Source organism: Pseudoalteromonas sp. 2CM32C (genome assembly GCF_023161925.1).
GTDB lineage: Bacteria > Pseudomonadota > Gammaproteobacteria > Enterobacterales > Alteromonadaceae > Pseudoalteromonas > Pseudoalteromonas marina.
Genome location: NZ_JALNTI010000002.1, coordinates 230,685 through 346,027, shown reverse-complemented (window position 1 = coordinate 346,027; position 115,343 = coordinate 230,685). Strand labels below are relative to the sequence as shown.

The window sequence follows — 115,343 nt, the reverse complement described above, 5'->3', positions numbered from 1 at the left end:
TGATAGATGCACTATTTGCTTTTGCCGTTTTTGGTTTACCAACATAGGTTGTAGAGCGTTTTTGATATGGTGCATTAGTTCGATTATTTTTTTGCTCATCGCCTCGCTCTTTTTGCTTATTACGACGAGGGATTTCACCCTGAAAGTCGCGCTTAGGTGATATAGCAGCATTTTTATCAACTTGCTTGTTAGTATCTAACGAGTGCTCTTGGGTTTTGCCTGAGTCAGCAATTGAGTCGTTTATTTGCGCCATTTCAACATCGGATAGATGACGCCATTGACCCACTTTTAAGCCTTTTAATGTTACATTCATAATACGAGTGCGCTTTAAAGTCACCACCTCGTAACCTAAATACTCACACATTCGGCGAATTTGGCGATTTAACCCCTGAGTTAAAATGATCTTAAATTCTTTAGGGCCTGTTTGTGTAACCTTACACTTTTTAGTAACAGTATCTAAAATAGGAATGCCGTTGGCCATTTTAGATACAAATTGGCGGTTAAGAGGCTTGTCTACGGTGACGACGTATTCTTTTTCGTGGTTATTACCCGCACGCAAAATTTTATTAACAATGTCGCCTTCGTTAGTTAAAAATATTAACCCTTCAGAAGGTCTATCTAGGCGTCCAATTGGAAATATACGATCGGGATAATTAACCGCTTTAACAATATTGCTTTGGATTTTACGTTCGGTTGTACATGTAATACCCACCGGTTTATTGTAAGCAATATAAACGCGTTTAGGTGGCGTTTTTAATGGTTTGCCATCGACCAATACTACATCGGTTGCTGCAACCTTCACGCCCATTTCTGGCGCATTTCCATTAACTGACACACGACCTTGCTCAATATATTTATCGGCTTCACGGCGTGAACAAAAACCTGTTTCACTAATAAATTTATTTAAACGTTTTAATTCGGTCATATCACTTAATAGTATTAATTTTTTAGGGTCGCTAGTGTATACCCAAACCACCTAAAAATGCGAGTTATGCCGCCGATTTAATGTCGGTTAATTTGCGCCACAGCACTTCAAGCGGCCCTTGTTTAAAATAACGACTATAAAATAACGTAAATAACAACTGCACAGCAACTAAGCTAGCAGCAACTAACCAGTAATCTATTCTATTAAAGCTAAGTATCCACTCTGGAAATAACACTCTATAAATAAGTAATTGCATAAAGGTTTGGCTTATATACAGTGTGAATGCCATGCGACCCGCCTGCTGTATTAGTTTGCCAAACTGTGGGCTATTTTTACAAAACTTAACAATTACATGAATATAAAGCCCAGCCATACACAGAGCAGCGAACATGTTAGAAATTTCTTGTAAACTCATACCCAAACCACCAGTAAGCGTTGATGTGCTTAGTCGTATACTACAAAATATAAGTACACCTAAGCCACACACCCACAACTGCTGATTTGATAGACCTTTGTTAAATATTCCCTCTTTATACGCGTAAATGCCAATTAGCATGATGCCAACGCACATCCACATCGTCATTAGCGGCACTGTGATTAGCATAAGGATATTTATAAAAAGATTTTCATTAAAGTAATCACTGTAATGAGGACTAAATAACTCAATAAACTTGGCATAATCACGAAAGCTCTGATCGTCAGGAATAGTGAACAACACTAAAAACGTAACAACCGCCGAGAGCCCAGTAAACTCAAGCCCTCTTTGCAATAGCTTAGGGTTGTCGGTGTCTAGATATTTAATAATAAACCAGCCAGACACCCCATAAACAAACAAAATATCACCAGCCCAAAGTAAAAAGCCATGTATAAGACCAAAAATTATGAGCCAATATAATCTACTTTTTATTTGCACCGATGATTTAAAGCGCTGCCATTGAATATACAAACCTGCGCCAAAAAGTAAGCTAAACAGCGTTCTAAATCGGCCTTCTATAAACAGTATATTAAAATATTCAATGATGGTGTCGCTTACAGGGGGGATGGTTAAAGGCACATAACCAAATTCCATAAAACCAAAGGCATAGCCATTCATAAACACTAAGCCAAGCACGGCAATGCCGCGAATAAAGTCCATATTATAATTACGCATTAAAGCTGTTTTCCGTTAAATATTATTTTTATAGCTGTCGGCCCAGTCAACCGACTTCTGGTAAAGCTCTGGTAGTATATCACTTTGTATATTTAAAAATATAACAGCTTGTTCGAGTGCCCACCAGCTGCCAGTTTCGTATGCTTTAACAACTTTTAAAATGTAATACAGTGTGTTTTTTTCTTCGAGCAAGGCTGCTTTTATATCATCCTGGAAAGGTAATTTTTCAACAAGCAAGCTCATTGGTTGATCTAGTATAGCGTCAAGAAGCGAAAACAAGCCGGTTAAAAACGCCTCTCCTGACTGATGCTTGGCCACTTTTTTAGCAATCAATTCACAAAAGCGCGCACGTACGACGCACACTTGCATTAGCTCTGCAGGCTTTTTACCAGCGGTGTGAGCGGTAACAATTAAACTAACAAACTTTTTTAACCGCTCCTGGCCCAAATAAACCAGCGCTTGCTTTAAGGAGGCTATTTTACTTTGTATGGGAAATACGCCGCTGTTAATTAAACGTAGTAATTTATAAGCCAGTGCGGCATCCAATTCAAACAACGCTGCTATTTTGGTTAAATCTGGATTGGGGCCCATTATTTCAGCATATATTGCAACGACTAACCCGTAGTTATAATCAATGTCGTTGTGCTTCATCATGGTGGGTTTTGCAAAAAAGTAACCTTGAAAGTAATCAAAGCCCATGCCAGCGGCAACTTCGTATTCTTCCTGAGTTTCTATTTTTTCTGCGAGTAACTTAATTTGTTTGTGATCTTTGAGCTTTTTTATAATAGGGTGAATATCGTCTAATGGGGTTATGGTTATATCAAATTTTATGAGTTTAACCAGCTTTAAAAAGCGATCCCATTGTGGTTTGTATACAAAATCATCAAGGGCTAAATTAAAATTACTATGAAAGAGCTCTCGGCATAACTCGTAATTTGTATCAGTGGGCTCTATGCTTTCAAGAAGCTCTATTACAACATCTTGGCACGGTAAAAAGGCACACAGGTCAAGCTCTAAAGATTCAGGCCCAATGTTGATGAGCGCTTTTTTACCAGAGGTGATATGGCGTGTGCCCAAATTAAGTTGATTTTCCATAATAAGCCGTGCAGTTGCCTGCCCTTCGGCTATATCAGGAAAAAAGTTTTTAGGACTGTCCCTAAAAAGTAGCTCGTAAGCAACTACTTTTTGACGCCGATTGAAAATTGCTTGCCTTGCAACAAATACAGACACTTTACCTACTTTATTTAATTCCATTAATACCAAGTTATTAATAGCGTAAATAATCTAAAATGTCACTTCGCTTAAGTTAAATTAAACAAACTTTATCGGTACAAGGTTGAAATGTAATCACTTGCAACCTGAGACCACGAAAAGCGTACTGCTTTAGCATTAGATTTTATTTGCTGCCATTTTTTTGGATGTTGTTTATAAAATGCTAGCGTTTCGGTTAAACATGAAAGCAAAGTATGTGTTTGCTCACGTAATGTTGCGCCATTAAAACTAAACCCATTTTGATTGTGTTTTACCGTATCTTTTAATCCGCCAACACTATGTACCAAACAAGGTTGGCCTGCGCGCATTGCCAGCATTTGACTTATTCCGCAAGGCTCAAACGAACTAGGCATTAAAAATAAATCACCTAATTGATACATTAAATCACCTACTTTTTGCGCATAACCTTTTAAAAATAGTAAATTTTCGTTACGTGCCATGGCTTTTGTAAACAATGCTTCTAGCGCTTTATCGCCAGAGCCTAATATGATTAAACGCCCACCCTGTTCATTAATACTATTACATACTGCGTCTATCGCAAGTTCACCATTTAATGGCTGACATAATAACAATACTTTTTGTTCTGTGAGTCTACCTACGCTTGTAACAATTGGCCCATTATTTGGTGTCGCTTTAAATTGCTTTAATCGTTGGTGCGCAATGTAGTGAACGCTTTCAAGCTGTTCGCTGTTGCTCATCCAAGCAAATAAGCTTTTTTCTGCCTCGTTGTACAACTCGTCCATAACTGCATTTACTACTTCCAATGCAGGGTATTCACAGCCATTCAAAATGCCGACCACTTTACCTTGTTCGGCTGCATTTTGTAGGTCTTGTTCAAGCCCCTCACCACCAAAAAAGCCATCATTGTAATTACTGGGTTTAAGCACTTCTTGGCTGTAGGTAGGCGACACTAAATGAATTTTGTCTGCTAAATTAATGGCGCTTCGCATTGGGTTAAAACAATTTGCATACCTTGGGTCGCACAAGTGTTGCCCGTTGTAACTTAATGATGGAAACCAAGCTTCTAAGCTCGATTCATCGTGCTTAAAAGGCCTTATTCCTTGTAGTGCTAAATTGTGCACTGTGTACGCTAAATGTATATCGTGTAAAACACTGTAACGTGGCTCAAACTTAAGTAAAACAGCAACGCATGCGCTATGCCAGTCATGTAAATGCAGCGTACTAGGCCGTTTAAGTAGTCCTTGCAATAATGCTTCGCAAACAGCCGCATTAAATAGCGCAAACTTTGTTGCATCCGTTGCAAATGGCCTACCCGGTGCATCATTGCAATAAACACTACCTGAATCACTAAACATTGGGTGGCTTATTACAATTTGAGTTATGTTATTTTTTGTTTGATCCACTTTAAACAAGGTCATTACATGAGATTGAGCATTAAACGCCACTGTTACTTCACCTATGTAATGCCTATTTAATGGCTCAAATCCATAATCTGGGATCACTACATCAACCGATACGCCATGCTTCGCAAGAGCCTTCGGGGCATCACGGACTACATCTGCTACACCGCCTACTTTAGCGCTAGGTAACGCATCGTTCTCTGCTGCAACCATTAATACATGCATTAATTTACTGCTTCCTTTGTTTTAATAAGCTTACCCGCTTTAGGGCAAGCTTGTTTTGCCTAACTCTGTATTAAGCTAGTTTCTTATTTTCTTGTGTTTGACGCTCTAACTTTTTAGCAAGTTCACTAAGCATGTCGCGGGTAACAAGTACAATGCCTTTTTTTGATACCCTAAAACCATTTTCTTCATCTGTTTTACGGTCAAAACCTATTTCAAGCCCTGCAGGTATTTCACAGCTTCTGTCTATTATTGCACGTTTAATTTTACATCCGCGGTTAATAATAGCGCCCGGTAAAATAACCGATTGTTCAATTTCACAAAACGAGCGCACATGCACGTTAGAAAACAACAATGATTTTCTTACTGCCGAACCCGAAATAATACACCCTCCCGAAACTGTAGAGTCAAGGGCCATTCCTCGCCTGTCGTCATCATCAAATATAAATTTAGCTGGGGGTAATTGCTCTTGGTATGTCCAAATTGGCCACGCTGGGTCGTATAAGTCAAGTTGAGGCTCAGGCATAACAAGTTCCATGTTAGCCTCCCAAAATGAGTCGAGTGTTCCTACATCGCGCCAATATGGCTGACCTTCTTGTTGAGGGTCTCTGAATGGGAATGCAAAAACGTTATGCTCTTCAATAATAGCGGGGATTATGTCATGCCCAAAATCACGTCCTGACCCTTCATTTTCAGCATCTTTCTTTAGTTGCTCAAATAAGAACTCAGTATTAAATATGTAGTTACCCATGGATGCTAAACATGTACCCGGCTTGCCTGGCACTGAGCTTGGCATTGCTGGCTTTTCATCAAAACGACAAACACGGCTTTCTTCATCTACTGTCATTACACCAAAGGTATCTGCAGCTTCTTCAACAGGTACTTCAATACAACACACGGTCATATCGGCCCCTTTTTGAACATGTTCAGCAAGCAATGCACCGTAATCCATACGATAAACGTGGTCGCCTGATAAAATCATTACATATTTAGGTAACTCATGACGAATAATATCCATATTTTGAAAAACAGCATCGGCGGTGCCGCAATACCATTCATCACCATGGCGTTGTGATGCAGGTAATATTTCAACCGATTCACCTAATTCCTTTTTAAAGTGCCCCCAAGCTCGATTTACGTGGCGAATAAGTGAGTGAGATTTATACTGTGTTGCTATACCCACACGCCTAACACCCGAGTTGATACAGTTAGACAAAGGAAAATCAATAATTCTGTGTTTACCACCAAAGTAAACGGCTGGCTTTGCACGCCAGTCGGTCAATTCGTGCAGGCGAGAACCACGACCACCAGCCAGTATTAACGCATACGTTTCTCTAGTTAGGCTACTTATGTAGCGATTTGCATAATTAGGCATACTATTCTCTCCATTTATCTAGCTTTTAGTGGCTTTACTGGTAGTTGTCGTTGAGTCAGTGTCACTAGTATTGAGTGGGGTTAAATGCCAAATGTCGTCACTGTATTGGCTTATGGTCCTATCACTTGAAAATATGCCACTGGCAGCGGTATTTAAAATACTCATTTGCGTCCAATAAGCTTGATCAGCATAGGCTTTATCTACTTGTTTTTGTGCAGATACGTAGCTTTCGAAATCATGTGCAACAAGCCATGGATCGTGTGGGCTCTTAATTGCATTAATTACATCGTCAAATAGGCAAGGTTCAAATAAATTAAAGTGCCCGCTTTCTAGCAAGTGCATAACATTGGCTAAGTCGCTATTTTGCTCAATTAAATGTGCGGGGTTATAACGCGACTTAATATCATCAATCTGATGTGCCTCTGCACCAAATAAGAAGAAATTATCGGCACCAACGGCATCTCTAATTTCGATATTGGCGCCATCTAACGTGCCAATAGTTAATGCACCATTCATCATGAACTTCATATTACCGGTGCCTGAAGCTTCTTTACCGGCAGTTGAAACTTGCTCAGACAAATCAGTAGCTGGACAAATAACTTCCATGGCTGTCACATTGTAATTAGGTAAAAAAGCCACGCGTAAATACGACGACGCGAGGGGATCTTTATTGATCACATCTGCCACATTATTGATTAGCTTAATTATTTTTTTAGCCATGTAGTAACCCGGTGCAGCCTTACCACCTAGTAAAACACAACGTGGCACTAACCCTTGTGTATCACCACGGCGAATGCGGTCATATAAATGAATAACATGGAGTATATTTAGTAACTGACGCTTGTATTCATGAATCCTTTTAACTTGTACATCAAACATCATGGATACATCAAACTCTACACCACAGCGCTCTTTCACTAAATCAACTAAACGTTGTTTGTTTGTTACTTTGGCTTTTTGCCACTGTGCTTGAAATGATGTGTCATCATAAAAACGACGTAGCTGGTTTATTTGAGCAAAGTCACGTACCCAATCGGTGCCTATTTTCTCACTAATCAATTCACTCAATGTAGGGTTACAATGGGCAAGCCAACGGCGAGGTGTCACCCCATTGGTTTTGTTATTAAACTTGTTAGGCCAAAGTGTATAAAACTCTTTAAATAAACCCGCTTTTAATAGCTCTGTATGCAGTGCAGCAACACCATTAACTGAATAGCTGCCCACAATGGCTAAATAAGCCATGCGAATTTGCGGTTCGCCACCTTCCTCTATTAGCGATAGCTCTCGCTGTTTATCGACATCACCAGGCCAATGCTGTGCAACTTCGGCTAGAAAACGTGCGTTTATCTCAAATACTATTTCTAAAATACGGGGTAACAATTTTGAAAATAATGAAACTGACCATTTCTCTAACGCCTCTGGCAATAATGTATGGTTTGTGTAGGCCATTGTTTTTGTAGTTATTTGCCATGCATCATCCCAGTCCAGCTCATAATCATCAACTAACACTCGCATAAGCTCTGCCACTGCAATACTTGGATGAGTATCGTTTAATTGAAAAACATGGTAATCGGCAAAATCAGTAAAACTTTCACCATGATCACTCACCCACTGATCAACAATATCTTGAATACTCGCTGATGATAAAAAGTATTGTTGGCGCAGTCGTAGCTCTTTACCATTTTCACTGCTGTCGTTAGGGTAAAGTACCATAGTGATTTGTTCGGCTAAGTTTTTTTGTGCAACGGCTTCTGAATAACTACCCGCGTTAAATTCAGTTAGGTTAAATTCGTCAGTCGCTTCTGATTTCCATAAGCGTAGCGTGTTTACAATATTGTTTTTATAACCAGGAATGGGCACATCGTAAGGCACTGCTAACACGTCATGGCTACTAACCCACTGGCGGTGTTCCCTACCTTGTTTATCAGTATAACTATTTACATAACCACCGAACTTAATGCGCTTAGAGTGCTCGGGAGCACTTAGCTCCCAAGGGTGACCCTCACGAAGCCAATTATCGGGTTGCTCTATTTGATTACCATCATTAATTGATTGGTTGAACATTCCGTATTCGTATCTAATGCCGTAACCCACAACGGGTAAAGCTAAACTTGCACAACTATCTAAAAAACACGCAGCTAAGCGTCCTAAGCCACCATTACCAAGGCCTGCATCGTGCTCTGCGTCTTCAACTGTTTCAATTTCAGTACAATATTCTTGTAGTGCCGATGACACTTGATCCTCTAAATCAAGATTTAATACCGCATTTCCCAGAGCACGCCCCATTAAAAACTCAAGTGAAAGGTAACTGGTTTTTCTGCTTTTTTGCTGTTTGATTTTTTTATTAGTTTCTCGACACCGTGCCACTAAACGATCACGGATCGTCAATGCTAATGCATGGTACAAATACAGCTGCGACTCTCCAACTTTGTCTCGCCCTAGGGTGTAATAAAAATGGCGCGTTAAATCATCTTTTAAGGTGCTTTCGTCTATTACTGGGCCTTCTTGCCACCCCTTTACAACACATACTTGTTCAACTTGCTTAGCCATTAGCTACGTCCTCTAAGTTAGCACTAAAAACCCAACTACTTTGTGCAGAAATTTCAACGGGTGCATCTTGGTGAGTTGTTAAAGATGCATTATTTACACTTGATAAAACCATTTGCCACGAGGCATTAATAGGTGATGGAGGCAACTGACAACTGACTGATTTTTTATTAGCATTGAATACAATAAGTAATGCGTGTTTATTTTGCTTATCAAGCAAGCTATACATTAAAAATTGACGCGAATTCTCATGCCAATGCGAATCTGTCATAGTGTCACCTGTTTCGGTAAACCATTTCACTGTGAAACGTTCATCTATATCGTCTAAAAACACACTGTGTTTAAATGCACTATGAGCACGCCTAATTCTAAGTGCGTCGTCTATAAATTGAGTCAATGAATGATTAAGTTGTGACTCTTTCCAGGCAAGCCAACTCGTACGGTTATTTTGACAATATGCATTGTTATTACCCCCTTGAGAATGTGCCATTTCGCTGCCAGCAGCAATCATAGGCACACCTTTAGATAGGATTAATGTGAGTAAAAAGTTTTTTTGTTGTTGTAATCTTAATACGGCTACTTTTTCATCAGTGCTAAAGCCTTCTGCCCCGCAATTAAATGAGTAATTAGCACTGTGGCCATCTCTGTTATTCTCGCCATTAGCTTCATTGTGTTTATGCTCGTAACTCACTAAATCTGCAAGCGTAAATCCATCATGGCTGGTTATAAAATTAATACTATTTAATGGGCCTCGGTGGCTATGCTCAAATATATCAAACGAGCCATGTAAGCGTTTAGCCACGTTGGCTATAATCCCTTCATCGCCTTTCCAAAAACGACGAATTACATCTCGGTATTGGTCATTCCACTCTCGCCAAGGTGGAGGAAAAGCCCCGAGTTGATACCCACCAGGGCCAATATCCCATGGCTCACTAATTAACTTTATCTTATTTAAAACAGGGTCTTGAGCAATAGTTTGTAAAAACGTATGCGCTGAACTAAACCCAGCCTTTGAGCGGCCCAGTATTGTTGCTAAATCAAATCTAAAGCCATCAACACCCATTACTTCAACCCAATATCGCAAGCTATCGAGCACTAACTGCAACGTTTTTGGGTGATCTATATTAATGGTGTTACCACACCCCGTATCGTTTATGTATACACTGGGTTGGGCTTCTACTGTGCGGTAATAAGCAAGGTTGTCTAAGCCGCGCAACGACAATATGGGGCCATCATTACCCGCTTCAGCTGTATGGTTGTAAACAACATCTAAAATAACTTCAATATCTGCAGCATGAAGCTCCTTAACCATCTGTTTAAACTCGTTAATATCGTCGTTTACCAAGTAGTCTTTGTGAGGAGTGAAAAAGTTAAGCGTGTTGTATCCCCAATAATTTTGTAGGCCTTTGCCTGTTAAAAATTGCTCGCTAATGAAAGCATGCACAGGGAGTAGCTCTATTGCTGTTACACCAAAACTTTTTATATGGTCAATAAAATGCGGGTGGCTCAATCCTAAAAATTTGCCTTGCAGTGCCTTAGGTATTTGAGGATGACGACACGTAGTCCCTTTTACATGACACTCATAAATGACTGTTTTTGACCATCTGTGATTCGGTTTTTTATGTTCATACAAATCAATTGATGACACTTTTGATTTTGGTATATCAATGGCATTGTTAACGGTACTTTTTGTGCCTATTGGCATTTGGCCATAATGGCGTTCACTCCATGTAAACTCACCAAATAAATCTTTTGCGTAAGGGTCAATTAATAATTTATGTTCATTAAATAGCGAGCCAGTATCAGGGTTATATTCACCCTCAACCCTAAACCCATAAAGTGCCCCAGTATTAAGCGGTGCAATATGGATACTCCAAATACCACCTTCATTTATATTCATAGCCACTTTTAGTATTTCAGAGTGGCCACTTTTATCAAATAAACACACATACGCTTGTGTCGCTTTTGGCGCGTACAATGAAAAATTAACACCATTAAAATGCAAGCTCGAGCCAAGAGGCTCAACAAGGCCGTGAGTTACTTCAAATTGATTACTCATCTTGTACCTTTTGCAAATAAATTGTTGTTAAGCCACCCATAGCAATAGTGATGCTTTGGTTAAAACCATGTTGAGGATTGTCGTTAGTGACAACAGTATTTGATTGGTTTTGCGATACTTTAATACCCGAGCCAAAAAATTCGCTTTCATCTGTGTTTATTATTACTTTATAAACGCCTTTGCTCGGAACGCCTAAGGTATATTCTTGATATGACATAGGCGTAAAGTTGGCAATCACAACTACAAAGTCATGGGCATTTTTAGCGTAACGTACAAAGCTTAAAATGCTTTGCTCGTTATTATTGTTGTCAATCCAATCAAATCCTGCGGCACTTGAGTCAAGTTCATACAGCGCGGGTTGATTTTTATAAACCTCATTTAACGTTTTTACTGTCTGCTTTATACCTTTATGACTTTCATGTTGTAGTAAATGCCAATCAATAGAATGATCATGCCCCCACTCAGCACGTTGAGCTATTTCCCCCCCCATAAATAACAACTTTTTACCTGGGTGTGCCCACATAAATGCATAATAAGCACGTAAATTTGCGAATTTTTGCCAATCATCGCCCGGCATTTTTTCAATTAGCGCGCCTTTCCCATGAACAACTTCATCGTGACTCAGCGGTAAAATAAAGTTTTCACTAAATGCATATACCATCGAAAACGTGATTTCATGATGGTGATGTTGCTTATAAAGTGGATCGCGTTGCATATACAACAAGCTATCGTTCATCCACCCCATATTCCATTTATAGCCAAAGCCTAGGCCATTATGCTCAACACTCTGTGTAACACCTGGCCAAGCAGTCGACTCTTCTGCCACCATCATAATGCCAGGGTTGTTTTTATAACTGCGTAAATTAACCTGTTTGAGGCATTCAATTGCACCAAGGTTTTCGCGACCGCCATAGCAATTAGGTATCCACTCACCTTCTTTGCGGCTGTAATCTAAGTACAACATTGACGCAACGGCATCTACTCTTAAACCATCTAAGCCAAATTGATGAAGCCAATACATTGCATTAGAAATCAAAAAGCTCTTAACTTCTGGACGGTCATAATTATAAATATAAGTATTCCAATCTGGATGAAAGCCTTGGCGCATATCGGCATGTTCGTACAAGTGTGTACCATCAAATCGGTGTAAACCATGGGGATCACTTGGAAAATGCCCAGGAACCCAATCAAGTAAAATACCTACGTTATATTTATGGCATTGCTCAACAAAATATTTAAAGCTGTTGTAATCGCCAAAACGACTGGTTGGAGCAAATAGTCCAACAGGCTGATACCCCCATGAACCGTCAAACGGGTATTCACTTATGGGCATAAGCTGCAAGTGGGTAAAGTTCATCTCAAGCGCGTAACTAACGAGTTTGTCGGCAAGCTCAGTGTAACTCAAATAACGATTACCTTCACCTCGCTGCCACGACGCTAAATGCACCTCATAGATACTGATTGGTGCGTCTATATGATTACGCTTTTGCCTATTGCTTATTGCTTGTTCACTTAACGCTATTGCCTCTGGTTTGTATTGAAGAACACTCGCGGTACCTGGAGCCTGTTGCATTTTAAAAGCGTAAGGGTCTGCTTTTTCTATTACCTCACCACTTTGCGCTGTAATGGCAAATTTGTAGCACATATCTGCTTTAAGCTCGGGAATGAATAACTCCCACACACCACTGGCAGGGTGAAAACGCATAAAATGTCGGTTCGCTTGCCAAAAATTAAACTCACCAATAATTGAAACGCTGGCTGCATTAGGTGCCCACAAACAAAAACGAACGCCATCTACATCTTGCTGGTTGGTAAAGTGCGCGCCAAAGTGCAAGTATGCATGCTCTAAACTGCCCTCGTTAAATAAGTACATGGCATCTGTATCAAGCTCACTGTTAAAACTATATTCATCAAAAAACGTAGTCGAAGTGTCGCTATATTTGGCTGTACATAAATAAGGCGAGGTAGGCAACTGACTTACACGGGCTATAAATAAATCACTGTGCTTATATCTTTGCGTTTCAACTAGTTGATTGTCAATTGACAAAGAAACATGGTGGGCATCAGGTAAATATACACGCACTTCTATATTTGACTCACTTACTTTATGTGCACCTAAAAAGCTAAATGGGTCTTTAAATCGCCCTATGTTAAGTGCATTAACTTGGGCATCGTAGTCAGCGCTTTGAGATTTAGGTAATGCCGAACTATTTGAAGCTGTACTGCTCATTTAACCTTTCCTTATTGAATCGATTGCAGCTAAAAGCGTGGCGTTGTTTGCAAAAATTTCTTCACATGTATGTGTTAATACACGTCGCCAATTTGGATATTCTTTGTCTGTACCAGGAATATTCACCGGATATTTCTGTTCATCTAAATCATCTATTTGTAGTGCAAACAATCGAGAATCTGAGCCAGCTAAACACTGGCTAAGCGCACGGTAAACCGACTTAGCATCGCTGTGTATCGTTAATGTAAGATTAGCTGTAGCATTGATAAAACGAAGCAATCGCGTTTTTTCATCGATTCTCTGGTTGGTAATTTGCGTTGATTGTTCGTCGTCAATTAAGTGATATTGTTGTTTTATAGCTATGTCATCGTGCTGCCACCAGCCTGTAAAGGGCGGTACATCATGATTTGCAATCATCAATAAGCACTGAGGGGGTAATTCGTGTAACGGTAAAAAATCACCATCGTTTTGCTTTTCAAAATAAAACAAACTGTTTGAAAAAATACCACTACTTGATAATGCATGTTTTACTTCTGGTGGCACAATGCCTAAATCTTCACCTATAACTATGCTTTGATTAATATGCGACTCTATTTTCAAAATAGCCAGCAAATGTTCAAAGGGGTAATAAATATAGCAACCATCTCGCTGACCATTATTTTCAAAACACCACCACAAGCGGCGAATAGCCATAACATGGTCGATTCTTAGCCCGCCTACATTCTGCATATTTTCACGAATTAACGAACGGTAAAATGAGTAGTTATTGTGTGCTAAACTTTGCGGGTTTAAAGCCGGTAACCCCCAATCTTGCCCGCCCTCAGCCCAAGGATCAGGCGGTGCACCCACACTGGCATTATCGGCGAATAATGACTGTTGTGATTTGAACTCAACACCATCGCCAGCACACCCAACAGCTAAATCATTAATCAGACCTATTGCCATACCTCCTTTCTTGGACCGCTCTTGACATAAACCAAGTTGAAGATGCGCTTGCCACTGTAGGTAATAATCAAAAAGAGAGGTTTGTGAATCTATTGTTTGTAAGGTGGGCTGATGTTTATCGCAAAAAGCATTGAATGCATCACGACGAAGCTTACTGGCTGTTAATTCAAAATGGTTGTACAGTGCTTTAAATAATTTATATTTAACGCAACTAACATCCTCGTAATTAATAAACTGTCCGCTTTTATTTAAAAGAGAAGTCGCCTCATCACTTTGCATAATTTTTGCTAATTCAGCATTGTTTTTACTGTCTTCGCACAAATCAACAGAAATGTATAAAGGGTTTAGTAACGCTCGACTATTAGGGCTGTATGGGCTTGCACGCTCAGGCATGTCGCAAAACAACAAATGCAGAGGATTGAGCAATATGTAATCCATATTGTGCTCACAGCACAAGTCAACTAGCGTGAGTAAATCTGAAAAGTCGCCAATTCCCAGTCTTTCATTATTTTTAAGCGTATATAACTGAACCGACACCCCCGTTTTTTTTGTGTCTTCAACTTGAAAAACACGCTCGGGCACAGACCAGATCTCAGTACTTGCGTGCTGTTCACCTACTGTAATGTCTGCGTGGTAATACCCTATTGGTATTGAAGGTAAAGGCAGTGCAATTTCAATATAACGGACGCCATTAAAGTGGTATTCGCCTGTAATTATTAAATCATCAAGGTTAGTAAATTCACACTCTATTCCCAGTTGTTCAACACTTACTGATGCAGTTTGGCTAAGTTGTCTGTCATCTATTTTCACTTTTAAATAAAAGTCTGTTTGCTCAATTAAACTTACATTTGGCAAGAGCTGCATCCAAGGCTCTACATCGAGCTTGTAATTTAATTGAGCTATTTTGTTATAGTTGTTGGTATCAACACCACAACATTGCAGGGCACGCTTACGTGTATCTTCACTGAAAAATATCTGCTCGCCTGTGTATTTAGTAAACTCATAACCAATACCGTGTAAGTAAAACAACTGCGAAAGTTCGTTCATTTACAGGCCTTAATTAATACGTTGGGTGTTAACAATACTATTTTCAGTTCCAAAACTGTTAGCCTCATAAGCGTCTGCTTTATGATCGTTATCCCAAAATTCGCCATTTATTAAATAACGAAAGTGGTATTGTTGATCAAGAGGAAGGCGTTGTTTGCATTTAAACACACCTTGTTTTTTATTAAGCTTCATTGGCACGGGCTGCCAACTGTTAAACTCGCCAATTAAGCAGACCTCTTGCGCATCTGGGTGAGCAAATTCAAAGGTGATTTCCGCTTCATCTTTTGTTTTAAAAAATCGTTTGTGCAACATAGTAGGCTCCAACTAAACAGTAAAAGGTATTTAATTATTGCCACAGGGCCTATTTTTAAGCTGGCGATGTGGGAATGTATTCAGTCAAACTTTAAGCTAACCGTAGTAAAGCAAACTTTTGTTTACGCTTTATTACAGTGCAGGCAATCTTACTTATCGCACTTTATTAGTGCATAAAGCGTAAAATATAGACATTAAGAATTGCATATACATTACAGAGCAATTTTCAAACCAATTGGAGCGATTTTAACCATTTAATACTTATCTTAATTACACTGATGATTTGGTTTGAAGTAATGAGAGAGCTTACTCAAGAAACTGCTTTTGTTACGTATTCACATCAGTGATAATACACATCAATTTAACGCTCTGAAATATCGTAAATTTCATGTTGAAAAAAAGCATTTTATTAACTACGGCATTCATTTTTTTAGTTGTCGCAGTGTTTATTATTTCCTCAATCTACACCTTATACAGTAAAAAGGAAATTTCATTCGACCCTAAACTCAAAGAAATATCAGGCATTGAATTTGATAAGCGCGATCGCTTGTGGGCAATTAATGATGGGGGTGACGATCCAAAGCTTTACCGCTTAAATAAAGATGGGTCGATTGCGCAAGAAATTTTAGTTTCTAATGCTAAAAACATTGATTGGGAAGACATGACTCAAAATAAATTTGGTCATTTCTTTTTAGGTGATTTTGGTAACAATAAAAATGATAGGCGTTGGCTTACTATTTATAAAATAGAGAATCCAATTGATATCAAAACCGATACAACAAATGCCGAAATAATAAAGTTTACGTACCCTGAAATGGATGGCAATCCAATAAAACCAAGTAATCGTAATTTTGATCTAGAAGCGTTTGTAGCCTTGGGTCGCCACCTTTATTTATTCACTAAAAACCGCACAGAACCTTTTGATGGCATTACAAATTTATATAAAGTAGGCGACCACGCTGCTAACTTTAAAGCCCAATTAATAGGATCATTTAAAACCTGTACAACAATGGAAAAACTGTGCTGGATAACCTCTGCAGCGTTAAGCCCAGATCGTAAAAAACTCGTACTACTTGACTCTACCAGTATTTGGTTATTTGAGAACTTTAAAGGTGATCAGTTTTTCTCTGGTGATGTGTCTAAAATAGATTTAGGCATCGTTACGCAAAAAGAAGCCATCACTTTTTATGACGATAATACAATTGTATTCACCGACGAAGAGTTTAAAGGAATTGGTGGTAATGCCTACTTTATAAAACTTGATAAAGCAAAAAAAGTGGTTGTCAAACGCGCTCTCCCATAGTGCAAAAACATAAATTCACATAGGAAGTACATCAACGTTTAAACTTGGTTTCTAAAATAACCGAAGAAGTTGTGCGTTCCACACCATCTAAATTACCAATATCATCGAGTAAGTGGCTGAGTTTTTCTAAGTTTTGTGCTTGTACAACTGCAATTAAGTCAAACTCACCACTTATAGCATAAAGCTGTGATATCGCATCAATTTGCTTTAGCTCAATATTCGTCTTAGTAGTAAGCTTTTGAATCACCTTTATTGACACATGTGCCGATACCATTTTACTTAAAAAAGCATCGCCGTAATCAACGCTATAGCCTTTAATAACACCCGTTTCTTCTAATTTAAGCATCCTACTTTGCACTGTAGAACGCGATAAATTAAGAATTCTAGCTAAATCAGAAATACTCGCTCTAGCGTTGGTTTTAAGGACAGAAAGTAACTTTTCATCTTGTGGAGTTATCATATTGCTTATTGATTTCGTTATTTTGACTTTTATTGTAATCAATTTTCACAAAATAGCACTGCAAATTTAACCTATAACCTTCGATAATAACCACTAATAACAAAAATTACCTAGCTGAGAAAACGCTAACGTTTTTATTTTGCTAATCTTTATTCAATATTCACAATTTTTAGGTGTACATAATGCAAGTAACAAGAGACTTATTTAACGATGTAATGGTGCCAAACTACAACCCGTCGGCAGTTATTCCAGTGCGAGGCGAAGGCTCACGTGTATGGGATCAAAATGACAATGAGTTTATTGATTTTGCAGGCGGTATTGCCGTTAATTGTTTAGGCCACTGTCACCCAGCGCTTGTTAATGCGCTAAAAGAGCAAGGCGAGAAAATTTGGCACTTATCAAATGTAATGACTAACGAGCCTGCCCTGCGTTTAGCACAAAAAATGGTTGAAGCGACATTTGCTGATAAAGTGTATTTTGCAAACTCAGGTGCAGAAGCTAACGAAGCGGCTCTGAAGCTTGCTCGTCGTTTTGCACTTGACGTATACGGCGAAGAAAAGTCACAAATTATAGCGTTTAACAAAGGTTTTCACGGTCGTACATTTTTTACTGTAACGGTGGGTGGACAAGCTGCTTACTCTGATGGCTTTGGCCCAAAACCTGGCGACGTTATGCATTGTGATTACAACGATATTGCAGCATTTGAAGCACTTATCAGTGATAAAACATGTGCCGTGATGATGGAGCCACTTCAAGGTGAAGGCGGCATTATTTCACCTACCGACGAATTTGCTAAAAAAGTACGCGAATTATGTACCAAACACAATGCACTGCTAATTTTTGATGAAGTACAAACAGGCGTTGGCCGCACTGGCGATTTATACGCTTACGAAGGCTTAGGTGTAGTACCCGATATTTTAACGACTGCTAAAGCATTAGGTGGTGGTTTTCCTATAGGTGCTATGATCACACGCACTGCTATTGCAGAGCATTTAAAAATAGGTACGCACGGCTCTACGTACGGTGGCAACCCACTTGCCTGTGCAGTAGCAGAAGCAGCCTTTGATACCGTAAATACACCTGATGTACTAAACGGCGTAAAAGAGCGTGAACAGTTATTCCGCGATGGCTTAAACGCAATAAACGAAAAATACAACGTATTTAGCGAAGTACGTGGTAAAGGTTTACTTATTGGCGCTGTATTAAACGATAAATATGAAGGCCGCGCACGTGACTTTTTAGTTGCCAGTGCTAACAATGGTTTAATGAACCTTGTTGCAGGCATGAACGTGATTCGTTTTACCCCTTCTTTAGTTATTCCATTTGAAGACATTAAAGAAGGCCTAGCACGCTTTGAAAAAGCAGTAAGCGACGTAGTAAACGGCTAATTTAATTAAGCGCGCCTCAGGGCGCGCTGTTGGAGTAAGTAATAAATGCAAGTATTACGTCCTATTACCACTGATGACTTTGCTGCACTTAAGCAAATTGCGATTGAATCGGGCCATGGGTTTACCTCACTTCCGGTGGACGATGAGCAATTAAAAGACAAAATAGACCGCGCCGAAAAAAGCTTTGCTAAAAATATCAGTCAGCCGTTAGATGAGAGCTACCTATTTGTTTTAGAAGATAGCGAAACAGGTGAAGTCATTGGTACTACCGCCATAGAAGCCGCTGTTGGCTTATCTGTGCCTTTGTACCATTACCATTTAGGTAAAACAGTACACCACTCACCTACACTTAATGTTTATAACACCGTTGATATTTTAAGCATGTGTAACGATTACACCGGATGCTCTGAAATATGTACTTTGTTTTTGCGCGAAAACAACCGCAAAGGTTTAACCGGTCGATTTTTATCACGCTCACGCTTTTTATTTATGGCCCAGCACAGCGAGCGTTTTGCCGATACCGTAATTGCTGAAATGCGTGGCGTAAGCGACGAAGAAGGCCATTCACCGTTTTGGCAGTGGTTGCAAGAGCACTTTTTTAGTATTGAGTTCCCCAAGGCTGATCACTTAGTGGGACTTGGCGATAAAGTGTTTATTAGTGAATTAATGCCTAAATACCCTATTTACGTCAACTTACTCAGTAAAAAAGCCCAAGCAGTGATTGGCCATGTGCATGACAAAACTAAACCGGCGCTCAAACTGCTCGAAAAAGAAGGTTTTGAGCATCGTGGCTACGTTGATTTGTTTGATGCAGGGCCAACGGTAGAAGCTAAGCTTGGTAATATTCGCAGTGTTCGTGAGTCTCAAGTATGCCCTATTACAATTGGTGAGCTGGAACATATTAGCCAGCACAGCTCAGATACTTTAGCCATTTGCAATCAAGGTGTAAGTGGGTTTAGAGCAACCTTTACCCAGCACGCCCACTATAACCACGCTAAGCACACATTAGTAATAAGCCAAGAAGTGGCTGATGCCCTTAATCTATCCCAAGGAGATGCAGCGCGTTTTTTCCGCCTGTAAAACAAATATGAACACACACCTTATAAATAACCAATGGCATACAGGCCAAGGCCCCGCTTTTAACTCTGTTAACCCAAGTAACGGCGAAGTTGTATGGCAAGGTAATGGCGCAAATGCCGAGCAAGTAGATTCTGCAATTAATGCAGCTAGAGCCGCACAAGTACAGTGGGCCGATACGCCAATTGAGTCGCGTATAACCATACTTGAAAACTTTGTGGCACAATTAAAAGAGCACAGCGAAGAATTTGCAGCCATTATAGCGCGCGAAACCGGTAAGCCTCTTTGGGAAACACGCACAGAAGTAGGCGCTATGACAGGTAAAGTGGCCATTTCTATCAAAGCCTATAATGAGCGTACCGGCACCACAGAAAACCCAATGCCAGGTGCAAAAGCATTTATACGCCATAAACCACACGGCGTTGTAGCTATATTTGGCCCGTATAATTTCCCTGGGCATTTACCTAATGGCCATATCGTACCGGCTATTTTAGCGGGTAACACCGTGGTATTTAAACCGTCTGAGCTTACACCTCACGTTGCTGAATTTACTTTAGCACTTTGGTTAAAAGCAGGATTACCAGCGGGTGTCATTAACCTAGTGCAAGGTGAAGTAGAAACAGGTAAAGCACTTGCTTCGCATCAAAACATAGACGGCTTATTTTTTACCGGCAGCTCAAACACCGGCCATTTATTACATAAACAGTTTGCAGGCCACCCAGGTAAAATATTAGCACTTGAAATGGGCGGTAATAACCCATTAATAGTTAAAGATGTAGCCGATGTAAGCGCTGCAGTGCACGATATTATTCAGTCTGGCTTTATTACTTCTGGCCAGCGCTGTACTTGTTCCCGCCGCGTGTTTATTGAGAATTCAACCAATGGCGATGCCATTTTAGAAAAACTAATTAGCGCGACTAAAAATATTGTTGTTGACGACAGTTTTGCAACTGACCAGCCATTTATGGGTGCAATGATAAGCGAAAAAGCAGCCCTTGGTATGGTTGCTGCGCAAAATGAATTAGTTGAAAGCGGCGGCGAAATACTCGTTGAGCTTAAGCAGCTAAAAGCAGGCACAGGCTTTGTAAGCCCAGGTATTATTGATGTAACTAACATTGCTAACATGCCAGATGAAGAACACTTTGGCCCGCTTATAAAAGTTTACCGCTACAACAACTTTGACAGCGCAATAGCAGAGGCTAATAACACCAGCTTTGGTTTATCAGCAGGCTTACTTAGCGATAACGAGGATGATTACAGCCACTTTTTAAAACGTATTCGTGCTGGCATTGTCAATTGGAACCGCCCTATTACAGGTGCATCTAGTGCTGCACCGTTTGGTGGTATTGGTGCAAGTGGTAATCACCGTGCTAGCGCTTATTATGCTGCAGATTACTGCGCTTACCCTGTTGCGTCGGTTGAATCAGAAAAAGTGAATTTACCGCAAACTTTAGCACCTGGCTTAGTAATAGAATAATACCCATTTTTAAGGATTTAACATGCATACCAACGTAAATACATTATTTGAAAACCTATGGGATAACTATTTAGCAGTTACCCCATCGGCAGATAAAATTCATGACCTTTTAGGTTCAACCCAAAAAGACGACATAATTAACGACCATATTGCGCTACGTACGTTCAATATTGAAAAAGTAGGCCTTGAAAAACTAGCAGCACACTTTTTAGCGTTAGGTTACACAGAGTGCGGCGAATACCACTTTGAAGCTAAAAAGCTATACGCTAAACACTACGAACACAGCGATCCTAAGCAACCTAAAGTATTTATCTCTGAGTTATTAGTAGAAAAGTGCTCGCCAGAGTTACAAGCTATTGTTACCGATATGGTAAATCAAATTGATGAAAGTGCTGTAACGGCTGATAACTTTTTATATTCAGGTACACATTGGCAAGTAAGCGGTGAAACCTACAAGCAGTTATTAGCAGAAAGCGAATATGCTGCGTGGATGTCGGCATGGGGCTACCGTGCAAACCACTTTACTGTAAATATTAATATGCTTGCAAAGTTTGATAACATTCATGATGTTAACCAAGCGCTTAAAGATGCAGGCTTTGCGCTTAATACATCAGGCGGCGAAGTAAAAGGCTCGCCAGAGGTGCTACTGGAGCAATCATCAACACTAGCAGATGAATACGCTGTCAGTTTTAGCGACGGCGACATGCGCATTCCTAGCTGTTTTTATGAGTTTGCAATACGTTACCCTAAAGCTGATGGTGAACTTTACACGGGGTTTGTTGCAGCGTCTGCAGATAAAATATTTGAAAGCACTAACGCACGCTAATTTGATGAAAACAAAAAAAAGCCCTTACGGGCTTTTTTTATGCTCACGAACTTAAGCATGCAGATAAAATACCTACATCATAAAAACAAGGGTTTATAGTCGTTTTCTAGTTGTTCAAAAGATAAGTCACCAATAAAGCGCCCAAAACTCAACCATGTTGCTAGTCCGCGTAAATCTTTAAAATGCGGGGGAACAAACTTAGGGCTTTCAATCACACCTAAATCATGAAGCTGGGAAATTAATCTAAAATCATCAATAGACAACTTACCGACTAATAACAACGGTAACTGATCGATTCGCCCTAACTGAATTGCCACACGTATTAAGTTATACACTAAAACAAAGCCTTTTATGTAGGCAATGTCTTTAGTAAACGGTAATCCTGTTGCTGTGCTGCCTCTAAATACACGCTGAGCCAACGTATAACTATCGTCTTTAGATATTCCTTGAGCTACGTAATCTCTATATATGTCTACAAACTCAGCCCCATCTATCACCTTGGTAACCGCTTGAATACGGTTAACTAATTTTGATAAGCGCCTAGGGGTAGATTTTAAAGTAATAATTTCAGTTAATACTGCTAAGCCCTCTTGTGTTACTGTTGAGCTTGGTGTGCCCTTACTTAAACAGGTTAAATAAGGTTGGGCTAAACCATTTTGAGTCGTGCCCACATGAATCCACCCTTCATGTACTTCTAATATATCTAATTCACGTTGTGAAAATTTAACATCTTGGTTTAGCTTTATATTGTTAGCACCTGCTGCTGCGTCGCTTACAATCCCATCGCTCAACATAACCTCTACATTTATACCTGGCATACTGGCATTAACTTGCTCTGATAAAATTCGCACCGCGTCGCTAGCATCTATATTTTTAGGATCATCGGGTAAAATGTCGGCCATTAATAAATTTTGCAGTGGTTGCTCTAGCATATTCGCAAGCTCGGAGAGTGAGGGCTCACCCGCATGGAATAAATCTTTAGGATGACCAAAAAGCTCAACTGATAAATCATGAAATTCAGGAGTACCTCGGTACTCCAACATACTTAATACCGTTTTATATTCGCCACACATTTTACCCATATATTGAGAAATGGGGTTTAACTGACCTAACTGGTTAATAATGTTTCGGTGTAATGTTGAAAACGCTTGACGCAACTCGCTAGGCAAAAACCTAAATCGCGCTGTTGGTAGTATGCACGATCTATTAGAGGGTTTTTTTGACACTTTTGCCTAAAAAATTCCTCTTTGATCTGTTTATCCCAATTTATTGCATCAAGAATTCGAATAGGTGTTTGAAGTGCAATTAGTTGGTCTGATAACTCACGAGTTTTAAGCAGTAACGCCTTGTCTATCATGTTGAAAGCTCAATAAAAAATGAACCATGAGCATAATTTATAATCAGTAAATCGCCAAGTATTATCAATCAATTTTATCTGTTGTTTTAACCTGATCGACCCTCATATCTAATACGTATTGAATCTTAAATTAAAGGTGTGATATATGAAAAATGAACTCGACAATAAACAAATACTTGCCGTGTACGAGCGAATACAAAAACGCGGAGAAACGAACGATGAAGGTAAGCATTATCAAGGTGTTACTGCATTTTCAGATATAGATGGATACACAATTTATTTACAAGGTAGTGGCGTACTATTACGCTTTGGGTTTCATAATACTTATCATCTTGATTACGAGCACGATAAACATAAAGATGATTTCTTAAAAAAATTACACAATATTGCTAACGAGGAATAATGTATCCAAGAAAAGTAAGAAAGCGCAGCGACAGCAAGCTCAATACAGCCTTTATTAATCAGGTAATAGCTGCGCTTAAATCAGATCCATCAAAACTCGCCGTCATTCAAGAAAACCTGGAACAATACAGAAGCCAACGCCATTTAAAACGGGGGTTTTTACTCGCAATTGAACGCTTTGACTGGGTATTTGAGGCAAGTGATGATGTTAATTTTATTTGTGAACAAATACTAGCTGACGACTATATTGGAAATCGCCTAAGACGTTACCCCCTTCTATTCAAAGGCGTGATTAGCGAACAATAATAGCTATTATTTATACTAAATAACATCTATACAAGCCAGATAAAAGCCTCAGGTAATTTCCAAATTAGCGTGGTTAATATTATTTAGCCAGGGCTAGTTGCCTTACCGCGCCCCTAGTAATACTAACCTTCCCTAAGTTATTAGTGCACTAAGTAATTGTTGTGTTTGTGCTCACTTGGATTAAAAAAATACTATTAGTACTCTAATTATTACCACTCAAATAAATTTATTCATCTTTTATTTGATAACAAGGAGTAAAGATATAATTACACTCTTAAGCATTTCTAAAAAAACATTTAAACCACTGTTTTAAATAGTAATTAACCATCTATTGCATCTATTTTCTTAAGTACTTCTCCTGTTGGTTTTATTAATAATTCATCTACATTTTAGTATCTGACTATTTACTTCACCCTTGAATTGTTAGAGCTATTACCTTAAGCTTATCTTTATTGAACGTTCAATTAATAAAAATTATGCCTAAAGTTGGAATGGAACCTGTCAGGCGTCAACAGTTAATTGACGCAACAATTGAGTCAGTGGCGATGCGTGGACTACAAGCAACTACCATTAACAGCATTAGTAAAAATGCAGGTTTATCGTCAGGCATTATTAGTCATTACTTTGGTGGTAAGCAGGGTTTAATAGAAGCAACTGTTCGTTATTTGCTTTCTAATCTTAAAAAAGACCTTATTGAAAAAGTGTGCAACAACACCAGCGCTTCACAGCGCCTTATGTTTATTATTGAAGCTAACTTTGCGCTTGTACAACAGCGCAGTGATACAACCAAAACTTGGTTGAGCTTTTGGGCGCAATCAATGCACGATGACGAACTTCACCGACTGCAAAATGTAAACAGTAAACGCTTGCAAAGTAATTTAGCATTCTCACTTAAGCAATTAATGCCTATTGAGCAAGCAAAACAAGCTGCTGAACTTAGCGCCGCTATGATTGATGGCCTATGGTTGAGAGCAGTATTGAGTAAATCCGACAAAAACCAGTTTAAACACAGTGAAACTCTAGCAAAAAGCTATGTAAATTCACTCATCAAGCAATATGGAGCCTAGCGTGAGCAAACCAGTCTATCAAAATTTTATTAATGGCCATTTTCTTGCTAACCAAAGCGGTGAAACTTTTGATGTAACTAACCCTGCAACAGGTGAAGTTATTTACAGTGTCGAAGTTGCCGATGAATTTGTTCAAAACGCAGCCATTGAAAGTGCAAAGCAAGGTTTTGCACAGTGGTCAAAAATGGCCCCTATTGAACGCAGCCGTATTTTATTAAACGCTGTGGCAATACTTCGCGAACGTAACGATGAGCTTGCCTTAATAGAAGTGCTTGATACCGGTAAGCCAATGCAAGAAGCAAACTGTGTTGATATAGAAACCGGCGCCGATGTAATTGAATACTTTGCAGGCCTAGCCCCTGCGCAAGTAGGCCAACAACAAATGGTAGGCGAAGACTTTTACTATACACGTAAAGAGCCATTAGGGATTTGTGCCGGTATTGGTGCGTGGAACTACCCGCTACAAATAGCATGTTGGAAATCAGGCCCAGCCCTTGCTGCTGGCAACGCATTTATATTTAAACCATCTGAAGAAACGCCACTAGGCGCTATTAAACTTGCCGAAATTTTTGTAGAAGCGGGCGTACCTGCTGGCGTATTTAATGTAGTACAAGGTGCGGGTGATGTAGGCCAATGGCTAACTGCACATAGTGAGATTGACAAAGTGTCGTTCACTGGCGAAGTAGGCACAGGTAAAAAAGTAGTCGCAAGTGCTTCAGGCACATTAAAAGACGTAACCATGGAGCTTGGCGGTAAGTCGCCGCTTGTTGTGTTTGATGATGCAAATATAGAGCAAGCAGTAAGCGCTGCCATGCTAGGTAACTTTTATACCCAAGGCGAAATTTGCACTAACTGTACACGTATTTATGTTCATAAAAATATATATCAGCAATTTATTGATGAGCTTAAAACGCGAACAGAGAAAAATATTATTGCGGGCGACCCGCAAGATTTAAACACTAACTTTGGTGCGCTTATCTCTAAAAAGCATCAAGACTTAGTAATGAGTTATGTTAATAAAGGGATTGAAGAAGGCGCAACACTGCTTACCGGTGGTTCAACGCTTTCACCTGAATCTGCGCCTAATGGCTACTTTGTTGCACCTACCGTGTTTATTGATTGCAACGATGAAATGACGATTGTTAAAGAAGAAATATTCGGCCCAGTAATGAGCGTACTCGTTTTTGAAGACGAAGACGATGTAATTGCACGTGCCAATGGTACTCACCTAGGCCTAGCTGCAGGCGTGTTTACTAGCGATATTAAACGCGCACACCGCGTAATTCATCAATTAGAAGCCGGTATTTGTTGGATTAATGCCTATGGTAACTCACCTGCTGAAATGCCTGTTGGTGGTTATAAGCAATCTGGTATTGGCCGTGAAAATGGCATAGAAACACTTGATCATTATACGCAAACTAAGTCTATTTATGTTGGTATGGCCGACATAGAAAGCCCATTTTAAGGCGCCCTACTATGAGTAATCATTACGACTATATTATTGTTGGTGCGGGATCTGCGGGTTGTGTTTTAGCTAACCGATTATCTGAAGATTCAAGCAATCGCGTATTACTGCTTGAAACCGGCGGCAGTGATAAAAGTATTTTTATAAAAATGCCAACGGCGCTGTCTATTCCTATGAATACCGATAAGTACGCATGGCAGTTCCATACTCAACCAGAGCCGTACTTAGATAACCGTGAAATGCATTGCCCTCGCGGTAAGGTACTCGGTGGCTCTTCATCGATTAATGGCATGGTGTATGTACGCGGCCACGCTAAAGACTTTGATGAGTGGCAGCAACACGGTGCCAATGGTTGGGATTACCAATCGTGTTTACCGTATTTTCAAAAAGCGGAAAGCTTTTACCTTGGTGAAAACACATATCGAGGTGGCAAAGGCCCACTTGGCGTTAATAACGGTAACGAAATGCAAAACCCGTTGTACACCACGTTTATAAAAGCAGGTGTAGAAGCCGGTTACGCTAGTACAGACGATTATAACGCGTCACAGCAAGAAGGCTTTGGCCCAATGCACATGACCGTTAAAAACGGTGTACGCAGCTCGGCTTCTCGTGAATATTTAGACCCTGTAAAATCACGTAGTAATTTAACGGTCATTACCGGCGCACTTGCTCAAAAAGTTATTCTAGACGGTAAAAAAGCCACAGGCATTGAGTACAAGATAAACGGTAATGTTCAAACAGCACATGCAGCAAAAGAGGTTGTTTTAAGTGCAGGCCCTATTGGCTCTCCGCATATATTACAGCTATCTGGTATTGGCGATAAAGACATCCTTGAAAAAGCAGGCGTTGAAGTTAAACACCACTTACCGGGTGTGGGTCAAAACTTACAAGATCATCTTGAATTTTACTTTCAATACAAATGTAAGCAGCCAATTACACTAAACGGAAAATTGGGTCTTATTTCCAAGGGCTTGATTGGCGCTAAATGGTTACTTACTCGAAAAGGTTTAGGCGCTACTAACCACTTTGAGTCATGTGCATTTATCCGCTCAAAGCCTGGAGTTGAATGGCCTGATATTCAGTATCACTTTTTACCAGCCGCTATGCGATACGATGGGCGTAGTGCATTTGCAGGTCATGGTTTTCAAGTTCACGTAGGTCATAACAAACCAAAAAGCCGTGGCAGCGTTACTATTCAATCAGCTAACCCTGAGCAACCGCCACAAATTTTGTTTAATTACTTACAGCACAAAGACGACATTGAAGGCTTTAGAGCCTGTGTGCGCTTAACTCGCGACATTATTGAGCAAAGTGCCTTTGATGATTACCGTGATGAAGAAATTCAACCAGGTAAACACATTCAAACCGACGAAGAAATAGATGCCTTTGTACGCCAAGCCGTAGAAAGTGCTTACCACCCTTCTTGCTCATGCAAAATGGGTGAAGACGACATGGCCGTAGTTAATTCAAATACCCAAGTACATGGTATTGAAAGCTTACGTGTGGTTGATTCGTCAATATTTCCGACAGTTCCTAACGGAAACCTTAATGCGCCTACGATTATGGTTGCTGAAAAAGCCGCTGATTTAATTTTAGGTAAAAGTCCATTACATAAATCGGATGTGAATGTTGCCATACCAACTAACTGGCAAGAAACGCAACGTAGTACGGAGATTTAATTTTAGCCACATGCTTGGTTTATCCTCGTTAGGTTAAACCACAGCGTGCCTTGCAGTGGCACACGATGTAAATAGGTTATGTTGTGTTAATGCGAGAATAAAACAATAAAATACGGAGTGCTTATGAATTCTATATATTCATTTTGGGAGGGTAACAATGACTATTTGGCTTAATGCAGGCATCATTTTTACCTTACTTGCCATTATCACTATTTTAATAAAATGGGGTAATGTTCGCGTTGTTGGCGTAACACCAGTTCGCACCTTTACGTTTATAGCAATATTATTTACATCAGGCCTAGATGTTGGCCTTATAATGTTTCCTTTAACTGAGTTTGCAGGTTATGCAGACATAAAAGCAAGCCCAGAATACGCGTTTGCAAATCCACTGGCCATTGAGTTTGGTTACTGGGGATTTTTGATCTGGGGATTTTACTTTCTTACGTGTTTTTATTTCTGTGTAATAGAACCTAAAGTTAAATTTTTCGAAATTCCTTGGGTTAAATTTATCAATAATGTAGTAATTATTGGTACGTGTGCTTTTACCGCATACCTTTTACTTTCAAACCTTCCATGGTATTTACCTGAAATTGGTGATGGTTCGAGTGTCGTTTCTGAGTTTTACTTAATTGTATTTGCAGCAATTTGTTTTGCGGTATATTCAAGTACAGATATTAAGTACGTACGATTTTTAAGTATTTCTACAACTTGGTTATTCATAGCACTAATTGGGTTTATGTGGGCAGGTGCCTTTGTGTTGGGTGACAGTCAAATGTCAGCATTCACAGATAACTTAGCCTCTATCGGCACATACTTTGCCAACATAAATGAATTTGTTTTACCGCTTAACGATTACCATGAGTTTTACCTATTTTGGTGGTTTGCTTGGAGTATTATGATTGGACAGTTTACTTCTCGTTTTGTTGGCGGGTTAAAAACTTACCAAGTACTTGGCGCTATGTTGATTTTCCCTTCAATACCAATCGCAATTTGGTTCAGCGTACTTTACCACTATCATGAAGCGGGCATTCCAACGCAAGGCATTAAAAACTTTGCCATGGTATTTGTAGGTATTGTGTTTGTAATTAATTCACTTGATTCGTTAGTGCGTTTATACACAGATAATTTGAACATCACTGTAAAACGCTTTGGTAAAGCGAAGTATATGTTTGGAAACATACTTGCTCTTTCATTATTAACATTATTGTTCAAGCTAGAGTTTTTACAAATACAGTGGGTAGGCGCATTGGTGATTGCCTTGTTTTTCCTATGTGCTGGCTTCATTGGCTATAGCAAATTTAAAACCGTTAATAATATTGATAGCTCACCAAAAGCAAACAAGATTGACTACACTAAAATTGAGACACAAAGTTAGGGATTTATAATGAACAACAAACTAAAACAACTTGCAGTAGCATTGCCACTAGCACTTTTATCAACAACGGCAGCTGCAGACTGGTCAACAACTATTACAGCAGCATCAGATTACACTTTTAATGGTGTAAGCCAAACAGATAACGACCCTGCATTACAAGCAAGTTTAGATTATGCTTTTGATAATGGCGTATATGCCGGTGTATGGGCATCAAACGTTGACTTTGGTGACGATACTGATTTTGAACTAGATGGCTATGTTGGTCGCTATGTACAATTAAACGACAAGTTTAGCGTTGACTACGGTATTGCATACTACACATACCAAGGTAATAACAGTGATGGAAATTACCCAGAGGTTTACACTAAATTTGGTTACGCAAGTGAATACGGCCAAACAGAGCTTAACTTTTGGTACAGCTGGGATTATTTTGGAACAAGTGCGGGCCATGTAGTTTCAATGATTGCTCATACTTATGAACTTGCACCAAATCATGCAATACGTGCAAGTTTTGATATCTCTAATTCACTTGACGGTGAAAAATGGGCTTGGGATGTAAACCAAAAGAAATCGTATAATCACTACCGTCTTGCTTATCAAACAAGTTACGAAGGTTTTGGTATTGAAGTAGCAGCTGAAAATACTAGCCTTGACTACGATTACGCCGATGAGCGCATCGTGTTAGCAATTTCAAGAACATTTGATTTATAAAGATTAATTAATTTTAACTCTGTACATAAATTTAGCGAACCACAACCCAGGTTCGTTAAACTGAAAAACGCCTCTTTATGAGGCTTTTTTATTGTTTAAATATTCAATTAATGCGCTTGAGGTCAGCGGTCTTGAAAAGTAATACCCTTGCAAATGCGTTACGCCAAGTTGAGTAAGCTTTTTGCACTGCAAAGATGTTTCAACCCCTTCAGCAATAACATTAAAATTAAGCGAACTTGCCATTTGCACTACTGCGTTAACAATGCTTAAGCCTCTTTCATCCTCATCTTGAACAAAACTTTTATCTACTTTTACAATATCTACACCAACATCAAGCATACTTGATAAAGAAGAGTAACCGGTTCCAAAATCATCTATTGAAATTCTAACACCCAACTCTTGTAATGATTTAACCACATACAAAAATGTATGCTTATCGTTTGCAAATACAGATTCAGTTACTTCTAAATGAAGCTTATGAGCAGGAAAATTTAAATCCGCCAAAATTCTTTTAACCTTACTGGCAAACTCTATCTCCTTAAGCTGCATTACAGATACATTAATACTGACTGATAAATCTGGAGTTAATTTTTGAAAAGTAAGTGCTTGTTGGCATGCCGTTTCGAGAACCCAAAAACCTATTTTTGAAATTAACCCATACTGCTCAGCAATAGGTATAAACTCGTCAGGAGGAATGTTTTCTCCTTTCAATTGCCAACGTATAAGCGCCTCAATCGCATAAATATCATGTGTTTTAGAGTCAATAATGGGCTGATATACTAACGAAAAACAATTGTTGATGAGCGCTGTTAAAAGCTCTTCGCTAAGTAGGCGCTTTCTTTCTAATTCTGAACGAAGCGACTCGCTAAAAAAACTTATTTGCCCACGATTCATTCTCTTTTGATGATACATTGCCATATCGGCATTTAAAATTAAGGCATCCAGATCTCTACCATGCTCTGGGTAAAGTGCAATACCTATGGTTGCCCCTACCCGTGCACCATGCTCTGTTTCTGGATGATCCTGCGTAATTGCATCAATAATTTCTTTAGCAAAATCGTAAGTATTTTCTTTGCATACAAAATCACTTAAAATTAAAAACTCATCGCCACCCCAGCGGCACTTTTGCTGATTATGAGCACACACGTCAGAAATACGTTTCGCTGTTCTTCTTAAAACATTATCGCCTACCTTGTGACCCATCACGTCATTTATATTCTTAAACCCATCTAGGTCTATAAAAAATAGCGCAAAAGGTGGGTCTGGATAATGCTTAATTCTCTTTTTTGCATCATTTAAAAATGCATTTCGATTTAATAATTGAGTTAGCGAATCAGAGTTTGATAAATGCATTATTTCTTTAGTGCGCGCGTCAACTCTTAGCTCCATTCTTTCTAGCAAATCGCTGTTTTGATTTTTTAAATGTATTGCCTGTCGTGTAAATGCAGATGCTTTATTTAGAGTTAACAAGGTAATTGAGCCATAGCCAATACCCAAAAAGCCGAGTACATTTTCGTAATAGTCTTCAGACATTATTAGCACTAAAGCGTAGGGAAATAACAGAATAAAAGCATAAGCAAAACAGGTCAGCTTATGTGCTGACAAAACATTTGCAGAGCCACCACCAAGAGCAGATAATATAATTATAATACTTGTGGCTTCCAGGGGGGCAAAAGAAGTGTGGAAATACAAGGCATAACTGCACCATATAATGGCAGTTATAATAACCCCTGTTGAAAACTTTAGTAGGTCTAATTGAGTAGCCGTTTTGTTTGTTTTTAAAAATAGACGAATATCTAAAAAACGGATCCCCAAAGCAAGCAGCATAATAAGCCACCAAACTAGCTTGTCGTTATAGCTTAACAATCCGCCTTTATTAAAACTAAAAGCAATACATGCGCTGGCAAATAAAGAGACGAGTAAACCTGAATAAGCGTTCTCGTAAAGCAATCTAACGGTATCATTAAGGTTTTCTTTGATTAGGGAGCTTCGATGCATATTATCTAAGCCTTTACATTCGTTTTTATTATTAGTTTAACTAAAGCTATGCCTTAATTAAAAAAATGTCCAGTAAACGCCCTAGCAACACATTTATTTAGAAATTTCCCAGGCGCTAGAGCCAGATGCAGATAAATTAGCGTTATTATTACGTAACACTTTATTTCCTACATTAATTGACGACTCAGGTCGACTGACTAAATAACCTTGAACTGAGCTCACACCTAATTTTTTCACAAGTTCAAACTGGGCGATTTCTTCAACGCCTTCTGCGACAATTTTAAGCCCCAATCTTTGCCCAAGCTCACTAATTGTATTGAGTATATCGTTATATTTTTTGCTTTTGTTAGCTTGTGTAATAAACGAGCGATCTATTTTTATAACATCGATGGGTAAATCTGCTAGCGTACTTAAAGAGCTAAACCCGGTACCAAAATCGTCTATAGCAATAGTTACACCGTCTTCTCTTAGCTTGCTCAACTCATCAATAATTCTAGAGCTTGCCTGAATAAAGGTAGACTCTGTTACTTCAAGCATTAAAGACGTTGCCGGTAACCCCGTACTTTTGAGGATTTTTGTGATCCAATCGTATATATCACGATGTTTTAACTGAATACCGGAAATATTCACTGATATTTTTACTTTACGCATACCCGCATTGTGCCAAGCAGCCATTTGTCTGCATGACTCAAGCATAATCCAATCACCTAACTCTAATATTAAATTTGATTCTTCAGCAATAGGAATAAATTCAGCGGGAGAGATCATACCTTCAACGGGGTGATTCCATCGAGTGAGCGCTTCAAAATAGTCAATCATGCAATCTTCTACGTGCACAATTGGCTGAAAAGACAAATAAAAGTCTTTACATGCAATGGCTAAACGAAGCTCTTCAAGTAAGTAATGATAGCGACGCATTTTATTACCCATTTCTGGAGAATAAACTTTAAAAATACCTTTACCATCACTTTTAGCACGATACATTGCTACATCAGCCAGTTGTAATAGTGCTTGTGGTGTAGATGCGCTTTCTGGATAAGTAGCAATACCAATGCTTGCACTAATTTTTACAATCTTATTGCCAAGCACAAAGTCTTTTTCAAGCTCACTAAGGACTTGCTTGGCTATGTCGACTACTTTGTCACTTTCGTCCAGCGATTCAATAAATATAGAGAATTCATCACCGCCTAAACGCGATAAATTTTGTTCTAACTGGTTTGCAGAATTGATATTACTCAACTTATGGTGACGCAACACATTAGCTAATCGCGTGGCAACTTGCACCAGTATTTCGTCGCCAAAACTATGACCGAATGAATCATTTACTTGCTTAAACCCATCTAAATCTATAAACAATAATGCACAAGTAAGTTCTTTTTGACCGGTTTGATTTATGTGCCTACCAATATGCTCAATGTAGGCATGTCTATCGATGAGTTGTGTTAATTTATCTTGGCATATACTTGTTTGTGTTTGTTTCACATAATTCACTACATGCATATTTAAGGTCGTGATAGATTTGCTTAAATTACTAATACCATTAGGGTTTTGAGCAGGTTCAATATCTAAGTTAAACGACTCTAAAAGTTTATTAGCCTGCTGATTAAGTTGGCTTAGCTTATGTTTGTGATTTTGTTTCCTGCTTTGTTTTTTTATGTAGACAGCAAGCAAAAGTATACAAGAGAAGAAAATAATAATGTTTTTAGGCGACGTTAACACCATCAAGATGAGTGCGTTTGAATCAGCTGCAATAAAATGTTGATCCGTTGTTTTAACAAGAAGTAATGTTTGAGAAGCACTGTCAATTGTATAATGACCGCTTAAAACAGGGTTATACCAAGGGGCAATATCTAAACTGGTGCTGCTTATATCAAATTTTTTAACACTAAAATTAGACTGAAACAGATTGGTACGGCTTATTTGGCTCGTTAATTCAGCATTTAGGTAAAAGCAAAATAACAAAGTGACTAAGGAAATTAATCCAACATGCTTTAATTTGTTCATGAAAAATTCCCTAACAATACTAATCCTTAATAACTAAATGCTCATTATATCCCCTATTTTTGTTTGTAAGCAATTATTAATGACTTGTATGCTATTTTTTGTTCATTTTAATATAGCTAAGTTATTGTTTATTCGTTAAGGCAATTATTTTTAGCGCAAAGTATCCGCAAACTCACCATGTATTTGATAGATTGCTCACAAACAGCTTATGTGCATATTTTGCTTGTGAGCTTAAATCTATCTATGCTCTTAAAGCTGCCATGCGTAACTTACTTTTGTAAAAAAGGTGCGTTTGTCGCGCTCAATATTTTCTAGTGTATCATCCTGATACCCTCTATCTGAGTAACCTAGGTAAAATAACGTTTGTGCGTTAATTTTATACGAATAAACGAGTTGGCTGCCATAGTCTTTATTTGTTTTGCTTACTTGATAAAAATAAGCGTCTTTGTTTCTGTCTATATCTTCAACCTGTAAAATCAGCTTTAACATTGATCGCATATTAAATTTATAATGCAGTCTAAAATCGACTAAATTAGCTGTGTAAACGCGGTCATCTCGTGGGTTATCTAACTTACTATAACTGTGTCTTATATCCACTTGCCAATGATCGTTTATATCCCAAACTGCTTGCGTTTGTGTATTAATTACATCGCCAAGCTCTAAATTTGTATAGTCAATACGGCTTGCATATTCTAAGTAAAACGATAAGTTCAAGTCTTTTGTCGGTTTAAGCGAAGTGTAAAGATAACCTATATTCTGATTGTAAAATTCATCGTAATAACTTTCTTTACGATGGATAAAACCAATATTAAATAAAGACTGCTTTTGCCCCTTAAAACTTAAAAAGCCTTCGTATTCTTCCTCAAGCAAGTCACCACTTTGCGACCAGGTTTTATCCCAATCAGCTTCATAAGACCATGAAGTAATTAAATCTAACTCATCTCGATACCACGTTTGACCGCCACCAATTAGCACTTTTTCATAATCAACTTTTGCTTGGTATCCTAAATCGGTGCGATAATCCTCACCAATATTTTCATAAGATGTGTAAAGTTTATAGTCTCGCTTGTCACGCGTTAACTCAATTGCGTATGCCTGATCAGATTGCGTTTTGGATAGTCCATAGTTATCAACCAAAAAGTCAGAATTTCGTGTGTCAGCTGACGAAACTTGATAAAGCAATGTATCTGACTGATTAAACCAATAACTACCATCAACTGATAGCACCGTATTACGATAATTATCGCTTTGTCGGTGTGTACTTGAAACGCCCAACGTTCCTTGATCGCCTAAATCATATTGATAACGGCCTACTGCTGCCTGTGTTTTTTCATTTAATGAAGCAAAACCAGAGCCTTGATTTGAAGGAAGTAGAATATTACTATTTTCATCACCAGCTAACATAAGTGCATAGCTATGCCCATCCGTTTTACCGGTTAACTTAGCGCCTAAAGTTGGCTCTGCAATGGTTCGGGTGTATAAAAGCTCAAATAAGCTACTTTTAAAATATGAGGCACCATCTAAAAAGAAAGGTCTTTTTTCTGCATAATAAATTGAGTAGGTTGTATTTACATCAAGCTCTAGAGAATCAGTCTCTACCTGCGAAAAATCAGGGTTAATAGTCGCATTTAATACCGCGTCTTTTGTTATTCCCCAGCGTAAATCTAAACCGGCTTCAGTATCTATGTTACCGTTCTCCCAGTCACCGGGAAGTTGCGCTTTATCATCGTGACGAAGCGCTGTAAGCGTTGGGGTAAGTTGTACATTTTTACTTGATTCAATTTCACTTAAGCCCGTTAACTTATCAAACTGGCAAAGGCTACATTTGACATCGCGGTCGAACCCCATGTTAGATATTTGATAGAGCACGTCCCGTGGGTAGTTTCTCATTAACAAAAACCCCCACGTTAAGTCTTTTTTATCTTCTGGAAAACGCAATGCTTTAAAAGGAATACGCATTTCAACTACATAACCTTCATCGGTAATTTTTCCGGCACTATCCCAAATTGCATTCCACGACGGATCAGACTGCCAACCATCGGTATCGCTCATGCGTAAATCGCCTTGTGCACCTAACGGGTTAACAAAAAACTCATAGCCTGAGCGCTCATCATTAAAGGTATCTATTACGAGTATGGCAGTGTCGTCTTGCCAAAGGGTATCTCGGTCACGAAGTGAAGCACGTATTTGATCTGGCTCCGGATCGTAAGCAATAAAACCAACATACAAATTTGTGCCATCTTCGTACATATAGGCATCGGTTTTTACCGGAGGCGTGCCTCTTTCATTAGGCTCATCTTGAACGAGTAAAGGAACATAGGTCGCTTTTTTCCAATGCGCTTCATCAAGTACGCCATCAACACTGATATTTTGATTGATTCGTGCTAGCGATACCTGCTCTTTTTCTGCAAATACACAGAAGCTATTAAATAGGAGAAAAAAGGATAAAAGTAAAAGCGTGAGTGGTTTTTTTATAGTTATAAAGTACTGCATAAACATCCATTTAGAACAACTTTACCCAATATGAGTAATTTCTAAGCCGGAGTGTAATTTAAGCAGATACATTTGTTAATACCTTGCAAACAAAATTTCGCTAAATATTAACTAATTAATAATAAAGGATTATTTTAATTGCACTGTTAGGTGTCGAGTAGCTTTAGCTTATTCTCAACTCCATTCCATGTGTCAGCATCATCTGGGGCAGATTTGACTTGGGTAATGCGCGGCCAAATTAAGGCAAGCTCTGCATTAAGTTCCGTGAACTCTTTTTGAGAGTCGGGTAGCTCATCTTCTTGATAAATTGCTTCAGCTGGGCATTCCGGTACGCATAACCCACAATCAATACAATCAATTGGGCTAATTGCTAAAAAATTAGGGCCTTCAAAAAATGCATCTGCAGGACACACTGATACGCAATCGGTGTACTTACATTTTATGCAATTTTCAGTAACTACAAACGCCATAATTTTTTGAACCATAAAGCTAATTTAATAGTGCGCGATCATACCCTTTCACCTCAAAAATACAATAAATAACTGCCATAATTAGCCAATTTAACGTAGTATATGCGCCCTTAATGTAAAGCCAATTCGTGCCCTACACTTTCTTATTGTGAGCGGATATACAACCGCTAAGACACCAAATAGAGATATTAATGATACGTTTAACTGAAATAAAATTGCCACTTGATCATGATGAAAATGCTATTGGCCAAGCCATTATTAACAAACTAAAAATACAACCAGAACAATTACACAGTTATAACGTATTTAAACGTGGCTACGACGCGCGCAAAAAAACAGCCATATTACTCATTTACACCCTTGATATAGAAGTTGATAACGAAACTGAGCTTTTAACCACATTTGCAAAAGATCAACATGTTAAAACAGCGCCCGACACTTCATACAAATTTGTAGCTCAAGCAAACAAAAAAATCACAGAGCGCCCTGTTGTTATTGGATTTGGCCCCTGTGGTTTATTTGCAGGCTTAGTGCTTGCACAAATGGGGTTTAATCCAATTATTGTTGAGCGTGGAAAAGAAGTACGAGAGCGTACCAAAGACACCTTTGGCTTTTGGCGTAAAAAAGCACTAAACACCGAATCAAATGTGCAGTTTGGTGAAGGCGGCGCGGGTACATTCTCAGATGGCAAATTATATAGCCAAGTAAAAGACCCTAAGCATTATGGTCGTAAAGTTATTACCGAATTTGTTGAAGCAGGCGCACCTGAAGAAATTTTGTATGTAAGTAAGCCTCACATTGGTACGTTTAAACTTGTGACAATGATTGAAAAAATGCGCGCTCGTATTATAGAGTTAGGTGGTGAAATTCGCTTTAGTACCCGTGTAGATGATATTCACTTAGATGACGGTCAAGTAACAGGCTTAACCCTTTCTAACGGTGAACACCTTGAAACACGTCACGTTGTTCTTGCCGTTGGGCACAGCGCACGCGATACCTTTAAAATGATTCACGAAAAAGGCATTTATGTAGAAGCCAAGCCCTTTTCAGTTGGTTTTAGAATAGAACACAAGCAATCAATGATTGACGAGTGTCGCTTTGGACCAAATGCCGGCAACCCGATTTTAGGCTCTGCCGACTACAAGCTCGTGCATCATTGTAATAACGGACGCACTGTTTATAGCTTTTGCATGTGCCCTGGTGGCACTGTCGTTGCGGCAACATCTGAAGAAGGCCGAGTTGTTACAAATGGTATGAGCCAATATTCACGTAGTGAGCGCAATGCAAATAGTGCTATTGTTGTGGGTATTTCACCCGAAAAAGATTTCCCTGGCCATCCTTTAGCGGGTATTGAGTTGCAGCGCAAATTAGAGGAGCAGGCTTACAAGCTAGGCGGCGAAAACTATGATGCACCAGCGCAACTTATTGGCGACTTTTTAAAGGGCAAATCTTCAGCTGATTTAGGCGATGTTAAACCCTCTTACACACCAGGAATTAAGTTAACTGACTTAGGTAACGTATTGCCTGCGTTTGCTATTGAAGCGTTACGTGAGGCTATTCCTGCTTTTAATAAGCAAATACGTGGGTTTTCTACTAATGATGGATTACTAACGGGTGTTGAAACGCGCACGTCATCACCCATTAGTATAAAACGTGATAGAAGCTTTCAGAGCATTAACACCAAAGGACTCTACCCTGCAGGTGAGGGTGCAGGCTACGCTGGCGGTATATTATCAGCGGGTATTGATGGCATTAAAGCAGCCGAAGCTGTTGCGCTTTCAATGCTTGAAAACGCTTAAACGCGCTATTTAGTTAATTATCGTAAAGCCTCACATTGTGGGGCTTTTTTGTGTTAAAAGTAACCAAAAAATTATTTGTGTACTTTTTTATGATAAAAAAATTATTAGGGTTATTAATCTGGGTCGTTGCTTTTAATATTTCAGCTCACGAGTTAAAAACAATAGATGAGATCCACTCGGCGTATAAAAATAATAAAATTACCGCTCAACAACTTACTCAAGGCTATATTAAACGAATTAATCAGCTTAACCCTCAATTTAATGCCGTCATTAACATTGAACCTACAGCTGTTACGCAAGCAAAAAAAATTGATGAACTTAGTGCTCAAGGGCTTTGGGCTGGGCCTCTTCATGGAATACCCGTACTTTTAAAAGATAACATAGAAACCACTGGATCATTACCAACAACAGCTGGCTCTTTAGCTCTTAAAAATAATATAACTAATAACGATGCATTTGTTGTTAAGCAGTTAAGAAATGCGGGCGCTATTATTTTAGGCAAAACCAATTTAAGTGAGTGGGCAAATTTTAGATCGTCTTACTCATCGTCTGGATGGAGTGCAGTTGGCGGGCAAACACACAATGCGTATGACACAACTCGTAATCCCTGTGGTTCGAGCTCAGGATCAGCGGTTGCCATCGCACTTAACTTTGCCCCTGTTGCCCTTGGAACAGAAACCGATGGCTCTATTACCTGCCCCGCTTCTGTAAATGGCGTTTATGCTATAAAACCAAGCATGGGCCAAGTATCGCGCTCTGGTGTAGTGCCACTTTCTAGTAGCCAAGACAGTGTTGGTCCAATGGCACACTCATTAAAAGATGCCCGCCTAGTATTATCTGTGCTACAAGGACGCGATCCGCTTGATACTTCAACGCATAGTTTTGAATTGCATACACTGCCTAAAATTACAAAGTCATCATTAGTTATTGGCGCGTTGCCCAGTGATAAGTTTACAGTGGAGACTCAGCGTTTATACAAAAAACAGCTCTCAGCGCTCAAACAGGCAGGTCATACAGTAGTCAATATTGATATATCTGATGATCTAACTACGCTTTTTTTCGATGAATATTACATATTACTTTATGATTTTAATAAAGAAATAAACCAGTACTTAGCAAATACTCCTGACCAAGTGAAGGTAAAAAGTTTAAGTGCACTGATTGATTTTAATAAACAAAACAAAGCAGCAGAAATGCCCCACTTTGGGCAAGATATTTTAATACAAGCCAATGCTATCAACTTAACACAAACAGACAAATACCAAAAAACTAAACACCGTTACCGCACACTGGCCACAGCTGCAATTACTAATTTATACAAAAATAATAATGTGGATGTTGTCATTGCCCCAACAACATCACCTGCATGGAAAACAGACTTAGTAAATGGTGATAACTTTAAAGGCAGTAGTAGTTCTTTATCAGCAATTGCCGGCACAACTCATATAACTCTTCCTGTTGGTCAAGTCAGTGGACTACCTGTTGGGTTATCTATTATTGCAAATAAAAACCAGCCACAGGCGGCCTATCAGCATGCTCAAATAATCGACGCAGTATTTATTTCACCCATAAAAAAACCTGAGTAAAAACTCAGGTTTTATTAATTCTTATATGAGTTGTTATTTTTTAAGTGACAACTTTGCACCTTTTAAGCTTTTACGCACATTAGATATACGCGAACGGTTTACCGCGCGAGCTTCGCCCGTTGCTTGCCCTGATAACTTATTAGAACGAGTACGGCGTAAGTGAGCCGGCTTTTTACCTATTTTATCAATAAGCACTTCGCGGTTACTCACTTCATAGCCTTCAAGGTAAACACGCTTAATTTTTTGACCAATTAATGCTTCGATTTCAAATAATGTATTTTCTTCTTCACGGCTTACAAACGATATTGCTTGGCCTTGATTACCAGCACGGCCTGTACGGCCAATACGGTGAACGTAATCTTCAGCAAGCCATGGTAAGTCAATATTAATTACACGCGGTAATCCATCAATATCAATACCACGCGCAGCAACTTCAGTGGCCACTAACACACGTACCTTACCTTCTTTAAACTCACGTAAAGCACGGCGTCGGTTACCTTGTGACTTATCGCCATGGCAAACGGTTGCTGGAATGCCATCAAGGTTTAGTTCTTTAACAAGCTCATCCGCCGTGTCTTTCATATTTACAAACACAAGTACTTGCTGCCAGTTCTTTTTACCAATCAGCTCAGAAAGAAGTTCTTGTTTGCGGCGCTCTTCCACTGGGTATACAACGTGCTGTACAGTAGATGCGGTACTGTTAGTTTGGTCAACACGCACAATTTCAGGTTGCTTAAGTACCTTAGAAGCAAATTGTTTAATAGCTGCAGGGAATGTAGCCGAAAATAATAAAATTTGACGGTCATCAGCACAGCTTTTAATCACAGTTTGCATGTCTGTGATAAAGCCCATATCAAGCATGCGGTCGGCTTCATCAAGTACTAGGTGCTTTACATTGGCCAAGCTTAAGTTACCTAGGCGAATGTGATCTAATAGACGACCCGGAGTTGCGACTACGATATCAACGCCTGCTTTTAATGCGTTTTCTTGGCCTGCGGTATTCACCCCACCAAATAAACTCACTACTTTTAGTGAGGTATGCTTTGCATATTCTTTACAGTTATTGGCTATTTGCTCTGCTAATTCACGTGTAGGCGCTAATACCAAAGCAGTTGGTGCATTGGTTGTACTTAAGTCTGACTCAATTAATTTTTGGATAACAGGTAAAGCAAACGCGGCAGTTTTACCGGTACCAGTTTGTGCACTGGCTAAAACGTCTTTACCTTTACGAACAGCTGGAATTGCTGCGCGTTGAATGGGCGTAAGAGTGTGATAGTTGAGTTCGTCTAATGCCTGGATGATTTCAGGTGCGAAACTAAAAGATTTAAAATTCATGCTGTATAACCTACGGCCACATTATCAAGGGTCGCAAATTATACAGTAAAAATGAGCCAACAGTTAGTTTTAAACAATATTACTATTTAAATATTTTGTTTTATTAAAGTACCTTACCTGTAACCCAAGAGTTTCTTTCACAAAGTAGTCGCAGTCTCACTTCTCGCAAAAATATTTACCTCATAAAAATTTACAAAATATACTTATTATTAATTTTTTTTAAACGTGTTATTGCTCTACAGCTTTCTTATGTATAGAATTCAAGCCCCATTTAAGGGACATTTAAATAAGGATTTAATAATGATAAAAAGATGTTTAACTGCAGCAGTATTAGCAAGTGCTTTCGTAGTAACCCCAGCGCAAGCAGATGTTAACCCATGGCAACAATGTGGTATCGGTGCAATGGTTTTTCCTGATAATGGTACAGCCGCTGCTATCTCAAACATTATTTGGGATTTAGGAACAACAGCTGTTTCTTCAAATGTTTCATCTGTAGAAAGCTGTAAAGGTGCAAACGTTAAAACTGCACAATTTATTCAACAAACATTCCCAATCTTAGAGCAAGAAATTGCACAAGGTGAAGGCGAGTACATCTCAGCAATGCTTAATGTACGTGGTTGTGACAGCGCTGCTCACACGCAAATGATCTCAACAATACGTAATGATTTTGCTCAAACATCTGTAAACGATGCTCAGGCTCTTTACACACTTGTTGAAAGCAATATTGCTAGCCAGTTCTCAGCTAACTGTTCTGCAATATAATATATAAAAGGGCTAATTTAGCCCTTTTAGCTCTTCTACCCCAAGCCCGTTGGGTATTTATGAAAATTCATTCTTCAATAATTTTTATTTTTTTTATTGCTTCGTTTAATATTCAAGCATCAACAACATTAAAACAATTAGCACAACATCCCACATGGCTAAGTTTAGGCCATTACAAAAAACCAGCGTTTAATGAGAGCTATATTACAAACACATCATTTTTTATATCTTCACTGGGAGCAACAAGCCCTTTTGAAGAACTAAAAGCGACTGTGCAAAGCTTTAATTCAAATCCATTAACCCAATGCAAATACCCAGCAAGATACACGTGGCTACAAAAACAAGGGCTCACATTTACACAGCCTAAATCCTCCTGTATTGAACTAGAACAATGGCGAGATGAGCAGCCTATACATTCTATAAGCCTAATATTTGCATCGGGTTATATGAGTAACCCCGCATCACTTTATGGGCATTTGTTGTTAAAACTAAATCGGTCATCAGCCAAAAATAATAAACTACTCGATTACAGCATAAACTATGGTGCTCATGTACCGGATAACGAAAATGGACTAGTTTATATAACAAAAGGCTTGTTTGGCGGTTATAAAGCGGGATTTTCAGATCAATTGTTTTACCGCCACCAACATAATTATGGCGAGATAGAACTAAGAGACCTTTGGGAATATAAGTTAGCCTTAAAAAATAACGATACAAGGTTTATTGCTAATCATTTATGGGAAATACTCGGTGCGCAATTCGATTACTATTTTGCTGATGAAAACTGTGCTTTTCATATTGCGCAGCTAATAGAGCTTGTTATAGGAGAGCAGTTAACAAATAACAGTTCGCCTTGGATGATCCCTACAACTGTTTTTTCAAAATTAAATCAGGCAACTTATAACAATAAAAAGCTGGTTCAAGACGTACTCTTTACGCCATCTAGGAGTACTGTTTTTATTGAGTACATGAAAAAGCTGACTGCCAACGAATCAAACATTGCAGAGAAAATATACAAAACACCTGATTTTCTTGAGCAAAATGATTTCACTTCACTCAATATAAAAAGTAAAAAGCGAATTATTGAAACATTATTTGAACTAGTCCAATTACAGCAAATAAAAAAACACAATATTGACCATATTAAAAGCTTAAAAAAGGCGCTTATTAAAATGCGTTTAACGCTTCCAATTGGTAATGAAGTGCTAGTCTCATCATATACCCAACAAGCGCCTCACAAAGGGCAAAAACCGTCAAACATTTCTGTTTCTTCAACACGAGTAAATGAACAACACAACCTAGGGTTAGGATTTAGGCTTAGTTATTTTGATTCCTTAGCGTCAGATGTTGCACGCATTGCGTTTTCTAATTTAGAAATGGTTGATACCGAAGCCTCAATTTTAAACTCTAAGGTGTACCTAGATAAACTACACTTACTGGATCTAGAGTCCTTTTCACCAGCCTACGTTGAATGGCCACAAGAAAATAACTTATCATGGAAAATTAATGCTGGTTTTGAAAGACAGAATACACTTTGCCGAAGCTGCACAAACACGTTTTTAATGGGGGGAATAGGTAAATCTTATCTCACTAACAATAATAAAACCTTAATATTCACGCTTGCTAACGGGTATATTGGAGATCTCGCTGCTACAGACAAGATTTATGATTCATCGTTAGAACTAGGTGTAATAACAACACTATACTCAGATATAAAATTAAGAGCTTCTCACGAACAATTTATTTTAGGAAATGATGAGAAGTCATCAACTCAAGCTGAAATATCAATTCCAATTAATCAAAATTTTGACATTCGTTTCAGTTATAAGCATGCAAACTTAACAAGCTGGAAATTTAAATTAAATTATTACTGGCAATAAAATAGGCCAAAAGTGAAATCATTTACGCTTCACTTTTGGCTTAAATCTTAATTAAGAAAGAGTTAATACTTCATCGCTGTTAAGTAAACGCGCCTTGCCACCTACTACATCGGCTTCATTTAACTGATTAATGAGTGGCAACCCTATTTGTTGCTGCTCATCATTCAGTGGCAAATAAGGCAATCTAAATACGGGGTTTACTGCGTCCGTCATCATCAATGCCGTGTTTATTGCAATCGGGTTTGGCTCGCAAAACAACCAGTTCATTAAAGGTTGTAATGAGCTATTTAACGCATCATTTTTAGTATCCATTAGCTGGCGAAACAACCCAGGAATAAGATTAGATGTCACCGATATAACACCGTGGGCTTTGTGTACATGGCGTGCGTCGTGCGCTTCGTCATCATTACCTGACCAGCACGCAATACCTTGCTGCTCGTAATGTGCAATTCGCTCGTTACCACCGCATTCTTTTACACCAATTAAGTTAGGGTGTTTTGCTAATGGCTCAATAATATCAGGTGTTAAATCTTGCCCTGTGCGCCCTGCTACGTTGTAAATAAACGCAGGGCCTATATCGAGCACACGTTTAAAGTGCTCTTTTACACCCGCAATAGACGTACGGCCATAATATGGATTAATTTGCAGCGCTGCATGCATTCCACTTGCAAAGCCATATTTAGTGGCTTTTATTGCCTCGCGTGTATTATTACTGCCTGTATTACCAACAATTAGTAACTGATTGCCATACTTGTTTGCACTGTGCGCAATAAGCATTAAATGCTCTTCCCAGTTCATTAACTGACCTTCGCCGGTTGTACCACCAACCACAATGCCATCTACACCCGCTGCAATTTGTATTTCGACGAGTTCATCATACTTGACTAAATCTATTTCACCATTAGCTAAATACGGGGTTTTAATAGCAGTAATTAAGCTTGCTTGTTTAATTTGTTCTAGGGTGCGCATAAAAATTCATTATTTATAAAACTTGCGCTATTTGTAACATACTTGCACGCATTTTTGCAGGCCTAAGCCAATAATAAACGTAAAATGGCTTGTGTTATTTAGTTTGATAATACAAAATACAAACACTGTACATTTAAACAGTGTTTGTATTTTTAACTTTAAGCGAGCCACTATGCGTTTATCTGACTACTTAGCCACTCATTTTTATACCACCGATGAGCTTTGCCATGCTTTAAATATTGACGCCGAACAATTAGATACGTGGCAGCAGCAAAGCATTTTTCCTAAACCAAGTTATTGTATAAAAAGCCAACTAAGTTGTAGCTCGTATTCTGGTTTGTATGAATGTGAAGAGTACGATGATTATTACCCGCGAGGTTGTGTAAATTGGGGGCAAGGGCTAATAAAACAAAAAATTGAATCCTCAAGCAATGCCTTTAATTACTTTGCGCAGCAGTACACAGCAAGCCTGAGTAAACTTGCTCAGCAAGGCTTTAATTTTAATGAAGAATTATTTGGCTGCGAAATAGACGAGCATTTACAGCAAGTGTGGCAACAGTTTTTATGCAGCAAATACGGTGTACTGACACAAAACGGGTTAATTGACGAAATAGTATGTGTGGATATAGGCCGCTTGCTGGTAGACGATATTACTGAATTGCGCACTAAAGGAAGTTTAAACCAACAAGAGCGTACGCAGCTTCACCCCGCTATGAAACTGCTCAATAAAGCATTAGGGCACGGGGCTGATCACGAAAAACAACACACATTGCGTGCCCGTTACATAGATGCACTTATTTTAAAGTACGATTTATCGATTAAATAAATACGGCTGAGATTTATACAAGCTTGGGGTTTAAAATACAGAGTAACGCAAATGGCGATATATGTTTACGTCGCCACTGTATTTTACTAACTAATAAGAGTGTTTTTTACTAGCCAATGGTGTTGTAAACGTCAATATTACTGCTTGTTAGAAGCCCGGTAACTTGTGTTCCAAAAGCTTTAAAATGTGGCTCGTTTTTGTGCGATTCAAAATGCTCATCTGATGCCCACTGTTCAGTCACTAAATAAGTCGTTTGCTGCGCATCATTCTTAACCGATAGCTCATAGCGTAGACAGCCAACTTCTTGGCGCGAGTACTTTTGCAGGTTTTCGAGTGCAGTTAATACAACATCTGCATCAATATTTTTACTCGAAATAGTGGCGATTACTGTTAACATGATCAGTCCTTTTTAAAAAACAAAGGTGCAGCTGTACTACACCTAATATCGTGTTGCGTATTTTATTACTGATCCCACTGCGGCGCAAAATCAGGCGTTGCTTGGCGGTCGCCACAGTCAAGTCCGTCAATACGAGCAATGTCTTCATCGTCTAACTTAACATGGTCGTTAAAGTTATCTTCCAAGTTTTTACGCTTGGTTGACGATGGAATAGTAGTCATATCATTTGCGTTTTCCCAAGCAATTACAATTTGCGCAGGTGAAGCGTTATGCTTATTCGCTATATCAAGAATCGTTTCATCTTTTAGTACTTTACCGACCACAAACGGCATATAAGCCGTTACGTGTATACCGTGCTGAGCGCAAAACGCACGTAATTTTGTATTGGTTAAGTACGGATGTACCTCAACTTGGTTAGTAAATATTTCACGCGAGTCTAGCGTTTGCATTGCTTCGTTTAAGTTTGCAATAGTGAAATTAGACACGCCAATATGTTTTGTTAAACCAAGCTGTTTAGCTTTTAAAAGCTCAGTTAGGTACTCACTCATTGGCTCATCGTTTGATGGCGCAGGCCAATGAATAAGCAATAAATCAACAGAGTCTACTTGCAGCTTTTCTAAAGACTTTTCTACGCTTGCAATAAAATCAGTTTTATTGAGTTTGTTATTCCACACTTTAGTCGTTAAAAATATTTCGCTGCGCGGAATGTTACTATCTTTTATAGCTTGGCCTACTTGCTCTTCGTTACCATAAATTTGCGCTGTGTCTATATGGCGAAACCCGACATCTAATGCCATTTTTACCGAGTTGTATGCAGTATCGCCTTCTAAACGAAATGTTCCAACACCTAAATTCGGCATTTCAATTACACGTTGTGTCATGAATCTATCCTTATACGTTGGTTTAAAATACAGCTATTGAATAGCGTTAAAAAATACACCTTTTACTTTCTCAAAAAATAACCTCACAGTAGCTATGAGGTTATAAAAATGCGTTTCAAGGGTTTAATGATACAAAGTTTACACTTTATGCTCGCTGAATTTCACGCTTATCGAGCAAGCCACTGTAACGAGTCACTATAAGTGCCAATACAGAAATGACGGCGCCTATCCATGCGGTGTCTCGCAGAGTCATACTTTCCACTACGCTTCCACCAATGATTGAGCCAAGTGCTATACCAATATTAAAAGCGGCTATATTTAATCCAGATGCAACATCCACAGCATTAGGTGTATGTTTTTGTGCTTGTTTTACAACGTAAAGCTGTAAGCCTGGCACGTTACCAAATGCAAAAGCGCCCCAAACTAAAATTGTAAGTACGGCAGCTACTTTATTATCCATGGTAAATGTAAGTGCCAATAAAATAATGCTAAGAGCACTAAATATAATACTGAGTGCACTTATTGGGCCGCGTTTATCCGCAAGTTTTCCACCCCAAATATTGCCTACCGCTACAGATGCACCATAAACCAGCATAATTAAACCAATAGCTGAGGGTGCAAAGCCAGTTTCCTGCTCTAAAATCGGCGCTAAATAGGTAAATGCTGTAAACGTGCCGCCATAACCTAAAATAGTCATTAAATATACGAGTAATAAGCGCGGTTTAACAATAACCTGAAGCTGTTCTTTAAAGGTTGCAGGGATAGACTGCTTCAAGTTTTTGGGTACCAAAATAGCACTTCCTACCAAAGCAATTAAGCCCAACACTGATACCACTAAAAATGTTGCACGCCAGCCAAAATGCTGACCTATCCACGTTCCTAATGGCACTCCTGTTACAAGTGCAACCGTGAGTCCCGTAAACATAATTGCAATAGCGCTGGCCTCTTTATCTTTACTTACTAAGCTTGTGGCAATCATAGAACCAATTGAGAAAAACACCCCATGGGCTAAGCCTGTTAAAATACGCGCAAGTATTAATGTTTCATAACTTGGCGCTTGCCATGCTAATAAGTTCCCCAGCACAAATAAGCCCATTAAGCTTATAAGTACAATTTTACGATTCCATTTCCCGGTGAGTGCAGTAAGTACCGGTGCACCAATAGCCACACCTACCGCATATAAACTCACTAGCAAACCCGCTGAAGGTAGGCTTACGCCTAAATCGTTTGCAATAGTAGGCACTAATCCCACTATCACAAACTCGGTTGTTCCTATTGCAAATGCGCTTAAGGTTAGCGCCCACAAAGCCAATGGCATAATTAAATCCTCATTATTAGTTAAGACTTACAGTTTGACTAAAAATGTGTTTGCAAAAAATAGCATTAGTGACAAAATACTTTTGTAAAAAATGCAAAAGTAAGGTGCTAAAATATGGCTCAGCATGCAAAAACCGAAGACTTAGAAATGTTTTTAACGGTAGTAGATAGCGGGAGTTTTTCAGCAGCTGCTAATTTGCTTGATCAGCAAGTAGCAAAAGTGTCGCGTGCCGTGTCTCGTCTTGAAAATACGCTACAATGTACGTTACTAAACAGGACCACTCGCCGATTAGAGCTAACCGAAGAGGGCCATACCTTTATTAAATATGCTCGTGATGGCTTAAACACCTTACAAACCGGCGAAGAGGCAATCAAACTGTTAAAACAGTCGCCCAGTGGAAAGTTACGTATTGATGCAGCAAGCCCTTTTGTACTGCATCAATTGGTACCTTTGATTGCTGAGTTTAATATGCAGTACCCCCACATTACGCTTGATATTACCTCTCACGACAGCATTATTGATTTACTAGAGTATAAAACTGACCTAGCCATACGTATTGGTGATTTAAAAGATTCAAACCTGTATGCAAAAAAGTTGGGGGCCAGTAAATTGCATTTGGTCGCAAGCCCTGAGTATTTGAAAAACGCACCTGAACTTACTCAAGCAAGCGATTTGGGCCAACATAAACTTATCGGCTTTACCGACTCACCCGCGCTCAATAACTGGCCTCTTAACATACCCTCAAAGCTTTCGTTTGAAATCACAGCAAGCAGCGGCGAAACCATTAGACAACTATGTATAGCAAACCAAGGCATTGCTTTACTCTCGCATTTTATGATTGGAAACGATTTAAAAGCTGGTAGGTTAGTCAATGTTTTACCAAATAGTATTAAAACACCAAACCATCGAGAAGATATACAAGCCGTTTATTACAAAAACAGTGCGGTGTCGTCTCGCATTGTTGCATTTTTAGATTTTATAAAACCAAAGCTTGCATTATAAGTGGCCTTTTTACGCTTTTAATCAGTATAAACAGACTTATAATTAATAAAGGATTGATATGGACTCGTTAACACAGGTTGCTTTGGGTAGTGCTGTAGGCTACGCCGTGCTAGGCAATAAAATTGGTCGTAAAGCGGTATTTTGGGGTGCAGCGCTTGGCACCTTGCCCGACTTAGATGTTTTTTTACCTTATGGCGGCCCTGTAGAGTCATTTACTTATCATCGCGGTTTTAGCCATTCCTTCTTTATCCATTTATTAATAAGCCCACTTATCGTATGGCTTATATTAAAATTACACTCTGGCATGCAAACTTACAAAGTGAGATGGTTTTGGTTAGTGTTTTTGTGCTTATCAACCCACGCATTGCTAGATAGTTTTACCGTATATGGCACCCAATTAATGTGGCCGTTTACTGAGCACCCTTTTGCGTTATCAAATATGTTTATAATTGATCCCCTTTATACACTTCCATTATTGCTAGGAGTCGTGTGTACGTTACTTCCTAAAGTATCATCAAACACCGCCTACAAAATTAATAGTATTGCGCTTGGATTAAGCTCACTTTATTTATGTACGTCTTTTGCATTGAAAGTCATGATTGATGACAAAGTAAAAACGGCGCTAAACAACAAAAACATTACGTATGAGAAGTATATAAGCACACCAGCGCCACTTACTACCTTGCTTTGGCGAGTCGTTGTTATGTCTGACGAGCAGTACTATGAAGGCTATGCCTCTGTATTTGATGAACCCGACGAGGTAACACTTAGTGCATATCCTACAAATCCCTCGCTATTAAATAACATTAAAAATGAATGGGGTGTAAAACGCTTGCAATGGTTTACAAAAGGGTTCTATTCAGTAAGAGAGCAGCAAAACAAAGTGATTTTGTCAGACTTGCGCATGGGAATGGAATGTCAGTATGTGTTTAATTTTCAAGTAGGTGAAATAAATTCAGAGGGAGTCACAGCCAGTAATTTTGACAAAATAAGTCAACGTCCAAGCTTCAATGATATGGATAAAATATGGGATAGAATTTGGCAACCCAGCAATTCACTCCTCAACAATACATGTAACAACGATACTAATCATTAAATAGTGTTATCGTCCCCAAACAGCTGAGTTCTATTTTTACCAAGCGATTTTGCTTGGTAAACAGCGTTGTCTGCTTGTGTAAATAAATCTATAAATGTGTTTATTGTATTACTTATGGTCATACCTATACTCACTGTCACAGGCTTATTATCGACTAATATGTCCGCAATAATGGCATGCAATCTATTACAAAATAGTAAGGCCCCTTTTTTATCTGTGTCTGGTAGCATGATTAAAAATTCTTCACCACCATAGCGGGAAATTAAATCTGTTTGTCGTCCAAAACTTTTTAGTGCTTGCCCAAGCTCTTTTAAAACACGATCGCCTTCTAAGTGGCCAAAAGTATCATTAATTAATTTAAAATTATCTATATCTATAACAAGCAAGGCTACAGACTGCTTTGATCTTAACGATTGTTCTAACAGTAATGTACTGCGGTAATTCATTTCTCTTCTGTTTAACAAATTAGTTAGCTCGTCAGTAGAAGCTAATGACTTTAACTCTTCAGCCTGCTCTTCTAGTTTTTCTCGTGTTTTTATTAGCTCATCATAAAGTTGATCCTGCTTTGATGAATTGAATAGGCTCCAAAACACCGTCCCCTCTTCATTTATTTGAGCATTAATGGTCATGGGGGTTTTTATCCCTTGTCCATTAAAAATAATTAGCTGCATTTCTTCGGATGTTTTTTCGTGAAGCAAGGTAGGAATAAGATAACTTTGAAAAAATATTCTTGATGATTTGGTCAAAATTTTATTTATGTTTTGACCCACTAGTTCATCACTTTTCCAATAAAGGTGCTCTTCAAAATAGCTATTTACATAAATAATCGTATTTTTAGAATCTGTGATCAAGGCACCACTGAGAAAACAGTCAGCTGAATAAGATGCTTTTTTGTTTTCTGTTTTAATGGATTTCACGCTTATTGCTTTACGTAATCAGTAATAGATTGACTTACAACCTCTGGGTGAGTCATTTGCAAGCAATGGCCTTGTGCACTTATAACAATTATTGAACTCGATTGTATTTCCTTTTCAATGTACTGGCCAACAGAAACATCAGCGAGTGCATCATCTTCGCTTTGTAAAATGAGTGTAGGTTGTATAATTTTTGTGAGTAAAAAACGATAGTCAGAAAAAAAGGTCGCCTCTGCAAAATTTTTGGCTATGACAGGATCAGTTGAACAAAAACTACCTGAAAGCTCCCCAATCAACTCAGCTGAGTTAGTATTACCTATAACCAGTGGTGCTAAATAGTCAGCCCAACCAATATAATTTTTATCCATTAAGCTTAATAATTCTTGCAGGTCTTCTTTGTCGAACCCGCCTTGGTAATCTGGCGGGAAATTTAAGAAGCAAGGAGAAGGACACACCATAATTAATTTACTAATTAAATCAGGCCTTTCAACTGCCGCAAGCGCGCCTATCATTCCACTTACCGAATGGCCAACAAATACGACATCCGATAAATTTAACTCTGTGCACACCTCTATTACATCTAAGGCATAACCTTCTAGTTTTTTGTATCGTTGTTTGTTGTATTGAGATATGTCTGAATTACCTGAACCCACATAATCAAACAGTACAATTTTAAACTGCTTTTCTAAATAAGGAGTTAAAAAACGCCACATGTTTTGGTCACATCCAAATCCATGTCCAAATAGCAATGTTTTAGAGCCGCTACCAATTACCTTTACATTGTTTCTCGTTTTTATCGATTCTGAATTTAGCACTTTAAAGCACGCCTTTATCTGTAATATAAGTAATGTTATCGACAAAATGTTAAAAGCTAACTTGTATTAACTCTTACTCAAATTAACCGCCGTATAATCTTTATCAATAAATCTTAGTACACAACCAATACAAGCTATTAATTAAATAAAAATTTAATTTTGATGTTCGTATTGGCCTCTATATACCTCAAATACTTTTAAAACAGTATGTTGGTCTTTTGATAGATTATCGTACCAGTCATCAAATAATTCATCATTTTCTTGCTCGCTCAACGCCATATAATGAGCTAGTAGCTCAATAATGTCGTTATTATCGCAGCCAAGATGGTTAACTTGCTGTGCTAAGGCACTATGGTCGCGCTCTCTTAAGGTCTCCATTACCCCTTGATCTATTTGTTCTTGTTGTATTGCGTCGCTCATAAAATACCTCAGTATCTACTGTAAATATGTTTAACTATTTTTATTGTTGTGTTTATAGTTATAACAGCCTAAACATGAATAGCCAGTATTTTTGAACTAAGTGATTACTTTTTGATTTATTTGTTTAAATAGCCACCAAGAGTGTTTATAAAAGCATCACATATTGAAAAGCCAATAAAAAACACACCAAATTACAACTCGTAATTGTTGTATTTATAGCTATCTGAAAACGTCGTATTTTAGGGTGAGCGGCAAGGCAAGGGTATTAAAATGAAAGAGGTAACTCGTTAAAGTTACCTACATATTGGTGAATTTATTTTACAACAACAGAAAACTCAGGCACAGCTTGAATTACTTTTTTAACAGTACATGTATTTACTGCCGCAATTAATGCTTTTTTATACTTTTGAGGAAAACCATCAGGCAAATTAATTTCGATTGAAAATAACTTTTTACCATTTTCATCTACATTTTCGTTGTTTTGTGTAAGTGTCATACCTTCTGTAGAGATATCACGTTGCTCACAAAATTTTCGCGCATAAAACCCTGCACACAAAACCATACTCACTAAAAAGTAGTCAAATGGTTCTGGGTGCTCTGCACCACCACCAGCCGAAATACTCTGATCGCTAATGACTTCCAAATCACCAAATTTAGCACTTTGCTTTTGGCCTTCTAATAATGAAACCGAAATTTCCATAACTATTCCTTACTTTCCAAACAATAATTCAAAAAAGCCTGGTGGCTCATGTAGTTTATGATATTTTTTTCGTAAATCATCAATGCGTTTAAGCGGTACTTTAGCAGCAGTAAGCCCTTGCTGATTAGCCGCTTTTTTTGCAAGCTTTGCTTGTGTAAGCACTTTATCAAGCCCCTTAACCGACTGTTCGGGCTTCTTGTAAAACTTTGCCGTTTTGCTTACTTCAACCAGCTTAATAAATTCATCAATTGCGGTATTAAACTCTGTTAACTGGCTAGCTTGTACCGCTTTTTTATAAGCAAGCCCTGTGTTTTTCATGTTTAATTCTAGATCAATAGTCTCGCTAGCATAACTGAGCGAGCTAAAAAAAATGACAATAATGAGGTAAGTGTATTTCATGAAAAGCCCTAATAAAACTGATAATACAAATTGTATCAAGTAAACAGAATAAAGTAACGAATCAGCAATCACTCTTTATATGCTGTAAAGGGGGTTTACAACTTATTATTGGTAATAGTCAGCATTAAGTTAAAATCAAATAACTACCTATTTTACTAACATTGAATGTATCTAGATCAACAAATGAATAACGACACATTTAATAAAGATGATGAAATTTACTCAATTTAAACATTTATTTTAATAACACCATTGAACGCCCCGCTCGCTAAATCAGCAAAAATATACATTTAAGTAACTTAATAGCACAATTAACAAACACATCTGTTAATTACATCTGCAATTTAACTATCATTTTGACGAGTCAAATAAACAGCAAATAGATCAAAAATACCGCGCCAATTTTAATATTAATAACTCAATGTAAACAACGCGGCCAAAAAAGGTAAACAACCAAGAAAAACCCCATCTTATTGTCATCATAATTTAAACAAAAGTAACAACTTAAAACACTATAAATAAAATTAATTTTAAACCTCAACACAACAATATAGAGGCTTTCAGAGGGTTTAATCTTATTTACGAGCGTGTAATAATCGTTAGTTCTTTAGCCAAATGTGATGACAATGTTGCTATTTAACTATGCCAATTTTGTTAAGCATTTTTTCATAACAAACACCCATTAGGGAACTCATGAAACATTATTCTTTAATTTCCAACAGCATTAAATGTGCACTACTAACCGCTGCTGCAACAGCGAGTAGCACAGTATTAGCTCAAGATGAGCAAGTAGCAAAAAAAATAGAACGCGTTGAAGTAACAGGCTCACGCATATTGCGTGAAGGCGCAATTGCACCGGCACCCGTAACCGTAATCAGTGGCGATCAACTTGTAAATAGTGGCGCTGTTAATATTGGTGAAGCATTAAATAACCTTCCTGCACTGGGTAGCACTTATTCAATGGCTAACTCTGGTCGCTTTATAGGTACTGCAGGTTTAAATATCCTTGATTTACGTAATATGGGAACAGACCGCACACTTGTACTAGTAAACGGTAAACGTCACGTATCAAGCTCTGCGGGCTCTCAATCAGTTGACACTAATACAATTCCAAGCGTATGGATTGAACGTGTTGAAATTATTACTGGTGGCGCTTCTGCTGTATATGGTGCTGACGCCGTAACGGGTGTAGTTAACTTTATATTAAAAGATAGTATTGAAGGTTTAGATGTAAGCCTAACCCGTGGCTTTGCCGACCTAAATAGCTATAACAACAAAAAAGCGACTTTTTCATACGGTTCAAACTTTAATGATGATCGTGGTAATGCAGCTTTTGCAGTAGAGTATTCGTCACAAGAGTCGTTAAATGCTTTAGACCACCCATGGACTAGCACATCGTTTAGAAGCCTTCGTAATCAGGCACAAACCGATGAAAACAAAGACAGCGCAGACTTTCCAGACAAAATACTAACACCTAACGCTGGTTACTACGCGATCAACAACGCAGGTGTTTATGCATTAGAAAATGGTTACACAAATAGCTTCAACCCAGATAGTACCGCTCGCGATTTATACATTGGTGACAATGTTGACGGCCTTTCATGTGCTAACTGTGACTTTTTTAACCTAGGTCAGTTTGAAGAAATTCAACCTGAGTTTGAACGTTACAACGTAAACTTTAAAGTTAACTACGATGTTACCGATGATTTAAACGCTTACTTCGACGCTAAATATGTAAATAGCCAAGGCGAAAGCATAGGCCAACCTGCGTTTTTCTTTTTTGACAGCGACAACAGCATTAAGCTAGATAACCCATACCTAGACCCAAGCATTAAAGCGCGTATGGAAGAAGAAGGTGTTGAGTCAATCATGGTTAACCGCATGATGACTGACTTAGGCCGCCGCGTTGAAAACAACACCCGTGAAACAACCCGTTTTGTTACAGGCTTACAAGGCACTGTATTTGAAGATTGGGAACTAGATACATCAATCGTATACGGTAAAACAGAATTAGAGCGCGAAAATGGCGCTAACATGATTTTAGCAAACTACTTTAATGCGCTTGATGCCGTTGAAGATGCAAATGGTAATATTGTGTGTCGTAGCGCAGAGGCGCAAGCTGATGGCTGTGTACCTGTTAATATTATGGGCTTTGGCGCACCAAGCCAACAAGCCATTGATTACATAAACACAGTGTCTATTGGCGACTCGACCATTGAGCAAACTGTTGTATCTGCCTCGCTTGCAAACGGCGCTATTTTTGAGCTACCAGCCGGTTATGTAGGTATTGCTTTTGGCGCAGAGTATCGTAAAGAAGAAAGCGAAACGAACGAGCCAGATAACGCAGAGGGTACATTTTTTAACGCACTAGGCGAAGATAAAGGCTCGTTTAACGTGCGTGAAGTGTTTTTTGAAGCTTCAATGCCTATCTTAACTGATTTACCGCTTATTCAAGACTTAGTGTTTGATACCGCGGTACGCCATGCCGATTACAGTACTATTGGCGAAGCAACTAGCTGGAAACTAGGCCTTGATTGGACAGTAAACGACGAGCTACGCGTGCGTGTAACGCAATCTGCTGCCCTTAGAGCGCCTAATATTGGTGAAGTTTTTGGCGCACCTAGCCAAACTTTCTACAGTGTTGACGATCCATGTCGTGCTGAAAACCTAAATGACTTGTCAAACAGCACGACCCGCCGCGCTAACTGTGCCGCATTAGGTGTAGCAAATGATTTTAACTCAGACTACGATTCAGCGTCTTTAAATGGCTTAACAAGCGGTAACCGTGACGTAAAAGGTGAAGAGTCAACAAGTACAACGGTAGGTATTGTTTACCAACCAGAGTTTATTGACAACGCAGTATTAACTATCGATTACTGGGAAATTGAACTTGAAGATGCCATTGATACAATCAGCGCGCAAGATATTCTTGACCGCTGTGTAGACAGCACTACTGGCATCAACAACCAGTACTGTAATTTAATTACGCGCGATGTAAACAGCGAAATTTCGTTAATCCAAAACTCTGTATTAAACGTGGCGGGTCAAAAAGCATCAGGTGTTGATTTTGAACTAGGCTACGATTTTGAAGCCCTAGAAGGTAGCTTTAAAACACGTTTAATTGGTACTTACTTAATTGAACGAAAAGACTACCCTTTCCAAGATGATCCAAGCAACTTTATTGAAGCAGCAGGTACTTCTGGCGAAGCTAAATGGCAAGCAAATCTATCTGTAAGCTACTCAATTGACCGCTTTTTCAGCACTGTTGAAACACGCTTTATTGACGAAGTAGACCTTTATACAAATGTTGAACTTGCTCAAAACTCAAACCCTAATAGCAACATGAGCTACGGTAAATACTTTATTACCGATATGACTGTAGGATACAGCTTCGATAGCGGTGTTGGCGTTAAAGTAGGTGTAGATAACCTATTTAACCGTGAACTACCATACGGTACACGCGGTACAGGCGCCGGTAGCGCAAGCTACGATAACATTGGCCGCTTTGGTTATGTAAGCTTTTCTTACAAGCTTTAATTTAAAGTGAATAATAGGCCAGGCAACGCTTGCCCGGCCTATTTGTTATTTTATATTACTTAGCCAAACACATTGATACGGTTCAAGTTCAATCGTTAACTGCCCTTCCTCTATTGTTTTTCCTGACACTAAGTCAAACCACTGCTGAGTATTAATTAAATTTAAGTCAGCCAATAAAAGCGTTTGCGGTTTATCGCTAATATTAAATACACAAAAAATACTTTGTCTGCGGTCTATACTCTGGCGCCAAAAGCCAAATAATCCACCAGAAAGATGTAACGTAAACTGAGTGGCATTAGGATGGAATGCACGTTGTTTTTTGCGCACACCTAATAAGTTTTTAATTGAAGTGAACACTTTGTGATGATGGCTGTATTTTTCGCCAATTGCGGCTAACAGTTTTGATTCTTGCCAACGATGGCGATTAATTGCCCTATTGTGCTGTGAGTTTTCAAAACGTTCATAATCATTGGTTGTGGCAAGTAAACTATGAATATATAAGCCAGGTATCCCCTCAAGCGCGAACATAATGGCATGCGCGCACATAAAACGCTCAAAGCCAAATTTGTCAGGCCCATTATGTGTTCCTTGCATTGCATCAAATAACGCAATATTTAACTCATACGGTGTATGGGTGCCATCGTTACTGGTTCGCATTGAAACGCGACCACCAAATTGCATGGTTGTACTGACCAGCGACGCCACTTCAGTTGGCTGCAATAATCCCTCAATTGGACGAAGCCCTATACCATCATGAGACGCAATAAAATTAAAATATGCGGTACCGTTTTGCGCAGGTGGCATGCTCATCATCCAATGCTTGAGTGCCGAACTATCACCACTTAATAAGGTATGCAGTAGTAACGGAGGTAAAGCAAAGTTATAAATAGCATGCGCTTCATTGGCATTACCAAAATACGACAGGTTTTCTTGGTTTGGTATATTTGTCTCAGTGATGATCACCACACTTGGCTCAACATGCTCAATAAGCGTGCGCATTAGCCTAACGGCTTCGTGGGTTTGTGGCAGGTTAATACAACTTGTATTAAGTTGTTTCCACAAAAACGCCACTGCATCGAGCCTAAAAAGCCTCACACCGTTATCTAAATAATGACGAATAATGCCTACAAACTCTTTCAAAACCTCCGGGTTTGCAAAATCAAAGTCAACTTGATCATGGCTAAACGTACACCATACATGCTTTTCACCACTGGGAGTTGTTACTGTATTGAGTAAAGACGATGTGCGCGGACGAACAACTTGGCTTAAATCATCGCTTAAGCTTGCAGTTTTAAAGTAATCTTTGCCGGGGTGTAAATCATTTAAAAAATTTTCAAACCAAACGCTTCGGCTAGAGCAATGGTTAATAACTAAATCAGCCATTAGCTTTACATCTTTAGCAATGCGTTTTATATCTTCCCAATCACCTAACGACTCGTTGACTTGCACGTAGTTCATCACCGCAAAGCCTTCGTCTGAGCTATACGGATAAAAAGGTAAAATATGCAGGGCATTAATTTGCATATCGCACTGCTCTTTTATAAATCGATGCAAGGTTTTTAGTGGTGCTTCGATTGGGTTTGCTACCGCAAACTCAGTGTCGTCGTGCTTTATAATCGAATCACCATAAGCAATCAGTACAATGTCTTGCTCATCCCATCGGTTAGTGTGTGGAGTTGGGTCGCGAAGTGGACTGTCACCTAAAATAATTTTAATGAGTTGCTGTGCAAACTCTGCTATCGATATAGGCAGCTCAACATCTTGGTAAATAATGTGTAGGTGCTGCTCTACTCGCTGTAAAAATAATTCATTCACTGTACTCACACGCGACTCCTTTAACCGTTTTTATATTTATTTTATAACTTAACTGTATTCTTCGTTATCGAGCTCTACCGCCTCTTTTAAACGTTCAAATACATCAGGCATAGCCGATACCACTCGGTTCCAACTTGGCACAAATGGCGCTTCCATTGGGTTATCTAAAAAGTGTTGGCCTGCTTCCATAATGTTTTGTGCAAACATTTCTACGGCTTTTTCTTCTTGATGAACATCCAGTGTTAGTCCGTTCATAAGCGCATCATTGTGGTAGGTTTCAATAAAATCTAAGCCAATTCGGTAGTACGTTGCTTTTAATGAACGAATTGTTTCGCTAGTAAATGTCACCCCTTGCGTAGCAAGTTTTCTAAATAATGCCTTGGTAATATCAATCGACATTTTAGACAAACCGGCACTTTGATCGTCAAGCGACAACGCTTGATGTTTGTGATCGTAGTTATCGGCAATATCTACTTGGCATAAACGGTTATGCGAATAGTTTCGATACATTTCACTCAATACGCCTATTTCAAGCCCCCAGTCACTTGGAATACGAATATCGTTTAATACGTCGCGCCTAAACGAAAACTCACCCGCTAATGGGTACCTAAACGAATCCATATATTCAAGGTAGTCTGTATTACCTAAAATGGTTTTAAATGAGCGTAACAAAGGTGTGACTAATAAACGCGATACGCGCCCATTAATTTTGCCGTTGGCTGTACGCGGGTAAAATCCTTTACAAAACTCGTAGTTAAAACGAGGGTGTGCAACCGGATAAATAAGACGTGCAAGTAAGCTTCTGTCATAGGTTAAAATATCGCAGTCATGAAGCGCTATAGACTCAACCTCGGCGGTTGCAAGCTTATAACCCATGCAATACCAAACGTTACGCCCTTTACCCAGCTCTCTTGGTGCAACGCCTAATTCTTGAAGCTCTTTATCAAGTGCCTGCAAACGTGGGCCGTCGTTCCACAACACTTTGTGATTTTGGTTTAACTCTTTAAAAAAACCAAGTGCATGGCGGTATTGCTGCTCATCGGCTCTATCTAAGCCAATTGTTATTTGCGACAAGTACGGCACTTCTCTTAACTCTTTTATTATATTTTGTAGTGCCGGACCTTCTAACTCACTAAATAAAGAAGGCAGAATTAGCCCCATAGGGCGTTGTTTACTAAAGCTTATTAGCTCTTCTTCTAGTGCTTCAATCGGTCTATCTGCAATATTATGTAAAGTCGTGATAATGCCATTTTGATAAAAATCAGCCATGTGATTTTTGCTCCTCAATAGTATTTAAAATGCTGCTAATGCTTGGCAATGTTGTTATTTCTTCAACCCAGCCCTGCGGCGCGGGCGATTGAGAATAACGTGCCTTGTTATGCGATAATTTAACCGGCTTTTTACTGCTTGGGTTATTGATGATGATGGCGATATCAGCGTGTTCTAACATCTGCTTATCGTTGTCGCTATCACCTAGGGCTATTACTGTGAGAGGCTTTCTAAAATGTTGAGTAAATTGTTTAACTAACCACTGCTGCGCAGCGCTTTTGTCGGTATTTTTAGCAATATGGATAAATCGGCCACCTATCTTTATTTCGTAGCCAAGTGCTGTTACGTCATTTACAAAGGTATTGAGTAATTCGTCACTGCCATACCAGTACAAAGGATCGGAGTAATCACGTGTTTGTGCGCGCCTAGCTTGCGCATTGTTTAATCCGGTAAGCTCGCTTATTTGCTCGCTGCTTAACTCACTAAATAATTTATAGTGTGCTTTGTATTGTGCATCTAATGAGTCTAAATCACTTAACAAGCTTGATAGCGGAGACGCTAAGGCGTAACACCAATAACCTGCCACTTCTTTACAGCCTATTGGCTTAAGCTCAAAGTAATTTTGCGGTATAAATACTGCTGCGCCATTTTCAACAATAAAAGGTTGCTGAATGTTTAACTCGTTTTTTATTTCAACCACTTCGCAAAATGTTTTGCTGGTATTAAATACCACAGGAATGTGTGCGCTTTGTAACTGCTGAAGTAGCTCGCTTACATTGCTTGTGTTGTAATCTGTATGGTCGAGTAAAGTACCGTCTAAGTCAGTAAAAATAATAGGCTTTAAGGTATCATCACTTGTTAAGTGCATGCTTACTATGTCTCGATTGCTATCAAGCTCAATGAGTGCGTTTGCTTTGCGACTCAATGTATTTAAGTTTTCACGCGTTATACGCTCAAAATGAGAAATAAAATAAACTAACTGCTCGTCTGTCATCGTGCCTGTACCTACACCACTTTTAGCTATTAGCTTTTGTTCTTGCTCTTTTCGCCACGTAAAAACATCTGAAAAGCTAGGCGCTTTGAGCATAATTTTATAATCTATTTTATTAAAAATAGATTTATATTCGTTTGCTAAGCAGCTATTTATACAACGACGCCACACACCTTCTTTATCATTTAATTGTTCTAATTCATTCAGTGGCTCGCTTAGTGAAAATAGCGGCTGTGGCTCGCTTCCTACACACCACCCTTCTAAAAACACAATATCAACAGGCGCTACATTTTTAACCCAATCTTGCTCTGCAACGCAGTCGTCTTGGTGTTTGTTAAAACGTGGTAATGCTACTCCCACCTCACCGGCTAATAACTGAGTAATTGTTTTATTCATCAGGTCGGTATCGTGTGTACCGGGTACGCCACGTGTTACAAATAAAGGATGTACGTCTTGAGCTAGTTGCTTACGGCTTTCTTTACCTAGATAAAAATCGTCGATTGATAAAGCGACCGTATTTAACGACGTATTGTTGCTAAACCACGTGACTAAAAAGTCTGCAAGGGTTGTTTTGCCGGAGCCTTGGCAACCATTAATGCCAACAAAAAGAGGAGTTGATGATTTTTTTGATTCGAGAATGTCATGCGCAAGAGGTACAAAGTACTGCTCACTTAAATATTGATACTTTAAAGGCAGTTGATGCTTTGCTAAAAACGGGGTTATATCCACAATATTGGCCTCTGACATAGTAACTCCTTAAATACATAGTGTTCAGAGTACTAAATGCAGGGACTAGACCAACATTATTTTTATAACCTTTTTAATAGGTTATAAAAAAGGCGCGTTTAAAACGCGCCAAATTGGTGCAAATATTTTAACTAATGTTCAAAGTTAAGCAGCGGTTTGCTCTACTTTGGGGAGTACTAAATTAAGCACTATACCTAAAACGGCACACAAGCTAACGCCCTCTAAACTAAATTGACTGCTGCCTATGTGCATTCCGCCAATGCCACACACTAAAATAAGGGCAACAATACTTAAGTTACGAGGCGCTGTTAAATCGTCACCCGACTTAACCAACGTATTGAGTCCAACAACCGCAATCGAACCAAATAATAAAATCATAATACCGCCCATCACAGGCACCGGTATGGTTTGTAACCCAGCCCCCATTTTTGCAATAAATGCCAGAGCAATAGCAATAATAGCGGTCCACAGCATTACTTTTGGATTAAAGTTTTTAGTTAACATTACCGCGCCAGTCACCTCTGAATACGTCGTGTTTGGCGGGCCTCCAAATAACGACGCCGCAGATGTTGCTAATCCATCACCAAACAAAGTACGGTGCAGACCTGGCTTTTTTAAAAAGTCTTTTTTAGTCACTTGGCTTATAGCCATCATATCGCCTATATGCTCAATAGCTGGCGCAATGGCCACAGGCACCATAAACAAAATAGCCTGCCATTTAAACTCTGGCAGTGTAAAGTTTGGAATAGCAAACCAATGTGCATTACTTACCGCATCAAACTGTACTACCCCCAACGCAAGCGATAAACCATAGCCCGATATTACGCCTGCCAATATAGGAATTAACTTAAATACTCCTTTACCCCACACGGCAAAAATAAGCGTTACCACAAGTGAAAACATGGAAATTAAAATAGCACTGTTGTAATCAATAAGCTGAACGCTGCCATCACCTGTTTTACCCATTGCCATATTAACTGCAACAGGCGCAAGCGCTAAACCTATCACCATAATAACGGGGCCAACAACAACCGGTGGTAAAATTTTATGAAGAGTCGCCACACCTTTAAATTTAACTAACAAACCTAACAACATATAAGCAACGCCAGCGGCCATTAACCCGCCCATCGTAGCGGGTACGCCCCACATTTGTACACCTGCAATAATGGGTGCTATAAACGCGAACGAAGAGGCTAAAAATATTGGTACCTGCCCTTTAGTCACTAATTGAAATAGTAATGTGCCAACACCTGCAGTAAATAGCGCCACACTAGGATCGAGTCCCGTTAATAACGGCACCAATACCAATGCACCAAATGCAACAAATAGCATTTGTGCGCCGGTTAAAATTGTTTTAATTGAAAACGTTGCGTTACTTTTCACTACACACTCCTAAATTTAAACATTGCTTTTTACAGTTATAAAGTAATAAACAAACACGAAAAAGGCCTTCCTCAGAAAGCCTCTTTAATGATTGCATTGCCCATAACGCGAAACACAATTAACGCTAATTAATGACGACTACACCGTACCAAATATTTTATCACCCGCATCACCTAAACCAGGCACTATATATCCTTTCTCGTTTAAGTGGCTGTCTACCGCTGCGGTAAATATTTCTACATCAGGGTGAGCTGCTAACGTTTTTTCTACCCCTTCAGGGGCTGCAACTAACACTATAACTTTGATTTCTTTACAGCCCGCTTTTTTTAACATGTCTATTGTGGCAATCATCGAGCCACCTGTTGCAAGCATCGGGTCAATAACCAAGCTAAGACGTTGTTCAATGTTACCAACCAACTTCTCAAAATAAGGAATTGGCTCAAGCGTTTCTTCGTTGCGTTGAAGGCCAACTACACTCACTTTAGCCGCAGGCAACAACTGCATAACACCATCCATCATACCTAAACCTGCACGTAAGATAGGCACCACTGTAATTTTTTTGCCTTTAATATGCTGTACGTTAAGTTTGTTACCGTCCCAACTGGTTATTTCATTGTCTTCAAGGGGAATATTTTTCGTTGCTTCGTACGTTAATAATGTGCCGACTTCTGAGCACAGCTCACGAAAGCTTTTAGTGCTAATGCCGAAAGCGCGCATTAAACCTAATTTATGTTGAACAAGTGGATGAGTAATAACGTGAATAGCCATGATGAAAACCTACTTAGACAATAATTAGCGATATTTTATATTAAAAATGACCATTTGACCTGTAGTTTTAAACCAATTCTCATACATTGTGCGCAAATATATGTGTTTGTTTGATATTTATGCACAACACAATTGTAAAAGTTCAGCTGTTGGTTTCAAACCAACTCACAACTTGGTCATGCATATAACTATTTATTTTGTAATGCTCTGGGCTCCAGCCGGCTAAAAAGCGATAAAAATCAGCCCAAGCAGCAGGCCACAACGCCTTCCATTCCTTTATTACCGCTTGAGCAGGTATATTAGGTTGATACTGAGTGAGTGCATGTTCTAACTCATAAAAATAATAGGTAAGTTCGCTTGTTGCATGAGCATGTAATTCTTCACAGCTATAGCAGCTCGTCATAAAATACATAACATCGACTATACCAACGCCAGCGCCTGTGTACTGAAAGTCGTAACCACGTATCTCATTATTTAAGTTAACGGCAAAGTTTGCCAGTTTAGCATCGCCATGTAGTAACGTTTTATACTTAGGGTGTTCTAACTGGTAAGCTAATTTTTTAGCAACTACTTTTATATCAAACTGATTATTAGGGTTTGATACAAGCGCGTTAAATTCATCTGGCCGGGTATTTAAATGCCAATAACACCCTTGCTCCCACAAATCATCATGTTGCTTATTTAAATTAAACGCATGAAAGTGAGCAAGCCACTTTAATATTGGCTTTATATGCAACGAGCTGGCTTGCGTAAACCCAAACTGAGTAAAATTTTTAAACACCAGCGCATACTCATCGCCACAATTAATAGCACTCACACATTCAATACTGTTTGCTGTTTTAGGTAAATGCTGGCTGTAATGCTTATAAAAGTTATATTCAACATTATAAGACTGCTGCTTTCTTTTTAATGCAAATTCGCTTTGCTTAATTTTTGGATGGTTTATATGATTGGGTATTCTAATCGCCTTTATAACACAAGGCACATTATCAAGCCTGCACTCAATAATACTGCCACACCCGCTCCAAAGCGAGGTAAGTGTTGCACCTATTTTAATGTGTTTAAAGTGAGGCTGTAATAAGGAAAGGTAAAATGCCATAGCTGTATCAAGTAATTAATTTTTTGTAGTTTAGCATTAGACGGTATTATTAGTGAAAGTACTTAATTAAACCCAATGCTTTAACAAGCCCACAGCTTTTATTTTTAAATGGCACCCATTTTTAATTTTTTAGTTGTACTTCTCGCTGTCGCATGTACATGGCATCTATAATCGAAAAAAGTGCTTTAACATCAACAGTGCTTCCTTGATATTTAATGCCCCCATCTTTTCCTACTAAAGTAACGGTATTGTTTTTTAGTTGATATTGCTGCCTAACATTTAACATGAACGACTCGGATAACCGACCAGAATAGTTAGTTAAAGCCTCACTTTCTTTCAAAATAAACCAAACTATGTGTCGATCATTAATCCCTTCTGAGCTGTTTTTCATTAGGCTTAATGCGTGCTCAGTATCTGTAGGTTTATTTAATATAATCAGGCGATTTTCCCATCGTAAACTGGATAAGTCATTCAATGGAATACTTTCACTAGCATTCGAAAACACGCTGAATACGAGTAATAGAAGGTATTTGAGATATTTCATAACATAGCCTAAAAATAGAGTTTATAAGTAAAATACGTTCTATTTGGCTTTGCGGTTTTGCTTATTTTACTTTTTAGCGTTTATTGCTGTAGAGTATTTGTATGGGTACCGTTGTTGTTTTTGTTTTAACCCGCTTAAAGTGCAAAATTTATAATAAGTGTCTTGTTAATCTTTCCCATAGTCACTTGTTAGCAGTTTATGCTACCAGCCTCTAAGCTGTTATTTTTAATAAAAACAAACTTAACCCACCAAATAATGTTATAAAAACCACCAACATGATTATTAACGTTTTAGATTCACCTAGAGATTGCATTAACCCCATTTCAGAAGGTAATACTTGCTCAGGTAAACTTGGATCTTTAATTTTATTATTTTGCTTTCTATCCATAATACAAACCCCATACAAGACTAATATTACTAACACTTCGCTTAAGCGGCGAAAATGCTCTTTATTTTTGTTCGTTTTAAGCGTTTGTTATACACCTTCCACCAATTTCAAGACAGACTTAATTGCTTTAAAAGTGAATTCGGGATCTTGAATTGGCAAATTATGACCTACTTTGTCTGTGACAATATGAGTTGATATTGAGTTATTTGAAATAAGTTCTTGGTGTAGTGCTCTCCAAGCAATTTTTCCTTTCTCACTGTGTCCAATCCACCAATCCGATTCCCCTATTTGAGACGAGGTGACTATTACGGTTGGAACGTTATGAGTAGGTTGTGAAGGGAAAAGTACGTTATTAGTGTAGATATCCTGTAGAATTTGCCATTCAGGTTGATTTTTTAATATCGAATTAAGTCTGGCATTGTCATTTTTGGCCTTTTCTGGGTCAATTGCTTCGAGCTCTTTTTGAAAAAGCTCATGACTAGGATCTAGTAAGACCAAACCGGAAACTCTATCCACAAAATTGTGAGCAAAGTTTCTTGCATGAAAACCACCAAATGAGTGACCAACAAGTATTAAATTATCTTGTACATTTAGCTGAAACAGAAGTTTTTCTAAGCGCACTAAAGAGCGTTCTAAACTGACTTTAGATGAAGCACTAGATGAGCCATTTCCAGCGCGTGAGTAAATGATTACTCTAGAATTTAGTCTATCAGCAAATGGTAAAAAAGAGTCCCAATAGTTGACGCCCATGCCAACACCCGACTCAAAAACAAAAGTGTACTTTCCCTTCCCAAAGTCCAAATATTCAATTGAAACTTCGTCCACCTGAATTTGTTTGGTTTGTCCAAGAGCAGAAAATGAAATTGAAAAAATCAGAGCTACAATATATCGAAACAACCGCTTAATTCTCCGTAGTGTATAACGCCCGCATAAGTGGCGCAAAACGCTCGGCTATACTAAGCGAAGAATGAGCGCAGCCAAGCTTTTTGCGTCCACCCTTAATGCGTTTGTTATGCTTACAACACCCTGAAAGATTCCACCCATTGGCTATAACTATCTGTATTTTCGTCTAATTTAGTAATCGGCTTGGGGGTTTCCAAAGGTAACACTTTTGAAATAAACGCAATTCTATTTTTATATAGTTTAATGGTGCATATCCACGTGCTAGCCACGGTTTGATAAGTCCCCTTAGCTAAGAATTTGTGAGAGTTAGAATCAGGAAAATTTCGTTGCTCTATGACATTGAACTCGCCAGTAGAGCGAAACCTATTTTGAGAGTGTTCATTTACAATGTCGGGAAGAACTTTTTGAAATTGTTCAGTTGTAATTTCTTTTGGCAGTGTAACCCACTCAATAGTGTGTAATCCTTGAGGAGTCCAGTAACCTGAACCAATGAAAAAGTCGACGAATAATTGATTGGGATAAACAGTATCTTTGGCATTTGGATGAACCAACGCGGGTAAATCTACGATAAATTCGTTATTTGGGGATGTATATGTTTCATTTTTAAAGTCCATCCTTCCTGAAACATTTAACGTAGAACATGACATCAAGAATAAAGCCAAACCAAGTATTGCCGTAATTCTCAAAATTAACTCCTGTAAGCATAACGCTCGCATAAGCGGCAAATTGACAATGGGTTAAACTTATTGAGCGCCAGCGACAATAACCCATTGTTAATTGTCCGAGCGAGTTTACGAGCCTTAATGCACTTGTTATGTGCTCTTATGCACCGTGGTTTAGTCAGAAAATAGATCCATATTTGAATTCACGTAATCCATAATATTATCGTATTTGGAGTCATCCATTTTTCCTGCGACAACGTAACAATATAGGTACGATGCAACATAATTAAATTTATATCGTTTAATTGAGTCAGGGTCAAAAGAACAGTCTTGTTCAATCTGCTTGTCGTTTACATCGCACATTTCTTGGAGCAGCGAGCCATTATTCGATTTTTGTTTTTCTGAATAAAATAAAGGTGCCAATTTATATAGATTTTCTTTAGGAATCTCACCACTTTTAAGTGCTTCCATTGCTTTAGAAAGGGAATCCTCTGATTCTATAAGCCACTTTTTCATATATCACCTAAACTAATGCACATAACTCTTTGCTAAGGCGCAAAAAATAGTTGGTTATAATTAACGACACAGGAGCAAAACCAACTGTTTTTTGTCCTGCTGAATTGACTTGTTATGTGGCTTAATCACCTTGATTGTTAAAGTCCCACATATTTAGTTTTACACCATGAACAAAATCATCAATGATAACAAAGTGAATTTTCTCACCTGCACCTTCATACATGTACGCAAACTTACATTCGCCAGAATATTCTGAGTCAAATTTTAGGTGATCGATTGGTAGTGACTTACCAGTTAGGTACTTCACAACCTTTGAATGAGCATATTCTTGGTCAAAACTACAAGTGTCAGCAACAAACCAAGAATAAAAGAACCAAGCAACGAATAGTGCAACTAATCCTTTTTTAAGCACCCAACCTCCAAAGACACATAACGCCTTACTAATGGGCGCATAAATGCTTGGCTAAAATTAGCGACGAAGGAGCGCAAGCCAAGCGTTTTGCGTCCTTTTGAGTAACTTGTTAGCTTTCATACTGCTTCAAAAAAGCCAACATCTCCATTTTTATTTCTACAGGATTTCCGTAAATACCATCATTGGCAACATCTAGCGAGTCCCAAAAGCTCATCATCTGATTTTCGGCTTGTTCATCTGGTATGAAGATGTTTGGTTCAAAAGCCATCTCATAAATTTTCTGTGATACTTTCTCGTAGGTAGTAGTGTTGTTTTCTAATGCTTTTACGAAAATCGAAAATGCCTTTTTTGCGACTAATTTCGAGTCAGTTGATAATCCAAATTCTTGGAGCGCTAACACGGCATCATTAGTATTTTTTGAAACCGATACATCAAATAATCGGATATCGGGTTCATCGGCTTTTAAGATCAATGAATCCGCCCACTCTGTGACGTTATTTATTTTTAAAGCCCCACATTCTAAGGCTAATATCATTGCATAAATTTCGACGATGTTCATTTGAAAGCTAACGCCCCTATTAAACGGCACAGACTTGCTGGCTAAACTGGGAACGAAGTGACTCCAGCCAGCGAGTATGTGTCCGGTTGAATGGATTGTTAGGTTTCACTTAAACCTCTAAATTCAATTAACTTCTTTACTCGCTCTTCTTTCATGCGACACAGAGTATTCTCCAATTCTATATCTGAACCAAAACTAGCAACTCCCGACGAAACGCCACTAAAAATTTGAAAAATACTCCCAAGGACTCCTAACTCGCCTTCCTTATCATCATAAAGTGGCTGTCCAGCTGATTTTAGGCGTTGATACAACTCTATTGCTCTATCTGGATATGCTTCATCATCAATTGATGCCCATGCCTCATGAAGCTCATTGATGGTGTAAATCGAAAAATCAATACTCATAAATACCCGTGGAACCTAACGCCCTAATAATGGGCAAAAAATTGTTGGCTGAAATGTTGAGGAACGAAAACAGCCAACTGTTTTTTGTCCTTATTAATTAGCTTGTTAGTTGCCAATTACTCTAAATTTTCGATTGCTTTAATTACATTGTCATCCAATTCTCTAACCCAGACATTAGAACCTTTTTTGAAAAGAACGACCCTTTCCATTAAGCCCTCAGAAAACGAACAACTTGCACTGGATTGGTAAATTTTATTAGCAACCCCTTTTAGCGATCGCTCTGTAATTAATCTAACACTTTTTTGAACTGGTACAGAAATGCGAAATTCAATTAATTCGTTTTCTTCATTATCATTTAGCAAACCAGCCTCTGCTTCTGCGGCAAAGATACCTGTGACATAAGCAATTGCAACAACGTCAGCCTCAGCTACTTCCTTTTCAAAATCAAAAGGCGCTGGTCTGCATGACAATGCAGGGAAACAAATGATGAAGAGTAAAAAAGTTAGAATCGAACGCATAATCTTCCTTGGCAACTAACTTTCAAATAAGGGGCGCAGGTATGTGGGGCATAATGGCGAAGCCGCCCCGCATGTGTGCGTCCCAGCGAACGAAGTGAGTGACTTAATCTTTTTGTTATGTGGCATTTACTCGCACCTACTTCCTTTGTCTTTAACCACATAAGCAGCAAACTTACCAGATTCACTACCTGCTATAAGCTCATGCTCGAACCGACCATCCAGTACATCAAACCAAAAGCATCTAATTTGTTTGTTTGGGTGATTAACCGAAATATCTTCTATCTTTTCATGAATTTCAGGGTCATCTAATAGTAGCTCGCCAAACAAAAATGAAGCTTGAGCTTTGTAAGTGTTGGGAGTTTCAGCATTAAGCAATTCCAAAACAACAGATTTGTAGCGGTGTTTATTACGAATAAATAACTCTGTTGCCCCATCGTCCATACCAGAACCTAGAGAGTACATCTTGTGGAGTAAGAACACTTGAGCCTGGTTGCTAAAGGCAATAATCGCAATCAAAGCTGACGTTAAAACTACAATTCCGATAAATATTTTCACTTAACCTTCCATGCCACATAACGCTTTGCTAAGGGGCCATTAATAGTTGGCTAAACTTGCGCGAAGCGCCAAGCCAACTGTTAATTGTCCCAGTGAGTTTACGAACTTGAGCAACTTGTTATAAGCCATTTACTCAAATTTTTCCGAATCGTATTTAAAAGTTACATCAAAGCATCGTTCTGCATGCTTTGATGGATTAAATTTCCATTTCTTTAATGCACGAAGTGATTGCCTATCAAAAATTCTTCTTGGCTGAGAACGACTAATTTGGTGTTCTACAACCTTGCCTTCGCTATTCACTATTACCATAAAGTCAACGTAACCGACACCTATGAACCTTTCGGAATGTATCGGCCACTGAGGGTTTTCAGCTTCAATTAACGCAAATTTTTCACCTATGCACGAATCTACCTCATACATTTCGGTATTAACAAATGACACTAAAGTTGAGGCTAAAACTAATTCGATCATCATGGCTTATAACGCCTCATTAAGAGACAAAAAATAGTTGGTTAAAATAGCGAGGCACGAGCAAAAACCAACTGTTTTTTGTCCTTGTTTAATTTCTTGTTAGGTATCAATTAACTCAAGACTAAAATCTTTAGCTTCGTAATCCCAAGTAAGCTCAATACATTTAACTGTTTCCAATAACCTCTCTGGATAGTAGGTTTGTACAGGAATATTATGTTTTTCACTGCACACATACCATAATTCAAGCTTTTTACCTGAACCATTTATTCCTTCGAAAATTCTTACGTAATCTTCTGTACAAAACCATTTGCTACTATTTTCAGAGCTACATTTAGCTTGCTTTAGCATTGAAGCATGAATTAGCTTTCGATCGTATTCATTAGTATCAACAAAATGTGCGGGATAGTCTGCCCAATCGATTCTATCTGCAATCTCAATTGTTTCGTCGGCACTTGTTGAGGTAATAACGAATGTAATTAGAACAATTAGTATTTGCTTCAACTCCAGCCTCTCTTTGATACCTTACGCCCTGTTAACAGGCAAAAAATAGTTGGTTAAAATAAGCGACGCAGGAGCAAAAACCAACTGTTTTTTGTCCTTGTTTAACAGCTTGTTAGGCGACTTTTACATAAACCCAATTTGAAGGCTTTATTGCATGCATAATCATACACTTCCAGTTATTATAATTAGCACCACAATTTAATTCAGTGTTTACACTTTCTAGTTTTTCGAACTCAAACTTTTTAGATTTACACCAATCGATTTTCACAGATATAGTGTGCTTACCAGAAGTTAATTCAAAATGCTTAGTTTCACCGGAAGCAATTTCTCCAATATTTTGATCATCAACAATAACAGAGTATTTCCTAAGATAGTTGGTTGTTTCAACTCCTCGCGTTAAAGTTAAACAATTAATAGGCCGAGACTCATCTACAACTAATGCTTCTTTATGTTTATTAATTTTTTTACCGTAATACATCCCTATAGATATCCATAAAGATAAAAATATAATGAGCGGAATAAACGCTTTGATTAACTCCATACTTTCCCTAGTTGCCTAACGCCCGCAGCACGGGCTTGTTTGGAGCGCAGCGAAAAACTTGTCCCAGTGCCTGCGTTTGTTAGGCGAATTACCAAACATACGCTATTTTACCAATGATATTGCTCTCAGGCACAAATCCCCAGTAACGACTATCTAGACTATTATCTCTATTGTCACCTAATACGAAATAGTGCTTATCTGGCACTAACCATTCATCTGTTTGAGTACCAACTTGATAAAAGTAACGTTCGGATAAATCTTTCTGATTACTGTTCAATTTAATAACGTATGAATCATTATCTAGCGACTCTTTATAATACTCATGCTCCGAACCAGCTCCCGAGTCAGTGAATTTGTATTCTTTCGCTACCTCTGTAAATCCAGTACAATTTGCCGATTCATCCATGCAAGAAGGTTTAATAAAGATACTTTTGTCACGGTATATAACAGTATCCCCAGGCAGTCCTATAACCCTTTTGACAAAATCAATTTGAGGATTCTGTGGATATTGGAACACAACCACATCACCTCTTTTAAGTGTTTTAGATGGTGCTTTTTTGACTATTTGTAACCCAAAATATCTATAGTTTCCAAATCCACTTTTACTCACTATAACTTGATCATCAGGATTTAAAGTGGGACTCATTGACCTTGCCGGGATAGAAAATGGCTCATAAATAAAAGCTCTGACTAAAGATAAGAACGCAAAAAACATAACAAAACATACTAACGTAGCCAACCAACCAGCGTACCACTTCTTGCGCTGACCTTTGTCGTACCCCCGACAAATAAGATAAGCATGAATAGGACAAATGATTAAAAACAACCAAGTAAAATAAATATTATGATGCCACGACTCGGTATCATCAATAGCCTGCAACTTGGTATCGATTAATGTAACAAATATAATCAAAATTAAGTAAAACCAAAACAACTTGGCTTTGTTAACATACAAAAATGTGAAAGGCTGTATTACCAAACCGTAAAAAATACTTAGCCAAGCTTTGGGCTTCCATGAATCTTCCAATTTATCTCCTATTCGCCTAACGCCCGCATAAGGGGCTGATAATTGTTGGCTAAAATGTGTAGCGAAGCGAAACTGAGCCAACTGTTAGCAGTCCCGTCTTAATGCGCTTGTTAGGTATACACTGCTTCGTAAATAACAATACTGTTAATAATTAACAAAACAAAATACGCTAACTGCTCAATATAGAACAATGTTGGTTTGCTTAATTTAGCTGCCTTTAAAATATATGATTCTTTAAAAACAAAACCAAAAGTAAACATCGAAACCCATGCAATAAAGATTACAGATACTATTACTTGTTTAACTAAGGGGTGCACCAGGTTTTCATTGAGCGCTAAACCACAAATAAGAAATATGATTCCTAAAAAAGTATACTCGAATATGCTCTTAAATTTTGTCTTCGATATTGGCATCAGACTCCAAACTTCCATGTATACCTAACGCCCGCGTAATAGGCGCGAGCTTGCGAGCGTCCTAATTGACGCGTTTGTTAGAGCGATACTAAATTTCACGCTCAAATTCCAATTCACAGCTAATCTTATCAAGCTTGTCACAAAATTCATCAATACGAGGGGGCTCTTCAAAAACTATAATTTTATCCAGAGGTGAAAAATCACCTTTTCGTCTAGCAGCAACTGATTGTAAAATTTCTAACATTTGGTGAAACCCATCACGAATGACTGAGGCCCACCCAGCTTGTATTTCATGTATAACTTCTAAGTCTTCAGGAGTTTTGATTTCGCGTCCCTCAACTTCAAATCTATAAGCACTGCCATAAGCATCCTTAATAAGATCCACAACCCTTATAAGATTGTGATAGTCGACCTCATTTTCTTCATCCGCATGAATGGCTTCTATTAGATCAAATATTAACAACTGTTTTGAGACCTCAACTATTCGAAGCAGATTTTCAGGCCTAGTCTGGAGCCAATCAGCGTATTGCTCAACACTCATTGTTCTTTTTACTGTTATATGAACCCTATTACTAAGCACATCTTCCAACTTTTGGTCTATGCCATGAATTCGGGACTTCACCAATTCATAGGCAAGTGAATACTCCCAATAGTGTTTCTTTGAAAATGCAATTTTGTGAATTATCGAGGGCTCATTCTCCAGCCCGTTCGGTACAGAGTTGCGATAGGCATGAACACAGCGAATAAATGAGATGATGAACGCGAGAAGTATACCTGATGACAATACATATATATTGCTCAAGCCGGAGTTGGGAAAAAAGAAGCTTGAGGCTTCAATTAAACCCCAAAAAATACCAAAGAAGGCAATCCAATAGATGGGGAGGAATTTCCATTGAGATAAAAAGAAATCCTTAATATGTTCATGCCAAGGCATGTAAGTAAGACTGCGAGACTCTTCGTTTCTAATGTTGTGTTTTTCGTCTTCCATACTCAATCCTGGTTGCTCTAACGCCTCACTAAGAGGCAAAAAATAGTTGGTTAAAATAAGCGACGAAGGAGCAAAAACCAACTGTTTTTTGTCCTTTTGAGTGCCTTGTTAGAAGGCTATTGCTCAATACTTTGTAGTTCCAATTTTTTAAGAGCAAAATCGCCTCGCTCAGAAACACTTAAGGCTGAATCTTTTGAGAATTTATTAGCCAGTGTTTTAGCTTCACTTCCTAATGAATCTAATTCTCTAATAAGTATTTCAGCGGCAACCCTTCTTACTAATGACGAACGGTCACCTGACGCTTGATGCAAGCTTTTTAGAAATTGAAGCTCCGAAGTTAACTTTCTTTTACCAATTATGGACATTACTCTGCCTTTACAGAACCTGACATCCGTCCATTTCCATTTATAACCTTCAACCCATGTCATTTCACCTTCAAACAAACATCTAAATGCTTTAGCACGAACGGATGGTTGTACGGCATTTACAGCAAAATCATGTAGTTCACTATCGAAAGTAGCCTCTCGCCCGATTTGAGAAAAAATTGTAGGTAAAGGGCCTGAAGTGCCATTTAATATTTTTATTTTTAAAGCCGCGGCGACCGGCTTAGATGAAATGATTTTTAACAATACTTTCTTGTCTTCGTCTTCAATTCGTCCCCACGAATTCCAATTCGATAGAATTAAGCAAAGCCCATCCGCTACGTGTTCAGGGTTAGAAAGCTCTGCTATTTTAGGTAAGTGTTCTCTTACCGCCTTTCTGACTTGAGGTACCCAATCATTTAATCGGCGTAGAACTAAGGCGAAGAAAAAAGTATTTGGCGCTCCATTAGATAAAGTACGAATTGTCTTTTCTCTTTTGAAGCCGTCCCAGCTACATAAATCAACCCAAGTTAAAAAGTGTTGTGGTTTATTCCAGATTTTCCACTTAGGTTGAGCGGTAGCTTCTAACGCTTTATAAAATTCATTCCGAATTAACCTTTCCCAGTAATCTAATTTAGTTAAAGGTAAAGCAGATGTTGCATTTACAAGCGCAGACATATCAGATACGACTTTACTTCCTGAATTCATTGAACGAGCAAAGTCATGAACTCCTGATATAACGGCTTCTTCCATAATTTAATTGAACTCCAATCTAGAGTGCCTTCTAACATGTTTATAGCGAGCTAATCGCGCGTATTTCTACCACAGCGTAGCTCGTTTTCTTATTGATTTATTATTAACAAACTTGCCAACTAATTGCCAGTGTTATTAAATTTCACCCGCGCTCGTTTTCTTCTTAGTATAAAACGAGCGACTGGGTCGTTTTCTTGACTATGCGAGCGACGAAGCCATGGCTGTGCATATATACAGCGCTAATTTGACGAATTGAAAATGAAAACTCGCTCTGCGTATTTAAATTACATTGCCGACTATATGCTCACTCGACAGTATTCATTAAGAACTATTAATGCTTATTTGAGTTGGGTCCAAACTTTATTCACTTTCACAACAAACGCCACCCAAGCTCAATGGGAAATTCAGAAGTCAAAGCGTTTTTAGACCATATTCTATTAAAACGTAACATGTCAGCTAAAACACAAGCTGCTAATGGAGTTGTTAGCCTTTTTCAAAATTATGAGCGTCTCTTTCTAATACTCTAGCGTTACATATTCGCTTTAAGACCAATATCGCTATCTATTGCTACTTTAAAAAACACATAAAAAAGCCCCGTTTGGTTTTAATCAAACGGGGCTCTACACTAATTATTGACTCAAGAATAAAAGCGCCGATTTTGCTGGCGCTTTGCATCATTGAATTAGCTTTGTAGCTTACTGGTTAACCACACTTTTAAGTGGGTTAACTGGTTGTGCGTTGTCATCTAATATGTTCATATCAAAATCGAACTCATCAACACGAATCGCTTTTTCACGTTTCTTGTTGTAATCAATTAACTGAGCAAACTCAGCATCTGTGATTACGTTTGCAGCAAGTGCGTTTTCAAGCGTAATGCTAAAACGAGCACCTGGCTTGATGGTTCTTGCACGTAATGCTTTTTTAACTTTTGCAAGTTCAGCTAGTGATGCAATTTTAGCTTTATAAGCTTGCTCGTTAATATGATGACCGTCGCCTTCAATAGGCTTAACTAAATGCGTTATTTGCGCTTTAAAAGCTGTATCAAGCTGTGCTTGCTCAGCTAATTCGCGGATTAAATCATCGCTGATTTTTGGCATTTTAGTTGAGTAGTTCATTGTAACGAAACGAATAAACTTACGAGTACCACTTGCAGGGAAGTTATCTAAGAACTTGTGCAATGCTTCTTCTGCGCTTTGTAGTGCAAAACGAGTTGCATAATGGAAGTAAGGTGCTGCTTGCTCGCGCTCGCTGCTCGCCACTTTTTGCTCGTAGTATTTAATTGATGCCATAGCTGCGTACAAGAAGCTCATTACATCGCCTAAACGTGCTGATAGCATTTCTGCTTGCTTTAATTTACCGCCAAGTACTAACAACGAGAAGTCAGCGTATACTGCAAGTTTTGCAGATAGTTTGTGAACTGCTTTTTCGTAGTCACGTACTTCTGGTAATGCTGAGCTTGCGCCAGCTGTAAATGGTAATACACCTAAACGGAATGCACGTAAGCTGTTTGCTGTACTGTAACCAATTGTTTTACGTAAAATACCGTTAAATTCTGCATCAGCGCCTTTGTCGTCGCTGTGGATTGATTCAACCATAGATTGTAAGTATGGGTGACAACGCATAACACCTTGACCAAATATCATCAGGTTACGAGTAAGAATGTTTGCACCTTCTACAGTAATTGCAATAGGTTGTGCAACGTAGCCACTTGCTAGTGTATTTTGTGGACCGTTTTGAATCGCTTTACCAGCTTGAATATCCATCGCCGAGTCTAATACGTCACGGCCAAGTTCAGTCATGTGGTATTTGGCAATTGCCGTTACTACCGACGGTTTTAAGCCCATGCCTAAACCTTCAGTTGTAAGTACACGCATTGCTTCTTGAAGGTATGTTTTACCCGCAATGTCAGCAAGCTTTTCTTGAATACCTTCAAACTGACCGATTGATAGACCAAACTGCTCTCGTACTGCTGCGTATTCAGATGCAGATTTAAGTGCAACTTGCGCTGTACTTACACCTAGCGCGGGTAGTGAAATACCACGGCCAGCACCTAAACAGCTAACCAGCATTTGCCAACCACGGCCGATGTTTTTCTGACCACCAATAACAAAATCCATTGGTACAAATACTTTGTTACCACGTGTAGTACCGTTGTAAAAACGGATACCCATTGGATCGTGGCGATTACCAAGTTCTACACCTGGGTGCTCTTTTGGAATTAAGGCACACGTGATACCTAGGTTTTCTTTACCACCTAGTAAACCGTCTGGGTCAACTACTTTAAATGCTAAACCAAGAACAGTTGCGATTGGTGCAAGTGTGATATAACGCTTGTCCCATGTAATTTCTAGGCCAAGAACTTCTTCGCCGTTGTGCATGCCTTTGGTTACTTTACCAACGTCTGGAATGCCGCCTGCATCAGAACCCGCTTCAGGGCTTGTTAGGGCAAAACATGGGATGTCTGTGCCGTTTGCTAAGCGTGGTAAGTAATGCGCTTGTTGCTCTTGCGTACCGAAGTGAAGAAGTAGCTCACCCGGACCTAATGAGTTAGGTACCATTACTGTTACTGCTACTGCAGAACTTTTAGTCGCAATTGTGCCAACAATTGTTGAGTTTGCGTAAGGGCTAAACTCTAAACCACCAAATGACTTAGGAATGATAAGCGAGAAGAAACGTTCTTTTTTCAAAAAATCTAAAATGTCATTCGGTAAGTGAATGCCATTTTGAATTACTGAATCGTCAATCATGCCTAGTAGCTCTTGTACAGGGCCGTCAAGGAATGCTTGTTCGTCAGCTGTTAGTGTAGCTGCTGGTACATCGCGTAATGCACTGAAATCAGGCTTACCTTGATAGATAGAACCTTCAAGCCAAACATCACCCGCGTCTAGCGCTTCTTGCTCAGTGATAGAAATACTTGGTAAAACTTTTTTTAACTTTGTACGTAAACTCATGATTGAACTCATCCGACCAGATAAATAATACCTACATTACGTCATAAAAATCGCTTTAGATCAATTACTCTATTCAATTAATTAACAGTTTTTTCAATTTATTTTCTTTACTCGAACGTAAACTGTTGAAACACAAAGGCTTACACCTGTACGCTGAAAATGATAAATTTTTTAAGATTGATTGATAAAACGCCGTGCAAAGGCACCAAAAAGCAAATAATCTGCAAAGCGGGTAATGAATTAGGGTGTTTTTTTAAATACAGACTGTTTTAATTTTTAAATTTAAGCCTGATTTATTGTACTGAACAGGGTAAGTTGACACGTTAAATACGTGATTTATGGCCACTCAAGTTGTTTAAAATGCTTTTGCTTATTAGTGTAAATGTATAAAAAATAATAAGTGAATGACACCTAAAAAAGGCATAAAAAAACGCAGCTTAAACAGGCTGCGTTTTGTATTAATCAGAGTTTTTTAACAGCCTATTTTTACGACATGCTTGCCTGTAAAACCACCCGCGAGCTGCGTGTTTAAGGCATTAGATACCGCGTTTGCGTTAAACTCAACAGGCGTTAAGGTCGGTGCTTTAATATCACCATTAGTGGCGCCTTCGAGTAATAAATTACCCATAAAGCTTAAGCGTTGCTGCGCACATAAACTATTAGCGAGCCATGCACCACCAAGCGACACAACACTGATATTTGGCGCGCGCCGATACATTAGATCTTGTTCAAAACAAGGTAATGGATTTAAACACGCTATTTTTCCGCAAAAACGCATGAGTTCGATATTACGCGCTGTCGACTCACCACCCACGGTATCGATTACTGCATCGAACCCTTGCGGCCCTAGCTCTCTACGAATTTTTTCACACAACTTTTTATCGTTGTAGTCAAACACAACATCCGCGCCAAGCTGTTTAACGAGTTTATGGTTTTTCTTAGAGGCTGTTGCAAATACATCAGCGCCACGCTGTTTAGCGTACTGAATAGCAAACTGACCCACAGCACCTGCCCCACCTTCAATAAAAACAGTTTGCCCTTCGGTGATACTAATTTTATCTAAGCTAATTAGTGCTGCCATTCCGGCGCAAGGCAGCACAGCAGCAACCGCTGGGTTTAAATCTTGCGGTACAATAGACACTGCAAAATTAGGCACTTTTGTGTATTCACTCAGTACCCCTTGCCCACCTACGTTGGCGTGCCACATGACTCGCTCGCCAACATTAGGAAAAATCCCTTTACTTGCTTTTACTACAACACCTACCGCATCAAGCCCCAAAATATGAGGGTACTGCCACTGACAAAAACCTGATTTTGCAAAATGCCCATCAACGGGATTTAAACCAACATATTCTACTTTTATCAGTAGCTCGTTATCTGAACACTCAGGAACAGGTAACTCAATGTCAGCTAAATTTATTTGATCATTCGGTTTTTCCAATACAATGGCACGCATTGTGTGCGGTATAGTATTTTGCGTTAAAATATCAGTATCAGACATCGTTAAACTCTACTTATTTGTGTTACTTAGTGCATAGCTCCATTGCCCATTAAATGATTGGTACGCATTGACCTTAGCAAGTAACGATAAAATGGTTGTTTCAACTGCATTTTCTTGTGCTATTAAAACATCCTGCCGCGCATCTAACAACTCTAGATAAGGGATTTGGCCTTCTTCATACATGGCTTCTGCTTGTAAAAAGGCTTTATTAGCAAAGTCATAACGTTCATCTGCAAAACGTTTTTGCTGTGCCTGATTAACTAACCCCTGCAACGAAAGCTCACTTTCACTAAGTGCTTTAAGCACCACGTTTTGATAATCGCTGTAAGCGGCTTCACTTAAAAACTGTTGTGCGTCTCGTTGTGCTAAAAGAGCAGGATAGCTTAAGATTGACCATTGCAACTTAGGCGCAATTTGCCATTGCTGCTGTGTATCGCTAAAGCCATTACTACCTACACTTAACACACCTGCAAAGCCACTTAGGCTTACATCAGGTAGTAAAGCTTTACTGGCTGCCACACTTAAACTATTGGCTTGGCTAAAGTCATAAATTGCACGGCTAATATCTGGCCTCAGTGCAATAGCGGCATTTGGCTTACTAAGTGTTACGTCAAATTTATTGCGTAACACACTCAGTTCATTTGTTAATTCAATATTTTGAGTTAAACGCCCTGTAAGAACAGCAAGCGTTGATAAATCACTGTACTTTGCAAACTCAATGGCAGGAATTAACGCTTGTTGCTGGCGTAATTGCGCTAGGGTGCGGTTTAAATCAAGCTCACTTGCAACACCTTCATCAACCCGAGCTTGTAACACATCAATACTTTGCTCAAGCGCTTGTATTTGTAAGCTAATAATGCGCTGTTTTTCAGCATTGCCTTGGTAGCTAACAAACCCTTTAACAACCGCTGAAACAACTTCAATTTGGAGTAAACGAACTTGCTCTGCTTGGCTCATAGCCGATGCATTTGCAGCATCAACTAAAGCAGTAACTCGGCCAAATAAATCAAGCTGCCAATTAAGTGCAAAATTAGCACTTGATTGGCGTGAGTTTGTATCTCCTAAGCCGCTTCTTTGAGCGCCTACCTCAACACCACCTTGCGGTAAATATTGTGCTTTTTGCTCGCCCAGCCTAGCTAATGCACTTTTTAGTACAAGCTGACTTGTTTTTAGGTCGTAGTTTTTAGCGAGTGCATCTGATACTAATTGGTTTAGCTGCTCAGACTTAAGCGCGTGCCACCAGTTAGTTTCATCTGCACCACTTAGTTGGTCAGCAACTGCAGCACTGGCAACAAATTCGTTAATTGTTTTTTGCTCGTCAAGCACGTCAACCTTACTTGCACAGCCAGATATGAGCGTGACCATTAATACAGACGCTACGGTTAACTGTGTTTTAAACCGCTTTGCTATTTTATTAGTCATTTGATAACTCCTGTGTGTTACCTTTTTTCTTTACAACAAGCATGTAAAACACCGGGGTAAACAATAAACCAAACACGGTTACACCAATCATCCCAGAGAACACGGCATTACCCATTGCATGGCGCATTTCAGCCCCTGCACCCGTTGCTAGTACGAGGGGGATAACACCCGCTGTAAAGGCGATTGATGTCATAAGTATTGGGCGTAAACGCATACGACATGCCGCTAATATTGCATCAATATGCGATAAGCCTGTATCGTTTTTATCTTTTGCAAATTCAACCATTAATATCGCATTTTTAGAGGCCAAGGCCACCAGCACAATAAGCGCTATTTGCGTAAATATATTGTTGTCTGAACCCACAAACCAAACACCAAGTAATGCTGAAAATATCGTCATTGGAACAATTAAGATAATTGCCAATGGTAAGCGTAAGCTTTCATATTGTGCAGCCAATACCATAAACACCAGTAACACAACTAATGGGAACACATACACCATAGTGTTGCCTGCTAATACTTGTTGGTACGTTACTTCAGTCCATTCGTATTCAATACCACTGGGTAAGTTGTCGGCCAAAATAGCCTCAATTGCCAGTTGAGCTTGGTCAGAACTAAAACCAGGTGCAGGACTGCCGTTAAGCTCTGCGCTTGGGTAACCGTTATAGTGCATTACACGGTCTGGACCAATTGTTGGCGTAACCGTTAGGATTGAGCCTAATGGCACCATGTTACCTTCACGATTTCTTACTTTAAGGTTAAGGATTTGATCAGGGTCTAGGCGATAATCAGCATCAGCTTGCGCATTTACTTGGTACGTTCGGCCAAACATATTAAAGTCGTTTACATACACAGAACCCAAGTATATTTGTAAAGCATTAAACACTTCGTCAAGCGGTATGCCTTGAATTAACGCTTGTTCACGATCAATATCAATATCCATTTGTGGAACTTGAATTCTAAAGCTTGAGTAAAGCCCCATTAATGCTGGGTCTTGTTGCGCTTTACCAATCACTGTTTGTAGGCTGTTAAATAACGCTTCAAAACCTTTGTTTGCTCTGTCTTCAATTTGAAGTTTAAAGCCACCTGTAGTACCTAAGCCTTGAATTGGCGGCGGCGGAAATACTGCAACAAACGCTTCGTCAATTGCTGCAAATCGTTGATTTAACTGCGCGGCTATAGCCATGGCCGATTTACTCGGATCGGTTCTATCTTCAAATGCATCTAACGGAGTAAACACAATCCCGCTGTTAGGGCTGTTAGTAAAGCCATTTACTGATAAACCTGGAAACGCAACCGTATTAGCTACACCTGGTACTTCAAGTGCAATTTGTTGCATTTGCCTAAGAACATCTTCAGTACGGTCAAGGCTTGCTGCATCAGGTAATTGTGCAATGGCAACTAAGTACTGTTTGTCTTGTTGTGGAATAAACCCACCAGGTACTGCATCAAACAGCTTAATGGTTCCACCTACTAGGGCAACATAGCCGATCATTACAATAAAGCTCATACGAATTAGTTTTTTAACTAATTTTTCGTAGCCTTTGGCGCCTCGGTCAAATACACGGTTAAAAGGTTTAAATAACCAGCGGCCAAATAGTTTATTTAACAAACGTGTGAATGCATCTGGCTTAGTATCGTGAGACTTTAACAACAGTGCCGCTAATGCTGGCGATAGCGTTAACGAGTTAATTGCTGAAATCACCGTTGAAATAGTAATTGTTAAGGCAAATTGCTTATAAAATTGCCCTGAAAGTCCGGTAATAAATGCCGTAGGAATAAACACAGCACACAATACAAGTGCAATGGCAATAATTGGCCCTGTTACTTCGCTCATAGCAACACGTGTTGCCTCAAGCGGCGATAATCCTTGCTCAATGTTACGCTCAACATTTTCAACTACAACTATGGCGTCATCCACCACAATACCAATGGCAAGTACTAAACCAAACAGCGACAAGGTGTTAATAGATACGCCTAACCACTGCATTACCGCAAACGTACCAATGAGTGAAATAGGCACCGCAATAAGTGGAATAATAGAAGCACGCCATGTTTGTAAAAACACAATGACAACAATCACTACTAGTACAATAGCTTCAAGCAACGTGGCAATTACAGCATCAATAGAGCCACGAACAAATACAGTAGGGTCATAAACTATGTCGTATTCTACACCTTCAGGAAAGTCTTTTGATAAACGCGCCATGGTTTCGCGTACTTGGTCCGAAAGCTCAATTGCATTAGACCCTGGGCGTTGAAATATAGGCATTGCAAGTGCAGGTTGCGAGTCAAGCTCGGCACGCAAAGAGTAACTGTCTTGACCAAGCTCTACGCGGGCAATATCAGTAAGGCGTGTTATTTGGCCTTCATCACCCACTTTAATAATTACTTGTTCAAACTCTTCAATACTGTTTAAACGCCCTTTTACATTTAACAGAACTTGAAATTGACTGTCGTTAGAAACCGGCTGTGCACCCAAGCTACCTGCTGCTACTTGTTGGTTTTGTGAACGAAGTGCAGTTATTACATCGGTTGCGGTTAGCTCGCGTGCTGCTAGCGCATCTGGGTTTAACCATACACGCATGGCGTATTTACCTGCGCCAAATAAACGCAAGTCACCCACACCCGGTAAGCGTGCTATTTCGTCTTTAATATATAGGTCGGCATAGTTAGACAAATACGCGGTATCGTGCGATTTTTCTGGTGAGTACAAGTGCACCACCATGGTTAAATCGGGCGATGATTTTTCAGCCACCACACCTAAACGTTGCACCTCTTCAGGTAAACGTGGCAAGGCGCTGTTTACACGGTTTTGTACTTGTACTTGGGCGCGGTCTAAATCAGTCCCTAGTGCAAATGTAACCGTCAGCGTCATACGACCATCACTAGTTGCTTGAGAAAACATATACAGCATGTTTTCTGTACCATTAATTTCTTGCTCTAACGGCGTTGCTACCGTTTGCGCTATTACCGTTGGGTTAGCTCCTGGGTAGCTTGCTGTTACAACTACGGTAGGAGGCACGACTTCTGGGTATTCACTTACCGGCAGTTGGAATAACGAAATACCACCGGCAATTAATATAACCAAAGACAGCATGGCCGCAAAAATGGGTCGCTGTATAAAAAAGTGTGAAAATTTCATCTAAAAAACCTTATTGCTTTGCGACTAAGCTTGAATCGTCATTGTTCATGGTGAACGCAACATCACTGCTATCAATGGTTACTTTGTTCGGTGCCACAGGCATACCTGGTCCAACACGAGCAGGGCCATTTACGGCTATTACATCGCCCTCTGAAAGACCTGAGGTGATGGCACGAAGAGAGCCATAACGCTCACCCACTGTGACTAATTTGTACTGCAGCACATTGTTTTCACCCACTGTCAAAACAAAGCGGTTTTTTAAATCAGTCCCTATTGCTCTGTCTGGCACAATTATTTGCTCTGTCACTGAATTAGCAGCAAGCTTAATACGCGCAAACGACCCTGCACGTAATTGGCTGTTATCCTGATCAAATACAGCACGCACACGCAGCGTACCTGTTGATGAGTTAATTTGATTATCAATAAAGTTTATGTACCCTTTGTAAGCAAAATCGCGTTCGCCTACTTTTTGCATTACAACGGCTTGGCGACTTTTTGAGGTCACGTTACTAAAATCGCTATTCCAGGTGCGTTCGTCCACATCAAAATAGGCGTACATTTTTTCGTTAGAAACAATGCTGGTAAGCACGCTTTGCCCTTCAATAATGTTGTTACCTTTCGTGATATTGGCACGCGAGATCACACCGTCGATAGGTGACACAATGGCTGTAAATTCTAAATCAAGTTCAGCTGATGTTAGCTGTGCTTGTAATGCAGCAAGTTGTGCTTCGCGTTGGCGTAATACAGAAGTACGTGATTCTGCTTGCTCAGTTGAAATTGCTTTACGTTCAGTTAAACGTTCAGCGCGTTTAGCTTCGCTTTTTGCTTGCTCGAGCGCAGCTTGTGCACTGTTAACTTGGGCTTTTAAACTAGCAACAACAGCCGCAAACGGACGGTCATCAAGCTTAAATAATACATCGCCTTTTTTAACAAGGTCGCCTTCATTAAACGTAATTTGTTCTATAACACCAGATACTCGTGGCATAAGTGCAACTTCTTGCGGTGACTCTAAGCGAGTTGTATAGGTGTGCCAGCTTTGTACTGGTTTAACAAGTACGTTAGCAACATCTATAGGTTGAAGAAATTGTGCTTGAGCCAAAGGCGGTGTGCTTTCATCAGCACAACCAGCAAGTGTTAAAAATGCGCCTGCAAATGCAGCAGCGATAAGGTGTTTTTTCATGAAGACGCTCCTTTAATTGATTAAGAACGCATACTACGGGTTATACCTGCGGACAAAAACCATAGATTTTTAAATTCATTAATGCCAAAATGGCATCAATAGTATTGTTTTGGTGGTTTTATGGATACGACAAGTCGGCTTTTAATGTTGCTTGAAGTGGTTGAGCAAGGCTCTTTTGCTAAAGCTGCCGAATTACGTAATATCGATCGCTCTGTGATCTCTAAACAAATTAGTCGTTTAGAAGATGAGCTAGGGGTTAGATTGCTAAACCGCACTACTCGCTCATTTTCACTCACTGCCGCTGGTGCAGAAATGATAAAAAAAGCCGGTGAGCTCAGAGAGCTGCTTGGCGAAACCGTGCGCATGGCCGAAAACTACCACTTAGAGCCTCGTGGCGTCCTTAAAATTACTTCATCAACACTCATTGGTAGGCGCTACTTACAACCAGTACTTAATGACTTTCAAAAGCGCTTTCCTCAAGTTGAAGTTGAATTAAGGCTTGATGACAGATTAGTAGATATTGTATCTGAAGGGTTCGATTTAGCATTTCGTATTGGTGAGCCAAAAGATTCATCACTCATTGCAAGAAAAATTGCACGTAATCGCTTATTAATTGTTGCGGCCCCCGAGTTTATCAGCACGTATGGTATGCCATCCTCCATGGAAGAACTAGCAGATTTGCCTGCGGCAAGTTATGCGAGCAACTCTATGAGAGTTGAAACAGTGGATTATTACAATAGCTCTGGTGAGCCATGTGAGCAAAAAATAAAAAGTGTATACCGCGCCAACGACGCTGAAGCACTTCTAATGAAGGCCATATCTGGCACCGCTTATTTTGTAGCACCGGCATTTATAATCGGTGACGAAATTACTGAGGGTAAATTAATTCCTATATTAACGGATGTGAAGTTAATGGATTACAGTGCTATGTATGCTGTTTATCCGCACAGAGATTTACCTGTACGTACACGGTTATTTTTTGATGCAGTGCGCGAATATTTAGGAAAAGATAAACCAATTTGGGAACGCGGCATCCCAAACTTTGAAAAAATGTATTAAGCAGGTACTTCTATTTGCTTTAATTGCTCTTTTGAACTTGCATATACTTTATTTCGACCTAAGCGTTTTGCTTTGTAAAGCTGTTTATCAGCTGCAATGAAAATAGATTCAAGCGAGGGGTTAGCTTGATAGTCAGCTACACCAATACTGATAGTAAGTTTAATTGCATGCCCCTCAATATTAAACGGTGCTTTTTCAACAGTTTCTCTTAACTTTTCAGCTGCAAATAAGGCTTCGTCTTTGCTATTAAAAGAATGAATAACGGCAAACTCCTCACCGCCAACCCTAAACACGTACCCCTTTGCTAAGGTTATTCTTAAAAGCGTTGCAATTTCAGTAAGTACTTTATCGCCTACATCATGGCCAAATTTGTCATTTATTTGTTTGAAGTAATCTAAGTCGAGTAAAAATAAATAGGTATTTGTTTTATCAACCAGCTCTACTTCAAAATAGTGGTTCATTGATAACCGGTTACCTGCGCCAGTTAATGGATCAAGTAGTGCTAGGTTTTTTAAACGTTTGGATGAAAGCGCGCGGCTTCCCTCAAAAATATGCGAAACAGTCCAAATACTGACATAGGCCAATAGTAAGTTAATCGCCATATTTAAATTTACTATAGGATCAGGCGAAGATTTACTTAATAAAATCAGTGATTGAATAAAGAGGACAGTACCTGAGAAGAAAATTCCGTATCGCTTTCCCATTAATAAGTAACACAATACAGGCGAAGCGAATGACCATACAAATAAGCCATATTTAGGTTCTGATATATAATTGGCGTACAAAACTATAATACAAACCAATACACACATTACAACAGACTGCCAAAACCGCAATGCATGCTTACTTAAATGATGAATGGTATACAGGCAATAAATTGAAAAACAGAGCTCTAAAAAGCCGAGCAAATAGACACCACTGAATACGTTTAATGCGCTAAAAAATAATGACACAGAACCAAAAAACAAACACATCCATACAAGAACGTGCTTTCTTAATGCTTTAGTACTATTTAGAGCGGTGATATCCATTCAATTAACTCAATAACGTCGAACTAAGGGATTATTCTACCCTGTAATAAATATATAACAAGTGTAATCGAGTGTTATTGCACCACATTGTGGCATTTTTAACCGCTAACCACCCAGCATTGAAAGGTTAGTTGTTACACCTGTTTCGCCCTGATGTAGCAAATGAGTTGGCTTTTTAGCTTTAATATAGCGAGATAGCTGGTTTATAAGTGCTTGGTTTGAGTTTTCATTCATGTACTCTCGTAATGAAATACCTTGCTCTGAAAACAAACAAAGGTGTAATTTACCCAAAGAAGACACTCTCAGCCTGTTACATGTGTTACAAAAGTCGTTACTGTAAGGCATTATTAAGCCAATACGCCCTTGGTAGTCAGGGTGATAAAACTCCTGAGCAGGACCGTCTGTAATGCTTCTAATGACAGGTTGCCACCCCGCTGCACGTAATCGTGCTTTGATTGACTGGCCGGATACGTGATTTTTATCAAAAAACGCCTTATTGTCGTTAGTTTGCATTAGTTCAATAAAGCGCATAGTGACTGGGCGGTGCTTTAAATACGCTAAAAATGTCTCGAGCTCTTGACCATTATATTGCTTCATTAACACGCTGTTTATTTTTACCGATTCAATACCGCTTTCTAACGCGGCGTCTATGCCTTTCATCACGGTATTAAATTTATCGTGACCGGTAATAGTATTAAACATTCTTGGATCAAGTGTATCAATACTCACATTAATCGCATTAAGCCCTGCATCTACCCAATCATTAATGTGCTTATGCATTGAAAAGCCGTTTGTTGTAGCGGCTATTTTTGTAATGCCCGGCGTATCTTTTGCCACACGAATAACATCTATGAAATCTTTTCTAAGGGTGGGTTCACCGCCAGTAATACGCAGCTTGGTAATACCATGATGCGCAAAAGCGCTAATAGTATTACTGATTTCATTCAGTGAAAGGAATTCTCTGTCATGGTCACATTGGTAGCCATCGGGTAAACAATAAACACATTTAAAGTTACACACATCGGTAATCGATAAACGTAAGTAACTAAATTTTCGCCCTGCTGGGTCGATGAGCATAAAAAACCTTCACTTTACTTTGTTTAACTGGGCCTGTGAGTATTACAGGTTATGCTTTTGTTATGGTTGTAGATTAACACACGGGATTTGGCTTTATTAATATAAAATAAAGGCCTTATGTATTTAATCTAATATGAGCCTAATAACTCGCACTGCAAAAGCGTGTAAATTTAAGGTTTACACGCTTTTGGTGTTTATTTAGGCTTTTAAACCTTTTACAACTGCACTTGGTTTCATTGGTAAGTCACGTAAACGTACACCTACTGCATTGTATATGGCATTGCCAATTGCTGGCGCAACGCCAATAACACCTGGCTCCCCTAACCCTACAGGAAACTCATCACTTTGCACAAACTCAATGTCCAATTCGGGTACATCTTGCATTCTCAGTGGAAGGTAAGTATTAAAGTTTGTAGCAGCTACTTGGCCATTTTTATAAGAGTTGGACTCATGTAAGGCCATACTCGCTCCCCATAATAATGACCCTTCTAATTGAGCCATCGCACCATCAGGGTGTACAATTAAACCGGCGTCAACAACAGCGTATAACTTTTTAAGGGTGATTTTGCCATCACTTTTGTTAACGTGAACATGGGCTGCAGTGCCAATCCATGCTGGCATGTGGCGCTCTTGCCCTGAACTAACCGAAAAACCAATGCCCTCGTTTTCGTTAAGCTTTATTGAGCTAACTTTGTCTGACACTTTTTTAAGTACATCATGTAAACGGCGCGCGCCACCCACACTTTCAGGTGCTTTACCCGCTTGTTTTCCTTTACCGTCAAGCATTGATAAACGAAAGTTAACCGGATCAATACCTTGCTTGTGCGCTATTTCGTCTATAAAAGACTCAAGGCTCCATACAATCCAACCCGGTCCAACTGAACGTAACCAACCCGGCGTAAAAGTGCTTTGTGCTAACTCGTTATTGATAGCACGAGCACGGTGGTTACTCATGCTATACCAGTGATCAGCACCTGAGGCCGAAAAGGAATCAAATTTACCATTGCCATCAACACCAGGAGCCAAAAAGCCTGGCGCCATTGCTTTGGTTGGCCAGCCTGCAGCAAACGCATGCTCTAATGCGCTAAGCTCTCCCTTTTCACCGAACGAAGCGGTTAATTTAGCCGTAGACGCTGAGCGAGACTGATCAAATAAACTGTCATCTTCACGGGTAAATACAAGCTTAACCGGTTTACCTATTGCTTTTGCCGTTAATGCAGCAGGGACTGTCCAATCACCAAATAAACGACGTCCAAAGCCACCACCCAAATAGTAAGGACGAATAATGACTTTATTTTGCTCTATATCAAGGGCTTTGGCTAAAGCAGGTAACGTGAGTGATTGCCATTGGTTACCCGTATGTACAATCCAGTTACCGTTTTTAAATTCAGCTATGGCGTTAAGTGGCTCTAATTGGTAGTGACTCGCTGTCGCCGTGGTGTAAGTTGCATCAAATGTGTTTTTTGCATCGGCCAAAACCTGAGGCGTATTGCCTTCATCTACAAATAAAGTACCGGATGCGCTATCGTCACATAATTTTTTACCCTGCGCCTGAATATCTGCCTCGGAGACTTTAGCCGTTTTGCCTACCTGGTAGCTTACATTTAACGCATCAACCGCTTTAATAGCACTGTGATAATTATCAGCCAGTACAACAACCCACCCCTCAACGGTATTACTAGGATCGTTTAATATTTCAAAACCGCGATAACCTTTAATTGCTTTTGCGCCACTGTCATCAACGCTTGTTACTTTACTACCGTAACGTGTTGGAGGAATAACCGGACGCGCATACACCATACCTTCTATTTCAACATCAATGCCATACACTGCTGATCCGTTTGTTTTAGCGGGTATATCTAATGCTTTAAAATCTTGGTTTAAGCCGGTTAAATGACGTTTATTAGCTGGTTTTAAAGGAAGCTTTGCAACTTCTTCACTTGTAAAGGTAAGATTAAATTCACCTTTTTGTACAATATCAGCGTAACTTACCGATTGACCACCAGCAATAATTTGCCCTTTTTGTGCAATACATTGCTCTGGTTTAACCCCTAGCATTTTAGCCCCTGCATCAATAAGGGCTAAGCGACCTGCGGCACCCGCTTGCGATAGCGGTTTAAAACTTTGAAATACTGACCACGAACCACCTGTAACCATATATCCCCATTTCTCATGGGTGTCTACGTAAGTAATTGATACTTTATCCCAATCACACTCTAACTCGTCGGCCACAATTCGTGCTAAAGCAGTACCAATGTGTTGGCCCATTTCAGCCTTTGCAATACTAACCTCTACCCCACCTTTGGTATCCATTGTCCACCAAATAGTGGGTGAAAACGCCTGTTGTAAAATTGATTCTTTGGCGCTTAAAGAACCTGAAAGTAAAGCAGGCGCAAATGCCATTACCAAGCCCGCACTAGCACTGCCAATCATAAATGAACGACGATTTAAGTTGACGGTTTCGCTGTTTTTTTGAAATAATTTTTTCATTATCCGCTCCGATTAAACGTCTTGCTCATTTGGGTTAAACATCTGTACTGCGCTTTGTGACTCATCGGCCGCACGTTGTATTGCCGACTTTATACGTTTGTACGCCATGCAGCGGCAGTAGTTACCATTCATATGATTGACAATTTCTTCGTCTGTTGGCGACGGATTGTCTGCAAGTAATGTTGCCGCTTGCATAATCTGCCCAGACTGACAATAACCACATTGCGGTACTTGCTCTTCAACCCATGCTTTTTGAAGCGGGTGTTCGTTATTGAGACCTTCAATAGTGGTAATGTTTTTACCAGCTACAGCTCCTACGGGTAATACACATGAACGTGTAGCCTGTCCATCTAAATGCACTGTACACGCACCACACATTGCTATGCCACAACCAAACTTAGTGCCCTTTAGTCCTACTTCATCGCGAATAACCCATAGCAGTGGTGTATCTTCACTTGCTTGTGATTCAATCACTTTGCCATTAATTGTAAACGTTACCATAACCCGCCCCTTGAATTAGCTCTCAATCAACTGCACTGCGATTTGTGCTGAGCAGTTGGTAATACCATTAAAATTAAAGCAACTTGATCCTCGACATTGCTCTTAAGTAGTGTGCGCAACTTTATGCGCTGCGCAATATGCATTCATACAAACATGTTCAACTAAAGTTTAGTTTGTTTTTTTATTTAAGCTGGACCCCTGCTTGCGATATATTGATTGCTTAAAGTTTAATTATTTAATTTAGCGCCTGTTTAGCGGTATAACAATTTAACTGCTCAACGGTGTCTATGTCTGCGCTTGCCTTATTTAGTAAAACGCAGTTTACAATACCGCCGGATTCACGAAGTAGATGTTGAGCGCCTTTGTCATTCGACAAAGTGGTGAGTAAATCAAAATCATCATGAGGAAAAATTGCCGGCACACCTAATCGTTCTCCATAGTTAGCACACCATCGAGTGGGGTTATTCTGAAAACGAGTGACTAACTGCTGAATATCGCACGCCTCCAATTCAATCTGATCTGCTAGCATAAATAAAATGCCATCCCAACCGTCACTATGCCTTAACTGATTAGCTGCAAGCGCGATTGATTTACCTAACCCTTGCTGCCAATCTAAATTACAGATAATTTCGACATTATTGTAGTGCTTTAGCGCTTGAGTAATTTCGTTATGCCATGCACCTGAAACAACATAAACGGCACCCGTGTCTAACTGTTGTAAAACGTCAACTGCACGAGCAATCATAGTTTTATTATTGCCCACATTTGCTATTAATTTGCATCCATCAAAACGAGACGACTGTCCTGCGGCTAACAACACTTTTGCTATGCGCATACTTCACTGACCCCAATTGCTTAGGGATGTAGCATCTTTATTAGAAAGCACGGCGTGTATTTCACTAATAAGTGACAATGCAATACTTTCTGGCGAGTCGCCACCTAAGTTAAGCCCTACAGGCCCAAAAACAGGCGCTTTAACCTCTTGTATAGCTATATTAGCTTGCTCAAAAACTTGTGCTCGTCGGTGCTTAGGACCCAGCAGCCCCATGTATTTTAAATTAGACTGGTTCAACGCATAAAGTGCATTTGCATCAAGCTCAACACTGTGGGCCATTAATATGCTCGCATCCACCTTTTGCTTTTCGCAATATTGGGTTAGCTCTTGTGGCGGACAACGTAAAATTGCATCTGCCTGCTGAAAATATTGCCTTTTAGCATTAGCCGCGCGGGGATCCCACACAGTCACAACCCAACCCAGCTGCTTAGCCATAGAATAAACGGCAACAGCGTCGGCACCGCCACCCACAATTAAAATATGTGGGGCTGGGTATACGGCCACTTGAAGCCAATGCTGATTATTTTTTTCAATGATTTGTGCTTTACGATTAACAGAAAGACCATCAGAAACATTACGTTTTGAAAAAACGCCCTGCCCCAACGCACAAAGAGGTTGCACTGGTTGTAAATAATAACCTGACACTTTTTCTTTAAGAGCATTAAAAACAAAACCGAGATTTAGGTATTTATTGGCGCTATTAACTGGCTGTAAAACAATATGGACAACACCACCACAGCCAATACCTAACTGAAAAGTTAAATCATCTTCATCGGTGGCATCATAGGTAATCGTTTTTGACGTAAGGGAGGTCATTACTTGTTTGGCGTGGCGCTGAATATCTGCCTCTAAGCACCCACCGGAGAGCATACCCAATCGCTGCCCTAAGCTAGAAATAAGCATCATGGCGCCTAGCTTGCGGTAGCTTGAGCCTTCAATTTTATACAATGTAGCCAAAACCCATTGCTGTTCGTCTCGTAAAGGGTGCCACGTTGCAAGCATGCTTTTTAAATCAGTTACCATATAAGTGCCGTTAGAATCCTTTATTTATGTATTTTCGTAGCCTATAAAATTTAGCTGTAAATAACTGACTAATTTTAAAAACGTTTAACCTACGTTGAGCCTTCTCAGTAAGATCATATTTATATTATATAAATGAAATTTTCTTACTCAATGTAAAGGGTTAAATTTTACGGTTCCATTAAATCGTTTAAGGTTTCAATTAGGCTGTCAAATTCATCATTAACACTTTCGCGCTGTTTTTTATTCAATGTCGGGGCTAGTTCTATTAATAAATTAACATATAAATCAAGGTTGCTGGCATTTATGGCTAATTGCTCTTCGCTCATAAAGGCTTCACGCTCTTTTATTACATAGCTTAATTTAGTTACAAACTCATCTTCAGAGAGTGTTTCATCAACCATTATTGATTTTGCTGCATCTAATCGAGTTTGTTTGTAATCAAGCCACAGCCCGCCTGACTCCGTATGCTTGTTATTTGCGTCTGTAATAAGTTGCTTTTGCTGGTCAGTGAGCTTACCCAGCCAATCTGAGTAGTAGTCTAACTGGTTTTCTAGGCGTTTAGTTTTGCGCTCTTTACTAGATTGTTCGTTGTATTGCTCACGATCTTCGTTAATTTGATCTTGAATATTTTGTATAAATTCATCGCGCTGATCTCTAGAGAGCGTATATCCTAATTGCGCAAGCGAAAAATGCGCATGCTCAAGAAGATTTTTCCAGTGGGCCCTAGCAAATACTACCTGCTCTTTTAATTGAGCATGATTTAGATTTTGATTAAACAGCGACTTTAAATTTTCAATATCTTGCTTGTATGCTGGCAACTGTGTATCGCGATGCCATTTCTGTGTGGTGTTAATAATCTCTTTTAATTGCTTGTTCTGTTGTTTGTTTAAATCAACGTAATCATCAACCCAAAATGACGATAACCAAGTTAAATTATTATATGTAAACGAGGCAGAACAACTCGTTAATAGCAGTACGCTTAACGCAATAGTTATATGTGACAACTTATTTTTTATTGTTTTTAACATTTTCACCTCTGCAAATATAAACGCTTCACTTAGCTAAGCACTTACATAATGAACCTACGTAACGTGAACTCGCTACCTTAAATAGCATAACAGTCAAAAGTTTATAATTAGCAACTTTTCGCCATGCTTTGACATAGTTATTTCTTTTAAATTTTCTGTTATATCTGTATCTTACGCTTATAAAATCGAACGTGTTAGAAAAAACGCCCCCGATTTGAGCTATAATCACAAACAGAGTTTATCTAAACTTAAATGCACGCTAGTTTGTTTGTAGGAATAAAATAAACCTAAAATATAGCAACGTTATACGCCCTTAATTAGCTGCAAGTGCAATAGTGTTGTAAATAAAATGGTTTTATTTAACTCACAGTGAAACGATTACTTTTTGGAGACATCGCTATGTCACAGTTTAATTTAAAAACGTTATTACTTACGGGTGCTTTAATTGCGAGCCCTTTTGCGAATGCGACCCTTGAAGAAGGTATTATTGCGGCGAACGAAGGTCGCTTTGAATTCGCTTTAAAAGAATTTGAATACCTTGCCGACAAAGGGTTTGCACCTGGCATTTACGAGCTCGCTAAATTATACGAAGAAGGCCACGGCGTTACACGCGATTATTACAAAGCAGCCGATCTATACAAAAAAGGCGTAAAAAAGAATCACGCAGACTCAATGTTTGCATTAGCGGTATTATACGACGAAGGCAAAGGCGTTAAGTTAGACAAACAAATGGCTTTATCTCTATTCGAAAAAGCAGCCAAAAAAAACATGCCTGCCGCACAGTTTAACTTAGGCGTGATGTATTCAAATGGTGATGGCGTTAGTCACGACTACAAACTTGCTAAAACATGGTACGAAAAAGCCGCTGGGAATAACTATTCTTTAGCGCAATTTAATTTAGCGCTTATGTACTTTGAAGGACTAGGAATGCCTAAAAACCTTGAGAAGTCATACATATGGAATACAATTGCCGAATACAATGGCAACATGCAAGCAAGCCATAGTCGAAAGTTAGATGAGCGTTCAATGCTACCTAAAGAAATTGAAGAAGCAAAAGAAAAAGCTGATGCAATTTACACTAAAATTCTTGCAGGTACCTACGCAGGTGAAGGACGTCTATTTTAGGTTAAGCAAAAAATAAAGCTGGACTTAGTGTCATTGCACATACTTAGTTCAGCTTTTTTTGGCTTGTTTTACTTAATATATAACCACTTTAGCAACCTGGTTAGTAGTTTACTTTGCTTAAGTAACAACCCTATGCGCGGGTTAAAAGAACCAGAAACGAGTGTATTTTTAGCGTGACTAAACGTTAAAAACCCTTCCTTACCGTGATAGTGCCCCATACCTGAATGACCCACCCCACCAAATGGCGCGTCGTCAGCAGTTACTTGTACTAAAGTGTCGTTAACCGCAACGGTGCCACTAAGTGTTTGTTTAATAATGTACTCTTGTGCCTCTTTATCTTGGCCTAAAATATATAAAGCAAGCGGATTTGGATGCTGTTTAATATAATCGAGAACGTCATCTAACTTCCCATAACTCTTAATTGGCAATATAGGCCCAAATAATTCGTCTTGCATAAGTTGCATGTCGTCGGTCACGTTCGTTACTAAATGCAGACCCATACGATGTTTATCTGCATCTTGTTGATTTTGTTCAAGTGGCTTAATAACATTTGCCCCGAGTTCTTGCGCTTGTACTAAGTATTCGGCTAAACGCGCATAATGTGAGTCACTAATAATAGAGGTTAAATTTTTACCTTCAACACCCTGCTTAAAATGCTTTTTATAAAGCTCACATAACTGTTTAATAAGCTGGCTTTCTAGGGTTTTAGGCACAAAGACATAGTCTGGCGCGACACAAATTTGCCCGGCATTTGCCATTTTCCCGAATAAAAGCGCGTGTGCTGCTTTTTTAACATCAGCTTGCTCGGTAATAATCACTGGTGACTTTCCGCCAAGCTCTAAAGTAACAGGGGTTAGGTTTTTACTGGCTGCTTTCATTACTAATTTGCCAACCCCAGTAGAGCCGGTAAATAATAAGTGCGCAAAAGGAAGAGACGAAAACTCGCTGGCAACGTCGCTGCCGCCTTGAACCACACATACATGCTGACTCATTTTGTCATCAAAAAGCTTTTCTAATACAGCATTAGTATGTGGTGTAAATTCGCTGAGTTTTAACATTACTTTATTACCGGCTGCGATTGCAGTTATCACTGGTACAACCGCTAGCTGAATTGGGTAATTCCACGGTGCGATAACACCTACCACGCCTTTAGGCTGATAGGTAACACTCACTTTTGACGGCCATAAGCTAAGCCCCACAGAACGTTTACTAGGCTTTGACCATTTAGGTAATTTTTTAATAATGTGCGAAAGCCCTTGCACGGTAGGCAAAATATCACCAAGTAAGGTATCAAACGCAGTCCGGTAGCCAAAGTCTTTAGATACTGCACTGATAAGTTCTTCTTCTAGCTCTACAATGCGCGAACGTAATTTTTTTAAAATGGCAATTCGAGAATGAATAGAAGGATAAGGATTATCTAAAAACGCATTTTGTAAACTAGTAAACTGCGCTGATAAAGAGGCTATTTGTGCTGTGTCTGTTGTCAAAATAGATTACTCGACTTTTAAAGTTATTGTCGACTATAACCCTGATCTGTTTTTCGAGCAATAACACTAATTTACCTATTACAACCACATACATAGTGATTAAGAGTCGCTTTGTTTAAGATACAAACCAACTCAATTTTTAAAAATTAAATACTGTTTTTGCAAGCGTTATTGTTGCAAGTGTAATTAATACGATAGCGACTAGGTTAAGTGCAAATCCTGCTTTGATCATATCGCGAATTTTAATTTTTCCCGAGCCAAATACAATGGCATTTGGTGGTGTGGCAACTGGCATCATAAACGCACAACTGCATGCTATAGCAGCAGGAATAACCCACACTAAAGGCGAGCCAAAAATACTTTCAGCAACTGGGCCTAATAACGGCAAAAAGCCCGCCGCAGTAGCTGTATTACTCGTAATCTCTGTTAAAAAGGTGATAAGCGCTACAACAACCACTATGCCCATAACTAACGGAATAGCACTCGCCCCTTCTATCATTTGTGCAATGTATTGCGCTAAACCAGAAGATTTAATCTGTGATGCTAACGATAAACCACCACCAAATAATAACAATACACCCCATGGCACTTTAGATGCACTTTGCCAATCTAAAATTCGCTCATCACTGTCCTTTTTAGCTGGCAAAACAAATAACAACAAGGCTGCTGTAATAGCAATAGCAGTGTCTGAAATGCTAAGACCCGATAAATCAGCTAATAGTGGTCTAAAAATCCAACATAACGCGGCTAGTACAAATACTGAAAACACACCTTTTTCAGCTCGTTGCAACGCACCGAGTTCAGCAAGTTCATTTACAAACATAGCCTTACTGTCTTTAATGTTTTCTGCATTTTTATCAACTTTATAGCTGAATTTAGTAAGCCATATCCAACACACCAGTAACATCACAATTGCTAAAGGCACACCTAGCATCATCCATTGCCCAAAGCCTATTTCAATTTGGTAACTTTCAGATAAGTATGCTGCCATAAGCGCGTTAGGCGGTGTTCCTATTAACGTAGCAATACCACCAATGCTGGCACCATAGGCAATTGATAGTAGTAATGCTTTTGCAAATCCATCTTCACCAGAATCAGAGTGATTCACTAAATGAATAATTGATAACGCGATGGGCAACATCATCACCGTTGTAGCCGTGTTTGACATCCACATAGATAAAAATGCTGTTACTAACATCATTGCTAAAATTTGTAAGCTCGGTTTTTTACCCGCATAGAGCATAGTGGTTAACGCAATTCGTTTATGTAACCCCCAACGTTCCATAGCTATTGAGATTAAAAAACCACCCAAAAATAAAAAAATAAGTGGGTGTGCATAAGGCGCTGCAGTAATTTTAATAGGCGCAATATTTACAAGTGGCGTTATGACGAGCGGTAACAATGAAGTCGCAGGAATAGGAACAACCTCAGTCACCCACCAAGAGGCCATCCAAAATGTTAAACCTGCGGTTTTAAAGGCTGTATCAGATAGGCCATTTGGTGGATCTAATAAACAGGTTAACAGCATTACAATGGGCCCAAACCAAAGCCACACGCTTCGTATAATAGGGTTTGTTTGATTAATATTATTTAGGTTGCTTACCATCACCGCGCCAAAAGCTATTTAACAGACGACACAGTAAAGAAGATAGTAAGGACTTGTCAAATGGATATCAGCCATAACTAAATTTGCATAGAGTTAAAGGCTTAGAGCATTTAGTAAGAGTGAAAAGTGTAAGGCATCATACAAATTAAGAAGGGTTATGTATAGAAACGCCGTAAACAAGAGGTCTACGGCGAACATATCAAAATTAACTAGTCGCTAATGCTGATCTATTTTTTATATACTTATATAAACCAATTAATGAAGCAGCTATCCAAAATATTTCTATCACAAAGCTTGCTAAATTAAAGTTATAACAAAGGCTTATTAATAATAAAATCGCCCCTGTTAGGTTCATCATGTTGTACGTCAAGCTGGTTGGTGTTGTTTTACCTAATTGAAGTAGAAAAAACGAGCCAACAACTAAAAATGTGCCTGTCATACCGATGATGTCAAATAAGAGTGCTATCACGAAACTATCCTTTATCCATTTTTAAATAACCCAAAAAACTGGCCCATTCCATGGGGAGGGTATTTTTCATTCATTGAAACAGCAAAACCGGGCGATCATAGCAACAAAGCAGTTTCAAACAAGGCCATATGTCCGCATATGTTTTTAGCTTATTTAAATGTAACTTTTCCACCTATCATTTTGTAGGCAGGTGCGCCGCGGATTAGAGCGGGCCTGGCAAAAGCCCGCTCACAACTTGGGCAAATACACGGAATTTTTGTGAAGTCTTGAGATATACGCTCTTTAAAACACTTAACAAGCGCCCCCTTCCCCCCTTTGCGATATTTAAAAAGTTGCGTTTTGCATGACGAGCAAAAAATATCAACGGTTTTTATAGGGCCTTTTTTGTTTGGTTGTGCCAAAACACCTCCGTAATTAATAATTATATTTAACGTTAAATAAGATAAGTTTAATGAGGTAGCCCGAAAATTAATACAGCCGTAATGGCTAGAAAGTATTTTAACCGCCCAGTTCATGGCTTATTGGCAGTAGCTAAAACATGGTTTAAGTGATCAGCGAGGCATTTAAGGCTAAAGGGCTTAACAATAATGCCTGAAACTTTAGCTGCGATTACATTTTTTATAGTTTTAGAATTATCTTCGCATGTCACCATCAAGACAGGGGTTGAGGTAAGCTGTTCGTCATTTCTTATTCTATTTAGTAAATCTTTACCGTCCATTTTGGGCATATATAAATCAGTGATGACCAAGTCAAAAGACTGCTTTTTTAACAGTGTGAACGCTTGAATACCATCGGTCGCTTCAACAATATCAAGATAATTTAGATTTCTAAGCATGTTAATTAATACATGTCGCATCAGTGGTATGTCATCAACAACAAGTATTTTCATATTATTTAGTTACCTGAATAAATAAAAAGATAGACAATTTTGTGCTTATAAATAAATTATGGCCACCCGCCTAAAATTAATCCCATCAACGAAAATTGGCTTACATAGTAACCACTGTTTATCAAAAAAAGTTTTACTGGACGCTGCTCATAAACATAACTTAAACCCAAAGAGCTACTCACCCAAAATAAACCAATAGCAAAACCAGTCCCTACACTCAAACCCAAGCTCGACTCGTTACCTAAAAATATCGACAGTACAAATGCAGCCAAAAATGAAAATAAAAATGTGCCAATACAAACACGTTTTTTATTGGCACTTTGCAGGTCAAGCTCGGTCAAGCCGCAACTCTCAAGCCAAGCTTGTCTAAATAATAATTTTGAATACCAAACACTACTTAACGTAAAAGACGAAAGCGCAGCAACCAGTACCGAAATAAAATTAATATCCGAAAAATTCATACAACACTGAAATTTCCTGAATCGTAACGTCTTTTTAATGTAGTTAATATTAACTAATGCAGCAAATACTAAAGTGTAATCGATACTTAAATACCAACAAACTATTAGAACACAGCAAACGTTGCTTTTGTTAACTCAGCTATATCGTCTATGGCTAACTTTAACTCCAAACCACGCTTACCGGCACTGACATATATAATTTCAAACTCACTAGCACTACTGTGAATATATGTTTTAAGACGTTTTTTTTGTCCTATTGGGCTCACTCCTCCAAGTATATAACCGGTGCTTGCATTTACTTTTTGAGGCGCGGCCAAGGCCATTTTTTTTGTTTTTGCCACTTTAGCAAGCTGTTTAAGATTAACTTGTTGAGATACGGGGGTGATGGCAACGATTAGTTCACCTTCATGCGTTTCTAGTACAAGTGTTTTAAATACTTGCTCACTATTTAAATTGAGTTTTTCAACTGCCTCTAAACCATAGTGACCATAGTTTGCATCGTGCTGATAGCTCAGTATTTCGAACTTTATTTTTTGTTTCTCGAGCAGTGCGATAGCGGGTGTCATTGCGTTCTCACTTTTTTAGAGGTGTTAGCAAATTTAAAGCAAAAAAAACGGCGCTGTAAAGCACCGTTTTTTTTAAACAACACAATTTTTACTTTGTTAAGTCATCAAAAAACTTTTTAACACCATCAAAAAAGCCTTGCTCTTTAGGACGGTTTTTTGAGCTATCTGTGCCCATGCTTTCTTCTAACTCTTTAAGTAGTTCACGTTGGCGCTCGTTAAGATTGACAGGTGTTTCAATAACTACCTTACAAATTAAATCACCTTGTGCGCCACTTCGTACAGACTTAACACCTTTGCCACGCATACGGAACATTTTGCCGGTTTGCGTCTCTGACGGTATTTTAAGTTTTGCACGACCATCAAGTGTAGGTACTTGAATTTCACCGCCTAAACCAGATGTAGTAAAGCTAATAGGAACTTCACAATATAAATTGTTACCTTCACGTACAAATATGTCATGTTCTCTTACAGACACTTGTACGTATAAGTCACCCGCTGGTGCGCCATGTACCCCGGCTTCACCCTCACCCGATAAACGAATACGATCGCCTGTGTCAACACCCGCTGGTATTTTCACCGACAACGTTTTAGTTTTTTCTACACGGCCTTGACCATGACAGCTGTTACAAGGATCTGAAATAATTTGACCTTGCCCCTGACACGTAGGACATGTTTGCTGAACAGCAAAGAAACCTTGGCGCATTTGCACCTGGCCTGCACCATGACAGGTAGTACATGTTTTAGGTTTAGAACCCGCTTTTGCACCGCTTCCATCACAAGGGTCACAACTTACCCATGTTGGTACTTTAATTTCTACTTCTTTACCACGAACCGCTTCTTCAAGCGTTAAATCCATGTTGTAACGTAAATCAGAACCGCGTTGCTGGCGAGATTGACGTCGGCCACCGCCGCCACCAAAAATGTCACCAAACACATCGCCAAATACGTCACCAAAATCGCCATGTCCGCCACCAAAGCCGCCATGACCACCGCCACCGCCTTGTTCAAAGGCCGCATGACCGTATTGGTCGTACATCTGGCGTTTTTGATCGTCAGTTAGAATTTCGTATGCTTCTTTTACTTCTTTGAACTTGGTCTCAAGCTCTTTATCGCCTGCGGTACGATCTGGATGATATTTCATCGCTAAGCGTTTATACGCTTTTTTTATGTCTCGCTCACTCGCATCTTTGCTTACGCCGAGGACTTCGTAATAATCGCGTTTTGACATATCTATCACACTACTCTTTCTATTTTGCAGCGTAAGCTGCGGGATAAACCGATAAATCTAATCGATTTATCATTGAATTATGAACCTTAAATACATGCAAAAGGCGCGACAAGCTATTGCTCGCGCGCCTCATTTGTTCATCCTAACCTAAACACCTAACCGAGTTAAGTGTTTTTGGTCAGTTAGAAGCGTCGGCAACAATTACTTGTCGTCTTTTACTTCTTCAAACTCTGCATCAACAACGTCATCATCTTGCTTAGCTGATTGTTGTTGCTCACCTGCGTCTGCTTGACCTTGCTGTGCTTTAGCTTGAGCAATTTCCATTAACTTTTGAGACTTTTCAGCAAGTGCTTGCGTTTTAGCTTCAATTTCGTCTTTGTTGTCGCTCTTAATTGCAGCTTCTAAGTCTACAACTGCCGCTTCAATCGCTTCTTTATCTTCACTTGGTAAAGCATCGCCCGCTTCTTCAACTTGCTTACGTGTACCGTGAACCATTGCATCTGCTTGGTTACGAACAGCTACAAGCTCTTCAAACTTTTTGTCTTCTTCAGCGTGCGCTTCTGCATCACGTACCATTTTTTCAACTTCTTCATCGCTTAAACCTGAAGACGCTTGAATAGTAATTTTTTGCTCTTTACCTGTGTCTTTATCTTTAGCAGATACATGTAAGATACCGTCAGCATCAACATCAAATGTTACTTCGATTTGTGGTGTACCACGTTGAGCAGGACGAATACCTTCAAGGTTAAATTGACCTAAAGATTTGTTGTCGCTTGAACGTTTACGCTCACCTTGTAACACATGAATGGTTACCGCAGACTGGTTATCTTCTGCTGTTGAGAACGTTTGTGATTTCTTAGTAGGAATCGTCGTGTTCTTCTCAATAAGCGCTGTCATTACAGAACCCATTGTTTCAATACCTAGAGACAATGGAGAAACGTCTAGTAATAGTACGTCTTTAACATCACCTGCTAGTACGCCACCTTGGATTGCCGCGCCTACAGCTACAGCTTCATCAGGGTTAACGTCTTTACGTGGCTCTTTACCGAAGAAATCAGCAACTGTTTTTTGTACTAAAGGCATACGTGTTTGACCACCAACAAGAATAATGTCGTTGATGTCGCCTACTGATAAATCAGAATCAGCAAGTGCACGTTTAAGCGGCTCTAGAGACTTAGTTACTAAATCTTCAACAAGTGACTCAAGCTTAGCGCGTGTTAGTTTCACGTTCATGTGCTTAGGACCAGTTGCATCTGCAGTTACGTACGGAAGGTTAACTTCTGTAGATTGTGCTGAAGAAAGTTCAATTTTTGCTTTTTCTGCTGCTTCTTTAACACGTTGCATTGCAAGTGGATCTGTTTTTAGATCTAAGCCTTGGTCTTTCTTAAACTCTGCTACTAAGTAGTTGATAACGCGGTTATCGAAGTCTTCACCGCCTAAGTGAGTATCACCATTGGTAGCAAGTACTTCAAATGTGTGCTCGCCTTCAACTTCGTCAATCTCAATGATTGATAAATCGAACGTACCGCCACCTAAGTCGTATACAGCAACAATGTTTTCGCCTTTGTTTTTGTCCATGCCGTAAGCTAGGGCAGCAGCAGTTGGCTCATTGATGATACGTTTAACTTCAAGACCAGCAATACGACCGGCATCTTTAGTTGCTTGACGTTGTGAATCGTTAAAGTATGCAGGTACTGTAATTACCGCTTCAGTTACTTCTTCACCTAAGAAGTCTTCTGCAGTTTTTTTCATTTTTTTCAGTACTTCAGCAGAAATTTGTGGTGCAGCGCGTTTTTCGCCGCCCGCTTCAACCCATGCATCGCCGTTATCAGCTTTGATGATTTTAAATGGCATAATGCCGATATCGCGTTGTACTTCTTCGTCTTCAAAACGACGACCAATTAAACGCTTAATTGCAAATAATGTGTTAGTAGGGTTAGTAACCGCTTGACGCTTAGCAGATTGACCTACTAATGTTTCACCGTCTTGCGTGTAAGCAATGATAGACGGGGTTGTGCGATCGCCTTCCGCGTTTTCTATAACACGTGCTTTGTCACCATCAAGTACTGCAACACAAGAGTTTGTAGTACCTAAATCGATTCCGATAATTTTACCCATGAAACTTCTCCAACTTCAAAATTCGTTATACGTTAATTCGTTCGATGACTAGTAAATAGGGATGCCCTAAAACTAATTCAACTGTAAAAATGAAAAAAAATTCATTTTTTATGATTTATTTACAAAATAACCCCAATAATTGTAAGGAATGATGATTTTTAGAGCGTTTGACACACCTTTAAATACTGGCCTGACCAGTTTGGTTGTGTTATAAATTTATTAAATTGCACTTTTAAAGGATATTTCCCATGCATTTTGACCAACTACTTGAGCAAGCCGCTAAAATAGGTCAATCAGATAAAATCGAACAATCCGCACTTACCATGCAATTTCCTGAAAATTGGTGCCAAGGAAGAACCGCTTTTGGTGGTTTATCAGCTGCATTGTTATATCAGGCTATTAGAGGCAAAGTGAATAATGACCGCCGACTTCTTTCATTAAGTACTAATTTTGTTGGGCCTTTACTCGCCGACACTCCTTTTTCACTTTATGTTGAAGTATTACGTGAGGGTAAAAACAGTACACAAGTACTCGCTAAAGCAATTCAAAATGAGCAAGTAGCCGTAATCGTGCAGGCTTGTTTTGCTAAAAATAGAGAGTCAGCTATTAATGTTCCTGTTTCAAAGTCGTTAGGTTTAAGCCCTGTTAACGAGCGTTATACGTTACCCTTCATAAAAGGCCAAATGCCTGAATTTTTTCAGCATGTGGATTTGTGCCCACAGCAAGGCGCAATGCCTTTTACAGGGGCAGACACATCTCATTTAGGTGGGTGGATGCGACTTAAACATACACCTGAAACCATTACAGAAGCGCATGTAATTGCACTAACCGATGCATGGCCGCCCACATTGTTACAAATGTTTAAACAACCCGGACCAGCAAGTAGTATGTCGTGGTATTTAGAGTTTGTTCAGTCTCCCAATTTAACGCCTGGCGAGTGGCTTGGCTTTGAAGCAATTACGCATCACTCTAAAGATGGATATGGTTTAGAGGACGGGTGTATTTGGTCACAGTCAGGTGAGCTTATTGCTCTTACCCGCCAAACTGTTGCCGTGTTTGATTAGGGTCGGTTGAACTTTGCGGATTAAAATTTGTTCAAACTAGGAAGGCTATATAATAGCGGCGCGAGATTTTTAACCTAGTGGGCCCGATAACTGCTCCTGCATTACTCTACTGGCTTACATCCATGTAAGAATAAGTAAAAACTGAGTAACAAAGAGTAAATAGCCCCTAGGAAGCCCCCTTGGGAAGCGCCTGCTTGGCATTAATGCTACGTTCTCGCCAATTTATGAGGAATAAACATAATAAATAGGCTCTTCCTTAATACTAAACAAACTCCTTCAAATTATCCTTGAAAGGTCAACAGACCTTAGTATATAAAATGCAGGCCAATCAGATAGTTTCTGGCTTGGCCTGTATTCAAAATTAACAGTTCGCGTTGTATTACAGCTTCAAATATTGCAAAATCAACTAAATGCATTATTGTTTGGTACTAAATTGCAAACTGTTTGCCCCTGCTGTGACCTGATCATAGATATACCAAGAATTATCGCTAAGCAAATGGCGATATGCCCGCATTGCCATCATAAATTATGCGAAGCCAACGTAAACCACGATAATCGCATAGTGGCGTTGAGCTTTAGTGCTTTGCTAATGCTATTAAGTAGTATGTTTTATCCTTTTTTATCCTTTAGTAGTAATGGTATAACCCAAACTATCACCCTCCCCGACGCAGCCCGAATATTATTCAATTACGATAGCGAATTGTTAGGCCTTTTTATTGATTTAAGCATTATTGCTTTACCAATGAGTTTATTAATTACTTTAATACCCCTTCATTTAGGTGTTTTAAAAACATTGCCACAAGGCATTGCGCGTAGATTGCTTAAGTTTACTTTGGCACTTGAGCCATGGATTATGTCTGAGATATTTTTAATTGGTGTTTTAGTCAGCATGGTTAAAATTATGTCTTTGGCTGATATAAGCTTTGGGGCAAGTTTTTGGGCTTATGCTGGCTTTGTTATTTTATACATTGCCGCTTTAGTACACTTAAATCGTCCAAGGTTATGGGCTCAAATAAAACCAATCAAAGTGTTAGAAGGTGCCGAGCACGCTAAACGTGCTATTGATGAAAATATTAAAGCCTGTCATGTGTGTCATCAGCTTTGTACAGGTAAGGTCTGCCAGCGATGCCACACCAAAACACATGTACGTAATCCTCATAGTGTTCAAAAAGCAACAGCTTGGCTCATCACATCTATTGTTTGCTATATACCAGCCAACGTATTGCCTATTATGAATACAACAAGCTTGGGTGATGAAACCCCGTCCACACTTATTGGTGGGGTTATTTTACTTTGGAAAAGTGGTTCTTATCCCATTGCAGGTATCATTTTTTTTGCGAGTGTTGTTGTTCCTTTAGCCAAAGCATTTGTACTAAGCTTTTTGTGTATTATGGTAACAAAACCTGCAAACAGGCATACAAAAAGTTACACTAGAATTTACCAACTCACTGAGTTTATTGGTAAATGGTCAATGATTGACGTTTTTGTTGTCGCCATTTTAGTGGCTTTAGTACAGCTAGGTAATTTAATGTCAGTTACACCAGGCTTAGGCATTGCATTTTTTACCGTTATGGTAATATGCCAAATGATGGCTGCTCATTCATTTGATCCACGCCTTTTATGGGATTCACCTAAAAATAAATCATCAGAGACTAAAACATGACCGAAACTGCCCAAGTAACAGATGAGCCAAGAATCTCTGCTATCTGGATTATTCCAGCCATAGCGCTTTTTGTCGGCGTGTGGATGCTTTATCAATATCAAGCAAATAAAGGCCCCACTATATATATTGAGATGCCGCAAGCCGAGGGCATTATTGCAGGTAAAACAGAAATAAAAGTGCGCAGTGTAAAAATAGGGCAAATAGACAGCGTTCGTTTATCCGACTCCCAAGACAGTGTGATTGCACGGGCTCAAATAGATAAAAGCTATGAAGACTTACTTACCGACGACGCAAAAATATGGGTAGTAAAACCACGTATAGATGAAACCGGCATAAGTGGAATGAGTACTTTACTCTCTGGGGTATATTTAGAATTTGCACCGGGCGAAAGTAATACACTTAAAGAAAATTTCACCCTGCAAGAAGAACCTGCATTAATAGGCAAAGACGTGCAAGGTGGTCGCTTTAAACTACTTAGTTATAACGCAGAAGTACTTGATGTTAGTACCGGAATATTTTTTAAGAATTATAAAATTGGCCAAATAGAAACCGCCACATTTGATTGGGAAAACCAAGCAATGAAGTACGGTATATTTATAAAAGCGCCGTACCAAAACTTAATTACCAACAACTCAATTTTTTGGGTCAACGCTGGTATAGAAATTGATTTATCTGCTGATGGCATAAATATTAATACAGGCTCTTTAAGTAAGCTTTTAAAAGGCGGAATTTCAGTTGGCTTACCCGATAACCAAACACCGGGGGAAATAGCTAACGATGGCCACAATTTCTCACTTAGCCAAAGCTATAAAGAAGCACTAGAAGAACGCTTTTACGACTTTGACTATTACATAATAGATTTTGAACAATCAATTCGAGGGCTCAGACCCGGTGCCCCTGTTGAATATCGTGGTATTCGCATTGGTACAGTAGTTGAAGCGCCTGCAAACATAATTGTTAATGGTAAACCTGCCCACTTTAAAAGTGCAAACACATCAGTACCTGTTCTTATAAAAATAGAGTACGGGCGTATTTATCACCACAGCGCAACAGCTAAAGACTTTTGGAAAGAAAGCTTAAAAGGCTGGATAAAAATTGGTATGCGCGCCTCTTTAAAGCCCGGAAATCTTTTAACTGGTGCAGTTTATGTTGATTTTGATATGTACCCCGATGCGCCAGAAGCGGAGTTTGAAAAACTGGGACAGTATACCGTTTTTCCTAGTATATCGAGCGGAATTACCGTACTTGCCGATCAGGTTTCTGATGTATTAAACAAGGTTAATAATTTAAAAGTTGAAGAAAGCTTAGCCCAAATACAAGTTGCCTTTGCCGACTATCAGTCTCTTGCAAATGAAATGCGCACACTATTAAATGAAAAAGATACTCAAAATTTACCCGGTGATATAAATCGTAACTTTGCAAAAATGACCAAAAGCATGGAGCAATTTGAAGTGACCATGCGACAATTTGATAAAACAATGGCGAGTTATCAGGCTGGGTCTGAATTTCATCATCAATTACAACAAACACTGCGTGAATTTAAGCGCTTAAGTGAAGAAATACAACCTTTGACACGCGGCTTAAATGAGCAACCAAACATGCTAATTTTTGACAAATCACTGCCCGCAGATCCAATACCAAGGAAGCAATAATGAAAACCCTATTAATCATAACAAGTTTGCTTTTAGTATTGTCGGGCTGTAGCTCAGCAATACAAAATGCGACTCAGTATTACCAATTTGAACAGCCTATTGATTCATCATCACGAAATATTAGTGAAACCAACGCACAGTTGAGAGTACAAACAGTTGTTTTAAGAGGCGCATTAAACAATTTAGGCATAGCGATGAAAATTGATAATAATCAAATTCATGCTGCAAATTATCACTTATGGGGCGAGTCTCCTGACGTTATGCTTACTGCCACTGCCCAACAAACTTTATTTAAAAATATGCCCACTTGGATGGTTATCAAAGGGCTACCTGTAATAACCGAGCTTGATCAGCAAACATTTTATGAGCTTGAGTACGAAATTCACCACTTTAATGGTGATATGCAAGGTAATGCTGATATCTCTGGACTATGGCGCTTATATTATACTCACCCAGAAACCGGCCGCCGCTTGATTAGTGTGCATAACTTCTCACGCCTAGTACCCATAAAAGACGACGGCTACGACGGCTTAGTAGCCACGCTTGAACAAACGTGGCTAAACATAAACTTAGATGTAGCTAAAGCAATAGAACAAGCACGACTTTAATAACCATATATATCAATGGCGGTTTTATCATCACTAATAACCGCCTTGCCTACCCTGTTAAAATCTAACTTTAATAATAGACACTAATAAACATTGTTATTATCTGTATCACCATTTGCAGCAACGCGTTTTTTTATTCAGACTTCACCATGCTTACAGCACTACGTTCTCGTTGTAACTTAATGAACTTTGGAGTTATGCAATTACCTTACACATTAATAGCAGCATCGCTGGCTGTTATGAGTTTTAAAGCATGAGATAAGTACTTTGTAGATATTGAAATAAATAAAAACCCCAATGTATCAGTACATTGGGGTTTATTTTTTGACTTATTTATCAATCTTATTTTTGTAACTTAATGCCATTGTAATAAGCATCAAGCGTAGTGATTTTGGTTTGATTAGGTAAATCAGCAAAATCACTTTCAATAAACTTAGTACCACGCAGCTGCACATTTAAACGCGCTGCTTGTGGGTTTAGCATAGTTTGCTTGTAGTACTGTTTTATATCTGCAAGCGTTACTTTTTCTACTTCATTGATCAACTTTTGTTTTGAGTCAAAACTAAAGTTTTCTCTGTACCAATCGTTAATTAAAGGACCCATTTCATCATTTAAGTTTTTAGGTTGCTCTTTAAGTGACACCAAAGTCGCATTTTTAAGCTGTAAAAATGTGTCTTCTGTCATGTTATCGAGCTCTACCGCGTACTCTTTTTTGAACTGGTCGAAGCGAGCTTGTACTTCTTTAGGCCCTTTTACAGGGGTTTGTATAAACAAACCAACAGCAGAATAATCTTCGATTGAGCTTGCAATAGCACCTACTGCATAAGCGAGTTGTTCTTCTGTTCGCATTTTGTCAAATGCGATTGTTCTAAAATGATCGCGTAATACAGCAGCCTGAGCCTTTTGTTTGTAACCCGGTATTGGGTGAACGGTCATATCAACCACAGCAACATCGGCTACATCTATATCTTTTTGTAATACTAACGTTTCACCCGGTTGTGGCAACCACGCTTTACTACGAGCAAACTCGCTCACAGTATGATTTTTAGGTAAAACGGCTGTTAACTCGCCAGCTATTGACTCTATATCTTGCTGGTTATAATTACCGTAGCTAAATACACGCAAATCATTATTAGAAAATGTAGCTTGTTGTAACTTTGTTAAGTCAGCAACAGTTAATGTTTTTGCGGTTTTGATTAATTCATCAGTATCAAAACTGCCTGTACGTGTTAGCTTAGAATAAGCACCAAACGCTTGAGCATAAGGAAATTGCTTTTGTTGATTCAATAAGTCACGCGTGTAACGGTCAATAGCTTGCTCGAACGCTTGCGAAGTAACCTTAACGTTTAATCCACTCAAAGCCTGTTTAAGCAATACATCTTGTTTATCAGTGAACCCATTAAGTGATAATACAAGCCCATTACTTGGTGCTAGTCTAACGCCCATACCCGCTACAGCAGCTTCAGTGCTTAATTGGCTTTGCTGAATGTTGTATAAATCTGCCCAAACAGAGTAAAGCACTTCAGCACTTATGTCGTTCAGACCCGGTTGTGTATTTATATAAACCTCAACGAGCCCTTTAGGTTGCTCAGCAAATTTTTGACTTGCTTGACGCCATACTTTTACGCCCTGCTTATCGAAAACAAGCTCTGGGTGTTTTTGCTCTTTAAATTCAGCCGTTTTAATTGCAAAACTTTCAGGTAATAAGTTGTTCACACTAGGAAGCGCTAATTTAAACTCACTTGGCTTATTCCAGCTTGCTATTTCATCATCACTAATGTCATTTATGCGGTATTTGCCGTCGTAAAAGTATAATTGAGAGTCTGTTTCTTCTTGTTGTGAAATGTACCAAATACGCAGTGAATCTGCGTTGAGCTGGTTTAGCACATCATTAACGGCGTCAGCATCAAACTTTGCATAGTGGTAAGGCGCGTTAATCGTGTGATTAAGCGGGTAAACTTGCATGCTGCCTGTTAGAGCACTTACATAGTTAAACTCGTCGCCCTTTTCTAAAAATTTAAATTGGTTATTAAGCGAGGTACGTATTTCGTTAAAGTACTTGCTATTAACCCCTTCTTTTTTTATTAAATCAATGTATTGCATAACCACTGCAACAATTGCTTCGCGGTTTTGCATACCTAAATCAGTAAGCTCAATATCAACCGTTAAGGCACCATAGTTTGCATATTGTGTTGGGGAGGCTGATGCCCCTAGCTGCGAAACCCAGCCCTTATCTCTTAGTATTTGTGCTGGGCTACCCGGCATTTCATTGCTTAATAAATATGAAACAAAACGGTTAGGTTTAACAGCAAACTCATCACTGTTGTTGGTAATTGTAAAATCAAGTTTTAACTGTTTTACATCTTCATTTGGCGAGTAAAATACGCGTTTACCGCCCGCTTTATCAAAATCTAAATTAGCAATAACACTTGGCTTTTCGATGTTTTTATTTTTAATGTCAGCGAAGTATTTTTGCGCTTTTTGTTCCATATCGGCGATTGGCAAATTAGAAATAAGTGCGACTTTCATAATATTTGAAGAATAATATTTATTGTAAAAATCAACAGTTTCTTGATGAAGCGAACTACCTTCTTTATCGCCTAGTGTTTCTAGGTTACCAATTAAAAAGCGATTAGCTGGATGCTCGCCCATCATTTTACGCGCTAATTTAAATTGGCCAAAGAAGTCAAGTTCGCGGCGCATAGACCACTCAGCATTCACTGCGTTTTTTTCTTTTTCTGTGTATTCTGGATATAACTTGGGGGCTTTAAAAAAGTCAGAAAAACGGTCGAGTCCTTCGTCAAACGCATCGTTGTTTATTTTGAACATGTAGTTTGTAATTTCAAGCCACGTGTAGGCGTTGTGCGCTCCTCCATTTTTGGTCATGAAATCTGAATACCCTTTTGTATCAGGGTAACGTTCTGTGCCTAAAAATAGCATATGCTCTAAGTAATGCGCCATACCCTGCTGAGACATAGGATCATGTAGTAAACCCACCCCCACACTTAGTGAAGCAGCAGATTTTTCTGCGCTTGGATCAGACACTAAAATAACCTCAATTTCGTTAGCAAGCTTTAGTGTTTTATATTCTCTATTATCATTTGGGCTAACCACTAAAGTGTCTGATAGTAACGAGGCTTGTGGCGAGGTTGCTACTGATGAAGATGTATTCGAGCAACCGCTGAGAACAGCGAGTGCGATGGCACTGAGACAAATAATTTTTTTCATTTTATTTCCATTAAAAGCATGATGCAAAAAAGGTTATGCTAATTCAAAAGCAGGTTTGATAATATAAACTAACACTTTGTACTGAATACTTTCTAGCAGTTAACGCTTTTTTGTGTAACACATTGTGAAAAATGTCTGCATACTGACTAAAACAATAACAAGGAACTACAATGGAAAAAATAATAATACTTGCCATGTTTGTGCAAGTCACCCTGTCTTTGGCTGTAATGATTATTATGGGGAGAAGACGCTTTGCAGCAGCTAAAAATAAACAGTTAAACTTAAACGACTTTGCAACGATGCGATTAGATAACGCAGGTGACCATGTAAGGGTTGCGGATAGAAACTTTACTAACCAGTTTGAAATACCCGTTTTATTTTACGCCGGTTGCTTGTTAGCTTTGCAATTAAATAGTGCAAGCGTTGTGGTTGCAATTTTGGCCTGCGTATTTGTAATAACACGCATATTACATAGCATTATTCATTTAGGATCAAATAACGTAAGAGCTCGATTTAACGTGTTTTTAATTGGCTGCGTGTCTGTATTTGCGATGTGGCTTGCGATGATTTGGCGGCTATTTATTTAATATAGGGCGCAGCTATATACTAGCTGCGCAGTTTATATTGCTCTGAATGAGGTTACTTCGTCTTTTTAAGGCGTGGAACAGCTAGTAAAAAAGCACCCAGTAACCATATTAGCGCTCCACCCGAGCTACCATCTGAGCTACCAGAGTTATCCGCGTCAATCAGTGTATTTTCAACAACGGTCAATCCGGCTGCCGAATTAGGATCGTCATCTAATACAGTAACGCTCTGGATTGTCACTAAATTAGCACTACTAATAGACACATCACTGCTCGCACATTGCTCTGTTGTTATATCGACTACCGGTGTTTCACCGCAATGAACAAGGGCCGCAATTTTATCAAGCGTTTCCTGACTTCCTGCTGTGATTTGTCCAAACACTGTAAAACCACCATTTTGCGTATCAAGTGCCGCACTTCCCCCGCTATTATTAGCCATATTAAAAAACCACTGGCTAGTAGCACTATTAGGGTTGCCCCCTAACTTAGCCATGGCAATAGTACCTTTAACATTAGAAAATACAGGTTCATTGATAACAGCAGGTTTAGTTGTTATTGGGTCAAGCGTGTCTGAAAATGTAAAACCACCGCCTTGAATTACAAAATTGTCTATTGAACGATGAATAACTGTTTCATTGTATGAGTCGTCTTGCACATAACTTAAAAAGTTTTCTACGGTTTTTGGTGTTTGCTGGTCAAATAAATTAATCTCAATTGTGCCTTGGCTAGTTTGCATTTCGACTATGGTTGCATGGCTAGCAAAGCTTAATGAAGCGAGCAATGAACACAGTAAACGTTTTTTCATGTTAGATCCTATTATTATA

The 115,343-nt window shown here is 39.1% G+C and carries 98 protein-coding genes and 1 pseudogene (1 of these 99 only partly in view); 28 read left to right on the top strand and 71 right to left on the bottom strand.

Features of this window, described 5'->3' with window-relative positions; genetic code table 11:
• The 10 genes from rluF to MTF67_RS05370 form a co-directional block, all read right to left on the bottom strand.
• Positions 1-925 carry the 5' portion of a 23S rRNA pseudouridine(2604) synthase RluF gene (rluF, locus tag MTF67_RS05415; RefSeq protein WP_248518932.1) on the bottom strand. Its footprint begins 41 nt before the window's first position, so the window shows 925 of its 966 coding nt (coding positions 1-925); it begins with the start codon at positions 923-925; its stop codon lies beyond the left edge, outside the window.
• A gap of 64 nt (positions 926-989) precedes the next feature.
• Positions 990-2,075 carry a DUF418 domain-containing protein gene (locus MTF67_RS05410; RefSeq protein ID WP_248518931.1) on the bottom strand — a complete coding sequence of 362 codons (1,086 nt, stop codon included), beginning with the start codon at positions 2,073-2,075 and terminating at the stop codon, positions 990-992.
• 15 nt (positions 2,076-2,090) lie between these two features.
• On the bottom strand, positions 2,091-3,305 hold the full coding sequence (locus tag MTF67_RS05405; RefSeq protein ID WP_033025164.1) for an HDOD domain-containing protein: 1,215 nt from the start codon (positions 3,303-3,305) through the stop codon (positions 2,091-2,093).
• Positions 3,306-3,397: 92 nt separating this feature from the next.
• Positions 3,398-4,933 carry a glycogen/starch synthase gene (locus MTF67_RS05400; protein ID WP_248518930.1) on the bottom strand — a complete coding sequence of 512 codons (1,536 nt, stop codon included), beginning with the start codon at positions 4,931-4,933 and terminating at the stop codon, positions 3,398-3,400.
• Positions 4,934-5,003: 70 nt separating this feature from the next.
• Complete coding sequence (gene glgC, locus MTF67_RS05395; protein WP_006791778.1) at positions 5,004-6,305, bottom strand: glucose-1-phosphate adenylyltransferase; 1,302 nt, start codon at positions 6,303-6,305, stop codon at positions 5,004-5,006.
• An 18-nt stretch (positions 6,306-6,323) separates the two neighbouring features.
• Positions 6,324-8,855 carry a glycogen/starch/alpha-glucan phosphorylase gene (locus MTF67_RS05390; protein ID WP_008127866.1) on the bottom strand — a complete coding sequence of 844 codons (2,532 nt, stop codon included), beginning with the start codon at positions 8,853-8,855 and terminating at the stop codon, positions 6,324-6,326.
• Positions 8,848-10,911, bottom strand: coding sequence for a glycogen debranching protein GlgX (glgX, locus tag MTF67_RS05385; protein WP_248518929.1), 2,064 nt, complete (start codon positions 10,909-10,911; stop codon positions 8,848-8,850). Before glgX ends, MTF67_RS05390 begins: the two co-directional genes overlap by 8 nt.
• On the bottom strand, positions 10,904-13,141 hold the full coding sequence (gene glgB / locus MTF67_RS05380; protein WP_248518928.1) for a 1,4-alpha-glucan branching protein GlgB: 2,238 nt from the start codon (positions 13,139-13,141) through the stop codon (positions 10,904-10,906). The genes glgX and glgB overlap by 8 nt, the downstream gene beginning before the upstream one ends.
• Positions 13,142-15,133 carry a 4-alpha-glucanotransferase gene (gene malQ / locus MTF67_RS05375; protein WP_248518927.1) on the bottom strand — a complete coding sequence of 664 codons (1,992 nt, stop codon included), beginning with the start codon at positions 15,131-15,133 and terminating at the stop codon, positions 13,142-13,144.
• 9 nt (positions 15,134-15,142) lie between these two features.
• On the bottom strand, positions 15,143-15,445 hold the full coding sequence (locus MTF67_RS05370; protein WP_008127875.1) for an isoamylase early set domain-containing protein: 303 nt from the start codon (positions 15,443-15,445) through the stop codon (positions 15,143-15,145).
• Positions 15,446-15,833: 388 nt separating this feature from the next.
• On the opposite strand from MTF67_RS05370, the gene MTF67_RS05365 reads away from it, so the two are divergent.
• Positions 15,834-16,748: a hypothetical protein gene (locus MTF67_RS05365; protein WP_243534112.1), complete on the top strand. Its 915-nt coding sequence runs from the start codon at positions 15,834-15,836 to the stop codon at positions 16,746-16,748.
• Between the two features lie 31 nt (positions 16,749-16,779).
• Here MTF67_RS05365 and MTF67_RS05360 read toward each other — a convergent pair whose 3' ends face one another.
• Entirely contained in the window at positions 16,780-17,208 is a 429-nt protein-coding gene (locus MTF67_RS05360) for an Lrp/AsnC family transcriptional regulator (RefSeq protein ID WP_006791771.1), read from the bottom strand.
• A gap of 182 nt (positions 17,209-17,390) precedes the next feature.
• On the opposite strand from MTF67_RS05360, the gene MTF67_RS05355 reads away from it, so the two are divergent.
• Genes MTF67_RS05355 through MTF67_RS05340 form a run of 4 tightly spaced genes read left to right on the top strand, consistent with a single transcriptional unit; the run spans position 17,391 to position 21,976 of the window.
• Positions 17,391-18,596, top strand: a complete 1,206-nt coding sequence (locus MTF67_RS05355; RefSeq protein WP_248518926.1) for an aspartate aminotransferase family protein — start codon at positions 17,391-17,393, stop codon at positions 18,594-18,596.
• A 45-nt stretch (positions 18,597-18,641) separates the two neighbouring features.
• On the top strand, positions 18,642-19,676 hold the full coding sequence (astA, locus tag MTF67_RS05350; RefSeq protein ID WP_248518925.1) for an arginine N-succinyltransferase: 1,035 nt from the start codon (positions 18,642-18,644) through the stop codon (positions 19,674-19,676).
• A 7-nt stretch (positions 19,677-19,683) separates the two neighbouring features.
• Positions 19,684-21,150: a succinylglutamate-semialdehyde dehydrogenase gene (gene astD, locus MTF67_RS05345; protein WP_248518924.1), complete on the top strand. Its 1,467-nt coding sequence runs from the start codon at positions 19,684-19,686 to the stop codon at positions 21,148-21,150.
• A 22-nt stretch (positions 21,151-21,172) separates the two neighbouring features.
• Positions 21,173-21,976 carry a DUF1338 domain-containing protein gene (locus MTF67_RS05340; protein WP_248518923.1) on the top strand — a complete coding sequence of 268 codons (804 nt, stop codon included), beginning with the start codon at positions 21,173-21,175 and terminating at the stop codon, positions 21,974-21,976.
• 77 nt (positions 21,977-22,053) lie between these two features.
• Here the strand turns inward: MTF67_RS05340 and MTF67_RS05335 are convergent.
• Positions 22,054-23,333 (bottom strand): annotated as a pseudogene (locus MTF67_RS05335) (flavohemoglobin expression-modulating QEGLA motif protein).
• A gap of 145 nt (positions 23,334-23,478) precedes the next feature.
• Between MTF67_RS05335 and MTF67_RS05330 the strand changes: the two are divergent.
• The 7 genes from MTF67_RS05330 to MTF67_RS05300 all read left to right on the top strand — a co-directional run bounded on the left by MTF67_RS05330 (position 23,479) and on the right by MTF67_RS05300 (position 30,338).
• A complete protein-coding gene (locus MTF67_RS05330; RefSeq protein ID WP_006791765.1) occupies positions 23,479-23,736 on the top strand; it encodes a DUF3081 domain-containing protein in 258 nt (85 codons plus the stop codon).
• Positions 23,736-24,041 (top strand): hypothetical protein, encoded by a 306-nt coding sequence (locus MTF67_RS05325; protein WP_010556260.1) that lies wholly within the window; start codon positions 23,736-23,738, stop codon positions 24,039-24,041. The genes MTF67_RS05330 and MTF67_RS05325 overlap by 1 nt, the downstream gene beginning before the upstream one ends.
• Before the next feature lie 491 nt (positions 24,042-24,532).
• The gene (gene betI / locus MTF67_RS05320; RefSeq protein WP_248519118.1) at positions 24,533-25,108 is read left to right on the top strand and encodes a transcriptional regulator BetI; all 576 of its coding nucleotides are present in this window, start codon (positions 24,533-24,535) and stop codon (positions 25,106-25,108) included.
• Between the two features lies 1 nt (position 25,109).
• Positions 25,110-26,573, top strand: coding sequence for a betaine-aldehyde dehydrogenase (betB, locus tag MTF67_RS05315; protein WP_248518922.1), 1,464 nt, complete (start codon positions 25,110-25,112; stop codon positions 26,571-26,573).
• Between the two features lie 11 nt (positions 26,574-26,584).
• Positions 26,585-28,252, top strand: a complete 1,668-nt coding sequence (gene betA, locus MTF67_RS05310) for a choline dehydrogenase (RefSeq protein WP_248518921.1) — start codon at positions 26,585-26,587, stop codon at positions 28,250-28,252.
• Positions 28,253-28,409: 157 nt separating this feature from the next.
• A complete protein-coding gene (locus MTF67_RS05305) occupies positions 28,410-29,627 on the top strand; it encodes a BCCT family transporter (RefSeq protein WP_248518920.1) in 1,218 nt (405 codons plus the stop codon).
• Positions 29,628-29,636: 9 nt separating this feature from the next.
• The gene (locus MTF67_RS05300) at positions 29,637-30,338 is read left to right on the top strand and encodes a TorF family putative porin (protein WP_006791759.1); all 702 of its coding nucleotides are present in this window, start codon (positions 29,637-29,639) and stop codon (positions 30,336-30,338) included.
• A 75-nt stretch (positions 30,339-30,413) separates the two neighbouring features.
• Here the strand turns inward: MTF67_RS05300 and MTF67_RS05295 are convergent, their stop codons facing one another.
• The 4 genes from MTF67_RS05295 to fdxA form a co-directional block, all read right to left on the bottom strand.
• Positions 30,414-32,336 carry an EAL domain-containing protein gene (locus tag MTF67_RS05295; RefSeq protein ID WP_248518919.1) on the bottom strand — a complete coding sequence of 641 codons (1,923 nt, stop codon included), beginning with the start codon at positions 32,334-32,336 and terminating at the stop codon, positions 30,414-30,416.
• A 93-nt stretch (positions 32,337-32,429) separates the two neighbouring features.
• Positions 32,430-34,340, bottom strand: a complete 1,911-nt coding sequence (locus MTF67_RS05290) for an EAL domain-containing protein (protein ID WP_248518918.1) — start codon at positions 34,338-34,340, stop codon at positions 32,430-32,432.
• 249 nt (positions 34,341-34,589) lie between these two features.
• The gene (locus tag MTF67_RS05285; RefSeq protein WP_248518917.1) at positions 34,590-36,833 is read right to left on the bottom strand and encodes a DUF5916 domain-containing protein; all 2,244 of its coding nucleotides are present in this window, start codon (positions 36,831-36,833) and stop codon (positions 34,590-34,592) included.
• 146 nt (positions 36,834-36,979) lie between these two features.
• A complete protein-coding gene (gene fdxA, locus MTF67_RS05280; RefSeq protein WP_006791755.1) occupies positions 36,980-37,303 on the bottom strand; it encodes a ferredoxin FdxA in 324 nt (107 codons plus the stop codon).
• Positions 37,304-37,494: 191 nt separating this feature from the next.
• On the opposite strand from fdxA, the gene MTF67_RS05275 reads away from it, so the two are divergent.
• The gene (locus MTF67_RS05275; protein ID WP_248518916.1) at positions 37,495-39,102 is read left to right on the top strand and encodes an NAD(P)/FAD-dependent oxidoreductase; all 1,608 of its coding nucleotides are present in this window, start codon (positions 37,495-37,497) and stop codon (positions 39,100-39,102) included.
• Positions 39,103-39,191: 89 nt separating this feature from the next.
• Complete coding sequence (locus tag MTF67_RS05270; protein WP_248518915.1) at positions 39,192-40,688, top strand: amidase family protein; 1,497 nt, start codon at positions 39,192-39,194, stop codon at positions 40,686-40,688.
• Positions 40,689-40,721: 33 nt separating this feature from the next.
• Here MTF67_RS05270 and MTF67_RS05265 read toward each other — a convergent pair whose 3' ends face one another.
• Positions 40,722-42,023, bottom strand: a complete 1,302-nt coding sequence (locus MTF67_RS05265) for a DEAD/DEAH box helicase (protein WP_006791752.1) — start codon at positions 42,021-42,023, stop codon at positions 40,722-40,724.
• Positions 42,024-42,323: 300 nt separating this feature from the next.
• Between MTF67_RS05265 and MTF67_RS05260 the strand changes: the two genes are divergently transcribed.
• Entirely contained in the window at positions 42,324-42,785 is a 462-nt protein-coding gene (locus MTF67_RS05260) for a DUF3015 family protein (RefSeq protein WP_008127917.1), read from the top strand.
• Positions 42,786-42,844: 59 nt separating this feature from the next.
• Entirely contained in the window at positions 42,845-44,665 is a 1,821-nt protein-coding gene (locus MTF67_RS05255; protein WP_248518914.1) for a DUF4105 domain-containing protein, read from the top strand.
• 51 nt (positions 44,666-44,716) lie between these two features.
• On the opposite strand, the gene dapA is transcribed toward MTF67_RS05255, so the two are convergent.
• Positions 44,717-45,634 (bottom strand): 4-hydroxy-tetrahydrodipicolinate synthase, encoded by a 918-nt coding sequence (gene dapA / locus MTF67_RS05250; protein WP_248518913.1) that lies wholly within the window; start codon positions 45,632-45,634, stop codon positions 44,717-44,719.
• 172 nt (positions 45,635-45,806) lie between these two features.
• On the opposite strand from dapA, the gene MTF67_RS05245 reads away from it, so the two are divergent.
• The gene (locus MTF67_RS05245) at positions 45,807-46,460 is read left to right on the top strand and encodes a DUF6058 family natural product biosynthesis protein (RefSeq protein ID WP_008127925.1); all 654 of its coding nucleotides are present in this window, start codon (positions 45,807-45,809) and stop codon (positions 46,458-46,460) included.
• 109 nt (positions 46,461-46,569) lie between these two features.
• Here MTF67_RS05245 and MTF67_RS05240 read toward each other — a convergent pair whose 3' ends face one another.
• From MTF67_RS05240 to MTF67_RS05230, 3 genes are all read right to left on the bottom strand, one after another.
• Positions 46,570-46,857, bottom strand: a complete 288-nt coding sequence (locus MTF67_RS05240) for a putative quinol monooxygenase (RefSeq protein ID WP_248518912.1) — start codon at positions 46,855-46,857, stop codon at positions 46,570-46,572.
• 65 nt (positions 46,858-46,922) lie between these two features.
• The gene (gene dkgB, locus MTF67_RS05235) at positions 46,923-47,738 is read right to left on the bottom strand and encodes a 2,5-didehydrogluconate reductase DkgB (protein ID WP_203987463.1); all 816 of its coding nucleotides are present in this window, start codon (positions 47,736-47,738) and stop codon (positions 46,923-46,925) included.
• A 145-nt stretch (positions 47,739-47,883) separates the two neighbouring features.
• A complete protein-coding gene (locus MTF67_RS05230) occupies positions 47,884-49,056 on the bottom strand; it encodes an MFS transporter (RefSeq protein WP_039037448.1) in 1,173 nt (390 codons plus the stop codon).
• A gap of 114 nt (positions 49,057-49,170) precedes the next feature.
• Here MTF67_RS05230 and MTF67_RS05225 point away from each other — a divergent pair, with 114 nt between their 5' ends.
• Entirely contained in the window at positions 49,171-50,058 is an 888-nt protein-coding gene (locus MTF67_RS05225) for a LysR family transcriptional regulator (RefSeq protein ID WP_248518911.1), read from the top strand.
• Between the two features lie 58 nt (positions 50,059-50,116).
• The gene (locus MTF67_RS05220) at positions 50,117-51,154 is read left to right on the top strand and encodes a metal-dependent hydrolase (protein ID WP_248518910.1); all 1,038 of its coding nucleotides are present in this window, start codon (positions 50,117-50,119) and stop codon (positions 51,152-51,154) included.
• Here MTF67_RS05220 and MTF67_RS05215 read toward each other — a convergent pair.
• The 5 genes from MTF67_RS05215 to MTF67_RS05195 form a co-directional block, all read right to left on the bottom strand.
• Positions 51,151-52,071 carry a diguanylate cyclase gene (locus tag MTF67_RS05215; RefSeq protein WP_010556274.1) on the bottom strand — a complete coding sequence of 307 codons (921 nt, stop codon included), beginning with the start codon at positions 52,069-52,071 and terminating at the stop codon, positions 51,151-51,153. The genes MTF67_RS05220 and MTF67_RS05215 overlap by 4 nt on opposite strands.
• A gap of 2 nt (positions 52,072-52,073) precedes the next feature.
• Positions 52,074-52,883, bottom strand: a complete 810-nt coding sequence (locus MTF67_RS05210; protein WP_248518909.1) for an alpha/beta hydrolase — start codon at positions 52,881-52,883, stop codon at positions 52,074-52,076.
• 153 nt (positions 52,884-53,036) lie between these two features.
• On the bottom strand, positions 53,037-53,303 hold the full coding sequence (locus MTF67_RS05205) for a hypothetical protein (RefSeq protein WP_006791740.1): 267 nt from the start codon (positions 53,301-53,303) through the stop codon (positions 53,037-53,039).
• A 313-nt stretch (positions 53,304-53,616) separates the two neighbouring features.
• On the bottom strand, positions 53,617-54,003 hold the full coding sequence (locus MTF67_RS05200; protein ID WP_008127939.1) for an OsmC family protein: 387 nt from the start codon (positions 54,001-54,003) through the stop codon (positions 53,617-53,619).
• A 9-nt stretch (positions 54,004-54,012) separates the two neighbouring features.
• Positions 54,013-54,402 carry a cytochrome b562 gene (locus MTF67_RS05195; RefSeq protein ID WP_248518908.1) on the bottom strand — a complete coding sequence of 130 codons (390 nt, stop codon included), beginning with the start codon at positions 54,400-54,402 and terminating at the stop codon, positions 54,013-54,015.
• Positions 54,403-55,095: 693 nt separating this feature from the next.
• Between MTF67_RS05195 and MTF67_RS05190 the strand changes: the two genes are divergently transcribed.
• Positions 55,096-57,939 (top strand): TonB-dependent receptor, encoded by a 2,844-nt coding sequence (locus MTF67_RS05190; protein WP_248518907.1) that lies wholly within the window; start codon positions 55,096-55,098, stop codon positions 57,937-57,939.
• Positions 57,940-57,984: 45 nt separating this feature from the next.
• Here MTF67_RS05190 and MTF67_RS05185 read toward each other — a convergent pair whose 3' ends face one another.
• From MTF67_RS05185 to MTF67_RS05080, 22 genes are all read right to left on the bottom strand, one after another.
• Positions 57,985-59,763, bottom strand: coding sequence for a sugar phosphorylase (locus MTF67_RS05185; RefSeq protein WP_010556278.1), 1,779 nt, complete (start codon positions 59,761-59,763; stop codon positions 57,985-57,987).
• 39 nt (positions 59,764-59,802) lie between these two features.
• Positions 59,803-61,023 (bottom strand): hypothetical protein, encoded by a 1,221-nt coding sequence (locus MTF67_RS05180; protein WP_006791735.1) that lies wholly within the window; start codon positions 61,021-61,023, stop codon positions 59,803-59,805.
• The gene (locus MTF67_RS05175) at positions 61,016-62,761 is read right to left on the bottom strand and encodes an HAD-IIB family hydrolase (protein ID WP_248518906.1); all 1,746 of its coding nucleotides are present in this window, start codon (positions 62,759-62,761) and stop codon (positions 61,016-61,018) included. Before MTF67_RS05175 ends, MTF67_RS05180 begins: the two co-directional genes overlap by 8 nt.
• 144 nt (positions 62,762-62,905) lie before the next feature.
• On the bottom strand, positions 62,906-64,144 hold the full coding sequence (locus MTF67_RS05170) for a uracil-xanthine permease family protein (protein WP_248518905.1): 1,239 nt from the start codon (positions 64,142-64,144) through the stop codon (positions 62,906-62,908).
• 138 nt (positions 64,145-64,282) lie between these two features.
• Positions 64,283-64,912, bottom strand: a complete 630-nt coding sequence (upp, locus tag MTF67_RS05165) for a uracil phosphoribosyltransferase (RefSeq protein ID WP_006791732.1) — start codon at positions 64,910-64,912, stop codon at positions 64,283-64,285.
• A 142-nt stretch (positions 64,913-65,054) separates the two neighbouring features.
• Complete coding sequence (locus MTF67_RS05160; protein ID WP_039037457.1) at positions 65,055-66,011, bottom strand: kinase; 957 nt, start codon at positions 66,009-66,011, stop codon at positions 65,055-65,057.
• Positions 66,012-66,132: 121 nt separating this feature from the next.
• On the bottom strand, positions 66,133-66,555 hold the full coding sequence (locus MTF67_RS05155) for a DUF4174 domain-containing protein (RefSeq protein WP_039037458.1): 423 nt from the start codon (positions 66,553-66,555) through the stop codon (positions 66,133-66,135).
• A 211-nt stretch (positions 66,556-66,766) separates the two neighbouring features.
• Positions 66,767-66,943 carry a hypothetical protein gene (locus MTF67_RS05150; RefSeq protein WP_248518904.1) on the bottom strand — a complete coding sequence of 59 codons (177 nt, stop codon included), beginning with the start codon at positions 66,941-66,943 and terminating at the stop codon, positions 66,767-66,769.
• An 87-nt stretch (positions 66,944-67,030) separates the two neighbouring features.
• The gene (locus tag MTF67_RS05145; RefSeq protein ID WP_039037459.1) at positions 67,031-67,840 is read right to left on the bottom strand and encodes an alpha/beta hydrolase; all 810 of its coding nucleotides are present in this window, start codon (positions 67,838-67,840) and stop codon (positions 67,031-67,033) included.
• Positions 67,841-67,959: 119 nt separating this feature from the next.
• Positions 67,960-68,532 carry a hypothetical protein gene (locus tag MTF67_RS05140; protein WP_152607098.1) on the bottom strand — a complete coding sequence of 191 codons (573 nt, stop codon included), beginning with the start codon at positions 68,530-68,532 and terminating at the stop codon, positions 67,960-67,962.
• A gap of 150 nt (positions 68,533-68,682) precedes the next feature.
• Positions 68,683-69,024 carry a hypothetical protein gene (locus tag MTF67_RS05135; RefSeq protein ID WP_039037461.1) on the bottom strand — a complete coding sequence of 114 codons (342 nt, stop codon included), beginning with the start codon at positions 69,022-69,024 and terminating at the stop codon, positions 68,683-68,685.
• A gap of 121 nt (positions 69,025-69,145) precedes the next feature.
• The gene (locus MTF67_RS05130) at positions 69,146-69,436 is read right to left on the bottom strand and encodes a hypothetical protein (protein ID WP_039037462.1); all 291 of its coding nucleotides are present in this window, start codon (positions 69,434-69,436) and stop codon (positions 69,146-69,148) included.
• Between the two features lie 109 nt (positions 69,437-69,545).
• Entirely contained in the window at positions 69,546-69,995 is a 450-nt protein-coding gene (locus MTF67_RS05125) for a hypothetical protein (RefSeq protein ID WP_248518903.1), read from the bottom strand.
• Between the two features lie 98 nt (positions 69,996-70,093).
• Positions 70,094-70,399, bottom strand: a complete 306-nt coding sequence (locus MTF67_RS05120) for a hypothetical protein (protein WP_039037464.1) — start codon at positions 70,397-70,399, stop codon at positions 70,094-70,096.
• A 116-nt stretch (positions 70,400-70,515) separates the two neighbouring features.
• A complete protein-coding gene (locus MTF67_RS05115) occupies positions 70,516-70,917 on the bottom strand; it encodes a hypothetical protein (RefSeq protein ID WP_248518902.1) in 402 nt (133 codons plus the stop codon).
• 126 nt (positions 70,918-71,043) lie between these two features.
• Positions 71,044-71,472: a hypothetical protein gene (locus tag MTF67_RS05110; RefSeq protein WP_248518901.1), complete on the bottom strand. Its 429-nt coding sequence runs from the start codon at positions 71,470-71,472 to the stop codon at positions 71,044-71,046.
• A gap of 129 nt (positions 71,473-71,601) precedes the next feature.
• Positions 71,602-71,946, bottom strand: coding sequence for a TonB family protein (locus MTF67_RS05105; RefSeq protein WP_006794709.1), 345 nt, complete (start codon positions 71,944-71,946; stop codon positions 71,602-71,604).
• Positions 71,947-72,042: 96 nt separating this feature from the next.
• Complete coding sequence (locus MTF67_RS05100) at positions 72,043-72,444, bottom strand: hypothetical protein (RefSeq protein ID WP_248518900.1); 402 nt, start codon at positions 72,442-72,444, stop codon at positions 72,043-72,045.
• A 112-nt stretch (positions 72,445-72,556) separates the two neighbouring features.
• A complete protein-coding gene (locus MTF67_RS05095; protein WP_052242886.1) occupies positions 72,557-72,985 on the bottom strand; it encodes a hypothetical protein in 429 nt (142 codons plus the stop codon).
• A gap of 88 nt (positions 72,986-73,073) precedes the next feature.
• Complete coding sequence (gene lepB / locus MTF67_RS05090) at positions 73,074-74,012, bottom strand: signal peptidase I (protein ID WP_248518899.1); 939 nt, start codon at positions 74,010-74,012, stop codon at positions 73,074-73,076.
• Positions 74,013-74,513: 501 nt separating this feature from the next.
• The gene (locus MTF67_RS05085) at positions 74,514-75,413 is read right to left on the bottom strand and encodes a hypothetical protein (protein ID WP_248518898.1); all 900 of its coding nucleotides are present in this window, start codon (positions 75,411-75,413) and stop codon (positions 74,514-74,516) included.
• A 116-nt stretch (positions 75,414-75,529) separates the two neighbouring features.
• A complete protein-coding gene (locus MTF67_RS05080) occupies positions 75,530-76,528 on the bottom strand; it encodes a hypothetical protein (protein ID WP_248518897.1) in 999 nt (332 codons plus the stop codon).
• A gap of 395 nt (positions 76,529-76,923) precedes the next feature.
• Here MTF67_RS05080 and MTF67_RS05075 point away from each other — a divergent pair, with 395 nt between their 5' ends.
• Positions 76,924-77,055, top strand: a complete 132-nt coding sequence (locus tag MTF67_RS05075) for a hypothetical protein (protein WP_248518896.1) — start codon at positions 76,924-76,926, stop codon at positions 77,053-77,055.
• 168 nt (positions 77,056-77,223) lie between these two features.
• Here MTF67_RS05075 and MTF67_RS05070 read toward each other — a convergent pair whose 3' ends face one another.
• The 5 genes from MTF67_RS05070 to MTF67_RS05050 all read right to left on the bottom strand — a co-directional run bounded on the left by MTF67_RS05070 (position 77,224) and on the right by MTF67_RS05050 (position 86,727).
• A complete protein-coding gene (locus MTF67_RS05070; RefSeq protein WP_248518895.1) occupies positions 77,224-79,479 on the bottom strand; it encodes an acyl-CoA dehydrogenase in 2,256 nt (751 codons plus the stop codon).
• 472 nt (positions 79,480-79,951) lie between these two features.
• Positions 79,952-80,980, bottom strand: a complete 1,029-nt coding sequence (locus tag MTF67_RS05065; RefSeq protein ID WP_248518894.1) for a zinc-binding dehydrogenase — start codon at positions 80,978-80,980, stop codon at positions 79,952-79,954.
• A 9-nt stretch (positions 80,981-80,989) separates the two neighbouring features.
• Entirely contained in the window at positions 80,990-82,402 is a 1,413-nt protein-coding gene (locus tag MTF67_RS05060) for a TolC family protein (protein ID WP_248518893.1), read from the bottom strand.
• Complete coding sequence (locus MTF67_RS05055) at positions 82,395-85,547, bottom strand: multidrug efflux RND transporter permease subunit (RefSeq protein ID WP_008127493.1); 3,153 nt, start codon at positions 85,545-85,547, stop codon at positions 82,395-82,397. The genes MTF67_RS05060 and MTF67_RS05055 overlap by 8 nt, the downstream gene beginning before the upstream one ends.
• A gap of 10 nt (positions 85,548-85,557) precedes the next feature.
• The gene (locus MTF67_RS05050; RefSeq protein WP_248518892.1) at positions 85,558-86,727 is read right to left on the bottom strand and encodes an efflux RND transporter periplasmic adaptor subunit; all 1,170 of its coding nucleotides are present in this window, start codon (positions 86,725-86,727) and stop codon (positions 85,558-85,560) included.
• Between the two features lie 120 nt (positions 86,728-86,847).
• Between MTF67_RS05050 and MTF67_RS05045 the strand changes: the two genes are divergently transcribed.
• Positions 86,848-87,786, top strand: a complete 939-nt coding sequence (locus MTF67_RS05045; protein WP_033025041.1) for a LysR family transcriptional regulator — start codon at positions 86,848-86,850, stop codon at positions 87,784-87,786.
• Here the strand turns inward: MTF67_RS05045 and MTF67_RS05040 are convergent.
• The 7 genes from MTF67_RS05040 to MTF67_RS05010 form a co-directional block, all read right to left on the bottom strand.
• On the bottom strand, positions 87,783-88,817 hold the full coding sequence (locus MTF67_RS05040; protein WP_248518891.1) for a diguanylate cyclase: 1,035 nt from the start codon (positions 88,815-88,817) through the stop codon (positions 87,783-87,785). The two genes, MTF67_RS05045 and MTF67_RS05040, sit on opposite strands and share 4 nt — an antisense overlap.
• Positions 88,818-88,922: 105 nt before the next feature.
• Complete coding sequence (moaA, locus tag MTF67_RS05035) at positions 88,923-89,894, bottom strand: GTP 3',8-cyclase MoaA (RefSeq protein WP_248518890.1); 972 nt, start codon at positions 89,892-89,894, stop codon at positions 88,923-88,925.
• A gap of 198 nt (positions 89,895-90,092) precedes the next feature.
• Positions 90,093-92,384, bottom strand: a complete 2,292-nt coding sequence (locus MTF67_RS05030; protein ID WP_248518889.1) for a molybdopterin cofactor-binding domain-containing protein — start codon at positions 92,382-92,384, stop codon at positions 90,093-90,095.
• Positions 92,385-92,396: 12 nt separating this feature from the next.
• On the bottom strand, positions 92,397-92,885 hold the full coding sequence (locus MTF67_RS05025; protein WP_010556716.1) for a (2Fe-2S)-binding protein: 489 nt from the start codon (positions 92,883-92,885) through the stop codon (positions 92,397-92,399).
• A gap of 235 nt (positions 92,886-93,120) precedes the next feature.
• The gene (locus MTF67_RS05020; protein ID WP_248518888.1) at positions 93,121-93,720 is read right to left on the bottom strand and encodes a nucleotidyltransferase family protein; all 600 of its coding nucleotides are present in this window, start codon (positions 93,718-93,720) and stop codon (positions 93,121-93,123) included.
• Between the two features lie 3 nt (positions 93,721-93,723).
• Entirely contained in the window at positions 93,724-94,743 is a 1,020-nt protein-coding gene (locus tag MTF67_RS05015) for an XdhC/CoxI family protein (RefSeq protein ID WP_248518887.1), read from the bottom strand.
• Between the two features lie 167 nt (positions 94,744-94,910).
• On the bottom strand, positions 94,911-95,771 hold the full coding sequence (locus MTF67_RS05010) for a DUF6279 family lipoprotein (RefSeq protein WP_248518886.1): 861 nt from the start codon (positions 95,769-95,771) through the stop codon (positions 94,911-94,913).
• A 399-nt stretch (positions 95,772-96,170) separates the two neighbouring features.
• Here MTF67_RS05010 and MTF67_RS05005 point away from each other — a divergent pair, with 399 nt between their 5' ends.
• Entirely contained in the window at positions 96,171-96,896 is a 726-nt protein-coding gene (locus MTF67_RS05005) for a tetratricopeptide repeat protein (protein WP_006791705.1), read from the top strand.
• A gap of 68 nt (positions 96,897-96,964) precedes the next feature.
• Here MTF67_RS05005 and MTF67_RS05000 read toward each other — a convergent pair whose 3' ends face one another.
• The 9 genes from MTF67_RS05000 to dnaK all read right to left on the bottom strand — a co-directional run bounded on the left by MTF67_RS05000 (position 96,965) and on the right by dnaK (position 105,720).
• Positions 96,965-98,383, bottom strand: a complete 1,419-nt coding sequence (locus MTF67_RS05000; protein WP_248518885.1) for a coniferyl aldehyde dehydrogenase — start codon at positions 98,381-98,383, stop codon at positions 96,965-96,967.
• Positions 98,384-98,522: 139 nt separating this feature from the next.
• Positions 98,523-99,989 (bottom strand): SLC13 family permease, encoded by a 1,467-nt coding sequence (locus tag MTF67_RS04995; RefSeq protein WP_248518884.1) that lies wholly within the window; start codon positions 99,987-99,989, stop codon positions 98,523-98,525.
• Between the two features lie 205 nt (positions 99,990-100,194).
• Positions 100,195-100,458, bottom strand: coding sequence for a hypothetical protein (locus MTF67_RS04990; RefSeq protein ID WP_008127470.1), 264 nt, complete (start codon positions 100,456-100,458; stop codon positions 100,195-100,197).
• A gap of 149 nt (positions 100,459-100,607) precedes the next feature.
• Positions 100,608-100,859, bottom strand: a complete 252-nt coding sequence (locus MTF67_RS04985) for a hypothetical protein (protein WP_008127468.1) — start codon at positions 100,857-100,859, stop codon at positions 100,608-100,610.
• 110 nt (positions 100,860-100,969) lie between these two features.
• Positions 100,970-101,347: a response regulator gene (locus tag MTF67_RS04980; RefSeq protein WP_248518883.1), complete on the bottom strand. Its 378-nt coding sequence runs from the start codon at positions 101,345-101,347 to the stop codon at positions 100,970-100,972.
• 56 nt (positions 101,348-101,403) lie between these two features.
• Positions 101,404-101,808 (bottom strand): DUF1761 domain-containing protein, encoded by a 405-nt coding sequence (locus tag MTF67_RS04975; RefSeq protein WP_248518882.1) that lies wholly within the window; start codon positions 101,806-101,808, stop codon positions 101,404-101,406.
• 104 nt (positions 101,809-101,912) lie between these two features.
• Positions 101,913-102,374 carry a Cys-tRNA(Pro) deacylase gene (gene ybaK / locus MTF67_RS04970; protein WP_248518881.1) on the bottom strand — a complete coding sequence of 154 codons (462 nt, stop codon included), beginning with the start codon at positions 102,372-102,374 and terminating at the stop codon, positions 101,913-101,915.
• An 88-nt stretch (positions 102,375-102,462) separates the two neighbouring features.
• Complete coding sequence (gene dnaJ / locus MTF67_RS04965) at positions 102,463-103,602, bottom strand: molecular chaperone DnaJ (protein ID WP_006791697.1); 1,140 nt, start codon at positions 103,600-103,602, stop codon at positions 102,463-102,465.
• 201 nt (positions 103,603-103,803) lie between these two features.
• The gene (gene dnaK, locus MTF67_RS04960) at positions 103,804-105,720 is read right to left on the bottom strand and encodes a molecular chaperone DnaK (protein ID WP_008126292.1); all 1,917 of its coding nucleotides are present in this window, start codon (positions 105,718-105,720) and stop codon (positions 103,804-103,806) included.
• Positions 105,721-105,968: 248 nt separating this feature from the next.
• Between dnaK and MTF67_RS04955 the strand changes: the two genes are divergently transcribed.
• The 4 genes from MTF67_RS04955 (at position 105,969) to MTF67_RS04940 (ending at position 110,707) form a co-directional block, all read left to right on the top strand.
• Positions 105,969-106,784, top strand: coding sequence for a thioesterase family protein (locus tag MTF67_RS04955; RefSeq protein ID WP_006791695.1), 816 nt, complete (start codon positions 105,969-105,971; stop codon positions 106,782-106,784).
• 496 nt (positions 106,785-107,280) lie between these two features.
• Positions 107,281-108,447 (top strand): paraquat-inducible protein A, encoded by a 1,167-nt coding sequence (locus MTF67_RS04950; RefSeq protein ID WP_248519117.1) that lies wholly within the window; start codon positions 107,281-107,283, stop codon positions 108,445-108,447.
• On the top strand, positions 108,444-110,099 hold the full coding sequence (pqiB, locus tag MTF67_RS04945) for an intermembrane transport protein PqiB (RefSeq protein ID WP_248518880.1): 1,656 nt from the start codon (positions 108,444-108,446) through the stop codon (positions 110,097-110,099). Before MTF67_RS04950 ends, pqiB begins: the two co-directional genes overlap by 4 nt.
• Entirely contained in the window at positions 110,099-110,707 is a 609-nt protein-coding gene (locus tag MTF67_RS04940; protein ID WP_248518879.1) for a PqiC family protein, read from the top strand. The genes pqiB and MTF67_RS04940 overlap by 1 nt, the downstream gene beginning before the upstream one ends.
• A gap of 342 nt (positions 110,708-111,049) precedes the next feature.
• On the opposite strand, the gene MTF67_RS04935 is transcribed toward MTF67_RS04940, so the two are convergent.
• Positions 111,050-113,935 carry an insulinase family protein gene (locus MTF67_RS04935; RefSeq protein ID WP_248518878.1) on the bottom strand — a complete coding sequence of 962 codons (2,886 nt, stop codon included), beginning with the start codon at positions 113,933-113,935 and terminating at the stop codon, positions 111,050-111,052.
• A gap of 170 nt (positions 113,936-114,105) precedes the next feature.
• Between MTF67_RS04935 and MTF67_RS04930 the strand changes: the two genes are divergently transcribed.
• On the top strand, positions 114,106-114,522 hold the full coding sequence (locus MTF67_RS04930) for an MAPEG family protein (protein WP_006791688.1): 417 nt from the start codon (positions 114,106-114,108) through the stop codon (positions 114,520-114,522).
• Between the two features lie 52 nt (positions 114,523-114,574).
• On the opposite strand, the gene MTF67_RS04925 is transcribed toward MTF67_RS04930, so the two are convergent.
• On the bottom strand, positions 114,575-115,324 hold the full coding sequence (locus MTF67_RS04925; RefSeq protein ID WP_248518877.1) for a peptidylprolyl isomerase: 750 nt from the start codon (positions 115,322-115,324) through the stop codon (positions 114,575-114,577).
• Positions 115,325-115,343 lie beyond the last annotated feature (19 nt).

What these genes read in the sequence shown, in the direction of transcription:
- MTF67_RS05410 (WP_248518931.1), bottom strand. Translation starts at nt 2,075, where the DNA reads ATGCGTAATTATAATATGGACTTTATTCGCGGCATTGCCGTGCTTGGC.
- MTF67_RS05400 (WP_248518930.1), bottom strand. Translation starts at nt 4,933, where the DNA reads ATGCATGTATTAATGGTTGCAGCAGAGAACGATGCGTTACCTAGCGCT.
- glgC (WP_006791778.1), bottom strand. Translation starts at nt 6,305, where the DNA reads ATGCCTAATTATGCAAATCGCTACATAAGTAGCCTAACTAGAGAAACG.
- MTF67_RS05390 (WP_008127866.1), bottom strand. Translation starts at nt 8,855, where the DNA reads ATGGCTAAGCAAGTTGAACAAGTATGTGTTGTAAAGGGGTGGCAAGAA.
- glgX (WP_248518929.1), bottom strand. Translation starts at nt 10,911, where the DNA reads ATGAGTAATCAATTTGAAGTAACTCACGGCCTTGTTGAGCCTCTTGGC.
- glgB (WP_248518928.1), bottom strand. Translation starts at nt 13,141, where the DNA reads ATGAGCAGTACAGCTTCAAATAGTTCGGCATTACCTAAATCTCAAAGC.
- malQ (WP_248518927.1), bottom strand. Translation starts at nt 15,133, where the DNA reads ATGAACGAACTTTCGCAGTTGTTTTACTTACACGGTATTGGTTATGAG.
- MTF67_RS05370 (WP_008127875.1), bottom strand. Translation starts at nt 15,445, where the DNA reads ATGTTGCACAAACGATTTTTTAAAACAAAAGATGAAGCGGAAATCACC.
- MTF67_RS05365 (WP_243534112.1), top strand. Translation starts at nt 15,834, where the DNA reads ATGTTGAAAAAAAGCATTTTATTAACTACGGCATTCATTTTTTTAGTT.
- MTF67_RS05360 (WP_006791771.1), bottom strand. Translation starts at nt 17,208, where the DNA reads ATGATAACTCCACAAGATGAAAAGTTACTTTCTGTCCTTAAAACCAAC.
- MTF67_RS05355 (WP_248518926.1), top strand. Translation starts at nt 17,391, where the DNA reads ATGCAAGTAACAAGAGACTTATTTAACGATGTAATGGTGCCAAACTAC.
- astA (WP_248518925.1), top strand. Translation starts at nt 18,642, where the DNA reads ATGCAAGTATTACGTCCTATTACCACTGATGACTTTGCTGCACTTAAG.
- astD (WP_248518924.1), top strand. Translation starts at nt 19,684, where the DNA reads ATGAACACACACCTTATAAATAACCAATGGCATACAGGCCAAGGCCCC.
- MTF67_RS05340 (WP_248518923.1), top strand. Translation starts at nt 21,173, where the DNA reads ATGCATACCAACGTAAATACATTATTTGAAAACCTATGGGATAACTAT.
- MTF67_RS05330 (WP_006791765.1), top strand. Translation starts at nt 23,479, where the DNA reads ATGAAAAATGAACTCGACAATAAACAAATACTTGCCGTGTACGAGCGA.
- MTF67_RS05325 (WP_010556260.1), top strand. Translation starts at nt 23,736, where the DNA reads ATGTATCCAAGAAAAGTAAGAAAGCGCAGCGACAGCAAGCTCAATACA.
- betI (WP_248519118.1), top strand. Translation starts at nt 24,533, where the DNA reads ATGGAACCTGTCAGGCGTCAACAGTTAATTGACGCAACAATTGAGTCA.
- betA (WP_248518921.1), top strand. Translation starts at nt 26,585, where the DNA reads ATGAGTAATCATTACGACTATATTATTGTTGGTGCGGGATCTGCGGGT.
- MTF67_RS05305 (WP_248518920.1), top strand. Translation starts at nt 28,410, where the DNA reads ATGACTATTTGGCTTAATGCAGGCATCATTTTTACCTTACTTGCCATT.
- MTF67_RS05300 (WP_006791759.1), top strand. Translation starts at nt 29,637, where the DNA reads ATGAACAACAAACTAAAACAACTTGCAGTAGCATTGCCACTAGCACTT.
- MTF67_RS05295 (WP_248518919.1), bottom strand. Translation starts at nt 32,336, where the DNA reads ATGCATCGAAGCTCCCTAATCAAAGAAAACCTTAATGATACCGTTAGA.
- MTF67_RS05290 (WP_248518918.1), bottom strand. Translation starts at nt 34,340, where the DNA reads ATGAACAAATTAAAGCATGTTGGATTAATTTCCTTAGTCACTTTGTTA.
- MTF67_RS05285 (WP_248518917.1), bottom strand. Translation starts at nt 36,833, where the DNA reads ATGCAGTACTTTATAACTATAAAAAAACCACTCACGCTTTTACTTTTA.
- fdxA (WP_006791755.1), bottom strand. Translation starts at nt 37,303, where the DNA reads ATGGCGTTTGTAGTTACTGAAAATTGCATAAAATGTAAGTACACCGAT.
- MTF67_RS05275 (WP_248518916.1), top strand. Translation starts at nt 37,495, where the DNA reads ATGATACGTTTAACTGAAATAAAATTGCCACTTGATCATGATGAAAAT.
- MTF67_RS05270 (WP_248518915.1), top strand. Translation starts at nt 39,192, where the DNA reads ATGATAAAAAAATTATTAGGGTTATTAATCTGGGTCGTTGCTTTTAAT.
- MTF67_RS05265 (WP_006791752.1), bottom strand. Translation starts at nt 42,023, where the DNA reads ATGAATTTTAAATCTTTTAGTTTCGCACCTGAAATCATCCAGGCATTA.
- MTF67_RS05260 (WP_008127917.1), top strand. Translation starts at nt 42,324, where the DNA reads ATGATAAAAAGATGTTTAACTGCAGCAGTATTAGCAAGTGCTTTCGTA.
- MTF67_RS05255 (WP_248518914.1), top strand. Translation starts at nt 42,845, where the DNA reads ATGAAAATTCATTCTTCAATAATTTTTATTTTTTTTATTGCTTCGTTT.
- dapA (WP_248518913.1), bottom strand. Translation starts at nt 45,634, where the DNA reads ATGCGCACCCTAGAACAAATTAAACAAGCAAGCTTAATTACTGCTATT.
- MTF67_RS05245 (WP_008127925.1), top strand. Translation starts at nt 45,807, where the DNA reads ATGCGTTTATCTGACTACTTAGCCACTCATTTTTATACCACCGATGAG.
- MTF67_RS05240 (WP_248518912.1), bottom strand. Translation starts at nt 46,857, where the DNA reads ATGTTAACAGTAATCGCCACTATTTCGAGTAAAAATATTGATGCAGAT.
- dkgB (WP_203987463.1), bottom strand. Translation starts at nt 47,738, where the DNA reads ATGACACAACGTGTAATTGAAATGCCGAATTTAGGTGTTGGAACATTT.
- MTF67_RS05230 (WP_039037448.1), bottom strand. Translation starts at nt 49,056, where the DNA reads ATGCCATTGGCTTTGTGGGCGCTAACCTTAAGCGCATTTGCAATAGGA.
- MTF67_RS05225 (WP_248518911.1), top strand. Translation starts at nt 49,171, where the DNA reads ATGGCTCAGCATGCAAAAACCGAAGACTTAGAAATGTTTTTAACGGTA.
- MTF67_RS05220 (WP_248518910.1), top strand. Translation starts at nt 50,117, where the DNA reads ATGGACTCGTTAACACAGGTTGCTTTGGGTAGTGCTGTAGGCTACGCC.
- MTF67_RS05205 (WP_006791740.1), bottom strand. Translation starts at nt 53,303, where the DNA reads ATGAGCGACGCAATACAACAAGAACAAATAGATCAAGGGGTAATGGAG.
- MTF67_RS05200 (WP_008127939.1), bottom strand. Translation starts at nt 54,003, where the DNA reads ATGGAAATTTCGGTTTCATTATTAGAAGGCCAAAAGCAAAGTGCTAAA.
- MTF67_RS05195 (WP_248518908.1), bottom strand. Translation starts at nt 54,402, where the DNA reads ATGAAATACACTTACCTCATTATTGTCATTTTTTTTAGCTCGCTCAGT.
- MTF67_RS05190 (WP_248518907.1), top strand. Translation starts at nt 55,096, where the DNA reads ATGAAACATTATTCTTTAATTTCCAACAGCATTAAATGTGCACTACTA.
- MTF67_RS05180 (WP_006791735.1), bottom strand. Translation starts at nt 61,023, where the DNA reads ATGGCTGATTTTTATCAAAATGGCATTATCACGACTTTACATAATATT.
- MTF67_RS05175 (WP_248518906.1), bottom strand. Translation starts at nt 62,761, where the DNA reads ATGTCAGAGGCCAATATTGTGGATATAACCCCGTTTTTAGCAAAGCAT.
- upp (WP_006791732.1), bottom strand. Translation starts at nt 64,912, where the DNA reads ATGGCTATTCACGTTATTACTCATCCACTTGTTCAACATAAATTAGGT.
- MTF67_RS05160 (WP_039037457.1), bottom strand. Translation starts at nt 66,011, where the DNA reads ATGGCATTTTACCTTTCCTTATTACAGCCTCACTTTAAACACATTAAA.
- MTF67_RS05155 (WP_039037458.1), bottom strand. Translation starts at nt 66,555, where the DNA reads ATGAAATATCTCAAATACCTTCTATTACTCGTATTCAGCGTGTTTTCG.
- MTF67_RS05150 (WP_248518904.1), bottom strand. Translation starts at nt 66,943, where the DNA reads ATGGATAGAAAGCAAAATAATAAAATTAAAGATCCAAGTTTACCTGAG.
- MTF67_RS05135 (WP_039037461.1), bottom strand. Translation starts at nt 69,024, where the DNA reads ATGAAAAAGTGGCTTATAGAATCAGAGGATTCCCTTTCTAAAGCAATG.
- MTF67_RS05125 (WP_248518903.1), bottom strand. Translation starts at nt 69,995, where the DNA reads ATGAACATCGTCGAAATTTATGCAATGATATTAGCCTTAGAATGTGGG.
- MTF67_RS05120 (WP_039037464.1), bottom strand. Translation starts at nt 70,399, where the DNA reads ATGAGTATTGATTTTTCGATTTACACCATCAATGAGCTTCATGAGGCA.
- MTF67_RS05115 (WP_248518902.1), bottom strand. Translation starts at nt 70,917, where the DNA reads ATGCGTTCGATTCTAACTTTTTTACTCTTCATCATTTGTTTCCCTGCA.
- MTF67_RS05105 (WP_006794709.1), bottom strand. Translation starts at nt 71,946, where the DNA reads ATGATGATCGAATTAGTTTTAGCCTCAACTTTAGTGTCATTTGTTAAT.
- MTF67_RS05095 (WP_052242886.1), bottom strand. Translation starts at nt 72,985, where the DNA reads ATGGAGTTAATCAAAGCGTTTATTCCGCTCATTATATTTTTATCTTTA.
- MTF67_RS05085 (WP_248518898.1), bottom strand. Translation starts at nt 75,413, where the DNA reads ATGGAAGACGAAAAACACAACATTAGAAACGAAGAGTCTCGCAGTCTT.
- MTF67_RS05080 (WP_248518897.1), bottom strand. Translation starts at nt 76,528, where the DNA reads ATGGAAGAAGCCGTTATATCAGGAGTTCATGACTTTGCTCGTTCAATG.
- MTF67_RS05075 (WP_248518896.1), top strand. Translation starts at nt 76,924, where the DNA reads ATGGGAAATTCAGAAGTCAAAGCGTTTTTAGACCATATTCTATTAAAA.
- MTF67_RS05070 (WP_248518895.1), bottom strand. Translation starts at nt 79,479, where the DNA reads ATGAGTTTACGTACAAAGTTAAAAAAAGTTTTACCAAGTATTTCTATC.
- MTF67_RS05065 (WP_248518894.1), bottom strand. Translation starts at nt 80,980, where the DNA reads ATGTCTGATACTGATATTTTAACGCAAAATACTATACCGCACACAATG.
- MTF67_RS05060 (WP_248518893.1), bottom strand. Translation starts at nt 82,402, where the DNA reads ATGACTAATAAAATAGCAAAGCGGTTTAAAACACAGTTAACCGTAGCG.
- MTF67_RS05055 (WP_008127493.1), bottom strand. Translation starts at nt 85,547, where the DNA reads ATGAAATTTTCACACTTTTTTATACAGCGACCCATTTTTGCGGCCATG.
- MTF67_RS05050 (WP_248518892.1), bottom strand. Translation starts at nt 86,727, where the DNA reads ATGAAAAAACACCTTATCGCTGCTGCATTTGCAGGCGCATTTTTAACA.
- MTF67_RS05045 (WP_033025041.1), top strand. Translation starts at nt 86,848, where the DNA reads ATGGATACGACAAGTCGGCTTTTAATGTTGCTTGAAGTGGTTGAGCAA.
- MTF67_RS05040 (WP_248518891.1), bottom strand. Translation starts at nt 88,817, where the DNA reads ATGGATATCACCGCTCTAAATAGTACTAAAGCATTAAGAAAGCACGTT.
- moaA (WP_248518890.1), bottom strand. Translation starts at nt 89,894, where the DNA reads ATGCTCATCGACCCAGCAGGGCGAAAATTTAGTTACTTACGTTTATCG.
- MTF67_RS05030 (WP_248518889.1), bottom strand. Translation starts at nt 92,384, where the DNA reads ATGAAAAAATTATTTCAAAAAAACAGCGAAACCGTCAACTTAAATCGT.
- MTF67_RS05025 (WP_010556716.1), bottom strand. Translation starts at nt 92,885, where the DNA reads ATGGTAACGTTTACAATTAATGGCAAAGTGATTGAATCACAAGCAAGT.
- MTF67_RS05020 (WP_248518888.1), bottom strand. Translation starts at nt 93,720, where the DNA reads ATGCGCATAGCAAAAGTGTTGTTAGCCGCAGGACAGTCGTCTCGTTTT.
- MTF67_RS05015 (WP_248518887.1), bottom strand. Translation starts at nt 94,743, where the DNA reads ATGGTAACTGATTTAAAAAGCATGCTTGCAACGTGGCACCCTTTACGA.
- MTF67_RS05010 (WP_248518886.1), bottom strand. Translation starts at nt 95,771, where the DNA reads ATGTTAAAAACAATAAAAAATAAGTTGTCACATATAACTATTGCGTTA.
- MTF67_RS05005 (WP_006791705.1), top strand. Translation starts at nt 96,171, where the DNA reads ATGTCACAGTTTAATTTAAAAACGTTATTACTTACGGGTGCTTTAATT.
- MTF67_RS04995 (WP_248518884.1), bottom strand. Translation starts at nt 99,989, where the DNA reads ATGGTAAGCAACCTAAATAATATTAATCAAACAAACCCTATTATACGA.
- MTF67_RS04980 (WP_248518883.1), bottom strand. Translation starts at nt 101,347, where the DNA reads ATGAAAATACTTGTTGTTGATGACATACCACTGATGCGACATGTATTA.
- MTF67_RS04975 (WP_248518882.1), bottom strand. Translation starts at nt 101,808, where the DNA reads ATGAATTTTTCGGATATTAATTTTATTTCGGTACTGGTTGCTGCGCTT.
- ybaK (WP_248518881.1), bottom strand. Translation starts at nt 102,374, where the DNA reads ATGACACCCGCTATCGCACTGCTCGAGAAACAAAAAATAAAGTTCGAA.
- dnaJ (WP_006791697.1), bottom strand. Translation starts at nt 103,602, where the DNA reads ATGTCAAAACGCGATTATTACGAAGTCCTCGGCGTAAGCAAAGATGCG.
- dnaK (WP_008126292.1), bottom strand. Translation starts at nt 105,720, where the DNA reads ATGGGTAAAATTATCGGAATCGATTTAGGTACTACAAACTCTTGTGTT.
- MTF67_RS04955 (WP_006791695.1), top strand. Translation starts at nt 105,969, where the DNA reads ATGCATTTTGACCAACTACTTGAGCAAGCCGCTAAAATAGGTCAATCA.
- MTF67_RS04950 (WP_248519117.1), top strand. Translation starts at nt 107,281, where the DNA reads ATGGCGATATGCCCGCATTGCCATCATAAATTATGCGAAGCCAACGTA.
- pqiB (WP_248518880.1), top strand. Translation starts at nt 108,444, where the DNA reads ATGACCGAAACTGCCCAAGTAACAGATGAGCCAAGAATCTCTGCTATC.
- MTF67_RS04940 (WP_248518879.1), top strand. Translation starts at nt 110,099, where the DNA reads ATGAAAACCCTATTAATCATAACAAGTTTGCTTTTAGTATTGTCGGGC.
- MTF67_RS04935 (WP_248518878.1), bottom strand. Translation starts at nt 113,935, where the DNA reads ATGAAAAAAATTATTTGTCTCAGTGCCATCGCACTCGCTGTTCTCAGC.
- MTF67_RS04930 (WP_006791688.1), top strand. Translation starts at nt 114,106, where the DNA reads ATGGAAAAAATAATAATACTTGCCATGTTTGTGCAAGTCACCCTGTCT.
- MTF67_RS04925 (WP_248518877.1), bottom strand. Translation starts at nt 115,324, where the DNA reads ATGAAAAAACGTTTACTGTGTTCATTGCTCGCTTCATTAAGCTTTGCT.